This window comes from Paracoccus sp. TRP, from assembly GCF_000185925.1.
GTDB lineage: Bacteria > Pseudomonadota > Alphaproteobacteria > Rhodobacterales > Rhodobacteraceae > Paracoccus > Paracoccus kondratievae.
In genome coordinates this window covers 1-85381 of the sequence record NZ_AEPN01000019.1, presented here as the reverse complement: position 1 = coordinate 85381, position 85381 = coordinate 1, and the positions used below count along the sequence as shown (strand labels likewise).

Sequence of the window (85381 nt, the reverse complement as noted above, 5' to 3'; positions counted from 1 at the left end):
CAGCCTCCGGCAAACCCGGTGCGGTTCACCGTGAGAACGGTGTGAACCTGGTAAGGCACGGCTTCAAGCATATGCTGAAGGAATTCCCAGGCTGTCTTCATGTCGGCTCTATCGACGAGTTGGGTCACGGCGAACTTGCTCGTGCGGTCGATGCCGACGAACAAATATTGCTTACCTTCAGCTGTCTGCACCTCAGCTATGTCGATGTGGAAGAAGCCGATCGGGTAGCGTTTGAATTCCGGCCGCTTCGGCTTGTCACTCTCCATATCAGGCAAGCGCGAGATGCCATGTCGCTGCAGACAGCTGATGGCGTCAGGTGGGGGATCGAAGGCTGCAGAGCGTAGAGACAATCGTCTAAGGGCAGAAGTGTATGACGTCTGAACGCAACGATCATCGCCTCCCCGGCCTCGGACAAAGCTGTCGAACGGAGCTCTGCCGGCCCTGTCTTCATGTCTTCGGCCGTCGGGCGCTTGCGCCACTTCGCAACGGTCTTGGGGTTAATCCCCAGTTCGCGGCCCAACTGCGCGAACGAAGCTTGCGATCGCTGTATTGTTGTATTGTTGTTCGGACAGCGTGCGTGATCGTGGCGCTGCCATGGCGAATTTGTCCCATAGGGCATCCTTCCATTCCAAAGAAAAGATCGCACCATCAAACTGTGGGATCAAACACCTACGGTCAGGACTCATAACCAGCAAATGACGGTAGCTGCCAGGGCGAAGGCGGAGAGAGACAGGATGGGGCAGCGATCGTAGCGGGTTGCGATCCGACGCCAGCCCTTCAACCTGGCGAACATGTTCTCGACCTTGTGGCGTTGGCGGCAGAGGTCGGCGTTGTGTGGGATCGGAACATTCCGGGCTTTCCGGGGCGGGATGCAGGGTGAAATGCCTATTCCGATCAGTTCGTTACGGAACCATGCGGCGTCATATTCCCGGTCAGCCAGCAATGAGGCCGCCTGCGAGAGCAGCGCCCGCGCACCGATGTAGTCCGGGGTCTGGTCTGCCGACAGAAACAGCCTGATCGCGCGACCCTTGGCATTGGCCAGAACATGCAACTTCGAGTTCAGCCAGCCCTGGGAGCGCCCGATCAGCCGTCCGCGTCCCTCTTTTGGAGCGCCAGGCTCAACGCCGTCCGGTGCGTTTTCAGATGTGTCGCATCGATCATCATCATATCGGTTTCCTGCGCCTGCCCGCCAGTTCGGTCATGCTGGTAGCGAACACTCCCATTCGGCTCCAGCACTTCCAGCGGTTGTAGAGCGTCTTCGCGGGACCAGAGGCGGCAGGTGCGTGTTTCCGCATCAACCCGTTGCGCTGAATAAAGATCATACCGCTCAGCACGCGTCAGTCGTCAAAGCGAGACCTGCCTCGTGACTTTGGAAAAAACTGTCGCAGACGCTCCATCTGCTCATCGGTCAACCAGTATGATCCCTCCCTTAGGTGGAAACGTGAATCACAGCATAGCACGCTCATCAGCCGCGTTTACGGGGCCTGACCTTAGGGCCAAAGGCCGAGGCAGGCTGCACGGTTACAAAACCTGCAAGCCCGCGCCGGGCGGATACGGCAAGCCGGGTCGCGCTGCATCTCCAGGCCCGGCGCAGCCGCCAGGCAGTTCGTTCTATCCCTCGGCCGCCCTTTTGCAGCACCCATCGTGCGGGTGCCGCACCGGGCCTTTCAGCTCTGCCTGTTTAGCCCGGGTTTCTGTTGGGCAGATCAGTGCCGGATCACGCTCATCGGTGAAAAAAGGCTGACGACATGTTCCAGCGAAACAATGTCATCCTCGCTCCAGCCGACGCGAGACAGGCACTGGCGACTTGCCCCGGTGCCAGAAAGACCGTGGAGAATCTGCCAGACATGTTCCAGCGCTGCCGCGACACGGTCATTCAGCCTTTCGCGCAGACGATCCCCGACCCGGTAACGGTCAAGCGGCATAGTACTGGCAAGGCGATGCGCCTCGGCCAGAACCGCCTGGCTCAGATCACCGACGCGCTCGCCCGTGTCATTATGGCTGTCGGCCAACAGACCAACATATTTTGCCTGATGGACGTTTCCGGTCAGGATTGAGGCGAAGGCAGCAACGGCCCGGCGCTCCCAAAGGCTGAAAACCCCGGGGTCGGCGGGCGAAAGCAGGGCCGCGGCCGACGGCCGGCGGCGCGGTCGCACATCACCCCGGTCCCGGGTCAGCAGACGGCTGCCAAGCTTTCTCAGCTGCGCCAGAACGCCGTGATGGCCCGCAAGCTCATCCACAACGGGCGAATGGTGTTCGAAACCCATGCGGGGGCCGAGGTCGAATTCGAGGACATCGGAAATTCGACGCGATGGGGCACGCTCGGTGATCTTCATATACACGGCCGCAACCTCCTGCTGCTTTCGTCTGCATGCAGGCTAACCCGAAAAGGATTAAAAAACGATGAAATTGGTCGTTTTAAATTTCCTTCCGCACGACTTAATTATTCCCGCATCGCAAACTCTACGGGAAATTTCTTCTGCAACGCGAAAGGAAAGGCCGGCTCACAGGATTGACCGCGAATCCGGGGGCCGACTCTGTGCGTTACGGCTTGCGGGCCAGCATGGCGCGCAGTTGCGTGGGGAATAGCTGCAACAGCAAAGTCTCGGTCACCGCCTCATCCCCCTTGGCCACAAAGGCGCGCAGGTCGATGGGGCTGTCGTCGCGCCCGACCAGCTCTTCCGGGCCGCCAAAGCCCAGATCGAACATGGCCCGCCAGGCCGACTGGCCAACGATGGGATAGACCGCATCATTCGAAACCACCCCGCGCGAGCTGGTGATGTTGAAATAGGGCTTGTCGCCCGCCCCAAGGTCATGAGGAGTAAAATCGCAGACAATTTTAACCGTATCCTGCGGGCGCGGTTGTCCCGGCACGCCCCCCGCGCCCAGTCGGACGGCGGTGAACTGGCCGGTGCTGCCGGTCAGCGGGCTGTCCTTGAGCCAGGACAGGGTATAACTAAGCTCATGACTGTCGCCCGGTTTGACCGCCCCGGCGGGCTGCCAGAAGGCGACGATATTGTCGTGAATCTCATCATCGGTGCTGATCTCGACCAAGGTGACGGTGCCCTGACCCCAATCCTGCCCCGGCACGACCCAGGCGCCGGCGCGACGGTCGTAGAATACGCCATCATCCTGATATTGCTCAAAATCCCTTTCGCGCTGCATCAGGCCAAACCCTTTGACCGAGGGCGCGCTGAACGTGTTCACCATCGTATGGGGCGGGTTGTTCAACGGCCGCCAGATGCGCTCTCCGCTGCCCGTCAGAATTTCCAGCCCGTCTGAATCATGTACCTCTGGCCGCCAGTCGGGCGAGACATGGGGGGTATTCTTGGCAAACCAAAACATCGAGGTCAGCGGCGCAAGGCCCAGACGTTCAACCGTGTCGCGCATAAAGATGCGGGCGGTCACGTCCTGCACCACCCCGTCGCCCCGGCGCGAAACGATGCGATAGGCCCCGGTGGCACGCGGACTGTCAAGCAGCGCATAGGCGGTCAGGCCGTTTTCGTTCTCGGGCTCAAGCCAGAACTGGGTAAACATGGGAAATTCCTCGGGGCCGCCGGCAATAGCGGTGTCGATCGCCAGCCCCCGCGCCGAAAGGCCGAATTGCCCGCTATAGCCCGAGGTTCGCCAATAGGACGCGCCAAGGAACGCCATCCAGTCGATCCCGGTCTTGGCGTCCATGGCGCTGAACCCGGCAAACCCTTCGGTACGGACCAGTCGCCTGGCGGGGTTGTCCTCGGGGATGTCAAAGAAATCGACCGAGAAGGGGATTTCGCGGGCCATACCGTCCTCGACCGTATGAAGGCGGACGGGCTGTTTGAAATAGCGGCCGGGAAAGAAAAAACGCACCTGCGAAGGGCTGGGCTTGTCGCCCCACAACGCCCGCTCTTTGCGAAAGCGGATCTCGTTGTGGCGGTCGTAATCGACCTCTTCAAGGATATCCGCCTCTTCGACCACCGGAGGCTGATAGTCGTGTTCGGCAAGCTCGCGCGCCTGCCCGGTCAGCCACTCAAACGAAAAAGGGACGGGCTCACCGCCGTCGGCCCCATCGGCCGCACGGGCGAGCTGTGGCAATAGAAAGAAGGCGCCGCCTCCTAGAGCGGCCTGCAAAAGAGTGCGGCGGGCGATTTGGGACGAATGCATGATGCTCCGGGGGTGGGCGAGTCGGTCGGGCAGTATCCAGCAGCAATATAAACGTTTTTTCAACTGGTTGAACGTATATCGGCCGGGGGCTGCCATTCTTGTTAGCGTTATCGGCATTTTGCTGCCGGCAGGCGGCGCAACAAGGGGCATCCCGGCCATCCACATGGACGGGACGGTCTCGACTCTGCGGATTTTCATGGATAGGCTGGAATGATGTTGTTCTGCGCGCCGTCATCTCAGGCCCGGTATTACGCCGGTGTGCTGCTATTCCGCTCTCTGCCCCCGGCAGAGCGGCGTTTGCGCTGATCTCTCGCCCCGGGGGCTTTCCGATCCCACCCATCCTGATCTTCGGCCGGCCATGACCGGGCGATCCCTGTGCATGACAATCAATCGAGGACGAAACATGACCAGAACCTCTCACCCGCCGGTTATCATCGCCAGCGAAACGCTGGAGCGGCTCGAGCGGCTGGCCGAGGCCGCAATGGCGCGCAACCCGGACCTCGCCGACCGGCTGCTGACCGAGCTGTCGCGTGCCAAGGTCCTGCCGCTTGAGCGCCTGCCCGAGGATGTGGCGGCAATCGGCAGCAGTGTTACCTTTCGCGATGAAACCATGGGCCGCGATCAGACCGTTGTCCTGACCTGGCCCGAGGATGCCGATATCGCCCAGGGGCGTGCCTCAGTCCTGACCCCGATTGGCGTCGCGCTGATCGGGCTGAAGGCGGGCGCGCAGTTCTCGTGGGATACCCGCGCGGGCGAGACGCGCGAAATGACGATCCTGTCGGTCAGCCGCGCCGATCCGGTGACCCCGGCGGCGTGACGCCCCGTGGCTGACGGTTCTGCTGAAACGTGGCACTGTCACCTTTCGGTCATGCTGGCGGGCTAAAGGGGGCGCCGAAAGCGGCCCCGCCCTTTGGGCCGCCCAAGCAGCCAGGAGCGTCTGATGACCGAGCAAAAGCCTTCCCGTCACCTATTCCGCACCAGCCAGCTGGAGGAAGCCGACGGCCCCGGCCATAACCCCACCGCCAACCCGACCATGGGCGAGATCATCGCAGCCCGCTTTTCGCGTCGCGGCTTTCTGCGTGGCTCGCTTGCCGCCACGGCCATTTCGGCGACCGTAAGCCCCCTGGCCCTGCTGGCCGCCGATGAGGCGCGCGCCGAAGGCACGGTCGAAGGCTCGGCCTTTGACTTCCCCGAGGTCGAGGCCGGAGTCGATGCCAATCACCACGTTGCCCAGGGCTATGACGCCGATGTCCTGCTGCGCTGGGGCGACAAGGTTTTTGCCGATGCGCCCGAATTCGATCCCAAGAACCAGTCCGAGGCAGCGCAGGAACGCCAGTTCGGCTATAACAACGACTTCGTCGGCTTCATCCCGCTTGAGGGTGCCGATGACCGCGGCCTGTTGGTCGTCAACCACGAATACACCAATGAACATCTGATGTTCCCCGGTATCGTCACCCTCAAGGATGGCGAGATCTCGGTTGCCGATGCCACCGAGGATCGGGTGAATATCGAAATGGCAGCCCATGGCGGCACCATTATCGAGATCCGCCGCGTGGACGGCAAATGGCAGCCGGTGCTGGAAGGCGCGCTGAACCGCCGCATCACCGCCAAGACTCCGATGCAGATCAGTGGCCCCGCCGCCGGCCATCCACGCCTGCAGACCGTTGCTGATCCGACCGGCACCAAGGTGCTTGGCACGATCAACAACTGTGCCGGCGGTGTCACGCCCTGGGGCACCTACATCATGGCCGAAGAGAACATCCACGGCTATTTCATGGGCGCCCTGCCCGAAGGTCACGCCGAGGCCCGCAACTATGAACGTATGGGCATCCCCGAGGAAAGCTATGCCTGGGGCAAGTTCCATGACCGTTTCGACATCTCGAAAGAACCAAACGAGCCCAACCGCTTTGGCTGGATCGTCGAAGTCGATGTGATGGACCCGAATTCGGTGCCCAGGAAACGCACGGCGCTTGGCCGTTTCAAGCACGAGGGGGCGGAAAGCGCGCTGGCCCCTGATGGGCGCGTTGTCTTCTATCTCGGCGATGATGAGCGATTCGACTATGTCTACAAGTTCGTGACCAGCGGCCGCTATAACCCCGATGACCGCGCCGCCAATATGGACCTGCTGGATGAGGGCACGCTGTATGTCGCCCGTTTCCACGAGGATGGCTCGCTTGAGTGGCTGCCTCTGACCTATGGCGAGGGGCCGTTGACCGCCGGGAACGGCTTTGAAAGCCAGGCCGATGTGCTGATCGAGACCCGCCGTGCCGCCGACCTGCTGGGCGCAACCCCGATGGACCGCCCCGAGGATATCCAGCCCAATCCCGAAACCGGTCGCGCCTATGTCATGCTGACCAACAACACCAAGCGCAAAGAGGTAAACGCCGCCAACCCCCGCGCCGAGAATGCCTTTGGCCATATCATCGAGATCATCGAGGATGGCGGCGATCTGGCTGCGACCAAGGGTCGGTGGGAGATCGTGGTGAAATGCGGCGACCCTTCGATTGCCGAGGTCGGCGCCACCTTCTCGACCGCGACGACCGAAAACGGCTGGTTCGGCATGCCCGACAACTGCGCCGTCGATGCCGAGGGGCGGCTGTGGGTTTCCACCGATGGCAACTCGCCCTCGGACACCGGGCGCACCGACGGTCTGTGGGCGGTGGATGTTGACGGACCGGCGCGCGGCACCTCGCGGCTGTTCTATCGCGTGCCCGTCGGGGCCGAGCTTTGCGGCCCCTGCCCGACGCCCGATCTGACGACCTTCTTTGTCGCGGTCCAGCACCCCGGCGACGGCGGCGAGGATTGGGAGGGTCACGGCCGCCCGTCCTATTACGAGGACCTCTCGACCCGCTGGCCGGATTTCCGCGATGACATGCCGGTCCGCCCGGCAGTTGTCGCCATCAGCAAACAGGGCGGCGGCAAGATCGGCTGACCGGCGCAACCAGGGGCGGCCGCTTTACGGCGGTCGCCATCCCGCCTGTTACTGGTTGATCTCTGGCTCGACCAGCCGCTTGAGCTTGTGCAGCGAATCCTGCCAGCCCAGATAACAGGCCTCGGCAGGGATCAGGTCGGGAACACCGTCTTGTTCCACATGCATCTCGGTCCCGACGGTGACCGGCGTCAGCACCACCGTTACCCGCATTTCCCCCGGCATGGCCGGGTCGTCGAAACCGTCAGTATAGACCAGTCTCTCGCCCGGAACGAGTTCAAGATAGGTGCCGCCAAAGGAATGGCTTTGACCGGTGGTAAAGTTGCGAAACGACATCCGGTGCCGCCCGTCGACCCGTGCATCCAGTTCATGCACGGTGCAAAGAAAACCATAGGGCGGCAGCCAGCTTGCGATGGCATCCGGCTCGGTAAAGGCGCGATAGATCTTGTCGGGGCTGGCCGCGATCACACGGTGCAGGCGGATGGTGCTGGGCATCGGTTCTTCCTTTCGTTTAACGGCTAAGCAGGTCACTGTCCCATCGGGGATATTCCAGCTGCATGGCGACAATGTCGGCGGTCGCTTTGTCATAACGCGCCAGAACCGCCTCCAGTGCCAGGTCAAGAGCTTGCAGGGGCGGTCCCTTTGGCAAGGTGATGCGGCTCTGTTGCGGCCAGTCAGGGGCGGCAAGATCGGGAATGACCCGGATACCACCCCGGGTCGGCACCGGATCGGTGGTCTTTGCATAGCTTTGGACGCGCGACAGATATGTGCGCGACCAGATATCGGCGGCAAACGCCAAGGCCAGCTCATCCATACCCGGGGTCAGCCGCAGCCCAAGGCTTTCCCGCCGCCACAGGGACAGGCGGTTTTTCAGAACCGTTGTGGCAAAAGGCCGGGTCAGTTGAAACGCGCCGCTTGCATGGCGGGCATCCCACGGCAGCACACCAAGCTCGCGCGCTAAGGCATCGGCCCGCCCGGAACCGGCAATCGCCTGCACCATGGCCAGCGCCGTCGGCACCGAGGCAGTAATTCCGGTCGTCGTCACCACGCCCCGATCAGCAACCATCCTGCGATCCGGCACATATTGAATGGTCGGGCTGCGCGACAACAGCGTGTCCAGATAATACCAATGCGTAGTGGCCCTTCGACCATTCAGCAGACCCGCCGCCGCAACCACCTTAGCCCCCGCACAGACGCCGATGATTGTCGCCCCCTTTCTGGCCTGTTGGCGCAGCCAGTCCAGAATTGCGGGGTCGTCATCAACACGCATGGCAGGGACGATCACATAATCCGCACCGCCAGGATATGCGGCGTCAAACCCGGCAAAGGTCGCGTCCGGTTGAACCCGCAACGCCGGATATAGCTGTACCGGACCGGGGGCGGCGGCAAGCAGGCGAACCTCAGCCACATCGGCGCGGCGCAGGATGCTTGCAGGCAGCAGGTAATCGGTAGTCTCGGTCCCTGCATTCAGCCCCGGTACGGCGATGACGGGCCGGGCGCGACGGGGCTCTAGCGTCGTCAGCAGCGCGTCGACCTCGGCCTGTGGCACCGGCGTGGCGGTCAGCGCGGATGGGGTGCCGGGCAGGCTGGCCATCCAGACACCAAACCCCGCCAGCGCCAGAAGCGCGAGCGCAATCACGGCGTAAAGCATGCGGGCTCTGGTCATGGCGGGTCCTCCCTCCGCCCTGGGGACGCCTTTGATCCAGCCTAGCAGGCCGGGCGCATGGGACAAACAGGATCTGGGTCAGGGCAGCGCCGGCCCGCCGTTCTGGGGCAGCGGGGCCATCTGCCTTTCAACGCGTACCGACTGGACATGGCGCAGCTTTTCGGGCTCTTCGCCCTCGATGCGGCGCAAAAGGAAACCTGCCATCAGATAGCCTGTCTCGACCAGATCTTCGTAAAAGCTGCTGATTCGCGGGCGGATCATGTCAAAAACGCCCGAAGTCTGTTTCACCGCCAGATGCACATCCTGCCCCGGCCGCAGCCCCGCATCATGGATCGCGGCCATGGCGGCAAGACCCGAAATCTCGCCCGGCAGGACCAGCCCATCCGGCGGATCAGGGCCGCGCAGGATCTTGCCGATCACCGCCGCAAAGGCCCCGCCCTCGGTATCCAGCGTGACCCCCGGCAGCACCCGCCCCGCCGTGCCAGTCGCCACCCGAAACCCTTCGAGCAGATGGCCGCCAAAGGTAAAGCGCGGATCAGGCAACAAGATTGCGGGACGCCGCGCCCCTGCCTCAAGAAGCGACAGCGCCGCGCAGCGGGCGAATTCGTGATTGTCGAAATCGACAAAGGGATGGACAAAGGGCAGCTCGGTCCGGCCATGGCTGACAAAGGGAAAGCGGATCTCGGTCAGATAGCGCACCCGGATGTCCTGCGGCTCGGTACGCGAAAAAATCACCCCGTCGGCAAGACGGTTGCGCACGATCTTGCGAATCAGCCCGTCGCGCTGGCCCTCGAAATCGGGCAGCACCAACAGGTGATACGAGGTACCGTGCAGCGCGCGGGTGATGCCCCGGATGATCGAGGTGCTGAAACCCAGAACCTCATCATGCGGGTTCAGGACCAGAATGATCGTGCCCGTCCGCCCGGTGCGCAGGCTGCGCGCGGCCCGGTCGGGCGTATAGCCCAGCTGCTCGGCCGTGGCCCGCACCTTTTCCCGTGTTTCGCGCGCGATCAGGGGATCGTCTGACAGGGCGCGCGATACCGTTCCCAGCGACACGCCCAGATGGCTGGCGATGGTGCGCAGGGTCGGTCTGGGCCGCACGTCCTTTCCCGTCATTGTGTTCCTCCTTGCCCGGGCGGGCGTCCTCCATCTGCGCCCTTTACCCCTTGCCTGCAATGCCGCATCCGCCCTCTGGCGCGACAGAGGGTCATGATAGCAGGGCTTTGCCGATGACGTCACGCATGAGGAGTGCTTGACTCGCAATAATTTAAAACGTTAAAAATTTTGCACCGGAACTTCCGGTCAAGGGAGGTAATCATGCTCAAGCAAATGCTTCGGGGCGTCGCCCCGATCGCGGTCATGGCGGGCCTGGCCACGCCGGTCATGGCTGAGGATGTCGAGGTTTTGCACTGGTGGACTGCGGGTGGTGAGGCTGCGGCGCTGAACGTGCTCAAGGAAGATCTGGCTGCCAAGGGCATTGGGTGGGTGGATATGCCTGTTGCGGGCGGCGGGGGCGAGGCCGCGATGACCGCGCTGCGCGCCCGTGTAACCGCCGGTGATCCGCCGACCGCGGTGCAGATGCTGGGCTTTGACATTCAGGACTGGGCGGCCGAGGGCGCGCTTGGCAACCTCGACGAAGTTGCTGCCGCCGAAGGCTGGGACAAAGTGATCCCCGAGGCGCTGCAGCGTTTCTCGAAATACGACGGCCACTGGATTGCCGCCCCGGTGAACGTGCATTCGACGAACTGGGTCTGGATCAGCAAACCCGCACTGGAGGCGACCGGCCTGGGCGAGCCGACCTCGTGGGATGAACTGGTCGCCGTTCTGGACAAGATGAAGGAAAACGGGATCACCCCCGTCGCGCATGGCGGTCAGCCCTGGCAGGATGCCACTATCTTTGATGCGCTGCTGCTGGCCGAAGGACCCGAGTTCTACAAGGCGGCCTTTGTCGATCTGGACCCCGAGGCGCTTGGCGGCGCCAAAATGGCGTCGGCCTTTGACCGGCTGATCAAGCTGCGCGGCTATATGGATGACAACTTTTCGGGCCGCGACTGGAACCTGGCCTCTGCCATGGTCATCAATGGCGAGGCCGGGATGCAATTCATGGGCGACTGGGCCAAGGGGGAATTTCTGAAAGCCGGCAAGGTGCCGGGCACCGATTTCGTCTGCACCCGCTTCCCCGGTACACAGGGTTCGGTCACCTTCAATTCGGACCAGTTCGCCATGTTCAACGTCAAGAGCGAGGGCGAGCTTGAGGCGCAAAAGGCCATGGCTTCGGCCATAGAAAGCCCTGCATTCCAGGCGGCTTTCAACACCGTCAAGGGCTCGGTCCCTGCCCGTACCGACGTGCCTGACACCGATTTCGACGATTGCGGCAAAAAGGGCATGAAGGATCTGGCCGAAGCCAGCGCGAATGGCACGCTGTTTGGCTCGATGGCGCATGGCCATGGCGCGCCGACCGCGGTGAAAAACGCCACCTATGACGTCATCACCGCCGCGCTGAACGGCGAATATGCCGATGGCGCAACCGCTGCAAAGGCTTTGGCCGACGCGGTCGCCGCTGCCCAGTAAACACCATCCATGGACGGAAGGCGGTGCGCCGCCTTCCCTTCGCGCGCCCGGTTCAAGGCGCATTCCAACACCGACAGGAACACGACCGCGCCAGCCAAGCGCGGCAGGAGGAATGGCATGTCTCCGCCGACTTCTGCGGATTTCCGCACCCGCTTGCAGGACTGGCTTCCCCGGCTGGTGCTGGCCCCGTCCTTTGCCACGACCCTGATCTTTGTTTACGGGTTTATCCTTTTCACGGTGCTGCTGTCGTTTACCGGGTCAAAGATGCTGCCGAACTGGTCCTTTATCGGGCTGGATAACTATGTCCGGCTGTTCAAGCTTCAGCACTGGCATATCGCGCTGAAAAACATCGCCGTTTTTGCATCGCTTTACATCGTGATCTGCACGGCGATCGGCCTCGCTCTGGCGATCTTTCTGGATCAGAAGATCCGGGGCGAGGGGATGTTGCGCCCGATCTATCTTTATCCGATGGCGCTGTCTTTCATCGTCACCGGGACGGCCTGGAAATGGTTCCTCGACCCCGGGATCGGGCTTGAACATGTCATGCACCTGTGGGGCTGGGAAAGCTTCAGCTTTGGCTGGATCAAGAACAGCAACATGGCGATCTATTGCATCGTCATTGCGGCGGTCTGGCAGACCTCGGGCTTTGTCATGGCGATGTTTCTGGCCGGGCTGCGCGGGATCGACAATGAGATCCTGAAGGCCGCCCAGATCGACGGCGCCTCGAACTGGCAGCTTTACCGGCGCATCGTCATTCCGCTTTTGCGGCCCGCATTCCTGTCGGCCTTCGTGATCCTCAGCCACCTTGCGATCAAAAGCTACGACCTGGTCGTGGCACTGACGGGCGGAGGTCCCGGCCGAGCGACCGAGATGCCGGCGACATTCATGTACTCCTATACCTTCACCCGCAACCAGATGGGCGTGGGCGCAGCCTCGGCGGTGATCATGCTGATGACCATCGCAGCGATCATGGTGCCCTATCTTTATGCCGAACTAAGGGAGAAACGCTGATGTCCGCGATCCGCCACGAGACTGCCGTCTCGACCGGCCGCACGGCACGGGTGTTTCTGTATCTGGTGCTGGTGCTTTTTGCGCTGTTCTACCTGCTGCCGCTTTACGTCATGGGCGTCAACTCGGTCAAACCCCTGCCCGAGATCACCGGCGGGAACATGATGGCCCTGCCCAGGGCCTGGACGCTTGAGCCATGGCGCGCGGCCTGGTCCAGCGCCCAGATCGGGGTGCAGCCGACCGGCCTTAAGCCCTATTTTCTGAACTCGATCCTGATGGTGGTGCCTGCCGTGTCCATCTCGACCATCGTCGGGGCGCTGAACGGCTATATTCTGACCAAATGGCGCTTTCGCGGTGCGGACTGGGTCTTTGGGCTGATGCTGTTTTCCTGCTTTATCCCGTTCCAGATCGTGCTGATCCCGATGGCGCTGATCCTTGGCAAGCTGGGACTTGCAGGCAGCATCCCGGGGCTTGTCCTTGTCCATGTGGTCTACGGCATCGGCTTTACCACGCTGTATTTCCGTAACTATTACGCCGCCTTCCCGACCGAGCTTGTGCGCGCGGCGATGATCGACGGGGCAGGGTTTTTCCGCATCTTCTGGCGTATTCTGCTGCCCGTTTCCGGCCCGATCGCGGTGGTTTCGGTGATCTGGCAATTCACCAATATCTGGAACGACTTTCTGTTCGGCGCCTCATTCGGGGGCACCTCGCAGCCGATGACAGTGGCGCTCAACAACCTCGTGCAATCCTCGACCGGGGTTAAGGAATACAACGTCCATTTCGCCGCCGCGATCCTCGCGGCCCTGCCGACGCTGGCCGTCTATGTAGTGGCGGGGCGCTATTTCGTGCGTGGCCTGATGGCCGGTTCAGTCAAGGGATAAGAGCCATGGGCTTTCTGGAAATCCGCAATACCACCAAATCCTATGGCTCGGTCGAGATCCTGCACGATATCGACATCAGCGTCGAAGAGGGCGAATTCCTCGTGCTGGTCGGCCCCTCGGGCTGCGGCAAATCCACGCTGCTGAACATGATCGCCGGGCTTGAGGACATCACCTCAGGCGAAATCAGCATCAAGGGCCGGGTGATGAACGGCGTTCACCCGTCGAAACGCAACATCGCCATGGTGTTCCAAAGCTATGCGCTTTACCCCAACATGACGGTTGGCCAGAACATCACCTTCGGTCTTGAAATGCACGGCACCCCCAGGGCCGAGCGGGAAAAGGCGCTGGCCGAGGTCGCCAGGCTTTTGCAGATCGACCACCTGCTTGACCGCAAGCCGGGCCAGCTTTCGGGCGGCCAGCGTCAGCGCGTCGCCATGGGCCGGGCGCTGGTGCGCGACCCCGATGTGTTCCTGTTCGACGAGCCTTTGTCGAACCTGGACGCCAAGCTGCGCGTCGACATGCGCACCGAGATCAAGAAGCTGCACCAGAAGCTGAAGACGACCATCGTCTATGTGACCCATGACCAGATCGAGGCGATGACGCTCTCGACCCGGATCGCGGTGATGTATCAGGGTTATGTCCAGCAGCTCGGCACGCCGAAAGAGATCTATGACACGCCCGCCAATGTCTTTGTGGCGACCTTCATGGGGTCTCCGGCGATGAATATCATCCCGGCGCATGTGGTGATGCGCGAAGACGTTCCCCATGCGAAAATCACCGACGCTGATGGCAATGAGGTTCTTTTGCGCTTCAGCCAGCCGAACCTTGCTGAATGGGACGGTCGCGAGATCCTGCTGGGCATCCGCCCCGAGGCGATGACCGATCCCGAAGGCGCCGACCGGCAGTCCGCGAACATCCAGACCCTGACCAACCGCGTCAGCGTGACCGAGCCGGCGGGTTCGGACACATTTGTCACCATGGTCCTGGGCGGCAAAGAGGTCGTCGCACGGATGCGCGCCGATGCGCTGGTCCGACCGGGACAAAGCTTCGACTTCGCCGCCAACATGGAAAAAGCCATCGCCTTCGACCCAAAAACAGAAAAACGGATCGCGCCGTAACGGACGCTGCCTCATTCCCGAATGCCCCACAGAGATGACAAGGACCGACATGCCCGCCAACGCCCTGCCGCAGGACGACACCGACCAATCCCCGTGGCTAAAGGACCCGCGCCATCGCGACTGGCTGCTGGCCGATGCGCGGCGGCAGTTTCAGTTCTTTGACGCCAGCGTGAACCCCAAAGGCGGGTTCTTTACCCTTGATCTTGACGGCCGCCCCCTGCCCGACCGGCTGCAAGAGCTGCATACGACAACAAGGCTGATCCACTCTTACGCATTGGGGATGCGGCTGGGCCAACCCGGCGCAGACAAGATCGTCGATCAGGGCATGCGCTATCTGTGGTCCCATCACCGCGACCCCGTCCATGGCGGCTATGTCTGGGGGGTCAAGGACGATGCCGTCGCCGACGGGCGCAAGCTGGCCTATGGACATGTCTTTGTGCTGCTTGCTGCCTCAAGCGCGCTGGAGGTCGGTCATCCCGATGCGAGAAGGCTGTATGAGGACGTCAGCGAGGTACTTGAGCAGCACTTCTGGGAAGAGGACCCCGGCCTGTTCTGCGACGAATGGAATCGCGACTGGACGCCGTTTTCCAGCTATCGCGGCATGAACGCCAATATGCACGGGGTCGAGGCGCTGCTGGCCGCCCATGAGGCCACAAATGATGCACAGCCCCTTGCCCGCGCCGGCCGCATCCTTGAGATGTTCACCCAGCGGATGGCCGCGACGCATGGCTGGCGCATCCCCGAACACTACACCGCATCATGGCTGGTCGATCCCGATTATGCGGGCGACCCGATGTTTCGCCCTTCAGGCACGACCCCTGGCCATTCCTGCGAATTCGGGCGGCTGTTGCTGCAATGGTGGGATCTTTCGGGCCGGCCTCAGGGTGACGCGCCTGAACGCGCCCGCCGCCTGATCGCCCGCGCGCTGTCCGATGCCTGGGATAAGGCGCGGGGCGGTATGGTCTATACGCTGGACCTTGACGGGAAGGTGGCGATTGACGCGCGCTACTGGTGGCCGGTGACCGAGGCGATCGGGGCGCTTTCCATGCTGATCAAGCTGGACCCGCGCCCCGAAGATGAGCTTTGGTATCGCCGCCTGTGGCGCTTTGCCGATGAAAAGCTGATCGACCACCGCCGCGGCGGCTGGTTCCCCGAGCTTGATGGAAACGACCGTCCGGCAATGACCCAGTTCAAGGGTAAGCCCGACATCTATCACTCCGTGCAAGCAGCCCTGTTTCCGCTGACGCCGGGCCTGTCCCGTCACATGCACGAACTTGGGGCGCTATAACTGCAGGGGCTGGGGCTAAGTTCTGTTTGTCGCGCTAAGCCCCAGCGAAATAGCGATCCGGGCGGCATCGGCGCGGTTGTTGATCCCAAGCTTGCGGTACAGCTCTTTGATGTAATGGCTGACCGTGTGTTCGGAAATCTCAAGCCGCGCGGCGATGGCTCCGGTTCGCGCGCCCTGCCCCAAAAGCGACAGCACCTGCTCTTCGCGCCGTGACAGGTGAACGTCCAGAGGTTCACCCAGCGGCACCATGCCTTCGCGCAGGCGATGGGCAAAGGCCAGCGTATTCTCGATCTTGAGATGCAGCAGATCCAGATCGACCGGCTTGGTCAGGTAATCGACCGCCCCGGCACGCAGCCCCTCCAGATGAGGTTCGCGGTCCGACAGTGCGGTCAGAAAGATGAAAGCCGTCGTTTCGGCCAGTCTGTCACCGTCGCGCAGGTCGTTCAAAAGCTCAAACCCGCTGCGCCCGGGCAGCATCACATCGCATAGGACAATGTCGGGACGGTACTCGGCCAGAATCGCCTCGGCCTCGTCGCTGTTCGTCGCTGTCAGGACGTTATGCCCTTTGGACGACAGCTCTTCTTGCAATTCCTCAAGGAGGAACTCTTCATCCTCGACACAAAGAATGGTCGCTGGTATGCGACTCCGCCCCATCCGCCTGACCCCCCGCAGCAGGCACGGCAATGATGAACTCGGACCCCTCGCCCACCTGCGAAGTAAAGGTTACTTCGCCACCGTGTAGCGAGACTATATCACGCACAAGACTAAGGCCAACCCCGACTCCGGGCAGGCGATGCACATTTGGCGCACGGTAAAACTTGTCGAACACGACCGCCTGCGCCTCGTGCGGGATACCGACGCCGCTGTCTTTCACCCGGCACAGAACGCGGCCGTTCCTGCACGATGTCTCAAGCCGGACCGGAGCGGGGGCTTCAGAGTATTTGATCGCGTTTGACAGCAGGTTCAGCACCGCTTGTTCAAGCAGCACCGGGTCGGCGTCAATCAGCAGCGCCGTTTCGGCCAGCGATACCTCAATCCGGCGCGCAGGGTTCGCCTGCCGGATCTGATCGGCAGCAACTGCGGCGATTTCGTTGAAATCTATCAGGCGGCGGGACAGCGAGATGTCCTTGCCCTCGACACTGGCCGAGGCAAGAAAGCTGCTCAGCAACCGCTCAAGCCGCTCGGCTGCGTCAAGGATACGGCTGAACTTGCGCCGCAGCGCATCCGAAAGCGGCGCCGAATCGTCACGCAACTGGCGCTGCGCGATCATGTGAATGATCGACACCGGGGTGCGGAACTGGTGCGAGACGGTGACGATAAAGCTGCGATAGACGTCCTTGGCGCGGCGCTCGACCTCCAGCGCCTCTTGCAGCTCGAAGGTGCGGGCGATGACGGTTTTTTTCCAGCTCTGCGCGATGGGCCTGCAATTCCTGTTGCGCACGTATTGATCGCCGCATGTTGCGCCACAACAGGCCGGCCATGACCACGCCCGAAACAAAGGTGCCAAGCGCAGCGAAGCTTAGCAGTTGAAACATACGCTGCAGGGATTCCCGGCGGGCCTGACGCTCGATCCGCTCTTTCAGGACCAGGGCATTGGTGATGTCGCGCAGGATCGACGACAGCGCGGAGAAACGCGGAATCAGTGTCCCGATCTCCGCAAGGTCAAAGTCGCTGGCCGAGATGACCGCGTCGATGTCGTCCAGCATCGCCTTGACCTCGGTCACCTGCGGGCCCGCACCGATGGAACGGAAATATTCGAACTGCGGCCTGTCGGTCATCAGCGCGATGCGGCTGTAGAGAATGTCAAACCGCAGCATCACCTCGTCGTAGTCGGCTTTCAGCCCATAGCGATAGAGGGTGACCAACATGTTCTGGGCCTCGCGGTCCGCCTGAGTCGCGACCCACATGTTGCCTTCGGTGATCTCGCTGCGGAATGCGCGGTCGATATTGACGATCTGCGTCAGAGAATAGATGAACAGCACCACGAAGCTTGCAATGGTCACCAGCGCGAAATGGGAACCGCGCAGGCGCATCACAGCACGATGATCTCGGACAGTTGCCAGATCCAGCGTTCGTCAACGACGGCGTTTTGCAGCTCGAGGTACTGGTCGCGGGGATAGATCAGCCACAACGGGCCCTTGTCGCGCACCCGCATCAGCTTGCCATTCATCTCGCGCGCGATGATGAGGTTGTAATCCCAGGCGTCGCTGGCAGGAACCACAATGCCAAAATCGTTCAGCGCCTTCATCAGCAGGTTGCGGCTGATCAGGTCCGAACGGGTCATGCCGCCCTGGGTCAGCACGTCCTTTAACCGGGGACCCCGAAAGGTCTGGACGCCGTCTGTCCAGCGCGTTCGGGTCGCAATCTCATGCCAGGCCAGATCGGCAATATCCTGTTCGGAAAGCTCTCGCACCTTGCCGGCAGGTTCGGTGATGGTCAGCATCGGCCGGTTTTCGGATGCGCGCAGCGGCGATCCGGGCAAAAGAGCTGCCGCAGCACCGGAAAGAATAACGGATCTTCTGCTGGGACGCGGCGCGGGCGGGTGATGCATTCGAGCCATCTCCGAAGCCAGGAACATAACAGATGAAGATATGGCATGCGCGGGTCGGGGTACAACCCACGCATGCCATTTCATCACATTCGGCACCAAAGGCCGACACTCATTACGGCAATGACTATCTAAAATAGCGTCCCGCCGGTTTGCTCGTGTAAATGACACGACCTGAGCAGGCAGGATCATCTCTGCCAGTTGTTCGCGCATCTCGCTATTCCCCAAAATAGGGGGGTGCGCGTTCGCAATCGGCGTGATTCCGCCACTGAGGCAGCAAACAGGGGCAGGCTCGGCACCGCCTAGATCATTCGCGCGCCCGTCGGGTCGTATAGCGGCTTAAGGCTGGCCCTGGCGGTGACCGGGCGGCCCGCAACCTCGATCTGCCAAACCGAGCCAAGCAGCTCTGCCACGCTTTCATCCCCGCAGCAGGGCACATAGCCAAGGCCGACCGCCGCGCCAAGCGCATGACCATAAGCCCCCGAGGTCAGTTGCCCGACGATACGCCCGTTGCGCAGGATCGGCTCATTATGGAACAACAGCGGCTCGGGGTCGCACAGGCAGAACTGCAAAAGCCGGCGCGACAACCCCTCATCGCGTTTGCGCAAAACCGCCTCGCGCCCGATGAAATCGCCTTTGCCAGTCTTGACGGCAAAACCCAGTCCCGCCTCCAGCACATGATCTTCGTCAGTGATGTCGTGACCGAAATGGCGATAGGCTTTTTCGATCCGGCAGCTGTCCATCGCATGTAACCCGCAAAGACGCAGGCCCAGATCCTCGCCTGCGTCGGTCAGCTCTTCAAAGACATGGGCGGCCTGATCGGCGCTGACGTAAACTTCCCAACCCAGTTCACCGACATATGAGATGCGATGGGCGCGGGCGAGACCAAGGCCGATCTCAATTTCACGCGCAGTGCCAAAGGGATGGGCAGCGTCCGAAAAATCGTCGGGCGAGACGCGGGACATAAGGGCACGGGCGCGCGGCCCCATGACCAGCAGCACCGCCTCCGCCGCACTCATATCGGTGATCGTCACCCATGCCTCACCCAGATGCCGACGCAGCCAGGCAAGGTCACGTTGCAGGGTCGCCCCGGGCACGACCAGCAGAAAGGCCGTTTCGGACAGGCGCGTCACCGTCAGATCGCTTTCGATACAGCCCCGCGCGTTCAGCATCTGCGTATAGACAATGCGGCCCGGCGCGACGTCCAGATCATTGCCGCAAAGCCGCTGCAAAAACGCCAGCGCATCGCGACCCTCGACCCGGATCTTGCCAAAGCTGGACATGTCGATCAGCCCGACGCCCTCGCGCAGCGCCATATGCTCATCCCGCTGATTGGGAAACCAGTTCTGGCGACCCCAGGAATAACGATATTCGCGCAGCTCTCCGGGGCGCGCGAACCAGTTCGCCCGCTCCCACCCCGAGACCTCGCCAAAGACCGCGCCGCGCGCCTTCAGATGTTCATGCAGGGGTGAGCGGCGCAACCCGCGCGCCGTCTCGACCTGCCGATAGGGGTAATGATCGGCATAAAGCAGGCCCAAGGTCTCGCTGACCCGTTCACGCAGATAGCGGCGATTGCGCTGAAAGGGCTGGGCGCGACGGATGTCCACCTCCCACAGGTCAAAGGGGGGTTCGCCCTTATCCATCCAAGCCGCCAGCGCCATGCCCGCACCGCCCGACGAAACGATGCCGATCGAATTATAACCCGCCGCGACCCAATAGCCCGCGACCTCGGATGCCGCGCCCAGATAATAGCGGTCGTCGGGGGTAAAGCTTTCGGGACCGTTGAAAAAAGTATGGATCCCCGCTTCGGCCAAAAGCGGCATCCGAGCTACGGCCTTTTCAAGAATCGGTTCGAAATGGTCGAGATCTTCGGGCAGCTGGTCAAAGCAGAAATCCTCGGGGATGCCGGACATGCCCCAGGGCTTGGCCTTTGGTTCGAACGCGCCCAGCAGGATCTTGCCCGCATCCTCTTTGTAATAGGCGCATTCATCGGGAACGCGCAGCACCGGCAGGCGCTCAAGCCCGGGGATCGCCTCGGTGACGATATAGAAATGCTCGCAGGCATGCAGCGGCAAGGTAACGCCGTTCTGCGCGGCAAGATCACGGCCCCACATGCCACCGCAATTGACGACATGGGTGGCGGCGATATGGCCCTGCTCGTCCCCCGCCCGCCAATCGACACCGGTCACACGGCCGCAGTCGGTGGTAACGCGGGTTACCTTGACGCCCTCGATAATGCGGGCGCCACGCGCACGTGCGCCCTTGGCAAGCGCCAGCGCAATATTTGCGGGATCTGCCTGCCCATCGCCGGGCAGATGAACGCCGGATACCACGTCCGACACCTCAAGGTGCGGGTACAAAGCATTGATATCAACAGGTGAAAGCTCGTTCACCTCGACCCCAAAGGCGCGGGCCATCGAGGCCTGACGCAAAAGCTCTTCGCGCCGCGCCTCTGTCAAGGCCACGGTGATCGAGCCGCGTTGCGAAAAACCGGTGGCCAGCCCGGTCTCTGCCTCAAGCCTGCGGTAAAGATCGGCCGAATATTTCGCCAGACGGGTCATATTGCGGCTGGCGCGCAACTGCCCAATCAGCCCGGCAGCATGCCAGGTCGTGCCGCAGGTCAGCTGCCTGCGCTCAAGCAGCACGATATCGGTCCAGCCGCGTTCGGCCAGATGATAGGCGACCGAACAGCCTGAAATACCGCCCCCAATGATGACGACACGGGCAGAGCTGGGAATATCGGGCATGGCGCGGGTCCTCGCAGGGCGAATCCTTTGCGCCAGATTGTCAGCATGATATGAAATTTCAATGCTTGTTTTTCATTTATGTGATGAACGATAGATATTCGATCAAGTATCTGGTCAACAACCCACCAGTCTTTTAGCAATAAACCATGGACAGGATCGGACAGGACATCCGGGCTTTGCGTAAGGCGCGCGGCCTGACCATTGTCGATTGCGCCGCCGCGCTTGAGCGTTCGGTCGGCTGGCTCAGCCAGGTCGAGCGCGGCGTGACCACGCCCTCGGTTCAGGATCTGGGCCGGATCGCGCGGCTGTTTGACCTGAACATCAGCTTCTTTTTCCGCTCGGCCAGCCGCGGACCCGATGAACAGGGTCTGATCGTGCGCGCCGCCGACCGCAGCCGCATCGGCTCGGTCGATACCGGCCTGTCAGAAGAGCTGCTCTCGCCCGGTCTTATGGGGGGGTTCGAAATGATCCGTTCGGTCTTTGCCCCCCACTCAAAAAGTGAGGGCATCCGCCCCGCGCGCGAGAAAGAGGACGGTGGCGTCGTGATCTCGGGCCGGCTGATCCTGAAAATCGACGCGCGCCGGTTCGAGCTTGGGCCCGGCGACAGTTTCCAGTTCAAGGGTGCGGCCTATGCGTGGGAAAACCCCGGCGACGAACCCACCGAGGTGATCTGGATCGTCTCGCCTCCGATCTACTGACGGCTCCGCCCCATCGGCAGGGCTTTGCCGAAATCACTCCCCCATCGCCCGATGGCATGCTTGCGGGACCATTATCAGGCCAGTAACGCGGGAACGAATTCCCTGCCCCGCGCTTATAGGCAGAAGGCATCGTCTTGGAAGGAAAGCATCATGCGTCACCTGTCGCTTCTTTTGGCTGCTCTGGTCGCTGCAGGGCCGGCATGGGCCGAAAACCGTGGCGTGGTGATCGCCAATGCGAATTACCAGAATGCGCCGAAGCTGGCCGATGCCGACGCCAAAGCCGCATCCGAGGCAATGAAGGCAGCAGGATTTCGCACCGTCACCGGGGCCGATCTGGTGGTCAAGGATGTGCGGCAGGCGCTGTCGGATCTGCTGCGGCCCGACGATTCGCCCGGTGCAAGGGTCGTGCTGCTGAACGGGCATTTCCTGCACGGCGGCAGCGACAGCTGGTATATGGGCACCGATGCCAACAAGCCTGATCTGATCGGCGCGGCGGCGCAGGGCGTGCCGCTGTCGATGGTGCTGGATTTGCTAAAGCATGCCCGCCCCGGCGCGGTGCTGCTGCTTGGCGCGGATGAGACGGGGATGGAGCCCGCCACCGGTCTGGAGAGCGGCATCGGCCCCCTGACCCCGCCCGAGGGGGTGACGGTGATCTCGGGTCCTCCAGCGGCGACCAGCGCGGCGGCAGAGGCGCTTTTGCAGCCCGGAGCATCGGTGGACGCAGTGATCCGCGCCGATGACCGGCTGACGCTCGCCGAGGGGGGCAATGCCGATCTGGTGCTGGTCCCGGCCAGCACAGCTACCGACCCCTCGGGCGATCCGCTGGAGACCGACCGCGATCTGTGGGCCAAGGCCGCAGCCGAGGATTCGGCCGATGCCTATCGCAGCTATCTTAGCCAGTACCCCAGCGGGATTTACTCAGCCGCAGCCAAGGCGCGGCTTGATGCGCTGAAAGCGGCGCAGGGCGACCGCGATCTATGGGCGGATGCCGCCGCAGCCAATACGGTCGAGGCTTATGAGAACTATCTTTCCCGCTACCCCCGGGGCGAATTTGCCGAGGCTGCGCAACGCCGCCTGACCGAGCTGCGCCCGCCAGAGCCCGCCCCCGCCCCGGCGCCTGCTCCGCAACCGGTGAAACCGCGTGCGCCTGAAATCCAGCAACCGCGCGAGGTCGAGCCGGTGCGTCAGGCGTCACAGGCGGAACTGGCCGAGAACCGGCTGGGCCTGTCGCGCACGGCACGTATCACCATTCAGCGCCGGCTGAACGTCCTTGGCTATTCGACAGGCGGCGCGGATGGCGTCTTTGGCGCGCGCACCCGCTCGGCCATCCGGGGCTGGCAACAGCGTAACGGCTATCCGGTGACTGGCTATCTGACCTCGGACCAGATCGCGACCATGCGCGCGCAGGCCGGGACACAAACCTCGACACGCGAACAAGAGGACCGCGCTTATTGGCAAAAGACCGGCGCGATCGGCGGGGTCAGAAACCTTCGCGCCTATCTCAATCGCTATCCCGACGGGATCTATGCCGAGAATGCGCGGGCCCGCCTTGCCGCAGCACAGGAACGCGAGACCCTGTCGAGCGATGAGCGCGAGGACCGCGCCTGGAGCCGCGCCCGCCAGATCAACACGGCCGATGCCTATGCCCAGTATCTGCAGGCCTGGCCGCGAGGCGAGCACGCCGCAGAGGCCCGCCAGCGCCGTCAGCGGCTGTTGAACCAGAACCCCCTGGGCACCGGAAACCCCGGGCTGGATCTGATCATCCGCGAACTGGTCAAGTAAGAATCAGTTCAGCATCACCATGGCAAGGAACGGCCCGGTGTCGGTCAGCATGTCCGCAAAACGATCAAAGCTTTCCGGGCTGACGGGCGGGGCGTCGGTGAAATAATCCGCCAGCGCCCAGCCCTGGATCACCCCGTCGACCGGCAGCGGCGCGGGGTTTTCCAGCCATGCGCCAAGGTCGATCCCCAGCGGCGCGCGCCAGAAGATAACGCTGCGCTCACCCTTCAGCAGCGCCTCGCCGTCGGCCAGGACCGCCTGCCATGCCGCACCCGTACCGGGCGGAAAGGCGATGCCCGTGGCCGAGACCTGACGGTCGTTCGGAATCCACTCTCCGGCATTGTCGCTTTCCTGCCCGACCAGCGTCCAGAAACGCCTGTTCTCGGCAATGGTTTGCTGCCAATGGGCACGGGCGGCGCGGGTACGCTTGGCATCAGGCTGACGGCGCAGCATGTCGAAGGCCGCGGCAATAGGGTCGATGGCGCCATCCGCCATGGGCGGCAGCAACATTCCGTCCGGATCTACATTTAGCCGGGCTTTGTCGATCCGTTCGCGCATCGCAAAGACCCTTTGCAGGCTCGGCGTCGGATCAAAGGCCAAAAGCAGCTCTGCCCCGCCCGAAACCAGATGCGTATAGGCCGACAGCCAGGCCGCATCGGCGCGATCAAAGCGGATCACCGGAAGTTCGGAAGCGATCGGCGCGCCCGTTTCCTGATCGAATTCGGTAACGCCGGACCAAAGGACTCCGTCCAGCAACTCGGCCGCGCCCTCGCTCTCGGCGCGTTTGCCGTCGCCATTGATGTCGAACCACAGATCGCGCATCGAGATGGCCAGACCAAAGTCTTCATCAGGGCCGATCCCGGCAAGCGCGGCGCGGCTGCGTTCCATCGCGGCCAGCGTCTGTTCGGTCAGATCGGCCAAAGCCTCAGGCGGCATCGGCTGCGGCTCCATCCCTTCGGGCAGATCGGTGGAAAAACCAAAAATCATCGGGCCAAGGGGGCGGACGCCATAGGTCTCACGCCAGTGCCAGGCGGTTTCGACGGCACCCAGAAATTCCAGCCCGGCGATGGCAAAACGCTCGTCGGCGGTCGGCGACGGCAGGGCGTGCAACCGCTCAAGCACCGGCGCGATGCCCCTTTCGCCGATCTCGCGCGAAAGAGCCGAGGGCTCGACGGGCTGTGGCTCGGCCCATGCAGCACCTAGCGACAGCAGGGTCAGCCCCGCCGCCGTACAGATCGAAACCAGTTTCATGATCGCCCCTCCGCAATGATGTCACGGAACATGGGCGATCAGCCCCGTTCCGACCGAAGTTGTAGCCGCAACGCGAAAAGCGGCGCAAGCCGGGACCCGACACGCGCCGCCTGGGCCGGGCAAGGGCAAGGCCCCAGCCCCTGACCATGTGCCTTATTTCGCCGCCAGCAACTCGGGTACCGACAGCAGGATGAATTCATTATCCGCCGCCTGCCCGATCTGGCGCCCGCCCGAAAATGGCAGGTTGTTGTCGTTGGCCAGCATGATGTGGCTGTCATCGACCCGCGCCACGTCCTCGATGGTAAAGAAGGGGAAGGTGAAATTCCCCTCATCGGGCTTGTGCCCGGGCAAAGCCTTGCCATCGGGGTCAGCAATATCCAGCAGATCGACATGACCGATGCGGCGCAGATAACCTTCGGCGTCGGTGCTGGCGGTATCGACCAATACCACGCGCTTGACCCGCGCGGGCAAAGGATAGCAGGCCGACTGATCCGCCGCGCCCTCAGTGCAGGCGCGGGCGGCGTCGCCTTCGCCATTGTCACGTTCGATTACCAGCGCCCGGGTCTCGTCGATGAAGTTGAAATCCCCGATCGCCGTCGCGCCCTCGGCCAGTTTGAAACGGTAGCTGTCGCCGGTCCAGTCGCCTTTGGCGGTGTCAAAGGTCATCACGCGCAGAAAATCGCCCTCGGGCTGGCCGTCATCAGCCAGCAGCGGCTTTTCGAGCATCGCCCAAAGCAGACCCGAACCCGGCTGCAACGCCATCCCCTCATAACCGCCCGAACGCTGGACACGGAAATCCTTGCCCGGCTGTGCAGGCACGGTCACTCCGGGGGTATCGGGGCCGGCAAGAAGCTCTCCCTCAAGCATGGTACGATGGACCGACAGCACCCGCCCGTCCAGCGCGACCCGCAGGATATGGGGGCCGAATTCGTCGCCGATCCAGATTTCTCCATCAAGATACTGGATGCTTTCGGGGTCGAAATCGGCACCGGTCAGATAGCGGCTTTCGGTCGTCTCATTGGCGATGCGAAAGGGCACCTTGCGGTCGGGATCGCGCAGAAAGACCGTCTCGACCCGTTCAACCCTGCCGGTCTGGAAATCGGGGCGCATACGGTGAAAGAACAGCATCGCATCGGGGCTGTTGACCTTTGAACCAAAGCCGTTGTCGGTCAGGGTGAACCAGCTGCCATCCTCGGCCCGGTTCATGGCAAAGCCCGACATGCCCTGCACCGGCTGGCCGATGAACGGCAGGGAAATCCCGGTTGCATGGCTGCCATAGGTCGGGCCGGTGTCGCCCTCGACCGACATGGGCAGATCGTTGCGCGCGGCCCCGGTAAAGCGTCCCGCCAGCCACAGATCGCGCGGCGCATCGGCGGGCGGTGCGACCAGCGTAAAGGCGGGCAGAACAGCATGACCCGCCAGCCGGGCGGGAAAGCTTTCCTCGGCCTGGGCAGCAGAAGCAAGGGAACAGGCAAGAATGGCAAGGCCAAATCGCATGAGCGGCAATCCTTTTCGCTGTGATACCGCCCCTTTAGGCCCAAGAGATGACAGCAATGCTGCAAGCAGGTGTCAGATCGGTGATACCGGTCCGTGACGCCTGCCAGCGTCAGTCCCCCGCCGCCTCGGGCAGCGCCCAGCCCCGCTCTTTCAGGCAGCGCAGCGTAAAGATCGAACGCGCGTGGCGTATCCCCGGAACCCGGTAAAGCTTGCGGCGCAAGAATTCCTCACATCCGCGGGTGCCGCTGACCGTGACCTTGAGCAGATAGTCATATTCGCCGGTGGTCAGGTAAATCTCTTGCACCTCGGGCAGGTTGGTCATGGCCCGGCCGAACTCTTCAAGCACGCGGTCGTCATGGCGATCCAGCGTCACCTCGATCAGCACCGTCTCGGTTCCGCCCAGCCGTGACTGGTCCAGAATGGCAGTATAGCCGCGAATGATGCCCTCGGCCTCAAGACGGCGGGTGCGCTGCCAGCAGGGACTGGGCGAAAGCCCCACCTCTTCGGCAAGCTGGCTGTTGCTCAGCCGTCCGTCCCGACTCAGCGCGCGCAGGATCCTGAGATCAATCGCATCAAGCCGCCGTGATGCAGCAGTTTCATCCATGAAAATGTCGCCTTTCTGAAAGAATCTTTTTCATCATCGCTATCAGGCGAAAATAAAGAAAGGAAATTCTGTCGCGATCTGTGGCATGATCTTCCTTAGGGGAGGGACAGGATGCACAGCTTTCTTGTCATGAGGGTTTCCACCGGCCACGCCGCCACCTTTGGGCAGGCCCGTGCACGGTCGGTCAGGAAAGGCCAAGGCACCCGTTTCCGCCCCGATAGCCAGAGCCAAGGAGGTGCCGATGAATCGGCCAGACCCGAATGAGTTTCCGCCGCTAAGCCTTGCCGTGCCGGAGCCCGAGGTCCGGCCCGGCGACCAGCCGGATTTCTCGCATGTCGCCATCCCACGCGCGGGTACGGTGCGCCGTCCGCCGGTCGATGCCGACCCCGAGTCGATCCGCGATCTGGCCTTTACCATCATCCGCGTCCTGAACCGCGACGGGCAGGCCGTCGGCCCTTGGGCCGAGGCGCTTGATATCACACCCGAGGATCTGCTGACCGGGCTGCGCCACATGATGACGCTGCGCATCTATGACGCGCGGATGCTGAACGCACAACGTCAGCAAAAGACCAGCTTTTACATGCAGCACCTTGGCGAAGAGGCGATCTCTTGCGGCTTCCAGCGCGCCCTGCGTCCGGGAGACATGAATTTTCCGACCTATCGTCAGGCCGGGCTGCTGATCGCGGCGGGCTATCCGATCAGTTCGATGATGAATCAGGTATTCTCGAACGCCGAGGACCCGATGCGGGGGCGTCAGCTGCCGGTCTGCTATTCCTCGCGCGAGCATGGGTTCTTTACCATCTCGGGCAACCTCGCCACGCAATATATTCAGGCGGTTGGCTGGGCCATGGCCTCGGCCATCTCGGGCGACCGCAAGATCGCGGCGGGCTGGATCGGGGACGGCTCGACCGCGGAAAGCGATTTTCACGCCGCGCTGGTCTTTGCCTCGACCTATAAGGCGCCGGTGGTGCTGAACATCGTCAACAACCAATGGGCGATATCGACCTTTCAGGGCATCGCGCGCGGCGGGGCGGGGACCTTTGCGGCACGGGGGCTGGGGTTTGGCATTCCGTCGCTCAGGGTCGATGGCAATGACTATCTGGCGGTGCTTGCCGCCGCGCAATGGGCGGCCGAGCGGGCGCGGTGCAACCTTGGCCCGACGCTGATCGAATACGTCACCTATCGCGCCGGGGCGCATTCAACCTCGGACGACCCGACCGCCTATCGTCCGACCGAGGAAAGCAATGCCTGGCCCCTGGGAGATCCGATCCTGCGGCTGAAAAACCACCTGATCGCCCTTGGCCATTGGAGTGATGAGCGTCACGCCCAGGCCGAGGCCGAGATCCTTGCCGAGATCACCCAGATGCAGAAGCGCGCCGAGGCCATCGGCACCCTGCACCACGGCCAGCACCCCAGCCCGGCCGATATGTTCGAGGATGTCTACGCCGAGATGCCGCCGCATCTTTTGAAGCAACGTCACGAGGCGGGGTTCTGACATGGCACGTATGACGATGATCGAGGCGATCCGCGACGCGCTGGATGTGGCCATAGGGGCAGATCCCAGCGTCGTGGTCTTTGGCGAGGACGTGGGCTATTTCGGCGGCGTTTTCCGCTGTACCGCGGGATTGCAGGCGAAATATGGCAAGACGCGCTGCTTTGACACGCCGATCAACGAATCCGGCATCGTCGGAGCAGCGATCGGCATGGCGGCCTATGGGCTGCGCCCGGTGGTGGAAATCCAGTTCGCCGACTATGTATATCCCGCCTATGACCAGATCGTGTCCGAGGCGGCGCGGCTGCGCTATCGCTCGGCCGGACAGTTCACCTGTCCGCTGGTGGTGCGCATGCCTTCGGGCGGCGGCATCTTTGGCGGCCAGACCCACAGCCAGTCGCCCGAGGCGCTGTTTACCCATGTGACCGGGCTCAAGACCGTGGTGCCCTCGAACCCGCGTGACGCCAAGGGGCTGTTGCTGGCCGCAATCGAATGCCCAGATCCGGTGATCTTTTTTGAACCGAAGCGCCTTTATAACGGCCCCTTTGACGGCCATCACGACCGCCCGGTCACCGCGTGGAAGACCCATGAACTGGGCGAGGTCCCCGAGGGGCATTACACCATCCCGCTGGGCAGGGCCGAGGTGCGGCGTCAGGGCCGCGCGGCAACGGTGCTCGCCTATGGCACCATGGTCCATGTCGCGCTGGCCGCTGCCGAAGAAGCGGGCGTCGATGCCGAGGTGATCGACCTGCGCACCCTGCTGCCGCTTGATATGGAGACGATCACCGCATCGGTCTCCAAGACCGGGCGCTGCCTTGTGCTGCATGAGGCGACACTGACCTCGGGCTATGGGGCAGAGCTGGCGGCGCTGGTGCAGGCGGAATGCTTCTGGCATCTCGAAGCGCCGATCCGCCGGGTCGCAGGATGGGACACGCCCTATCCCCATACGCATGAATGGAGCTATTTCCCCGGCCCCGCTCGGGTGGCCGAAGCACTGCGTCAACTGGTCGAGGTGGCCTGATATGGGTATTTACGCAATCCGCATGCCAGATATCGGCGAAGGCATTGCCGAGGCCGAAATCGCTGAATGGCTGGTCAAGCCCGGCGATGTCCTGCGCGAGGACGACCCGATGGTCGCGGTGATGACCGACAAGGCAACGGTCGAGATCCCCTCGCCCGTTACCGGCACGGTGATCTGGCAGGCGGGTCAGCCCGGCGATGTGATCGCCGTCGGGGCTGAACTGGTCCGGCTTGAGGTCGACGGCCCCGGCAATGTCGCCGAAGAGGCCGAGACCCCGGCAACCAGCGCCGGGACCAAGTCTGCCACCCCGGAAAAACCCGCTGCCGCCCCCGTGCCCGAGCCTGAACCCGCCCCCCGGCAAGAGGCCGCGGCAGAGGTGCAAAAGGCCCCGGCAAGCGCGGCCCCTGCCCCGGCTGCCCCCGCCGCCCCGCTACGGCCCGAGGGCGAAAAGCCCATTGCCTCGCCCGCGGTCCGGGCACGGGCGCGCGAGGCCGGGGTGGACCTGCGGCTGGTACGCGGCTCGGGTCCGGGCGGGCGCATCAGCCACGATGATCTGGACGCCTTTATCGCATCGGGCGGCGTTCCCGCCCCAAGCGGCCCCCGCCCCGACACCAGCGTCGAGGAAATCCGCGTCATCGGCCTGCGCCGCAAGATCGCTGAACGGATGGAGGCTGCAAACAGCATCCCGCAGATCACCATTGTCGAAGAAGTCGATGCCACCGCGCTGGAGGATCTGCGCGGGCGGATGAACGCGCAGGGCAAGGGCACGCGCCTGACGATGCTGCCCTTTATCGCCCGGGCCATGGTGCGGGCGCTGCGCGAACAGCCGCTGCTCAACGTCCATTACGATGCCGGGGCCGGGGTGATCCGTCGCTTTGGCGGCATCCACATCGGTATCGCCGCGCAGACCCCCACCGGGCTGATGGTGCCGGTCCTGCGCCATGCCGAGGCGCTGGACCTGCGCAGCACAGCAGCCGAGATCGCGCGCCTTGCCACCGCCGCCAAAGAGGGCACGGCCAGGCGCGACGAGCTGACCGGATCGACCATCACCATCACCTCGCTCGGGCCGCTCGGGGCGATTGCCTCGACCCCGATCCTGAACGTGCCCGAGGTCGCCATCGTCGGCGTAAACCGCCTTGCAGTGCGGCCATTCTGGAACGGCACCGCCTTTGAGCCACGCAAGATGATGAACCTGTCCTGCAGCTTTGACCATCGCGTGATCGACGGCTGGGACGCGGCGGTCTTTGTCGCCAGGCTCAAGGAACTGCTGGAAACCCCGGCGCTGATTTTCGTGGAGGGCTGAGCAATGCGCGAGATCCAATGCAGACTGCTCATCATCGGCGCAGGCCCCGGCGGCTATGTCTGCGCCATCCGCGCCGGACAACTGGGCATCGACACGGTGATTGTCGATGCCGCACCCCCGGGCGGAACCTGCCTTAATGTGGGCTGCATCCCCTCAAAGGCGCTGATCCATGCGGCCGAAGAATATCATCGCCTTACGCAACTTTCCTCAAATTCATCGATGGGAATTTCGGCGGGCGCCGCACAGCTCGACCTTGCAGAAACTGTGGCGTGGAAAGACGGGATTGTCAGCCGCCTGACCGGCGGTGTGGCAACATTGCTGCGCAAGGCGGGCGTGCGGCTGGTCAGCGGGAATGCAACCCTGCGCGACGGCAAGACCGCCATTGTCGAGACGCCCGAAGGTCCGGTCCAGATCCGCGCCGAAGTCCTGGTCCTTGCCACCGGCTCGGAACCGGTCGAGATCCCCGCCCTGCCCTTTGGCGGCAAGGTCATCTCTTCGACCGACGCGCTGTCGCTGACCGAGGTGCCCGCACGGCTTGCCGTGGTTGGCGGCGGCTATATCGGGCTGGAGCTGGGCATTGCCTATGCCAAGCTTGGCGCCGAGGTCACCATCATCGAGGCCGCGCCGCGCATTCTGCCGCAATATGACGGCGAGCTGACGCGTCCGGTGGCGCAGCGCCTGACCCAGCTGGGCATCCGCCTGCTGACCGGCGCGCGGGCCGGGGGCCTGTCGGATAGCGGCGCGCTGCGTGTCGCCGGCGTGGACGGGGCCGAGGATTTTCATTGCGACAAGGTGCTGGTGACCGTCGGCCGCCGCCCCCGCGCCACCAGCGCCGGCATCGACAAGCTGCGGCTTGAGATGGCTGGCCCCTTCATCCGCATTGATGAACGCTGCCGCACCTCGATGTCGGGGGTGTTCGCCATCGGCGACGTGACCGGAGAGCCGATGCTGGCCCATCGCGCCATGGCGCAGGGCGAAATGGTGGCCGAGATCATCGCCGGACAGCCGCGCAGCTGGGACAAGCGCGCGATCCCGGCGGTCTGCTTTACCGACCCTGAAATCGTCAGCGTCGGCATCTCTCCGGACGAAGCGGCAACTCAGGGGCGTGAGGTCGTGACCGGAACCTTCCCCTTTGCCGCCAATGGCCGGGCAATGACGGCAGGAGACGAGGCAGGCTTTATCCGTGTCACCGCCCGCGCCGATACCCATGAAGTGCTGGGTATTCAGGGGGTCGGGGCAGGAATATCGGAAATGGCAGGAGGCTTTGCGCTGGCACTTGAGATGGGCGCGCGGCTTGAGGACATCACCGGCACCATCCATGCCCACCCGACACGAGGCGAGGCCCTGCACGAAGCCAGCCTGCGCGCGCTGGGTCACGCGCTGCATATCTGAAGCATAGATTCACAGACTGCGCGCGCCGCTGGCCCTGGCTGGCGGCGCGTTCTTTTTCCCTGCGGCGCAACGCATCGCCCGCAAACGTCAAGAAAGCTTCACCGAACCTTACCCTTTCCGTCACGCAGGCCAGATATCAGCCCCCCAACCGCTCATGGAGGGCAGCATTGCTTGCAGTTCAGAACGTCACCCGCGTCTTTTCCGGACGCCCGGCTGTAGACGATATCAGCTTTACCGTGGACGGCCCTGCCTTTGTCGGCATCATCGGCCGCTCGGGTGCGGGGAAATCCACCTTTCTGCGTATGATGAACCGGCTGACGGACGCGACAGCAGGCCGGATCTGCGTCGAGGGACGCGACATCCTTTCCCTGCGTGGACGCGAGCGCCGCGCCTGGCAGGGCCAATGCGCGATGATCTTTCAGCAGTTCAACCTTGTGCCGCGCATGGACGTGGTCTCGAACGTGCTGCACGGGCTGTTGAACCGCCGTCCGGTGCTTGCCACCCTGTGCAATCTGTGGTCCCGCGCCGATATCCTGCGCGCGCTTGAGATACTGAATCGACTTGGTATCGCCGAACAGGCCCAGAAACGCGCCGAGGCGCTGTCGGGCGGTCAGCAACAGCGCGTCGCCATCGCAAGGGCGCTGATGCAGGACCCGCGGATCATTCTGGCCGACGAACCGATTGCAAGCCTCGACCCGATGAACGCGCAGATCGTGATGGACACGCTCAGGCGTATCAATGTCGAGGACGGGCGGATGGTGATTGCCAACCTGCACACACTCGACACCGCGCGACGCTATTGCGACCGGGTGATCGGAATGCGCGACGGGCGCATCGTTTTCGACGGCTCCCCCGCCCAGCTTTCGACCGGCGCCGCACGCGACATCTATGGCGCAGATCACAGTTTCAACGAGGCCGCGACCTCGACCGCCCTGCCCGCCGACAGCGCCGCCGATGCGGCCTATGCCGCGCAGCTGATGGCTTGACAGCCCCCAGATTCCCCAACCCATGGAGAGACCATGAAACCGCTTGCTCTGGCGCTTGCCGCCGCCACCGCCCTGACCCCCGTTCTTGGCTCGGTCGCCTCGGCCCAGTCGATCACCGGCTTTAACCTTGGCATCATGGGCGGCGAGAACGCGCAGGACCGCATGACCTCGAACGAATGCTACCGCGCCGCCATCGAGGCCGAGCTGGGCGTGCCGGTCAAGGTCTTTACCCCCGCCGATTACGACGGTGTCATTCAGGGGCTGCTGGGCGGGACGCTGGATATGGCGTGGCTGGGTGCCTCGGGCTATGCGAAAATTTACCTGACCGACCCCGAGGCCGTCGAACCGGTGCTGACCAAGCAGAACATGGACGGCTCGACCGGTTATTACTCGATCGGCTTTGCCCGCAAGGACAGCGGCATCACCTCGATCGAGGACGCCAGGGGCAAGGTCTTTGCCTTTGCCGAGCCGAACTCGACCTCGGGCTATCTGGTGCCGGGGGCGGAACTGACCGAGACCTATGGTCCGCTGAAGGATTTCTTTGGCGAGGTGCGCTTTTCGGGCGGGCATGAACAGACGATCATCGGCGTCGCCAATGGCGATTTCGCCGCCGGTGTCAGCTGGGCCGACGGGCTGGGCGATTGGGAGGACGGCTATAACTCGGGCGCCTTCCGCAAGGCCGCCGATGCCGGTCTGGTCGAAATGAACGACCTGGTCGAGATCTGGAAATCAAAGCTGATCCCAGAAGGCCCGATGGTGCTGCGCAAGGCCCTGCCGCAAGAGGTCAAGGACAAGGTGACCAAACTGTCCGCCGATCTGCATGAAACGAACAAGGACTGCGCCTATGGCGTCGCCCATGGTGAGGCCAAGGATTTCGTTCCCGTCACCCATGACGCCTATCTGGGCGTGATCTCCGCCCGCAAACTGCAGGAAAGCGCGCAGTAAAGCGCCGCCCTTGCCGCGCCCGCCAATGTCCGGGCGCGGCTTTCGCATTCATCGGACAAGGCTGCAATGGCTGACCTCGCCCCGGCGCATCGTGACGCCTATCTGGAACTGACCCGCCGCCGCCGTCTGTATGGCGGTCTGCTGCTCATCATCTTTGTTGCCATGATGGCAGCGGGGTTCCGGCTGGCGGAAAGCCGCAATGCCGGGGGCTTCATCGACGGACTGCCCATGCTGCTGGCCTTCCCGTCCGAGGTGCTTGCCGAGGCGTGGCAAAAGCGCGCAAACCTGCCAGGCCTCATTGTAGCACATCTGCCCTCGCTGATCGAAACGCTGAACATCGCCGCCGTCTCGACGATTTTGGGCGGGCTGATCGCGATGAACCTCGCGCTGCTGTCCACGCGCGGACTGGCCCGCTGGCCAAGGCTGACGGGCGTGTTCCGGCGGCTGATGGACGCGCTGCGCGCCATGCCCGAAATCGTGATCGCGTTGGTGCTGATCTATATCCTTGGCGGCGGGCCGGTGCCTGCGGTCGCCGCCATCTCGCTGCACACGGCGGGTGCGCTTGGCAAACTGTTCTCGGAAGTGGCCGAAAACGCCGATCTGAAACCGGTCGAGGGGCTTGCCTCGGTCGGGGGACGGTGGAGCCAGCAGGTCTGGCTGGGCGTGCTGCCACAGGTCGCACCGAACTGGCTGTCCTATGCGCTGATGCGGTTCGAAATCAACCTGCGCGCCAGTGCCATCCTTGGCTTCGTCGGCTCGGGCGGCATCGGCTATGACCTGAAACTGGCGATGCAATGGGGCGGCGGGCGCTATGACGAAGTGGTCGCGATCTTTCTGCTGCTCTTTGCCGCCATCGTCACCATCGACCGCATTTCGGACCATGCCCGCAGCCGGCTGGTAAAGGGCTGAACCATGACCGACGCAACGCTTTCCCCCGCTTTGACCACCGCCGTTCTAAGCCGTTTCAACCGCCGCAAACTGGTGGCACTGGCAGTGCCGCTGGCGATCATGACCTATCTGGCCTATGCTGCCATCGCCTTTGATATCGCAGGTTTGGCGGGGCGCGCACGGATGGATAATGCCGCCGTGCTTCTGTCCGATTTCTGGCAGCACAAGACCCATGTGACCCGCGACAACCGCTCGGGCGTGCTGCGCGTCGCCATCGACGGCGAGGCCAAGGGGGTTTATCCGCCCGACCGCTTGCCAGGCTGGATCACGCATAGCGACCAGTCGACGCGTATCGACCTTGGCGACGGCCATATCGTCACCTACGACGATGCAGGCGCGCGCTATCAGGTGCCGGGCTATGGGCTGATCGACATTCGTCCCGAAAATGGCCGGCTGCACCTGACCGCGCCCCAGCCGCTGCCAGACTGGATCAGCGCGTCAGATAACCGCGTCAGCGTCACCACTCCCTCAGGACGCTTTGCCTATACCCGTACCAAGGTCGAGACATTGCGCTATCAGCCGGGCTGGGCGCTGTTCTTTTTCACCCTCGACAGCCCGTTTCATTACATGAGCTGGCCCGAGATCGCGGCAAGCGCCCTATGGGGCCCACGCCTTGACCCCGACATGCCGAACATTGCCGCCATGGCACGCGATTTCTGGACCAACTCGATGTGGCGGCACGGTGATGTGTTATGGGCCATGTTTGAAACCGTGCTGATGGCGTTTCTGGGGACCTTTGGCGCGGCACTGATCGCACTGCCGCTGGGCTTTCTTGCCGCGCGGAACATGATGCCGTTTGGCCCGCTGCGCTTTATGCTGCGCCGTATCTTTGACTTTATCCGCGGTGTGGACGGGCTGATCTGGACCATCGTTCTGGCCCGCGCCTTTGGCCCCGGCCCGATGACCGGATCGCTGGCCATCCTGCTGACTGACACCGGCAGCTTTGGCAAACTGTTCTCGGAAGCTCTTGAGAACATCGACGAAAAGCAGGTCGAGGGCATCCGCTCGACCGGGGCCGGAGCCCTTCAGCGCGCCCGTTTCGGGGTGATCCCGCAGGTAACGCCGGTGCTGCTGTCTCAGGTGCTATATTTCCTTGAATCGAACACCCGCGGTGCGACCGTCATCGGCGCGATCGTCGGAGGCGGTATCGGCCTGTTGCTGACCCAGGCCATCCAGACCCAGAAGGACTGGGAGGACGTCGCCTATTACGTCGTCCTGATCGTGCTGATGGTCATGGCGATGGACAGCCTGTCAGGCTGGCTGCGCCGCAGGCTGATCAAGGGCTAGCGCGTCCTCGGGGCGCAGGGTCAGGGTGACGCGATCACCGGCAAACCAGGTGGTGCCAAATTCGACCGGCACGCCGTCTCTATCCACGTTCACCCCGACCGAGCGCAGGACCGGCGCCCCCTCGGACACCTGCAAGGCCAGCGCCATCACCGCCGGTGCAAGTTCTGCCGTCAGGCGGGTCGAGGCGCGGGTGTAATCCCTGAGCCCGCATTGGGCGAGCGCGGCGGTAACCGAAGGGATTTCCACCACATGCCGCAAAAGATCGGGAAAACGTCCGGCATCAAAGACCGAGCGGAACACCGCGACCGGCTGGCCATCGACCAGCGACACCCCTTCGACCACATGGACCGCGCTGCCGGGGGCAAGGCGCAGCGCCCCGGCCTCTTCGCGATTGGCGGCACGCGTTTCGGTCAGCGTCAACCGACGCGAGGGGGTCCGTCCCGATGCGGTGATGTTCTGGTGAAACCGCACCCGCAGACCTAGCGCGTAATCCGTGGGCCGCGAAGCGACAAAGACCCCTGCTCCGCGTCGCGAACGCACGGTGCCCGCCTCGGCCAGCGCAGCCAGCGCATGGCGCACAGTGTGACGGTTGACGCCGAAACGCGCGGCCAGCACCGCCTCGGATGGCAGCTTGTCACCCGGGTGATACTGGCCCACGGCGATTTCGCCCGCCAGCGTATCGGCGATGGATTTCCATACCGGACTGCGCGCCATCTGCCCTCTCTGGTGGTGGCTGTCATCAAAAATTCACCAAGCCGCCCCTTGAGCGGAATCACCGGCCGGGTTATCACTTGTCTAGTTGTATAGTAATCTAGACAAACCCGCAAGCTTGTCGAGGCCCGGAAATGTCCACCCCTTCTCATCCCGAAACTGCTGCGCGCCGCGACTGGATATCGGCGCTGGCCAAGGCCCGGCCCGAGCGTCTGGCGGCGCTGATGCCGGATCTGCCCGCGCATGAAATGCTGCGCGCGCCCGAGATCGGCACCATCATGGTGCAGGGCCGCATCAGCGGCACCGGTGCCCCCTTTAACCTGGGTGAGATGACTGTCACCCGCTGTTCGGTCCAGCTGGCAGGGGGCGCCGTCGGTCATGCCTGCGTGCAGGGCCGCGACAAGGCACATGCGACCCGCGCCGCCATCGCTGACGCGTTGATGCAAACCGACATAGCACCGCGGATCGAGGCCGAGGTCCTGACCCCCCTGCGCGCCGAGGCTGCAAGCACCCGCGCCACCCGCTCGGCCAAAGCAGCGGCAACGCGGGTCGAATTCTTTACCATGCTGCGTGGAGAGGACGCATGAACGCCATCCTTGGCGGCGGATTCGCCGACCCCCCGACCCAATCCGCCCATGCCTTTCGTGCGCTGCTTGAGGCCATGGCCCGTCCGGGCCGCATCCATGAGGTGACCGGGGCAGCACCGCCCGCGCCGATCTCTGTCGCGGCAGGGGTGGCGCTGCTGACCCTGACAGACAGCACCACGCCCCTGCATCTGGCAGGTCCGGCGGATTCTGAGGCGCTGCGCGTCTGGATCGGTTTTCACACCGGCGCACCTTTGGTCCCGGCGGATGAGGCACAGTTCGCCCTTGGGCACTGGCATGATCTGCAGCCGCTAAGCCGTTTTCGCATCGGAGAGCCCGCCTATCCCGACCGTTCGGCAACCCTGATCGTCGAGCTTGATCAGCTGGAATCCCAAGGCGCGCGCCTGACCGGTCCCGGCATCCGGGACGAAGCGCGGCTCTCCTTGCCCGAGATCGGGGCCTTTCGCTCCAACCGGGCGCTGTTCCCGCTGGGCCTCGATTTCATCCTGACCTGCGGCTCACGGCTTGCCGCGCTGCCGCGCAGCACGATCGTGGAGGACATCTGATGTATGTCGCCGTCAAAGGGGGCGAACGCGCCATCGACGCCGCCCATGCCTGGCTGGCCGAGGAACGCCGGGGCGACCCCGCAGTCCCCGAACTGACCGTCGCCCAGATCCGCGAACAGATGACGCTGGCGGTCAACCGCGTGATGGCCGAGGGCTCGCTTTACGATCCCGACCTTGCCGCGCTGGCGATCAAACAGGCCCGCGGCGATCTGATCGAGGCAGTGTTCCTGATCCGCGCCTATCGCACCACCCTGCCGCGCTTTGGCCAGTCGCGCCCTGTCGATACGGCGGCGATGGCTGTGGACCGGCGCATCTCGGCCACTTTCAAGGATCTGCCGGGCGGGCAGGTGCTGGGACCGACTTTCGACTATACCCACCGCCTGCTGGATTTTGCCCTTGCTGCCGAGGGCGCGCCGCCACCCGCACCCAAGGCCCCGGTCCGGGATGAGCCAGTGCCCCATGTCACCGCACTGCTTGACCGGGACGGTCTGATCGAGGACCAGCCCAAAGACGACACCCCTGCCCCCGACCTGACGCGTCAACCATTGGAGCTGCCTGCCTCGCGCGCACTGCGGTTGCAGGCGCTGGCCCGCGCTGATGAGGGGTTTGCCCTGTCGCTGGCCTATTCCACCCAACGTGGTTACGGGCGCACCCATGCCTTTGTCGGTGAATTGCGTATCGGCCGTGTCGCGGTCGAGGTCGATCTGCCCGAGCTGGGTTTCGCCGTCGAGATCGGAGAGATCGAGCTGACCGAATGCGACACGGTGAACCAGTTCAAAGGGTCAAAGACCGAACCGCCGCAATTCACCCGCGGCTACGGTCTGGTCATGGGCCAGTCCGAACGCAAGGCGATCTCGATGAGCCTCGTTGACCGCGCATTGCGCTGGCACGAACTGGGCGAGGATTTCACCGGCGCCCCGGCGCAGGACGAGGAATTCGTGCTGAGCCATTGCGACAACATTCAGGCGACCGGGTTTCTCGAACATATCAAGCTGCCGCATTACGTCGATTTTCAGGCCGAGCTTGAACTGGTCCGGCGCATACGGCGCGAGGCGACGCAGATAAGGGAGGCGGCGGAATGACCGGCCAAGCCTATAACTTTGCCTATCTGGACGAACAGACCAAGCGCATGATCCGCCGCGCACTGCTCAAGGCGCTGGCGATCCCCGGCTATCAGGTGCCCTTTGCCAGCCGCGAAATGCCGATGCCATATGGCTGGGGCACCGGTGGGGTGCAGGTGACAGCGGCCTGTCTGACCCCCGATGACCGGCTGAAGGTCATTGATCAGGGGGCCGACGACACCACCAACGCCGTGTCGATCCGCCGTTTTTTCCAGCGCACCGCCGGGGTCGAAACCACCGAGGCGACCAGCGAGGCGACCGTGATCCAGACCCGCCACCGCATCCCCGAAACGCCGCTCACCGAGGGGCAGATCCTTGTCTATCAGGTCCCGATCCCCGAACCTTTACGCTTTCTGGAACCGCGCGAGACCGAAACGCGCAAGATGCATGAGCTTGAGGAATACGGGCTGATGCATGTCAAACTATATGAGGACATCGCCCGGCATGGCGAGATTGCAACCTCTTACGCCTATCCGGTGCGGGTCGGGGGGCGCTATGTGATGGACCCCTCACCCATCCCGAAATTCGACAACCCCAAGCTGGGCGGCAATCCGGCAATCCAGCTGTTTGGCGCCGGACGCGAGGCGCGGATCTATGCCCTGCCCCCCTATTCCGACGTCGTCAGCCTGGACTTTGAGGATCATCCATTCACCCCTTCAAAGACCGATCACGAATGCGACCTTTGCGGCGCGGGCGACAGCTACCTTGACGAGGTGATCACCGACGACCGGGGCGCACGCATGTTCGTCTGTTCAGACACCGATTTCTGTGCCTCGCGCCAGGCGCAGGGCCATCGCGGCCGCCTTGCGCCGCAGGGAGATACGCCATGACGCTGATGCCCAACGCCATCACCGTCGCGCCGCTTTTGTCGGTGCGCGGCCTGACCAGACGTTATGGCGCGCGGATCGGCTGCGCCGATGTCAGCTTTGACCTTTACCCCGGCGAGGTCCTGGGGATCGTCGGAGAAAGCGGCTCGGGCAAATCGACGCTGCTGTCCTGCCTTGCCGGGCTGCAACCGCCTGATCAGGGGCAGATCCTCTTTGACGGCACCGACGTGCTGACCCTGCCCGAGGCCGAGCGGCGGCGCCTGCTTCGCGGGGACTGGGCCTATGTCCACCAAAACCCGCGCGACGGATTGCGTATGGGCGTTTCGGCCGGGGGCAATGTCAGCGAAAGGCTGATGGCCGTCGGCGCGCGCAACTATGGGGCCATTCGCGCCACAGCGACCGACTGGCTTGGCCGGGTCGAGATCGCAGCAGATCGCATCGACGACCGCCCCTCGGCCTTTTCCGGGGGGATGCAGCAGCGCCTGCAAATTGCCCGCAATCTGGTGACTGGGCCTCGGCTTGTTTTCATGGATGAACCGACCGGAGGTCTTGATGTCAGCGTGCAGGCGCGGCTTTTGGACCTGTTGCGCGGGCTGGTGCGCGATCTGGGCCTGTCGGTGGTGATCGTGACCCATGATCTTGCGGTGGTGCGTCTGTTGGCCGACCGGCTGATGGTGATGAAATCGGGCCAGGTGGTCGAAACCGGCCTGACCGATCAGGTGCTGGACGATCCCCAGCACGCCTATACCCAGCTTCTTGTTTCCTCTGTCCTGCAGGTGTGAGCCATGATTGAGATCCGCAATCTTTCCAAAAGCTTTACCCTGCATAATCAGGGCAGCGCAGCCATCCCGGTCATGGCGGACGCGCATCTTGAGGTCGCCCCCGGCGAATGCGTCGGGCTGATCGGCCGTTCGGGTGCGGGGAAATCGACACTGATGCGCATGGTCTATGGCAATTACCTTGCCCAGGAGGGCTCGATCCGGGTCGGGGATCTGGATGTCGTCAGCGCCGAACCGCGCCAGATCATCGCCCTGCGCCGCGCGGTGCTGGGCCATGTCAGCCAGTTTCTGCGCGTCGTGCCGCGGGTTCCAACGCTGGAGGTCGTGGCCGAGCCGCTGTTGCGCCTTGGCGTGCCGGCGGATCAGGCCCGCGCCCGGGCAGCCCGGCTGCTTACCCGTTTAAACATCCCCGAACGGCTGTGGACGCTGTCGCCGACCACATTCTCGGGCGGCGAACAACAGCGGGTGAACATCGCCCGCGGCTTTGTCCACGACTACCCGGCGCTGCTGCTGGACGAGCCGACGGCAAGCCTTGACGCCCGCAACCGCGAAGAGGTCCTGCGCCTGATCGAAGAGGCCAAGGCCCGGGGTGCGGCCATCCTTGGCATTTTCCACGATGAGGCAGCGCGCGACCGCGTTTGTGACCGCCTGGTCGATGTGACCGCCTTTACCCCGGGACTGGCGGCATGAGCCGGCATCTGGTCGCGGTAGTCGGCCCCTCGGGCGCGGGCAAGGATCTGCTGATGGTGCTGGCCTGCAAGGCGCGGCCCGATCTGCGGGCCGCGCGCCGCGTGATTACCCGCCCCAGCGAGGCAGGAGGCGAAGATTTCGAAGGCGTCAGCGATGCCGAATTCACCGCCCGGGCACAGGCCGGAGCTTTTGCGCTGCATTGGCGCGCGCATGGGCTGGGCTACGGCATCCCGGTCGAGGCGCTGTCGGGCGATGGCACGCTGCTGTTTAACGCAAGCCGCGCGGTTCTGGCCGAGGCGCAGGCACGCTTTCCCGACCTTGCCGTGGTGCTGGTCACCGCCCCGCCCGAGGTGCTGGCGCGCAGGCTGGCCGGGCGCGGACGCGAAAGCGGTCCCGATCAGGCGGCACGGCTGGCGCGGGCGGATTTCCCGCTACCGCCCGGCATCACCCCGCGTATCGTGATAAACGACTCTACCCCCGCTGAGGGGCTGGCGCGGTTTCTTGCCGCGCTTCAGCCCGAAAGGGCATAGCGATGCAGCAGGCGGAAACGCCCATCCTCGCCCTCGCCAAAAAGGCACAGTTCGGCCAGCCGGAATGGTCTGGGCAGGACCGGGGCGAAATGCGCATCAAGGACCCGCGCCGCCTCGCTTGCCAGCGGTTCATCCAGCCGGTCCGAGAGGGTCAGGTGAAAGCGGAACTCGTCCATCACATAGGGATAGCCCCAAAGGTCCAGCAGCTCACGCTGGCGCGGCGTCAGAAGGTCGGGGCGGCGGCGGGCAATCTCGGCCTCGGTCAGGGGTGCGCGAAACCCGTCAAGCGCGGCAACCACCGTCGCAGCAAGGGTTTGCAGGGGGGTCGTGTCGCCCTGCGGGATCAGCGCCAGAAAACCGCCAAGGCTTGCCAGTTTCAGCCCGGACAGGGTTACGGGGGCAAGCTGCGCGGCAAGCCGGCTCAGCGCGTCATGCAAGCCTCCGGCATCGCGGCCCTCGGCCAGCCGGAAAGGCGGCTTCAACGTGCCGTGAAAACCGTATCTGCGCGGATCGCGCGTGATGTCTGCCGCAGGCAGGCCCAGATCGGGCTGTTCAACGGCTTGACCAGTGGCGGCATCCCAGCCCAGCCACGCGCTGGCATGACGGGCAAAGGCACCCTCGGGCGGGGCGTAATAGATGGCGTAACGCTTCATATCTTCCATGCGCAGGCTCTTAGCGGTCGTGTGTCACAGCACTGTGACATGCCGGTGGCATTCAGCCCGCCCATCTACCCGGACGCAAGACAGGACGAAAGACGATGACCGAAACCATCCTTGCCAATGCCACTCTGATCCTGCCCGATGAGGTGATCCGGGGCACGCTGCGCATGACCGAAGGCCGCATCTCTGCCATCGACCATGGCAGCGCCGTGCCCGCGGGCGCGATCGACTGCCAGGGCGATCTGGTCCTGCCCGGCCTGATCGAACTGCACACCGACAACCTGGAGCGCCACATCCAGCCGCGCCCCAAGGTGAACTGGCCACATCAGGCCGCGATCCTTGCCCATGACAGCGAACTGGCAAGCGTCGGCATCACCACGGTATTCGATGCGCTGCGCGTCGGTTCGGCCGTGTCAGGCGGCGGGTCGGAACACGGCGAATACGCCCGCGCCATGGCCGATGAGATCCTTGAACTGCGCGCGATGGGCGCGCTCAAGATCAGTCATTTCCTGCATCTGCGCGCCGAGGTCTGCTCGGAAACGCTGGTGACCGAGATGGCAAAATTCGGGCCGGGTGACCGCATCGGTATCGTCAGCCTGATGGACCACACCCCGGGAGAACGCCAGTTCCGCGATCTTGAAAAGCTCAGGGAATATGTCTGCGGCAAGCATGGCCTGTCGGACGAAGGCTTTGCCGATCACGTCGCCAGCCAGCGCGCCCTGCGCGAACGCGTGGGCCCGCTGCATGAGGCAACGGCGGTGGCCGAGGCGCGGCGCTATGGCGCGGTGCTGGCCAGCCATGACGACACCACTGCGGGACAGGTCGCGGTCTCGGCCGGGCATGGCGCGCATTTCGCCGAATTCCCCACCACATCCGAGGCCGCCCGCGCCTGCCGTGTCCATGGCATCCGGGTGATGATGGGGGCGCCGAACCTGATCCGGGGCGGCAGCCATTCCGGCAATGTCGCCGCAGCCGAACTGGCCGAGGCAGGTTTGCTTGACATTCTGTCCTCGGATTACGTGCCCTCGTCGCTGCTATCCGGGGCGCTGCTTCTGGGCGATCTGTGGGGCGACATGGCACGGGGTATCTCCACAGTTACCCGCGCGCCCGCCGAGGCGACCGGCCTTGACGACCGTGGCCGGCTTGAGCCGGGCGCGCGGGCCGATGTGATCCGCGTCGCCCGTATCGGTAAGGGCGCAGCACTGCGCGGTGCCTGGGTTCAGGCCAACCGCATCGCCTAAGCGCCCCTGGCGGATGGTCCCGCCCTGACGGCGGGACCGAACGGCCGCTTAGAACGGGCTGTCGGGATAATAGAACTGTCCGGCGTTCTCGGGCGTGATCAGCCGGCTGCTGATGATAAAGCGGCCGGTCATCGGCGAGTTTGAGACAAAATTCAGCGCCGTCATTTCAATCGCGGCGGAAATAAGCGCCGGAGGATAGGTCACATTGACCGGCAGCTGCTTGTCACCATCCATGATGCGCTTGACGATTTCCTTCATCCCGGCGCCGCCGATCACCCACATCTCATCCTGGCGGTTCGCGGCGGAAATCGCCTCGAGCACGCCCAGGGCCATGTCGTCATCAGCCGCCCAGACCGCATCGATCCTGGGGTATTTGGCCAGATAGTCCTGCATCACCGCAAAGGCGTCGTCACGGTTCCAGTTGCCATGCTGCATGTCGAGGATTTCTACCTCGGAACCCTCCAGCGCCTTTTGGAAGGCCTCGACCCGCTCATTATCAAGCGTGGTTGGAATGCCGCGCAGGACGACGACCTTGGAGCCCGGCTCAAGATGTTCACGGAAATATTCGCCCGCGACACGGCCAAAGGCGGTGTTGTCTCCCGCGACATACAGATCCTCGATCCCCTCCTGGCTAAGGCCCCGGTCAACCACGGTCACGAACTTGCCCGCGTCCTTGACGGCCTTGACCGGTGCGGTCAGCGGCTCGGATTCAAAGGGCAGGACCACCAGCGCGTCGATATTGCGGGTGGCCATCATGTCTTCGATGTCATTGACCTGTTTGGCCGCATCGCCAGCCGTCGACAGCACGAATTCAAGGTTCGGATAGGTCTCGCCCAGCCGTTTGATCGTGTCCTGAGCATGCCAGTTCAGCCCGCCCATGAACCCATGCGTCGCCGACGGGATCGACACGCCGATGATCTTTTTCTCGCCGTCCTGCGCAAAGGCGGCGCTACCCATTCCCATGGCCGCGACCAGCGCGGCGGCCTTCATCAGGCTTCTGCGTTTCATCTGTTCTTTCCTCCCCAGTCACCGCTCCTCGGCGGCGCGTTTTTCCCGCTGCAGCACCACAGCAAGAACGATGATGACCCCCTGGATCGCCCCATTCAGATAGGGGCTGACCAGATCGGCCAAATTCAGGATGTTGTCGATCAGCGACAGGATCAGCACGCCGACCACCGTACCCCAGACCCGGCCGCGACCACCCTTTAACGCCGTGCCGCCGATGATCACGGCGGCAATCGCCTCAAGCTCCCACAGCACCCCGGTCGAGCCCGAGGCCGAGCCGAGGCGCGGCACGTAAAGGACGACCGCGATCCCGACCAGTGCGCCCAGCAGCACATAGGTCAGCAGCCGCACCCGATTCACGTCGATGGCCGAATAACGCGCCACCCGGTCGTTTGAGCCGATCGCTTCGACATGGCGGCCAAAGCGCGAATGGCGCATGATCCATTCGCCCAGCACCGCGACCATGGCAAAGGCGATGATCGGCCAGGTGATCCAGCCGATGCCGCCGTAATAGACGGGCCGGTAAAGCGTGCGCAGCCCATAATCGAGCGACAGCGTGCCCCCGTCAGCAAGCCATGTCACCAGTGAGCGGAATATGCCCATGGTGCCAAGCGTGACGATGAAAGGCTCGATCCGCGCCTTGGTGATCAGCGCACCGTTAAGGTAACCGGCAACGATACCGCCAAGGACCGCCACCGCCATGCCAAGCAGAATAGTCCCCCAATTGCTGCCCAGACCCGGCAGGGCAACGTTCATGGCAATGATCGCAACCCCCGCCAGAAAGGCGGCCATCGAGCCCACCGACAGATCAAGTCCACCCGCCGTGATCACGAAGGTCATGCCCACCGCGATCAGCCCGATAAAGGCCGAGCGCGCCAGCACATTGGTGATATTTGCCGGCGCCAGAAACGAGCTGTTCAGCGCCGCCCCCAGGATCACAAGGGCGATCAGCGCAACAAGCGGGCCAAGGGTATGCAGGTCGATCTTCATGCGGCTTCTCCGGTCACGCCCATGGCAAGGCGGACGATACGGTCTTCGGTCATCTCGCTGCCGGACAATTCTCCGGCCAGCCGCCCCTCGCGCATGACCAGCACGCGGTCGGCCAGACCGATCACTTCGGTCATCTCGCTGCTGATAACGATAAGGCTGCGGCCCTCGGCGGCAAGTTTGCGGATAAAGGCGTAGATCTGGCTTTTCGTGCCCACATCAATGCCACGCGTCGGCTCGTCGATCAGGATGATCCGCGGGTCCGACAGCATCACCTTGGCCATCAGCAGCTTTTGCTGGTTGCCGCCCGACAGTTTGCCCGCCGCAATATCGCGGCGTGGGGCACGGATATCGAATTCGCGTGTCGCCTGTTCCAGCGCCGCATCCTCGGCCCGCGTGTCGATCCGCCAGCCACCAAAACGTTCAAGCGTCGCAAGCGTCAAATTCTCACGCAGCCCTTTGTCAAGCAGCAGCCCCGCCTCTTTGCGGTCCTCGGTCAGATAGGCAAGGCCCGCGGCAAAGGCGTCGCGCAGGCTGCGGATGGCGACGGGCCTACCCGCAACGCAGATTTCGCCGCCAGCGGGGCGCAGACCGACCAGCCCCTCGGCCAGTTCGGTGCGTCCTGAACCGATCAGCCCGGCAATGCCCAGCACCTCACCCCGACGCAGGGTGAATGAGACGTCGCGCACCCGGCCCGGCACGGTCAGACCCCGAACCTCAAGCGCGGGCTCATCACCGGGCTGGCCTTTCGGCGGGTAGAAGTCCTGCAACTCACGGCCGACCATAGCGGCGGCCATGCCATCCTCGCTCAGATCACCGCGCATGGCGCGGCGCACCACGCGACCATCGCGCAGTACGGTGATGCGGTCGGCCAGATGCGCCACCTCGTCCAGGCGGTGCGAACAGTAAAGGATCGCCACCCCTTCGGCCCTCAGGCGGTCGATCTGACGGTAAAGCGCGCCGACCTCGCGATGGGTCAGGACCGCGCTTGGCTCGTCCATGATCAGCACCCGCGCCTTGCGTGACAGGGCCTTGGCGATCTCGACCATCTGGCGGTCGGGAACCGACAGGTCGCGGATCAGCGCCCCGGGATCGACCCGGGTATCCAGTCGCGCCAGCAGCGCCGCCGTCGCCTCATGCATGGCAGCATGATCAAGCCGCCAGCCGCCAATTTCGCGCCCCAGAAACACATTCGCCGCCACCGTCAGATCGGGGGCAAGGTTGAATTCCTGATGGATGACGACAATGCCCCGGGCCTCGGCCTCGGGACCGCTGGTCAGCCGGACGGGCTGGCCGTCCAGCAGCACCTGCCCCAAAGTCGGATCCAGAAAACCGCCGAGGATCTTCATGATCGTCGATTTTCCGGCCCCGTTTTCACCGATCAGGGCATGAACTTCGCCCGGTTCCAGCGCCAGATCGACGCCGTGCAGCACCTCGACCGGGCCAAAACTTTTCGAGACGTTATCAAGCGCGAGTACGGTCATGACCCGACCTCGACCCATGCGCCGTCCCGCGCGGCCGAGGCCTGCGTCGCGGCGATAAACGCCATGCCGGAAAGCCCGGCCTCAAGCCCCGGAACACGGTCAGCAAGGCTGGAATCACCGCGAATGATCGCCGCGATATCGCTGTAAATATTGGCAAAACCTTCCAGATACCCCTCGGGATGGCCGGGCGGGGTACGGAAAGAGGTGCTGCGGTCCTGCGCACGGGTCAGGATGCGGGCCGGACCATCCTTGGGCGACAGGATCAGTCGCTCGGGGTCGGGCAGACGCCATTCCAGCGCGGCTTGCGTCCCAAAGATACGCAGAGACAGGCCGTTTTCCTGCCCGACCGCGACCTGACTGACCCAGATGCCGCCTTTCGCGCCCGAAGCATAGCGCATAGCAATGCGGGCATCGTCATCGACCGTGCGGCCCGGAACCATGCTCGACAGATCCGCCGAAAGCGCCACGGGGGTTTGCCCGGTGACGAATTGCGCCAGTTGCCAGGCATGGGTACCGATGTCGCCGATGGCACCCGCCCCGGCGCGGGCCGGATCGGTGCGCCATTCGGCCTGTTTGCTGTCTGCCTGATCAGCCAGCCAGCCTTGCAGATATTCGGCCTGTACCAGCCGGATATCCCCCAGCGCGCCTTCAGCCACAAGCGCCCGTGCCTCGCGCACCATGGGCATGGCACAATAGTTATGGGTCAGGAAAAAGCGCGCGCCGCTGGCCTGTGCAGCCTCGGCAATCTCGCGCGCTTGTTCGGGCGTCGCGGCCAAGGGTTTATCACAGATCACGTGAATCCCCGCGCGCAGAAAGGCTGCGGCAGGCGCGGCGTGCAGATGGTTGGGGGTGACGATGCTGACAGCCTCGATCCCGTCTTCCCGCGCGACCTCGGCCCGGGCCATGTCGGCGAAATCGCCATAGCTGCGGATGCCCAGCCCGGCGGCGCTGGCCGCCGCCCGTTCAGGGTCCGAAGACAGCGCCCCCGCGACCAACTGAAACCGCCCGTCCATGCGCGCAGCGATGCGGTGAATGGCGCCGATAAAAGCACCGCTGCCGCCGCCGACCATGCCCAGACGAACCGGCCTCATAGCCCCAGCGCCTTGTTTATGGCCGCGCGATCTACCTCGCTGGCGGCGAAATCGTCAAAAGCATGTGGCGTGACGCGAATGATGTGATCACGCACGAAACGCGCCCCCTCGCGCGCGCCGTCCTCGGGGTGTTTGAGCGCGCATTCCCACTCGACCACCGCCCAGCCGTCGAAATCATATTGCGTCAGCTTCGAAAAGATCGCGCCGAAATCCACCTGCCCATCCCCCGGGCTGCGAAAGCGGCCGGCCCGGTCGGCCCAGGGCTGATAGCCGCCATAGACACCCTGCCGCCCCGAGGGGCGGAACTCGGCATCCTTGACGTGGAACATGCGGATGCGGTCGTGATAGATGTCTATATGTTGCAGGTAATCAAGCTGTTGCAGGACATAATGCGACGGATCATACAGCATGTTTGCCCGCGCATGACCGCCGAGACGGTCCAGAAACATCTCGAACGTCACGCCGTCGTGCAGATCCTCGCCGGGGTGGATCTCGTAACACAGATCAACGCCCTGCTCATCAGCCAGATCCAGCAAAGGACGCCAGCGCGCAGCAAGCGTGTCAAAGGCCGTCTCAACCAGCCCCGGCGCACGCTGCGGCCAAGGATAGAGATAGGGCCAGGCAAGCGCCCCCGAAAATGTCGCCATCCGGTCAAGACCCAGCAGCCGACTGACCCGCAGCGCCCGACCAACCTGATCGACTGCCCATTCCTGCCGCGCACGGGGATTGCCGCGCAGCGCAGGCGGCGCAAATGCATCAAAAGCCGCGTCATAGGCTGGATGAACGGCGACAAGCTGGCCTTGCAGATGGGTCGAAAGCTCGGTCACCTCGACGCCGTTCTGACGGGCGATGCCCAGAAATTCGTCCCGGTAATCGCGCGACTGCCCGGCCAGCGACAGATCCAGCATGCGCGAATCGGTCGTCGGCACCTGCACCCCGCGATAGCCGCAATCGGCGGCCCAGCGGGTGATACCATCCCAGCTGTCAAAAGGCGCCTTGTCTGCGATGAATTGCGCCAGAAACAGCGCCGGTCCCTTGATGGTCCGCATGTTCCCCCTCTCTCCTCATGTGCAGGCTGCCTTGCCCTGCAATCGATTGCAAACATTTTCTTGCACCCTGCAAGAGCGCAGGCGTAATCTTGGGTGATGAGGAACCAAAGCCCGCCCGGAAGGGCCAGATTGTCGGATGTCGCGCGGCGCGCCGGTGTGTCTGCCGCCACCGTCAGCCGTGTGCTGTCCCGCCCCGGGCTTGTTGCCGAGGCCACGCGTGAGGCGGTGCTGAAGGCCGTCTCGGAAACCGGCTATCGGATCAATCACGCCGCCCGCAACCTGCGCAAGCAAAGGACAGGATGCGTGGTGGCGCTGCTGCCCAATCTGGCCAATTCCTTTTTCGCCAAGATCCTTGACGGCATGGGCCGTGAACTGGCCAGGGCGGGCTATAACCTGCTGGTCGCCGACACGCTTGAGGACAGCGGCCGCCACACCCGGCTTGACCGTTTCCTGGATCCTTCGCGCGCAGACGGGATCGTGCTGATGGACGGACTTGCGCCCTTTAACGATCTGGCCGGACGGCCCGACCTGCCCCCGGTCATCACCGCCTGCGAATGGATCGAGGGCGTGGAACTGCCGCGCGTCATGCTTGATAACCGCAAGGGCGCGGAACTGGCCGTTACCCATTTGCGCGATCTTGGCCATGACCATATCGGCCTGATCGGCGGACCGCCCGACAATGTGCTGCACAAGGACCGGCTTGCGGGTGCGCAGGCGGCGGCAGGATCGGCGCGCATCACGGGGTTTCCCGGGGATTTCACCATGCAGTCAGGCCAGCGCGCAGCCGAGGCCTGGCTCGCCCTGCCCGCACGCGACCGGCCCGGCGCGGTCTTTGCCTTTTCCGATGAGATGGCCTGCGCCTTTATGTCCGGGCTGCGGCGCGCAGGCATTAGCGTGCCTCAGGATCTGTCGATCATCGGCTTTGACGATATCGAACTGGTCTCGCACCTGACCCCGGCGCTGACCACGATCCGCCAGCCCAAGCGCGAGATCGGGCGCAAGGCGGCGCAGATCATCCTTGACCGGATCGCGGGGCAGGAAATCCCCACCGTAACCCTGCTTGAGCCCGAACTGATGCTGCGCGAAACAACAGCCGCGCCGCAACGCTGAACGAAAAAAGGGCACCCTGGTGGGACGCCCTTTCAGAACCGTTCAACAAGGAACCATTCCCCGGAACCGGAATCAGTCGGCGCTGGCCTCGTTCAGTTGCAGGCCAGCCGGGGCGCCATGCAGATCATGGATCGGCTGGACATCGCCGCGCAGATCTCCGGCAAGGGCGCGGTCGAACTGGTCGCGATCAAGCGCGCCTTCCCAACGGCTGACGACAACGGTCGCCACCGCATTGCCGATAAAGTTGGTGATCGAGCGGCATTCCGACATGAAACGGTCCACACCCAGGATCAGCGCCATACCCGCGACAGGCACCGTGGGCACGACCGAAAGCGTCGCGGCCAGGGTGATGAAGCCCGCCCCGGTCACACCCGCCGCGCCTTTCGACGACAGCATCGCCACCAAAAGCAGCAGAATCTGCTGTTGCAGCGTCAGATCGGTGTTGGTCGCCTGCGCAATGAACAGCGCCGCCAGCGTCATGTAGATATTGGTCCCGTCGAGGTTGAAGCTGTAGCCCGTCGGCACGACCAGCCCCACGACCGAGCGGCGGCAGCCCGCGCGCTCCATCTTCTCCATCAGCGAGGGCAGCGCCGATTCCGAGGACGAGGTGCCCAGCACCAGCAGGATCTCGGCCTTGAGATAGGCGATCAGCCGAAAGATGGAAAACCCGTTCACCATGCAGACCGTGCCGAGCACCACGATCACAAACAGCGCCGAGGTCAGGTAAAAGGTCCCGACCAGCGTCGCCAGATTGATCACCGAAGCGATGCCGTATTTGCCGATGGTAAAGGCAAAGGCTCCAAAAGCCCCGATGGGCGCGGCCTTCATCAGGATATCGACCATACGAAAGACGGCGTGGCTGATCGCCTCGAACAGGGTGACGACCGGCTTGCCCTTGTCGCCGATCAGGATCAGACCGATCCCGAACAGGATGGCGACAAACAGCACCTGCAGGATATTGCCATCGACAAAGGCCGAGGTGATCGTCGTCGGAATGATGTCCATGACGAACCCGGTCAGCGAGGTCTCATGCGCCTTGGCGGCGTAATCGGCGACCTTGCTGCCGTCGAGCGTCGCGGGATCGATGTTCATGCCAGCACCGGGGCGGATGACATTGGCCGTAATCAGCCCGACGATCAGGGCAAGCGTCGAAAAGGTCAGGAAATAGCCAAAGGCCTTGCCGACGACCGAACCCACGCCCCTGAGCGTACCCATACCGGCCAGCCCGGTGACGATGGTCAGGAAAATCACCGGGGCGATGATCATCTTGACCAGTTTGATGAACGCATCGCCAAAAGGCTTCAGCGCCTCGCCCGTCTCGGGGTAGAAATGTCCGATCAGCGCACCGGCGAAGATGGCGCAAAGAACCTGAAAATATAGATGCCTGTAAAATGGCCGCGGTGCGTGAGCGACCGTCGCGGCCGTGGTGTCGATGTGCATGGGGCCTCCTCCAACCTGCGTATGACGGCAATGTGACGGCCATGATAAATTCGCAGGCGGCGGCGCCCAAAAATCGCGCGCATGACAGCAATGCATTGTAATCATGGCTTTTTACGCAGATCACTCCGGCGCATATGTGTGGTTTTCCGCACAGATCTGATCTGTTAGTGTGGGAATCCGCACAAGCCTGATTCCCGGGAAAACCATGGTCGCCACCGTCGATTCGCATAGCGAAAGCCCCCGCCTGACATTGCGGCGGGTGATGGTTGTGGCGGCGCTTGTTCTGGTGCTTGTCCTGCTGCTTGCCCTGACCTTTCGCATTGCGCAGGCCAGTGCCACGCGCGAACTGACCGGGCGGCTGGCAATCAGCGCCCAAAGCCGGGTGCAGACGCTGGAAAGCGTTCTTGCCAAACAGCGTGTGGTGGCAACCGTGCTTGCAGATGACGCGGCTGTGCGGCAGGCTTTGATGGACCCTTCGCGCGCGAATGTCGCCCGGGTTTCGCAAAAGCTTGGGCGGCTGAAGGAACAGACCAGCAGCGCGGTGATCTACCTGCTGAACCGCGACGGGATCGCGATCGCCGCCTCGAACTGGCATGAACCGGACAGTTTCGTCGGCTCGGACTATAGTTTCCGCAGCTATTTCACCGATGCGCTGGACCACGGTGAAGCAACGCAATTCGCGCTTGGCACGGTCAGCAACCGCCCGGGCCTTTATCTGTCGCATGACATACCGCAGGCGGGACACGCCCTTGGCGTCATCGTGGTTAAGGTCGAGTTCGAGCCGATGGAGAAAGGCTGGGCTGAGGCCGAGGAAACCACGCTTGTCACTGACAGCTCCGGTCAGGTGATCCTGACAAGCCAGCCTGCGCTGCGCTTCATGCCGATGCCGCCCCAGCCCGCTGGTCAGGTTTCGGCCCGGCTGGCGGTGCCGGGTGCGGATTGGGTGCTTTGGTTACGGGCGTCTGCGGCCGAGGCATCGCGGGCGGCCCTGCTGGCGGCGGGGACCTTTGGCTTTCTCTTTACCCTCTTTGCCGGCGCGGGGTTCTGGGCGCTGCGCATCCGTAGCCGCACCGCCCGCCGGATCGAGGCCGAGCGCCGCTATCGCGCCGATCTGGAGCGCGCCGTGGCCGAGCGTACCCGTGACCTGACCACCGAAATGCGCGAACGCCGCACCTCCGAACAGCGGCTGTCGCAATTGCAGGGCGAGATGGTGCAGGCCAACAAGCTGGCAACCCTTGGCCAGATCGCAGCCGGCGTCGCGCATGAGGTGAACACGCCGCTGGCCACGATCCGTCTGCTGGCCGAAAACGGTCGTCAGATGCTGGACGAAAAGGACGCGCCCGAGGTCAGCCGCAACCTGTCGCAGGTGCTGCGCATGACCGACCGCATCGCCCAGATCACCACCGAATTGCGCGGCTTTTCCCGCAAGGCCACTGGCACGCTTGGCCCGGTTGCGATCAAAGAGGCGCTGGATGCGGCATTGTTGCTGACTGCCAGCGGGCGGCGCGCTCAGGATATCCGGCTGATCCTGCCCGAGATCCCCCCGGGCCTGCGTGCGATGGCCGAAACGGTAAGACTGGAGCAGATCCTTGTGAACCTGCTGCAAAACGCCCAAGAGGCGCTTATCGGCCGTCCCGGTCCCGAAATCCGGGTCACTCTGCGGGATGACGGGGCGATGCTGCGGATCAGTATTTCAGACAACGGGCCCGGCCTTGCGCCCCAGATCGCGGCCAGCCTGTTCACCCCCTTTGCCACCAACAAACCCGAGGGGCTGGGCCTTGGTCTGGTCATCTCGCAAGAAATCGCGCGCGATCTGGGCGGCAGCCTGACCGCCGAGCCACCGCGCGAAGGCGAAGGCGCAACCTTTCATCTGGACCTGCCGAAAGCTCAATGACCGACGCTCCACTTGTCCGCCTTGTCGATGACGATCCCGACCTGCTTGAGGCGCAGGCGCAGGCGCTGCATCTGGCCGGCTTTCGCGCCGAAACCTTTACCGATGCGGCAAGCGCGCTGGACGGGCTGGGTCGCGACTGGCCGGGGGTGGTGCTGTCAGATGTGCGCATGCCCGGCATGGACGGGTTTCAGTTGTTCCAGCGCATCCATGCGCTTGACCCCGATCTGCCGGTGATCCTACTGACCGGACATGGCGATGTGCCGATGGCAGTCGCAGCCCTGAAACAGGGGGTCTATGACTTTCTGACCAAACCGGTTGGCGGCGACACGCTGGCTGCGGCGCTGACGCGGGCGGCCTCGAACCGGGCGCTGGTGCTGGAAAACCGGGCGCTGCGCCGCCAGCAACAGGACAGTGCTGCGCGCGAAACCCGGCTGATCGGGCAAAGCCCCTTTATGCAGCATCTGCGCGAGACGATCTCGCGCCTTGCCGAGGCAGGCAGCGACGTGCTGATCCTTGGCCCCGGCGGCTCGGGCAAGGAAACCGTGGCCCGCGCCATCCACCGGCAAAGCCCGCGCCGCGCCCGCGCCTTTGTCCATATCGCCTGCGCCGCCCTGGACGAGGCACGTTTTGAGGCCGAGATGCTGGGGACCGAGCAGCAGGGCCGTGGCCCGCGCCAGCCCGGCCGGCTGGAGACCGCGCATCGCGGCACGCTTTATCTGGACGAAATCGAGGCGCTGGCCCCGCCCTTGCAGGCCCGCCTGCTGGCACTGATCGAGGCGCGCCAGATCCAGCCCCCCGGCACCGCGGCCCCCCGACCTCTGGACCTGCGGGTCATTGCCGCAAGCCACGCCGAGCTGCCGCGTCTGGTGCAGGCCGGGGCGTTTCGGGGCGATCTGTATTACCGGCTGTCAGGCGCGACCCTGACTCTGCCTCCGCTGGCCGAGCGGCGCGAGGACATTCCCGAGCTGTTTCGCCATTTCCTGCTGGCGGCCTCGGCCCGGCTGAACCTGCCGGTCGCGCCAGTGACCGGTGCAGTCAAGGCGCGGCTGGTCGGTTATGGCTGGCCGGGCAATCTGCGCGAATTGCAGCAGTTCGCCGAAAGCCATGCGCTGGGGCTAACCCCCTTTGACCCGCCGGCCGAGGGGGATGAGGCCCCCGGGCTTGCCGATCTGGTCGGGGAATATGAGGCCGAACTGATCCGCGAGGCGCTGCGACTGGCCCAGGGCAATGCCACGCAGGCAATGGCCAGGCTGCGGCTGCCGCGCAAGACATTCTATGACAAGCTGACCCGCCACGGCATCCGCCCCGCCGATTTCCGGCCGGGCTAAAGTGCCTCAAGCCGCGCGCGCAGATGCGGCATCCGTCCCAACGACGCGGCCAGCCGGTTTCGCCATGCGGGGCCTTGCTCTAGCGCGGTTTCATAGGCGTCGCGCAAATCATCGGGCCGTTCCTCGGCCAGAACGTCGATCAGGAATTCGGCCTGCGCCCGATCCTTGCGCGATTTCAGCGTATCAGGCCCGTCACGGCGGCGGTCGGCAACGATCAGCTTATGGATGGCAAACCGCTCGGGCCTTGGCACCTGAATAAGAAACCCTGAACGATATAGCAGCGGCACCCGGATCGGATCGGCAATCAGGTAGTTCAGGTAATGCAGGCTCTGCGCCGAAACGCCAAGTGCGGGCAGATCGCGCAGCCCCTCGGTGCCGTCGAAACAGGGGGTCAGGAACTCGACCAGCGTCTGTTGCTCACCCTGACGCCAGCGCCAGACCCGCTGTCCGTCAACGGCTGGCAAAGGGTCAAAGCGCAGGTCGCGAAACACCTCGGCCAATGGCTCGGTCACCTGATCGCCCAGAACCAGCGACAGGCGCTGAAAGCTCGCGATGTCGATATCGTCGGTCATTGCGGTCTGGTCAAAACCGATACGGACGCCAAGTTCGCCTTCGTAACAGCGAAAGGCCTGGGTCCCGACCAGCGTACCGCCCAGCCGGAATACCCCGGCCCGTGCCATGGCCGAAATCACCTGACCAGAACCACGGTCGGTCATCAAACAGCCCTCGGCCCGCAGAATGCGCATCAGGCGCGAACGTTCGCGCTGGCTGTTACGCTCGGCCGCGCGCAAGGCCTCAAGCTGTTCCAGACGCGCGCGCAATTCATCGCTGTCCTCGCCGATATAGCGGTCGATGATCCGGTCCCCGAGGCGGAAATGATCGTACCAGTATTTTTTCTGCCCGATCGTCTTGAGCCGGGGCGTACCGTGCAATTCACTGACCGCAGCGTCCTTGAGATGCCGCAAAAGATCGGTCCATGCTGCCACAGCCACGGGGGAAAGATGCTGCACCATGATTACCCCACAAAGATAAATTCGTGGGGTAAGATAGCAGAACCTCTAATACCCCACAATAAATTATTCGTGGGGTAGAGGTTGCCAGCTATTCCGCAGCCCCGGTTTGCAGCCACGGCCGGCGGGTCGAGATCTGGAACACATCGACCGGGCAGGCGTCGATACAGCCGCCGCAGTTCTGACAATCGCCGGACAGGATCAGCGGACTACCCTGCCCTTTCAGCGCCGGGACGATGACATGCGGCTCGGGGCAGATGTTAAAGCAGGCGCCGCAATCAGTACATGCGCTGCGCCTTGTGGCCGAGACGCGGACCAGCGCGCCCCGCCCGATCAGCCCATAAAATGCTCCGACCGGGCAAAGATGACTGCACCACGCCCGCCGCGAGACAAATAGGTCAAGCAGGAACACCGCCAGAATGATGCTCCAGCCAAAGCCGATACCCGAAATCAGCGCCCGTTGCAGCAGGCTGACCGGATTGACGAACTCCCACGCCACAGCGCCTGTCAGGGCCGAGGCAAACAGCGTCCCCGCCAGAATGACCAGCCGGCTGCGGCGGTCAAGCTTGCGGTCACGCGTCAGCCCGGTCTTTTCGCGCAGCCAAAAGGCCGTGTCGGTGACGATATTGACCGGGCAGACCCAGCCGCAATAGGTCCGCCCGCCAAGGACCAGATAGGCCAGTGTGATCACAGCCGCGCCGCTTAGCACCGGCCAGGCATGTATGGCGCCGCCGAAAATGCCCTGCACGACGATATAAGGGTCGGCCAGCACCACCAGCCCGGCGATGTCGCTTGCGGCGAAATTGCCGCGCACGATCCAGATCCCCCCCCATGGCCCCAGCATGAAAAGCCCCAGCAGGGTTATCTGGCTGAACCGGCGCAGCAGCCACCATTTATGGCTGCGCAGCCAGCCCCGCTTACCAAGGCTGAGCCGTCGGCTCTCACTGATCAGCGGGCCAATCATGCCGGCCTGCCCGCGCGGTTGCGCCCCGGACCGCCCAGACCCAGATCGCGCGGCAGTACCCGGATCGATGCATGGCCGGTGACGCAATGCTTTTCGCAAGTCCCGCAACCGGTACAATGGCGCGAATGCACGGTCGGGATCATGATCTTGCGGCCGTCCACCTCGCCCGGTTCAAGGGTGATCGCATCGCCCCGGATCGGGCAGACCCGGACACAGATGCTGCAATTCATCCCCTTGTAATTCAGGCAATCCTCGTGCCCGACCAGCACTGCGACGCCCATATCGGCATCGCGGATCGAAGGTATCTCGCGGTCAAGCGCCCCGGTCGGACAGGCACGCGCGCAAGGGACGTCCCTGCACATGTAACAGGGTTCCTGTCGCGGGGTGAAAAAGGGCGTGCCAACCGCGGCCTCTGCCCCCCATTCAGCAAGCGACAGCGTGTCATAGGGACAGGCCTGCACACACAGCCCGCAGCGCACGCAAGCAGCCAGGAAATCGGGCTCGGGCAGGGCTCCGGGCGGGCGCAGGGCGCGGGCATCAGCATGCGAGGCCGATCTGACCAGCGCCGCCAGAGAGAACCCGCCCAGACAGGCCGCCCCGGCGCCACGCGCGATCTCTTGCATGGCCGTGCGGCGGGTCATCTTGCGCTTGCTGGATGCCATCCTGCGTTCCTTTCGGGCTCTAGTCGGTCGGGGCCGTCTCCTTGCGGATGCGCTTTTGTTCGGCCAGCAGCGGCTCATAGCGGCGGTCCGTCAGCGTTTCGAGAAAAGCCACCAGCGCATCGACCCGCGCATCGTTCAGCATCAGCCCCGATTGCAGTTCGGGCAGAGACAGGTTCTCGGCCACCTCGGGCTGCCCCCAATCCCGACCGGTTTCGGGATTGATGCGCGATTCAGGCCGGCGACTGGTGTATTTGTTGTAAAACAGAACGGCAGTGCGCAGGTCCTCGAACACGCCGTTATGCATATAGGGCCCGGTCACAGCGACATTGCGCAGGGTCGGCACCTTGATGCGCCCGGCCTGCGCGGGATCGTCGATACCGGGACGGGCAAGCAGCCCCAGATCGACATGATCCGGCCCCAGACCGCTGGCTGCACGGGCCCCGGGATTCACTGGCACGCCGATGTTGTGATATTCAAAGCTCGTGAAGGTCTCGCGCTCGACCACGCCCTGCTTTTGCAACTGGTGGCACAACCGACAGTTCCAGGTGATAAAGACGGTATAGCCGAACTCTTCCTGCGGGGTCAGGCCTTCTTCGCCGCGCTGCCAGCGGTCAAAGCGGGAATCAAAGGGCATGAATTCCTGGCTGCGCTGATAGGCCGCAAGCGCGGCCGAGGCCCCCTTGAAGGCCCTGTCCACATCATCAAGCGCGCCGGGACCAAAAAGCGCGGCAAAGCTTTCCTGATAGCCCTGCTCGTCACGCAGCCGCGCCACCACCGCCGCCTTGTCAGTCATCGCCATCTCGACCGGGTTCAGCATCGGCTGGCCGGCCTGATCCTCAAGGTCATCGGCCCGCCCGTCCCAGAACTGCCCACCCTTGTAGCGGCCCTTGGCGTCACGGTGAAACGATGGGCTAAGTGCGGCATAGCTGAGCGTCGGCGTATTGCGGTCACCATAGGAAACGCCGTCATCGCCAAGCGAAACCGCCCGGCCCGCCACCCCTTCGCGCGGGTCGGTAAAGGCGTACTCGGGATCATGGCAGGTGGCACAGGACTGGGTGCCGTTCCGCGACAGCGCGGGATCATGAAACAGCCGTTGGCCAAGCTCGGTCAGATCGTGCTGCACCTGCCCGGAGGTTGGGCGGGGGGTGCGCCCGGTCGCCGCGCCGACCGTTACCACGGCCCCGATCAGCGCAAGGACCAGCAAAAAAGGCGAAAGGGAGCGCGGAAAAGACATGGCGTTCAGACCCCGACCCCCTCGGGCCCGACCAGCGATGGCGCGGCATGGTTGCGGGCGCGAGTTTCGGCCACGATCAGACGATGGGCGACCAGATCGGCCAGATTGGCCAGTTGCGAAAGGAGTTTCTGTGCAGCCAGATCGTCGGCCAGCGGTGCAAGCACCCCTTCTGCCGTGAACAGCCGGTCATGATGGGGACGCAACAATCCGACCAGATCCGCCAGCCCTATGCCCTGCAAATCCTCGGGCGCGTTGATGGCGCCAGAGTGGATCAGCATCTCTTCGCTGACCCTCAGGCTGGCCGCACCCGAGCGCGCCAGCGCGGCGTGGCCGGTCGCGGCGGCGTGCAGGACCGCAAAGCCTGCCATCAGCCTGCTTGCCGCATCGGTGGCGTTACGGGCACGCTGAAACAAGGTGACAATGGGGACCAGATCGGGCGCAACCGGGGCCAGCGAGGCCAGATCCAGCTGCAGGGCGCTGGGGCGGAAAGGCGTGCAGCGCCAGCGCGCATCATGGGTCAGATCGGCGATACGCCAGCCTGCGATGGCCATGCCGCGCCCGGTTTCCACCAGATAGCGCAGGATACGCGGTTTGATCGCGGCATGGGCGCGGGCCAGCGCCTCCTCGGCCGAAGGGGCCGAAAGGCGGCACAGGATCTCGGCCAGCTTGCCGCCCTGATTGCCGTGCAGGCTGATCCGAACTGGCCCGGCGCCGCCTTCGGCCTGATCCCCGATCTGAGGCAGGTGCAGATCCTCGGGGACAAACAGATCCAGCTCCCAGATTTGGGCGACCGGGTTGCGCAGAAAGAAGCCGACCAGAAATTCCCGCATACGGGCGTCGGCCCGTGACAGGCTGATGCTGTCCCGGCTGCTTTCAGCCTTAAGTGCGGCGCGGATGTCATAGGGGATCCACATGGGCGGCTCCTTTCCGTTCCGGTCACTCGACCGTCACCTTGGCGCGCATAAAGGGGTGGGGTGTGCAGTGATATTCATAGCTGCCCACCGCATTGAAGGTGATCGCATAGGCCTGATCCTTCTTGAGCATCTCACCCTTGAAGGCATCATCGCCAACCACGCCCTTTTTGAAGGCGACGTTATGGGGCATGACCTCGCGGTTGACCCAATAGACCGTGTCCCCTGCCTGAACGGTCAGTTCGGGCTGGTCGTATTTCATCTTGTCGATATTGACGATGATGGCGTCGGCCGGGACATCGGCGGCGGTCAAGACGGACCCACCGGGCGCAATGGCCCCGTCAGCCAGGGCAGAAAGGGCGCCGGTCGCCACCAGCATCACAGCGGCAAGCACAGACCGCGACGTTTTGGCAAAATTCATGGAAAAGTCCTCTTTAGGTACGGGGTGCCGGACGCGGCCAGGGCGCATGAGCCTCAGGCGGAGGAGCGCGTCCGGCGGGATCGTCAGCTTGCCTTGCCGACGATAGGAGAGATGGTGCAGTGATAGGTCATGGCGTCATCCGCGGCACCGAAACACCAGATGATGTCATTGGCGAATTCCGGGCGATAAACCGGCAGTTCGCCCTCGGTGTTGAGGCACGGACAACGGCCCGACACATTCGCACCGCAGCAATCGCGATAGGCGATCAGATAGCTTTGCCCGTCAGTCGGGTTATAGCAACTGGCCACCCAGGACGCGGTCGCAAGCTTGGTGCCCGGCGGGCAATTGGTCAGCGAACCGCCCGAGCAATCGCAGATATTGCCGTCGATCGAGCAGTGCCGCCAATAGTCGCAGGATTGCACGTCATGATCCTGCGGCTGCCATTTGGCGCGCGGATCCGCCCCCTCGGGGGCCGAGGCAGCATTGGCGCGGCTGACGCGGCCGCGGCGATCCACCGGCAACAACGGCACGATGGCAGCCCCCGCCAGCACCGCGCCAAGGCGGCCGATGGCACCCCGGCGGCTGGTGCGGCCGGCCACCCGGCGGGACAGTCTTTCGACCATATCGTCAAATCTGAAGTTCCCCAGCATCGTTAATCCTCCCTCTGCCTGGGTCGAGACGGAAACGGCCGGGTCAGGCCGCGTTCTTTTTGCGGCTGGCCATGAATTGCTGCAGCGAGGCAAAGCCGGTCTTGTCAGCCTCAAGCAGGCTTTCCAGATGCTCGCGCGTGTTGGTCAGCCCCTTGGCCTTGATCTCTCCATTCGCATCCAGCAGCACGCCATAGGGGATCTTGCCGACCTGGAAAGCCATGCCGATTTCAGCCGAAACGACATAGCGGATCTGGCCAAGATCATGGTTCCTGAGGAAACGCGCATGTTCTTCGGCCGCACCGTCGCTGATCATCACCACGCCGATCTTTTCGGCCCGGGCAATGGATTTGATGATCGGGAACAGCTTGTCGCAGACCGGGCAGGTCGGCGCAGTGAACATAAGCAGCGTCGGACGCCCCTCGGCCGAAGCACCGCCGATATGGACCGGACGACCGAAGTAATCGGGCAGGTCGAATTCGGGGGCCTGATCTCCGATATCGGGACCGTGGTCGGTGATCATCGCGCCCATGGGCGATGAGCGCTCATGCAAAAGCCCGATCTGGCGCATAAGGCCCAGCATGACCATGGTGACACCCAGAAAGGCGATCCAAAGCAGAATGTTCGAGGCAATCAGATAGGTCATGTCAGCGGCCTTTCGCTGTAGAGGTTGCGTTCTGCGTGGCGGAGAGCCCGCCCAGCAGCGATGCGCTGAAGTAAAGAAGCATGAGGACCGCCCCGGCGATCAGCCCGGTTGCAAGCTCGGCCAGCCCGGCCGGACGTGCGGAGGGATGCAGTGCGGCCACCGCAGCAGCCAGCCCGGTCAGCAGGACGTTGCGACCAACGACCAGCCAGCTGATGCGTTGTTTCATGCCGCCGCGAAAACAGCCGCAGTCGATCTGGGTACGCCCGCGCAGCACGTTGATGGCGATGGCCAGACCAAAGATCGCAAGCAGCAGCGCCGCGACAAGGGCAGCGGGCCGCGCCAGCGCCGGAACAAGCAGCGCCACCGCGACGGCCAGCTCTGCCACCGGCAGGACCATCGCGACGGCCCGCGCCAGCCAGTCGGGCAGCAGGCGAAAATTCCGCACCACGCCATAGAACTCTTCGATCCCCGCGAGCTTGGAGATTGCGGCCGTCGCGAACAGCGCCGCAAGAAAGCTGCGTAGCGTCCAGAGGATCAGCGGTTCGTGCAAAAACGCCGCCATCTCATGACTCCATGTCATGGGTGATGAGGACCTGCGGCCCACGGCCCAGCTGGTTGACGCTGCGCAGCTCTTTGCCCGAGGCGGCGTCATAGATGTGCAGGGTCTGTGTCCCGGCCGACAAACCGTAAAGCAGCGGCTCGGCATCCTGGCTGACGTTGATCGAGTCGATCTCGTGGCCCATCTCGATCTTGGCAATCCGCTCGCCCGTCGCGGCGTTCAGCACCAGAACAAAGCGGCTTGCGGTTTTGTGCTTATGCCCGGCGCGTTGGTCCACCAACAGATAGATCCGGTCAGAGCTACGATGATAGGCGACCTGCTGCCAGCCACCCGGGGCCCAGCCTTCGGCGCGCTCGGCCTCGGTCAAGGCCTCGATCGGATTGCGGAACCCAGCCTCTTCGGCGGTCAGATCCATCTGGTAAATCTTGCCGGTATAGGTCGGCCAGACCAGCCTGCCGCTACGGCTGGGATATGCGGGATGGTTGATCAGCAGCTCTTCTTCGGGGTGAAAGACCTTGCTGTTCGAGATCTGGGGCTCATCCCCCGCGATATCGACCCGCGCCAGGCTGCCGTCACGGCAGTTCATGTAAAAGACCGTCGGGCTGGCCGGAAAGATGTGATAGCAATCCGGCACATCAATCATGCGGTCGAACTTCTTGGCCTCAAGATCGACGATGCCAACCGCCGGGGCGGGCGAGAACTGATAGAACAGGAATTTCTTGTCGTCCGGCGTCAGCGCATTCATCCACTGATAGGTGCCGACCAGAAAACGCGAGTCCTTGGGCAGCTCGATATCCGCGGTAGGTTCCAGCGTTTCGGGATCAAAGACCTCGATGTAATCCGTGCGGATACCGCGTGCGATGCGCGAATAGACCGTGCTCGCCTGCGCAAAGAACGAGCCGTCATTGGCTGCGACCGGCTGAGGCAGAAAGCCGCCATCGGTCATGCCAAGGACCTCTCCGGTCGAGCCGTCGATGACGAACTGCTGGGTCACCGCGGCGAAATGGGCCGGGTCCTGCACATAGACGCGCCGGGCATCGGGTTTTGGCGCGTTCAGGATCACCGGCTCGTCAGCCTCACCCGCCGCAAGCTGGCGCGCAGCCTCGGCAGCGGCGCGCTGGCCCTCGGTCATTGTCTCGTCCGGGCTGCTGTCCTGCGCAAAAGCCGCACCCGTTGCCAGCAGAAATGTGGTCGCGCACAGGCCCCAAAGCCGTGTGTCCTTGATCGTCGCTCTGCGTGAAAGAGCCATGGTTTTCCTCCCAGGGATGTGTTCGCCCGGCCCATCCGGGAACCCGGACAGAGGGAGAACAGGAAAAATGAGAGATTTCAGTTAATTGTCAGATCATCGCCAGCAGGGCGAAAGCCGCGCCCAATGCGGTCAGGATGGCACCGTCAGCGATGGCTGCGCGTTCCTGATTGCGTCCGAGCCATGCCTGAATGGCGTAATCCGTCACCGGGAACAGGTTCACAGCCACCGGCAGAAAGCGTCCCAGATTGAACAGCGCGATAATGGCGATGGCCTCGACAGGGTTGCCGGTCAGGATTGCAGCTGCGGTCATCATGTAAAGCAGCGGCGTCTGCACATAGGTCAGGTAATCAAGCCCCAGCGACAAACCGTACAGTCCGCCGACCACCCATTTCGGAAACCGCTGGCGGGCGTCATGCGGCACCTGCGCCCGGCGCTGCGGATAGGGCACGCGCAGGAAATCCAGCTGATGCGCGCCATAAACCAGCCCGATCAGCGCCAGCACTGCCAGACCAAAGCCGCTGGTAAAGCCTGAAAAGCCCAGCGACATCCCCAAGGCACCCAGCAACGTGCCCAGGATCAGCGCCCCTGCGACATAGCCAAGCCCATGCATGGCAAAGGTCGGCAGCCAGTCGACCAGCGCCCGCGCACCCTTGCCCGTCGGCCGCAAAAGCGAGATCGATGAATAGCCACAGGGCGACCATGTGGACAAAAGGCCGCCCAGAAAAGCCGCAACACCAATGCAACCCCACAGCGCCATACCCGAGCCGCTATTGTGCAAAATCAGGCCACCGCCAAGACCAGCCGCGATGGCCAGCGCCATGATGGCCAGCCGGCTTGTCCGGGAAAAGCTGCCGGGAAAGACGGTGCAGTCCGCTACACCATCCGTCTGAATACCCCCTAATCGGAAATCGTCAATCGAAGTCACCGTCCGCCTCCTCTCGTTCGGTCCCCCGGGGCCCTGCGACCTTTCGCCACGGTTAGCGCCAAAGATCGCCGGAACCCGACGCAACCACAGACTGGAGGCTGTTGCCCGCAGGCGAAATTCATATTTCTGCAGCCGGGGGCCGCAAAAACGCCGGGTGCAGAGGAAACGAATCAGTTCGGAAAATAACTTAGTCAGTTCAATTGGTTGATTTCAGGGACACTGCGGGTTGACCTGCGCGGCAACTCATCCTTTGGTTGCGGATGTCTTTGCGTCCCGGCGCGCAGGGAACAGCGTCGCGCACCATTCCGACAGTCTGCGCGCCAGCGGATCGTTGCGCAGATGGGGCTGCGTCAGCAGCCAGATCTCGCGTGAAGCCGACATGGGCGTCACGATCACATTGTCGAGCCGCGCCAGATCCCGGGCCATCAGATCGGGCAACATCCCCGCCGCCCGGCCGCTTGCCAGCATCGCCCGGATCAGGTTTAGGTTCGAGGTTTCAACCCGGATCGGTCGGTCTTTGACCACGGTGAACAGACCCGCCATCTCGGGCGTGTCGGCAAGGATCTGGGGATAGGCGGCAAGCATCTCGGTATCCGGCGCCATGGTGCAGGGCCGGACCAGGGAAAAGCTGATCTCTCCGACCCGGCGCATCAGGAAAGCGCCGCTTTTGGGCCTTCCAAGGCGCAGGGCCAGATCGGCCTCCCATCGCGACATTTCGACATTGTTGTCCGAGGTATCGATGCTCAGCGTCAGTTCTGGCAGTTCGGCCAAAAGGTCGGGCAGTTTCGGGGCCAGCCAATGTTCGGCGATGGCGGCGATAGTAGTGATGCGCAGCACCCGTTCAGCAAAATGCTGTTGGTCAAGCAGGCGGCGAATGCTTTCAGCCGCTGATTCCATATCATGCAGCGGGCGCATGATCGCCATACAGGCCGCTGTCGGCCGACGCAGCCCATCGGCAGGCTCAAACAACGAGACGTCAAGGGCGGTTTCAATCCGCGCTACGCGGCGGGCGACAGTCGTTTCGTCGATCTGCAGCGCCCTGCCCGCCCTGACATACGAACCAGTCCGATAGACGGCAGAGATAACCCGAAAGTCGTCCCAGTTCATTGCAGCAGCGCCAGATTTGCCCATATGCTGGGCAGTTAATCTGGTTTTCTGCCCGGATTAAAGGGGCTGTGCCCGACAAATCGGCATCAGAACAATCCATGCGCACCACCCACCGCCCCAATAACCGCGATGGCCGAGCCGGCAAGCAGCAGGCGATGCATCCGGTCCAGCCGGTCGAAATCCGCCGCAGGGTCGGGTGAGGTCGCCATGCGCCGGTGCAAAAACAGCGGCTCGATCACGAAAAGCATGACAGCAAAGACAAGCCAGACCGCGAGCATGGCGTGCATCCACCAGAACGAGGGATCAGCAAAGAGGCCCCACATCGCGCCGCGCCAGATCATCCACAGCCCGCTAGCCCCGGCAAGCAGCACCCAAAGCCGCGCCTGCGGGGCAAACCGACCCTCGATCGCGTGAAAGGCGGCCAGCCGCCTGTCCGGGGGGTAAAGCCGGCGCAGCGCCGGTATCACCACCAGCGTCACGAAACCGACGCCACCAATCCACATCAGGACCGCCACGACATGCAGGATACGGGCCAGCGCCAGGTCGTCCATTAGCTCTGCTCCGCCGACCTAGCCTGCCATATGTGCGGCTTCGAGCCGGGCCGCGGGAAAGGCTGACAGCAGCCCGTCCAGCGCCAGCCTGTCCGGGGTCAGACAGCCCGCGGTCGAAAGCGCATCCGCAAGCGCCGCGCCGGGGGCCGAGACGCTGACCGCGCGCCACACCGGCCGCGCCGGCATACCGCTGTGCGGATCGATGATATGCCCGTCCTGCCCACCGGCATCGAAACAGGTTCCCAGCGGAGCCGAGGTCGCCAGCGCCCGGCCGCGCAGCGCGGTACTGCCACCATCGGCCAGCTGCACTGGCCAGTCTGCGCCATCGGGCCGCGCCCCCAGCGCACGCAATTCGCCGGTGTCGATCAGGATATTGCTCAGCCCCTCGGCCTCAAGCAGCGCGGCTATGCGGTCGGCGACATAGCCCTGACCAATACCGTTCAGCGTCAGCGCCATGCCGGGGGCAAGCGTGATGCGGCCAGAATCAAGGTTCACGCCCTGCCAGCCGATCCGGGCCAGCACCGCGCGACGCTCAGCCTTGGCCGGACGACGACCTTGGGTCGCAGCCTCGGCCCAAAGCGACCAGAGTGGCTGCACACTGGGATCAAACAACCCGCCGCTTGCGCGGTGAACGCTGCCAGCAAGCGACAGGCATTCGATCAGTTCAAATGGCGGAGCGTCCAGCGCCCCATCCCGGTTCAGGCGCGACAGTGCGCTTTCCGGGCGATAAAGGCTAAGGATGTTTTCCAGCCGCTCGATCTCGGCCAGGCAGCGGGCGGTGATGGCCCCGGCGTCAGGGTGGTCGATGTGGATCGCGGCGCGGGCGCCAAGCGCCTGCCCGACCCAATGGCGCGCGGGCCGGGCCTGCAATGTGGCGGGCAGCAAGGCAGCGGCAGCCGAAATGGTCAGAAAGCGACGACGGGAAAGGCTCATGTCGCAGGCTCCTCGGGTTGGTTCAGTGCGCGCAGGCGGTCCTGGAATTCAGCCTCGGAGCCGCTGTCGGCGGCGGCATCCCCGGGCGTCAGGACCATTGCGTCGGGGATGTCATTCAGACGCATGACCTGACCGCCATGCGCAGCGGCAAACTGCTCGGCCGCGGCGCGGCTGGAAAAAGGCACCGCCTCGGGCGCGCCCATACCGCCCATGCGGGACGAGCCAAGGACATAGAACGCATCCCCCGCAGCAATCCAGTTGCCCTGCCCCGGCTCGTCCCAGCCGGCACCGGGGCGGGCCATGTCATTGACGTGGATGGCAAGGATCGGGTGGCTTTGTTCGGGCATCCGGGCATAGGCGATGGCATCGCGGACCTGGCTGAAAAACAGTGGCGTCCCCGGCAGGCCCTTAAGATGCACCTGCGCCTTGGGGCCGGGATGTTCAAGCAGGTTCATCTGGCAGAAATGGCCCAGTGTTTCGGCATTCAGCTCGACCGGGTCGGTGTTCTGCGCGACCTCTTCGCGGCAGGCGGCAAGGCCGCAAAGCAGGATGAACACAAACGCCTTTCTCATGGCGTGACCTTTCGGAAAGCGGCAATGGCAAGCCCCAGTGCAGCCAGCGGCCAAAGAACCACCGACAGCGCCGATTGCCATAGCGGGATCGTCGCAGCAGCGCCGCCCATGCCAGCGGCGGCATTGGCAGCCTCGGCCGCGGCAAGGTTGAAAAGGCGAAAGGCGTCGGCGGGATTGGCAAGCAGCGCCACCGGCAGCACCCGGCCGGTCAGCGGTCCACCACCATCGGCAACGATCATCGCAAGCAGGCCCAGATCGTAAAGCACGACCAGACCCAGCCACAGCCCGACCGCAAGCCCCGCCGCACCGGACGGCCGCCGGGCAAGGCAGGACAGCGCATAGCCGACGCCAAGGAACGTGGCACCAAGCAACGTGGAGCTCCACATCAGTCGCCATAGCGCCGGCAGCCCCGCTGTCGAGGCGGGATCGACCCAGACCGCCGCCAGCGCCGCCGCGCCATAGCCCGCCCCCACCGCCAGTGCGAGGATCGCCATATGCGCGACAAGCTTGCCGGCCAGCACCTCGGCCCGGGCGACCGGATAGGTCAAAAGCAGCGGCAGGGTGCCACGCTCGACCTCTCCGGCAATGGCATCAAAGCTCATCAGCAGCGCAAGCAGCGGCACCAGATAGACAGCCAGCGAGGTCAGCGAAACCACGGTGACCGACAGCCGGTCGGCACCGATATCGCCGGTGGGCGCAGCACCTGCCGCCGCCAGGACCAGTGCAAAAACCACCATCAGACCAATGGCAATCGCCACCCAGCGGTTGCGCAACGCGATGCGGAACTCAAGCGCGGCGGTGGAAAGGATGCGGCGGATCATTGCCCGTCTCTCCGGCTGAAATGGCTGTAGATGTCCTCAAGGCTGGGCGGGATCACCTCAAGATCCGCGACCTGCGGCCCAAGCGTGGCGATATGCGCAAGCAGCGCCAGCTTTTCCGTTTGGGCGCAGGTCAGATGCAGCGTTCCGTCATCCGCCTGCCGCGCCTGCGGCAGCGCGGCGGCCAGCGCAGCAGCCGCATCGGGCGCGGGGGTGACGATCAGCGCAACCGGCAGCGCAGCGCGGCGGCGCAGATCGGAAAGCGTGCCTTCGGCCACCAGCCGACCCTGCGACAGGATCAAGATACGATCAGTACGGGCCTCGACCTCGGTCAGCGCATGTGAGGACAAAAGGATCGCCGCCCCTTCGGCCGCGAGCCCGTCGAGAAGCGCATAGAAATCGCGCCGCGACACCGGGTCCAGCCCCGAGGTCGGCTCATCCAGCACCAGCAGCCCTGGCCGTCCGATCAGCGCCTGAGCCAAACCGACGCGCTGGCGCATGCCCTTGGAATAGGTGCCGATGCGCCGCCCTGCCGCCCGGGCCAGCCCGACCCGCTCAGGCAGTTCCGACGCCCGGCGCGGGCTTTCGCCACGCAGCGAAAGATAATGGCGGATCTGTTCCTCTCCGGTCAGGGCGGGGTGAAAGGCCGCATTCTCGGGCAGATAGGCTACCTGCGCGCGGGCACGGGCCGAACCGGGCGCGGCACCGCAGACCTGCACCTGCCCCCCGTCGAAAGGGATCAGGCCAAGGATGATCTTCATCATCGTCGATTTGCCCGCACCGTTATGGCCCAAAAGCGCGACGCGCATCCCCGGCCCAAGGCTCAGCGACACCTCGCTGAGCGCGCTCACGCCCTGAAAGCGTTTAGTGAGTCGCGAGATCGTCAGGGTCGAATTCATCATAAGTTCCTTTTGCCCATCGCCCGGCAACCTCTTGCTCATAGGCCTCGATCTCGGGCGGGACGGGGATGGAGAGCGGCCGCATCAGCGGCGCGCTGTCCTGAACGCCGCCCGGCAGGGTGGCGGGAAAGCTTTGCTGGCTCCAACGGATCAGCTGTACGGCGGGCGCACCGGTCAGCAGCGCGGCGGCAGGCTGAGACCATAGGATGTGATCCATCAGGTCATTCGGGCGATAGACCCCGTCGGCAATCCCGTCGCCGTTCAGGTCAAAGCCCGGATGATCGGACCAGAAATTGCCCCGCCCGTCATGGCTCCATTCCACATGGCGGGTGCCGACATATTTCACCTGCTCGCGGTTGCCGATAAAGGCGTTCCCGGTCAGCACGTTACGTTCCGACCCCGCGGTAAAGTGAATGCCGATGCCGCAATCCTGAAAGCGGTTCTTCCAGATCAGGTTGCGATGGGCGTTGTAGATGAAAAGGCATTTCCGCTTGCCGCCCCGGATCAGGTTGCCGGTCACGTCGGCATTGTTGGCATAGTTCAGCATCAGCCCGTGTTCGCGGTCGCCAAGGCTGAAATTATCCCGGATCACCGCCCGGTCCGAAAACATGATGGCATAGCCAAGATGGTTGCCGATGCTGATATTGCCCGACACCTCGGTATTGCGGGTATACATGAAATGCACCGCAAAGCGCAGGTCGCGAAACAGGTTGCCGCGATAGATGCTGTCGGCGCTGGCGTTGGAAAAGATGCCGTCGCGGCCATGGCGGATGCTGTTGCCCTCGATCAGCGTGCCCGGACTGTTCCAGACATAGATGCCGTTGCCCCGCTCATTCATATGGGGGTGGCGGGTGCCGATAATCTCATTGCCGATGACCTGGGCGTCGCGGCCGCCATGCACGTCGATGCCATGCATATTGCCGCTAAGCCTCAGCCCGCGGATCTGGGCCCTGTCGGCGCCCTTGAGGATCTTGACCCCGGCGTCGAGGTCCTTGTTCACCCCGCCCGAACCGGTGACGGAAAAGCCGCGCAAAGTGACATCGGGTGCGGCAATGGTGATGACCGTGCCCTGCCCCTGCCCGTCCACGACCACACCGGGCGTGCCTGTGACGGTCAGCGGCCGATCAATGGTGACGGGACCGGCATGGGTCCCGTCCTGCAGTTGCAGCACATCGCCGGGCACAGCCCCGGCGATGGCGCGCGCCAGACTGTCCCCGCCCGGCATGACGACATGCTCGGCGGCCAGCGCCGGACAGGCCAGCAGCAGGGCAAGGATCGGGGACAGCCAGCGCATCGGATCAGCCCGCCTTCGGCTTGACCATCATGCGCCCGCGCATCTCCATATGCAGCGCGTGGCAGAACCACTGGCAGTAATACCAGTAGACGCCCGGATTGGCGGCCACGAAGGTCACCGAAGAAGTCTGCTGGGGCGAGATCTCCATCGCAACGCCATGGTTGCCCATGGTAAAGCCGTGGGTCAGGTCGTCGATCTCATCAAGGTTGGTGACGATGATCGTGACCTCGTCGCCTTCATTTACCGTAAAGCTTTCGACCGAAAAACTGGGCGCGACGCTGGTCATATAGACCCGCACCTTGTTGCCATCGCGGATGATCGTGTCGGTCCATTCATCAAGGTTGACACCATCGGCCTCGGCCTGCTTGCGGGTTTCGGCCCACATCGGGTCGTTACGGTCCCAGACCGAGCGGACATTGGACAGGACCGAGGGATGAACGGCGATCGCATCATGCGGCTCGGCAAAGGTCGGGCCGTCGTGAACCAGCACCATCTTGTCGCCCGAAATGTCGATCAGCTGGTCGTTTTCAGGCTTCAGCGGACCGACGTTCAGGAACCGGTCCTTGGAGAACTTGCACAGGCAGACCAGCCAGTCGTTGCTTGCGTCCAGCGTCTCGCCCATCACCGTCTTGAGGTGGCCCGGCTGGTAGTGAACGTCGATCTTGTCCTTGATCGGATCGACCTTTTCGCCCGCGTATGCGCGAATGGCGTCCTCGATGTTCCACTTGACCACCTGGCTGTCGAGGAACAGCGAGGTATAGGCGTTACCCCGCCCGTCAAAGGCGGTGTGCAGCGGGCCAAGACCCAGCTCCGGCTCGGCCACCACGGCGCTGCGGGGATCGGCGTTTTCGTAAAAGAGCGCGTCAAACCGGGTCACATCCAGCACCGTCACCGTGGGCGACAACTTGCCCGCGACACAAAGGTGCTTTTTATCCGGCGCCATGTTGCAGCCATGGGGGTTGTTGGCGATGGGGATGTAGCGGGTAAAAAGGCTGCCTGCCTCTTTGCGGCCGTCCAGCACCTTGACGCCGTTCAGTTCCTGATAGTTACCGGCGGCGATGGCCTTTTCGATCTCGGCAATGTTGAAGACCACGACATGGTCCATCTCGGCCTCGGTCATCTCGGCCAGCGTCATACCCATTTCCGAGTTATAGCTGGTCGAAAAGGCCCATTTGCCTTCGTAATCCGCGTCGCAGTTGTCCAGGTTGCCCGAGACGAGCACCTGCCAGGCGACATCCCATTTATCGGCGTCGACGGCGGTAAAGACGTTCACATAGGTAGACAGGTCCTCCATCGTGGTGCCGTCGTTGATCAGCGGCGCCTCGTCCTCGCCATTGCAGAAGACATAGTTCGTGCGTGGCCATTTCTGCGGGCGCAGACCATGGATGGCCTTGGCGTTCGGCACCTCAAGGATGGCATCGCATTTCATCACGTCGCAGCGTACCCGCGCCACGCGGGTATTGGCCTTGTCGTTCATGAACAGATAACGGCCGTCATATTTGCCCTCGGTAAAGGACATATGGACGTGGTGCAGGTCGCCGTTGTCATGGATGCGTTTCCCATTGGCGGCGAGCTGTTTTTTCGTCCGCTCGGTCATGCTGCGTTCATGGACGCGGATCGACTCATTGGTGACGCCCCAGCCGGTGGCCGAGCAGCGGTTAAAGACCGGCACCCGCATCAGCTCACGCATCGAGGGGATGCCAAGGATGCGCACCTCGCCCGTCTGGCCCGAGGACCAAAACCCGTAATAGCTGTCAAGCTGGCCCGGCGCGACCGCACCGTCGCCCGCGGCTGCCATAGCCGCACCGGCCCCGCCGACACTGGCGACACCCGCCGTGCCAAGCCCGACCGCCGCCGGCGCCAGCGCCAGCCGGCCGCCGAACGCGCCGGCGATGGCCGCGCTGCCCGCGGTCGCGCCCAGAAGCGCGCGCCGGCTAAGTCCCTTTTCGTGCTTCGATTCCATGATCGAACTCCTTCTTTCAAACTTCAATCTTGCGGGTGGCGTTAGGGTGGCCCGCAGGGGGCTGGCCCAGCCTGGGAGTGCTGCCTCCGGCCACGGCCTCACGCCGCTTGAGCTTTTTGATGACCACCGGACAGACGGATTTGGACTGGTAGAGCACCTGACAATGCAGACAGTTGATGCATTCGTTGGGATTGATCTCACCCGTCGGATGGATAGCCTGCACAGGGCATTGGCGGGCGCAGGTCTGACAGGGGTTACCGCATTCGTGGTAGCGCTTGAGCCAGTCGAACATGCGCATCCGCGCCGGTATCGCGAGCGCCGCACCAAGCGGGCACAGATAGCGGCAATAGAACCGCTCGACGAACAGTCCCGCGATCAGCAGCGCCGCCGCATAGGCGACAAAGGGCCATGCGCGCACGAATTTCAGGATGATCGCCGTCTTGAAGGGCTCGACCTCGGCCAGATGCTCGGCCTGTTCGACGCTCATCAGCGAGACACCGAACAGCCCAAGAAAGATCATGTACTTGACCGGCCACAGCCGTTCATTCAGACCCCAGGGCAGGGTCCATTGCGGGATGCGCAGCTTGCGCGCGATCTGGTTCGTCAGCTCTTGCAGCGCGCCAAAGGGGCACAGCCAGCCGCAATAGGCCCCCCGTCCCCAGAAAAGCAGCGCCGCCGCCACCGCAAACCACAGCACGAAAGTCAGCGGGTCCAGCAGGAACGCCTGCCAGCTAAAGCCGCTGACAAGGCTGCCAAACAGCGCCATCAGGTTCACAACCGAAAGTTGCGCATTGGCGTACCAGCCCAGCCAGACCAGCGTGACGGTCAGAAAACCCATGCGAAAGATGTAAAAGGCGCGCTCGCTGCGGGTGGCAAAGCTTTGGAAAAAGAACACCCCGGTCAGCACCAGCAGCATTGCCCCCAGCCCGACAATCCTGGCCTTGGAATCCAGCCAGATGCGTTTCCACAACTGGGCCTGCGCCGCGCCCTCATCAGGTTCGGACTGCGTGGCTGCGGCCTCGGGCGTGGGCACGGCAAGGCGGCGCAGGTAACGCTGGGGCAGTTGGTAGCCAAGGTCAAAAGTGTGAAAGACCTTGTCGATCGGCCCGACCTCGCGCTGCACTAGCAGCTGAATGCGGAACGGTTTCGCCGGATCAAACCCCGAGGCGGCGGGGATACGGAACAGGTCCATCTCGGTGAACTCTGGGGCGCCCTCGGCGGCGATCCCGTTCAGCCGCCGGTGATCACGGTCACGAAAGCGGACCGAAACGTCATCCTGAATAAGCACGATCCGGTCAAAGATACCGCCGCGCACATAGCCCGAACCTTTGAAGCTGTAGAGCCCGCGTCCCATCACCGCGATGGCGTGATCCCCCTCACCAAGCCAGCTTTGCAGGTTCGCTTGCTGCGCCTCTCCGATCACGGCCTTGCCTATGGCCGGGACCGAGACCAGCCCGGCGTGCATCTCGATAAAAGTAGTCTCGGGCGGCGCGCCAAGCGCCCGCTCGGCGGCGCGAGGGTCGGGGTTGGCGGCAAAAGCCGCGTTCACCTGCCCAACGTCCAGAGACAGCCGCCGCAGGGTTCCATCGCCCTCGATCTCGTGCCAGTCGGCCGGGGCGGCGGCGTCGGGGTCAATCTCGAATTCGGGGCCGGTTGCGGCGGCTTCGGGGGCAAGCCCGCCCAGACCCAGTGCCCGCGCGACCTTAAGGCCCGAACGCGTGATCGAATCGTCGATCACCATCACCGTTACCGTGGCGCCCGAGATGATCTCGACCTCATGCGCGGTGCCGCCCGATTGGGCCTCTGCCACCAGATCCAGACCCTGATAACCCTCGACCAGTGCCTTGACCCGGGCCTCGGGGATGCCGATCAGGACGATTGGTTCAGAGTGTCTGACCAGCTGGACGCCAGCGACCTTTGCATCCTTGTCCAGCGCCACCAGCGTATGAATGGGCTTGCCCGAATAGCCTGTGGTGCCGACGAAATCCGAGGTGACAAAGGCATGGGCCACCGTCTCGCCCCCCTTCAGCACTGGCGCGACGGCGAGATCGGACCTGATCGGGCCGAAGGCATCGGCACCGGGCACCAGATCGGCGGCATGCTGTTGCGGTAAAAGCTGCGCCAGCACGCTTTCCGCTGCGGCGGGCAACGCCGGAAAAAGCAGTGCAAAGGTCAGGATGAGACGGAATAGGGTCATACGGAGACATCCAGGAAATTTGCCCGGACCCCGCGCATCGGCCAGCCTGGCCGGGGTGCGCGCTGCATCTGGCCATTGCCCTCAGGCAAGGCAGCAACAGTCCGGGCATCAGGAAAGACGGGCGGGCCGCGCGTCAGGACAAGCGGGGGCCGGATTGCGCCATGTACCTGCGGGGCGGCCGGCAAAATGCCCGCCCGCGCATATGTCCGGACAACGATACCGGGCAGCGGCCGGGGCTGCGGATCGGCGCTGGCAAGCGGCAGGTTGCACAACCGGCAATCGTTACAGTCCTGAGGGGCGGGACGTTCATTGCCCTCGGCATCAAGCCAGACGGTGCGCGCATGACCACCGGCGCAGATGACCACCTGTTCCAGCGGGCCGGCGAGTGCCGCGGCCAGATGGCCGGGCATCGCCGCCCCGGTCGCCACCTGGCCGGCCAGAACGGTCAGGGCCATCACGACGAGAGAGAAAAAGCGTCGGACCTGGTTATGGACGGCTTGGTTGCGCATACCCCCTGTCTAGGCAAGCGGCCATTTGCTTCGTTGACTTTGATCAAAAACCGTTCGGTTTAATCGGGTAACGCCTGCGGCAGCCTGACGCAGGGGTCACAACCTTGGAAAATGAACAAGGCCGGCGCGAAACGCACCGGCCTTACAGCAGCTTTGGCGATGTTTTATGTGACGTCAGGCAGCGAGCGCCAGTTCCTCGGACCGGACCTGAGCAGCGGCAATCGCCTTTTCAGCAGCCTCAGGACCAAATGCGAGGCCTTCGACATAGACAACTTCGATATCGGTCATGCCCATGAAGCCCAGCACAGTGCGCAGATAGGGAACGGCATGGTTCATGCCCATAGCCGCGCCTTCCGAGTAAACGCCGCCCGCAGCGAGGACGACATAGACCTTTTTGCCGGTCACAAGCCCTTCGGGACCGTTTTCGGTATAACGGAAAGTCTGACCAGCACGGGCCACATTGTCGATCCAGCTTTTCAGCGTGGAGTAGATGTTAAAGTTGATCAGACCGGTGCCGATGATCACCGCATCAGCCGCCAAAAGCTCGGCAACCAGTTTGTCAGAATAGGCAGCGGCAGCGGCCTCTTGCTCATTGCGTGCCTCGGCGGGTTTGCGGATCGCCGAAGTCGTCACCGTATCAAGATGGGGGATCGGCTCGGCACCCAGATCGCGGTGATGGATCTGTGCATCGGGGTTTTTCGCGCGCAGGGCATTGGCCAGATCGGTGGCAACCTTGCTCGACAGCGATTCATCGCCACGCGGGCTCGAAGTGATCAGCAGAATTGAGGACATGATCCCAGTCTTTCCTTGTCTTTCAGTTTTCCCTGACGGCCCGGGGCCGTTGCATGGGCGATAACCTAGGGCTGGAATATGATCCGTAAAACCGATAAAATATCGAAGTTAGTTATCGAAAAAATGGATGGCAAAGATGGAAGCCAACCCCACCCTTGACCAGTTGCAGGTCTTTCTGGCCGTCGCCGAAAGCGGGGGGTTTTCGGCTGCCTCGCGCCAGCTGAACCGGGCGCAATCGGTGGTCAGCTACACCATTGCCAATCTTGAGGCGCAGCTGGATGTGGTTCTGTTTGAGCGTGCCGGCCCACGCCGGCCCCGTCTGACCGAGGCTGGCAAGGCCCTGCTGACCGATGCACGGCGGATCGTTTCGGACCTGCAGGTTCTGCGGGCGCGGGCGCGCAGCCTTAAACAGGGGCTTGAGGCTGAGCTGTCCCTGGCGATCAGCGTCATGGTGCCCTCGGAAATCGTGGTCGCGGTCCTGCGCGGGTTTCGTGACACCTTCCCCTCGGTGGCGCTGAACCTGACGGTGGGTGAACTGGGCGCGGTGATGAACCTTGTAATCAACGGCAAGGCAGATATCGGCATCGGCGGCGCGCCTCTGCTGAACAATGACCTGATCTCGGCCGATAAGCTGGGGCATTCTTTCATGGTGCCGGTGGCCGCTGCCAGCCACCCTTTGGCCCGGCTGGGCCGCCCCCTGACCCTTGCCGATGTGCGCGAAGAGGTTCAACTGGTGGTCACTGACGCCTCGGGCCTGACCAGCGGGCGAAACTTCAACGTCCTTTCCTACAAGATCTGGCGCGTCGGCGATGTGGCGACCAAGCACCAACTGATCCGCGGCGGGCTTGGCTGGGGCGGACTGCCGGCTGCTCTGGTCAGAAAGGACCTGAAATGCGGGCGGCTGGTACAGCTGGATCTGGATGCCTACGAACTGGGCGAATACTCGCTTTATGCGCTTTGCCGGGCTGACCATTCGCCGGGCCCCGCGACCAGCTGGCTGATCGAGGCGTTTCGCCAACGGCTGTCGGCCTGTCCCAAGCAGGTCGACCTGTCCAATCTTGCCAAGGCCGGGGACGAATGCGTCACGGTGAAACCGGCCTGACCGGGCACGGCATGCAACCGGCACTTGCCTATGGGTCCATGATGAAATTTCATGGTCTCTGACCCGCCGCCAGAAGCAGGCCTCCGATGACCCGCCTTCGCGTCCCCCCGCTCAGCGCCCTTGTTGCATTTCAGACCGTCGCCCGCTGCGGCTCGATCTCGGCCGCCGCACAAATCCTGGGGCTGACGCAAAGCGGGGTCAGCCGCCAGATCGCCCGGCTTGAGGATCATGTCGGCGCAGTGCTTTTCGAACGCACGACCTCTGGCGTCATGCTGAATGCGCTGGGGCAGGAATATGCCTTGCAGGTCGGCCAGGCCATGGATGCACTTTCGGTGCTGAGCGAGGGAATGCCCGGCACACATGACAGTCACCGTGTCGTGCTGGCCTGCTCACAGGGCGTGGCCGATCTGTGGGTGATGCCGCGTCTTGCCGCCCTGCACCACGAGTTGCCCTGGCTTGAGCTGAAGTTGCGGGTGGACGAGAATATCTCGCAGCTGCGGCCAGATGAATATGATCTGGCGCTTTACCACCGCCCGGGCCGGGTGGCCGATTTCGTCATGCATCCGCTTGGCGCCGAAGAGATGGTGCCCGTCACAGCCCCCGGGCAGCCGCTGCTGGCCGAAATGGAAACCCCACTGCTGTTGACCATGGAAGAAACCTTCAAAGAGTGGACAGATTGGGGCAACTGGCTTTTCAGCGCCGGCGTCACCCTGCCCGAGGCAACGATGCGCTGGAAAATGGGCAGCTACCGGCTGGCGATCGAGGCAGCAGTGCAGGGAACCGGCGTTGCCATGGGCTGGACATGGCTGGTCCAGGACCTGATCGACGCCGGCCATCTTGTCCAGGCCCACCCATACCGGCTGATGGGTCAGGGGCGCTATTACCTGATACGCCCGACCCAGCGGCACCTGCGCGCACCGGCGAAAAAGCTGTTCGATTGGCTGGTAGCAAGCAACCGTCACGGGATCACGAAATGATCCGGCCTCGCCGCCCTGCCCCTGCGTCAAAGGGGTATGACTGAAAATCATTTGCCTTGCCCTGCCCGCGCCATAGGGTTGAGCCCTGCCAACAGGTCACGGGATCGTTCAACACGGGGAGGCGCCGTATCTGCGGCGTAAAAACACATGAACCACGGACAACCCTCGCAGATCGGGCGGCGCGGCTTGCTTGCCGGCGCGGCGGGACTATCGGCACTGGCGCTGTTCCCCGGCCGGCTGTCTGCCCAGGACACCCCCCGACGGGGCGGCCTTTTGCGCATGGGGCTGGGCGGCGGCTCGACCACCGACGATTTCGATCTGCGCAAGCTCAACGACTGGGTGCCGGTGAACCAGGCCTATATGGTGATGAACGGCCTGGTCGAGATCGACGCCGAAAACATCGCCCGGCCCGAGCTGTTTGAAAGCTGGGAGACTGGCGAAGGCGCCGAGGAATGGCTGTTCCGCGTCCGTCAGGGCATCACCTTCCACAACGGCAAGACCCTGACCGCCGATGACATCGTCTATTCGCTGAACCTGCACCGGGGCGACAGCTCTTCGGCGGCGCGTTCGATTGCAGCGGCGTTCAGCGACGTCCGGAAAGTATCGCAACATGAGGTCAGGATAACCCTGACCTCGGGCAACGCCGACCTGCCCTATGTCTTGTCGGATTATCATTTCCTCGTCGTGCCCGAGGGCTTTACCGACTGGGCAAACCCCATCGGCACCGGCCCCTTTGTCCCCGAAAGCATCGAGCCGGGCGTGCGTGCACGTTTCCGTCGCAGCCCTGATTACTGGAAGCCGGGCTGCGCCAATGTCGATACGGTCGAGGTCATCGTCATTAACGATATCGCCGCCCGCACCAACGCGCTGATGTCGGGACAGGTGCAGGTGATCAATAACCTTGATCTCAAGACCGTGGATCTGCTGGCACGCAACCGCAATCTGGAGATCGTGCGCTCAAAGGGCGGGCAACACTATACCTTCCTCATGGATTGCACCAAGGCGCCGTTTTCGGATGCGAATGTGCGGCTGGCGGTGAAACATGCGGTGGACCGTGAACTGCTGCTCAAGACCGCGCTTCTGGGCAATGGAGCACTTGGCAACGACCACCCGATCCCGTCCTCGGACCGTTTTTTCAACAGTGAACTGCCGCAGCGCCCATATGATCCGGACAAAGCCAGATTCCATCTGCGGCAGGCGGGGCTTGAGGGGCTGACGCTTACGCTGCACAGCTCGGATGCGGCATTCCCGGGGGCGGTGGACGCAGCAGCGATATATCGCACCACGGCCGCCCCGGCAGGGATCGAGGTCGCCATCCAGCGCGAGCCTGCCGACGGCTATTGGGACAATGTCTGGATGAAGGCGCCCTTCTGCATGTCCTATTGGGGCGGAAGGCCGACGGCAGATCAGATGCTGACCATCGCCTATGCCTCTGGCTCGGCCCAGAACGACACCCATTGGGCCAATGCCGATTTCGACCGGTTGCTGACCGAGGCGCGCGCCCTGCTCGACGACAGCCGCCGCCGCGAGATCTATTGGGAGTTGCAGCGCATGATCCATGACGATGGCGGCGCGATGATCCCGATGTTCGGCGACTATCTCGACGCCGTTTCGGTCAAGGTCAAAGGGGTCACGCCGCATCCGATGTTCAACCTGATGGGCGCGCGTATGGCCGAAAAGGTCTGGCTGGACTGATGGCGTGGCTGATCCTGCAGCGGCTGGGACTGGGGGTCATCACCCTGGTCTTGGTCTCGATGTTGGTCTTTACGGGCACCGAGATCCTGCCCGGCGACGTGGCCGCCGCAATCCTTGGCCAGAATGCGACACCTGAGTCACTGGCCGCGCTGCGGCAAGAACTTGGCCTCGATTCCGGGCCGGTCGCGCGTTACCTCGCCTGGGCCTCGGGTATTCTGCATGGCGATCTGGGGCAGTCGCTGGCCAATCGCCAGCCGGTTGGCGAGCTGCTTTGGCCACGGTTTGGCAATACCATGGCGCTGGCCGGCTATGCGGCCGTCATCGCTGTGCCGCTGGCAGTCGGGCTGGGGATATCCTCGGCAGCCCTTCGCGGCTCGTTCTTTGATCGGGCGGCGAATGTCGTGGCGCTGGCGACCGTCTCATTGCCGGAATATTTCCTGGGACTGCTGCTGATCCTGTTCGTCTCGGTCCAGTGGGGGCTGTTGCCAAGCCTTGCCGATACTTGGTCCGGCATGGGTCTGGCAGCATGGCTGCAGGCCACGACCCTGCCGATGCTGGTGCTGGTTCTGGTGACCGTTGCGCAGATCATGCGCATGACCCGTACGACTGTCCTTGCAGTAATGGACCAGCCCTTCATCGAAACGGCCTGCCTCAAGGGGTTGCCCATGGGCCGCGTCGTGCTGATCCATGCCGTGCCGAATGCGCTTGGCCCGACCATCAATGTCGTCGCTTTTAACCTGACCTATCTGATCGCCGGTGTGGTGCTGGTCGAGACAATCTTCAATTACAACGGGCTGGGCCGGTTCATGGTCGATGCGGTCTCGAAACGAGACGTGCCGATGGTGCAGGCGGCCGCAATGGTCTTTGCCGCTGTCCATGTGGTGATGAACATGCTGGCCGATATCGCCGCCATCGCGCTGAATCCTCGCCTGCGCCACCCACGCGTGAAGGAGTCCTGAGATGACCCTGCCGGTTTTCGGACGGATCCCCCTCTCGGCCGTCTTTGGCACGCTGATCCTTGCGGGGACGTTGGTGCTGTTTCTCTTTGGACCGATGCTTGCCCCCTATGGACAGGAAGATGTGCTGGGCATGCCCTTTGCCGAGCCGTCTGCCGCCCATCCCCTTGGGCTGGACCAGAACGGGCGGGACATGATGTCGCGCCTTTTGCACGGGGCGCGCATGTCGGTGGGCGTGTCGCTGGCGGCGGTGGTGATCTCATTCTGCATCGGGGTGCCGCTGGGCTTTCTGGCTGCGCTGAGGGGTGGCTGGCCCGATCTGATCGGGGCACGACTGGTCGATATCGTCATGTCTATTCCGGTGCTGATCTCGGCGCTTGTCGTCTTGCAGGCACTTGGTTCAAGCTTGCCGGTCCTGATCGGAACCATCGCGCTTTTGGACAGCACGCGGGTGTTTCGCCTTGCCCGCATCCTGGCACAAGGGATCGTGGTGATGGAATATGCCGAGGTCGCCCGTCTGCGCGGCGAGGGCCTGTGGTGGATGCTGCGCCGCGAGATCCTGCCCAATGCCCTGCCGCCGTTGATGGCCGAATTCGGGATGCGCTTCTGCTTTGCCTTCCTGTTCGTCGCTGGGCTGTCTTACCTTGGGCTGGGGGTGCAGCCGCCCTTTGCCGACTGGGGCGGCATGGTGCGCGACTGCCAGCAGGGCATCCTTTACGGCCTTTACGCGCCCCTGTTTCCGGCCGGAACGATCGCGCTTGTCACCATCGGCGTCAACCTTGTCGTTGACTGGGCGCTGGCCGGACGCACCACCATACAGGGAGAAAACCGATGAGCCATGTACTGCAGATCCGTGACCTCAGGGTCGAAGCGCCGGATGGCACGGCACTGCTGCACGGCGTCTCGCTGGACCTGAACCCGGGTGAGGTACTGGGTCTGATCGGGGAATCCGGTGCGGGAAAATCGACGGTTGCGCTGGCCTCGATGGGCTATGGCCGGGGCGGCTGCCGCATCACAGGGGGCGAAATCCGCCTTGCCGGGACCGAGATGCGCACCGCACCGCGCCAGACACGGGAGGCTTTGCGCGGCACCCGCATCGCTTATGTGGCGCAAAGCGCTGCGGCAGCCTTTAACCCGGCGATGCGGCTGGAACGCCAGATCCTCGAAGTGCCGCGCGTCCACGGGCTGATGAACGAGGCCGAGGCCCGCGTCTGGATGACCGACCTGTTCAGCGCCCTGCAATTGCCGGACCCCGAACATTTCGGCCGGCGGTTTCCGCATCAGGTCTCGGGCGGGCAGTTGCAGCGGGCGATGATCGCCATGGCCATGGCAGGAAAGCCCGATATCCTGGTGCTGGACGAGCCGACGACCGCGCTGGACGTCACCACCCAGATCGAGGTGCTGCGGCTGTTGCGCGACGTGATCCGCCGCTATGGGACCGCCGCGCTTTACATCACTCATGACCTGGCGGTGATCGCCCAGATCGCCGACCGGCTGATGGTGCTACGCAATGGGCGCGAAGTCGAGACCGGCCCGACCGCCGCGCTGCTTGACACGCCGCAACAGGATTACACCCGCCTGCTGGTGGCCGAGCGGCACGGCAGCCTGACTGCCTCGCAGCGCATGCACAATCCTGGCAAGGATGAATTGCTGGCAATCGAAGGTGTCGATGCCTTCTATGGCCGGACACAGGTTCTGCATGACGTCTCGCTGCGCCTGAACCGGGGTGAAACGCTGGCCGTGGTGGGCGAATCCGGCTCGGGCAAGTCGACGCTGGCACGGCTGATCGCCGGACTTTTGCCACCGGCGCGGGGCGAAGTAAGGCTGGACGGCGCATGCCTGCCACCGGAGTTGAGCCAGCGCGACAACGCCCAGCTACGGCGTGTCCAGCTTGTCTATCAGTTGCCCGATGTGGCATTGAACCCGCACCAGACCGTGGGTGAGGCGATCGGCCGACCGCTGGCGCTGTTCGGAGGACTGCGCGGCCGGGCGCTGAAAGACGAGGTTGCGCGGCTGTTGGATCAGATCGGCCTGCCCGCCTGTTTCGCCGCCCGGCTGCCCGGCGCATTGTCTGGCGGGCAGAAACAGCGCGTCTGCATCGCCCGTGCGCTGGCGGCAAAGCCGGATCTGCTGATCTGCGACGAGGTGACCTCGGCACTTGATCCGCTGGTGGCCGAGGACATCCTGCGCCTCTTGCTCCAGCTTCAGGACGAATTGGGCATCGCCTATCTTTTCATCACCCACGACCTGTCGGTGGTCCGCCGCCTCGCCGACCGGGTGATGGTGATGCAGACGGGCCGGATCATCGAGACAGCCGGGACCGCGACGCTATTTGCGACGCCGGAGCAGGCCTATACGCGCCGCCTGCTTGCCGCAGTCCCCGAGCTGCGCACCGATTGGCTGGACGAGGTCACCGCCGCGCACTGATCCCCGCCCCTCCATCCGCCGACGCAGGCCCCTTACGCGGCGCCGGTCCCTTTCCTGATGCCAGCGGAGAGTAAAATGAGCATAGAAGTTATTGAAAACACTTGGATAACACTGAGTGACGGCACCCGTCTTGCGGCGCGGATCTGGCTACCCAGTGGCGCACGGTCGCATCCGGTCCCCGCGGTTCTGGAATATATTCCCTATCGTAAACGCGACGGAACCCGGGGCCGGGACGAGCCAATGCACGGCTATTTCGCACAGCGCGGCTATGCCTCAATTCGGGTGGACATGCGCGGCAGCGGCGATTCCGACGGTCATCTGGCCGATGAGTACCTGGCGCAGGAACAGGATGACGCTCTTGAGATCATCGACTGGATCGCCGCGCAGGAATGGTGCTCGGGCAATGTCGGGATGATGGGAAAAAGCTGGTCGGGCTTTAACTGCCTGCAAGTCGCCATGCGCCGCCCGCCCGCGCTAAAGGCCGTCCTGAGCTGTTATTCGACTGACGACCGTTTCCGCGACGACATCCATTTCATGGGCGGCTGTCTGCTGAACGACAACCTGTGGTGGGGTTCGATCATGCTGGCCTATCAGGCCCGTCCGCTTGACCCCGAGATCGCCGGAGCAGGCTGGCGCGATCGCTGGCTTGAGCGGATCAGGAACCTGCCCTTCTTTCCGGCGCTATGGGCCGCCCATCAAAGCTATGACGACTATTGGAAACATGGTTCGGTCCAAGAGGACTGGTCCGCGATTCAATGCCCGGTGCTGGTGGTCGGTGGCTGGGTAGACAGCTATACCAACTCGGTCCCGCGCCTGCTGGAAAAGCTGCCGGTGCCAAGCCGCGGCATCATCGGCCCCTGGGGTCATGTCTATCCCCATGACGGTGTCCCCGGGCCCGCGATCGGCTTTCTGCAAGAGGCGGTGCGCTGGTGGGATCACTGGCTCAGGGGCATTGATACCGGAGTGATGGATGAGCCGCAGCTGCGCGCCTTTATCAACGACCCCACACCTCCGACCGGCACCCGAAAAGAACAGCCCGGCCGCTGGGTGGGTGAGATGCGCTGGCCCAGCCCCACCATCCTGCCACATGTGCTGCATCTGCATGCGAATGGCACGCTTGCGCCCATGCCCCGGACTGACGACGCGGAACTGTCGATCCGCTCGCCTCAGGATCACGGCCGCGCCGGGGGTGAATGGATGGGCACCGGCTGCGAGGGCGAGATGCCGACCGATCAGCGCCTTGATGACGGGGGGGCGCTGAATTTTACCTCTGCCGCGCTGACCGATGCGGTCGAGATCCTTGGCGCGCCAGAGCTTGAGCTTGAGCTTGGCGCCGATGTCCCGGTGGCCCAGCTTGGCGTACGACTGTGCGACGTGCTGCCCTCGGGCGAGGTGCTGCGTGTCTCGTATCAGGTGCTGAACCTCACCCACCGGGACAGTCACGAAACGCCGACGCCGCTGGAGCCCGGCCAGCGCTATCGCATCAAGATCATGCTGTCGGCCTGTGGGCATCGCTTCCTGCCCGGGCACCGGATCCGGGTGTCAATCGGAACAGCATATTGGCCAATGATCTGGCCCGCGCCGCAACCCGCCACGGTGACGATCCGGCCCGGAGATTGCCGCCTGACGCTGCCCATGCGTGACCCCTCGGCCCCGCAAGCCGAGGTGTCCTTTCCCCCGCCCTCTTCTGGAGTTTTGGCCGTTTTGACGCGAACTGATCCTGGCTTGGTGCTGCGCGCGTCGTCGTTTGACCATGTCACCGGGGTTGCGCACTATATCACCGAGGGGCGGGGCGGGCTTTTCGGTGAGGGGATCGTGCGCATTGATGAGACCGGCACCGAACTGGCCCATAACCTGCGCCGTGAGCTGACCATCCGGCCCGACGATCCCCTGTCGGCACGCTATGTCCTGACCCAAAGCTATGAGATGGGCCGCAAAGGCTGGCGCACACGTATCGAAACCGTCACGGAGATGAGCGCGGATGCCGGGCGTTTCTTCCTGAAAGGCCGGCTGATCGCCTATGAAGGCGCGAACGAGGTCGCACGACGCGATTGGGACGAGACAATCCCCCGCCATCTGCTCTGACGCAAAAGGGGGCGCTGCCGCCCCCTGCACTCTGTCTTGACCGTCGCCTCCTTTTGGGGACCTTCTGTGTCGAAGGGA

General features: G+C 63.7%; 78 protein-coding genes and 2 pseudogenes. 35 read left to right on the top strand and 45 right to left on the bottom strand.

Annotated features, from left to right (window positions below):
- The 4 genes and pseudogenes from PARACOCCUSGL_RS21485 to PARACOCCUSGL_RS0111745 all read right to left on the bottom strand — a co-directional run.
- A pseudogene (locus tag PARACOCCUSGL_RS21485) lies at positions 1-612 on the bottom strand (IS481 family transposase); the annotation flags it as partial.
- A gap of 70 nt (positions 613-682) precedes the next feature.
- A pseudogene (locus tag PARACOCCUSGL_RS21480) lies at positions 683-1466 on the bottom strand (IS5 family transposase).
- A gap of 240 nt (positions 1467-1706) precedes the next feature.
- Positions 1707-2342, bottom strand: coding sequence for a hypothetical protein (locus PARACOCCUSGL_RS21235; protein ID WP_138918339.1), 636 nt, complete (start codon positions 2340-2342; stop codon positions 1707-1709).
- Between the two features lie 202 nt (positions 2343-2544).
- Positions 2545-4143, bottom strand: coding sequence for a glucan biosynthesis protein (locus PARACOCCUSGL_RS0111745; protein ID WP_029372118.1), 1599 nt, complete (start codon positions 4141-4143; stop codon positions 2545-2547).
- A gap of 403 nt (positions 4144-4546) precedes the next feature.
- On the opposite strand from PARACOCCUSGL_RS0111745, the gene rnk reads away from it, so the two are divergent.
- A complete protein-coding gene (gene rnk / locus PARACOCCUSGL_RS0111735) occupies positions 4547-4960 on the top strand; it encodes a nucleoside diphosphate kinase regulator (protein WP_010396684.1) in 414 nt (137 codons plus the stop codon).
- A 123-nt stretch (positions 4961-5083) separates the two neighbouring features.
- Positions 5084-7075: a PhoX family phosphatase gene (locus PARACOCCUSGL_RS0111730; protein ID WP_010396683.1), complete on the top strand. Its 1992-nt coding sequence runs from the start codon at positions 5084-5086 to the stop codon at positions 7073-7075.
- Between the two features lie 48 nt (positions 7076-7123).
- Here PARACOCCUSGL_RS0111730 and PARACOCCUSGL_RS0111725 read toward each other — a convergent pair whose 3' ends face one another.
- The 3 genes from PARACOCCUSGL_RS0111725 to PARACOCCUSGL_RS0111715 all read right to left on the bottom strand — a co-directional run bounded on the left by PARACOCCUSGL_RS0111725 (position 7124) and on the right by PARACOCCUSGL_RS0111715 (position 9854).
- Positions 7124-7567, bottom strand: a complete 444-nt coding sequence (locus tag PARACOCCUSGL_RS0111725) for an SRPBCC family protein (RefSeq protein WP_010396680.1) — start codon at positions 7565-7567, stop codon at positions 7124-7126.
- A gap of 16 nt (positions 7568-7583) precedes the next feature.
- Positions 7584-8738, bottom strand: coding sequence for a DJ-1/PfpI family protein (locus PARACOCCUSGL_RS0111720; protein ID WP_010396678.1), 1155 nt, complete (start codon positions 8736-8738; stop codon positions 7584-7586).
- Positions 8739-8816: 78 nt separating this feature from the next.
- A complete protein-coding gene (locus PARACOCCUSGL_RS0111715) occupies positions 8817-9854 on the bottom strand; it encodes a LacI family transcriptional regulator (RefSeq protein WP_010396675.1) in 1038 nt (345 codons plus the stop codon).
- A 201-nt stretch (positions 9855-10055) separates the two neighbouring features.
- Here PARACOCCUSGL_RS0111715 and PARACOCCUSGL_RS0111710 point away from each other — a divergent pair, with 201 nt between their 5' ends.
- The 5 genes from PARACOCCUSGL_RS0111710 (at position 10056) to PARACOCCUSGL_RS0111690 (ending at position 15604) form a co-directional block, all read left to right on the top strand.
- The gene (locus PARACOCCUSGL_RS0111710) at positions 10056-11309 is read left to right on the top strand and encodes an ABC transporter substrate-binding protein (RefSeq protein ID WP_010396673.1); all 1254 of its coding nucleotides are present in this window, start codon (positions 10056-10058) and stop codon (positions 11307-11309) included.
- 117 nt (positions 11310-11426) lie between these two features.
- The gene (locus PARACOCCUSGL_RS0111705; protein WP_010396671.1) at positions 11427-12320 is read left to right on the top strand and encodes a carbohydrate ABC transporter permease; all 894 of its coding nucleotides are present in this window, start codon (positions 11427-11429) and stop codon (positions 12318-12320) included.
- The gene (locus tag PARACOCCUSGL_RS0111700; RefSeq protein WP_010396669.1) at positions 12320-13198 is read left to right on the top strand and encodes a carbohydrate ABC transporter permease; all 879 of its coding nucleotides are present in this window, start codon (positions 12320-12322) and stop codon (positions 13196-13198) included. Before PARACOCCUSGL_RS0111705 ends, PARACOCCUSGL_RS0111700 begins: the two co-directional genes overlap by 1 nt.
- A 5-nt stretch (positions 13199-13203) precedes the next feature.
- Positions 13204-14316, top strand: a complete 1113-nt coding sequence (locus PARACOCCUSGL_RS0111695) for an ABC transporter ATP-binding protein (protein WP_010396667.1) — start codon at positions 13204-13206, stop codon at positions 14314-14316.
- A gap of 49 nt (positions 14317-14365) precedes the next feature.
- Entirely contained in the window at positions 14366-15604 is a 1239-nt protein-coding gene (locus tag PARACOCCUSGL_RS0111690; protein ID WP_010396664.1) for an AGE family epimerase/isomerase, read from the top strand.
- Positions 15605-15619: 15 nt separating this feature from the next.
- On the opposite strand, the gene PARACOCCUSGL_RS0111685 is transcribed toward PARACOCCUSGL_RS0111690, so the two are convergent.
- The 5 genes from PARACOCCUSGL_RS0111685 to PARACOCCUSGL_RS0111665 all read right to left on the bottom strand — a co-directional run bounded on the left by PARACOCCUSGL_RS0111685 (position 15620) and on the right by PARACOCCUSGL_RS0111665 (position 20899).
- A complete protein-coding gene (locus PARACOCCUSGL_RS0111685) occupies positions 15620-16258 on the bottom strand; it encodes a response regulator transcription factor (protein WP_029372115.1) in 639 nt (212 codons plus the stop codon).
- Positions 16212-16874, bottom strand: a complete 663-nt coding sequence (locus PARACOCCUSGL_RS0111680; protein ID WP_029372113.1) for a sensor histidine kinase KdpD — start codon at positions 16872-16874, stop codon at positions 16212-16214. Before PARACOCCUSGL_RS0111680 ends, PARACOCCUSGL_RS0111685 begins: the two co-directional genes overlap by 47 nt.
- The gene (locus PARACOCCUSGL_RS22430; RefSeq protein WP_029372111.1) at positions 16849-17637 is read right to left on the bottom strand and encodes a hypothetical protein; all 789 of its coding nucleotides are present in this window, start codon (positions 17635-17637) and stop codon (positions 16849-16851) included. Before PARACOCCUSGL_RS22430 ends, PARACOCCUSGL_RS0111680 begins: the two co-directional genes overlap by 26 nt.
- Complete coding sequence (locus tag PARACOCCUSGL_RS0111670; RefSeq protein WP_237701512.1) at positions 17637-18365, bottom strand: molybdopterin-dependent oxidoreductase; 729 nt, start codon at positions 18363-18365, stop codon at positions 17637-17639. Before PARACOCCUSGL_RS0111670 ends, PARACOCCUSGL_RS22430 begins: the two co-directional genes overlap by 1 nt.
- An 89-nt stretch (positions 18366-18454) precedes the next feature.
- On the bottom strand, positions 18455-20899 hold the full coding sequence (locus PARACOCCUSGL_RS0111665) for an FAD-dependent oxidoreductase (protein WP_010396657.1): 2445 nt from the start codon (positions 20897-20899) through the stop codon (positions 18455-18457).
- A 146-nt stretch (positions 20900-21045) separates the two neighbouring features.
- On the opposite strand from PARACOCCUSGL_RS0111665, the gene PARACOCCUSGL_RS0111655 reads away from it, so the two are divergent.
- Positions 21046-21597, top strand: a complete 552-nt coding sequence (locus tag PARACOCCUSGL_RS0111655) for a helix-turn-helix domain-containing protein (protein WP_010396654.1) — start codon at positions 21046-21048, stop codon at positions 21595-21597.
- Positions 21598-21747: 150 nt separating this feature from the next.
- Positions 21748-23379, top strand: coding sequence for a peptidoglycan-binding protein (locus PARACOCCUSGL_RS0111650; RefSeq protein WP_010396652.1), 1632 nt, complete (start codon positions 21748-21750; stop codon positions 23377-23379).
- 3 nt (positions 23380-23382) lie between these two features.
- Here PARACOCCUSGL_RS0111650 and PARACOCCUSGL_RS0111645 read toward each other — a convergent pair whose 3' ends face one another.
- From PARACOCCUSGL_RS0111645 to PARACOCCUSGL_RS0111635, 3 genes are all read right to left on the bottom strand, one after another.
- A complete protein-coding gene (locus PARACOCCUSGL_RS0111645; protein ID WP_010396650.1) occupies positions 23383-24627 on the bottom strand; it encodes a hypothetical protein in 1245 nt (414 codons plus the stop codon).
- A gap of 153 nt (positions 24628-24780) precedes the next feature.
- Positions 24781-26124, bottom strand: coding sequence for an esterase-like activity of phytase family protein (locus PARACOCCUSGL_RS0111640; RefSeq protein WP_010396648.1), 1344 nt, complete (start codon positions 26122-26124; stop codon positions 24781-24783).
- Positions 26125-26233: 109 nt separating this feature from the next.
- On the bottom strand, positions 26234-26728 hold the full coding sequence (locus PARACOCCUSGL_RS0111635; protein WP_010396646.1) for an Lrp/AsnC family transcriptional regulator: 495 nt from the start codon (positions 26726-26728) through the stop codon (positions 26234-26236).
- A 241-nt stretch (positions 26729-26969) separates the two neighbouring features.
- Here PARACOCCUSGL_RS0111635 and PARACOCCUSGL_RS0111630 point away from each other — a divergent pair, with 241 nt between their 5' ends.
- From PARACOCCUSGL_RS0111630 to phnE (PARACOCCUSGL_RS0111595), 8 genes are all read left to right on the top strand, one after another.
- Positions 26970-28223, top strand: a complete 1254-nt coding sequence (locus PARACOCCUSGL_RS0111630) for a 3-methyl-2-oxobutanoate dehydrogenase (2-methylpropanoyl-transferring) subunit alpha (protein WP_010396643.1) — start codon at positions 26970-26972, stop codon at positions 28221-28223.
- A gap of 1 nt (position 28224) precedes the next feature.
- Positions 28225-29241, top strand: a complete 1017-nt coding sequence (locus tag PARACOCCUSGL_RS0111625; protein ID WP_010396641.1) for an alpha-ketoacid dehydrogenase subunit beta — start codon at positions 28225-28227, stop codon at positions 29239-29241.
- 1 nt (position 29242) lies between these two features.
- A complete protein-coding gene (locus tag PARACOCCUSGL_RS0111620) occupies positions 29243-30544 on the top strand; it encodes a dihydrolipoamide acetyltransferase family protein (protein WP_010396638.1) in 1302 nt (433 codons plus the stop codon).
- 3 nt (positions 30545-30547) lie between these two features.
- The gene (lpdA, locus tag PARACOCCUSGL_RS0111615) at positions 30548-31936 is read left to right on the top strand and encodes a dihydrolipoyl dehydrogenase (protein ID WP_010396635.1); all 1389 of its coding nucleotides are present in this window, start codon (positions 30548-30550) and stop codon (positions 31934-31936) included.
- A gap of 167 nt (positions 31937-32103) precedes the next feature.
- Positions 32104-32922 (top strand): phosphonate ABC transporter ATP-binding protein, encoded by an 819-nt coding sequence (phnC, locus tag PARACOCCUSGL_RS0111610; protein ID WP_010396633.1) that lies wholly within the window; start codon positions 32104-32106, stop codon positions 32920-32922.
- A gap of 33 nt (positions 32923-32955) precedes the next feature.
- Positions 32956-33867 (top strand): phosphonate ABC transporter substrate-binding protein, encoded by a 912-nt coding sequence (gene phnD, locus PARACOCCUSGL_RS0111605; RefSeq protein WP_010396630.1) that lies wholly within the window; start codon positions 32956-32958, stop codon positions 33865-33867.
- Positions 33868-33933: 66 nt separating this feature from the next.
- Complete coding sequence (gene phnE / locus PARACOCCUSGL_RS0111600) at positions 33934-34776, top strand: phosphonate ABC transporter, permease protein PhnE (RefSeq protein WP_010396629.1); 843 nt, start codon at positions 33934-33936, stop codon at positions 34774-34776.
- Between the two features lie 3 nt (positions 34777-34779).
- Entirely contained in the window at positions 34780-36102 is a 1323-nt protein-coding gene (gene phnE, locus PARACOCCUSGL_RS0111595; protein WP_010396626.1) for a phosphonate ABC transporter, permease protein PhnE, read from the top strand.
- Here phnE (PARACOCCUSGL_RS0111595) and phnF read toward each other — a convergent pair.
- Positions 36067-36816: a phosphonate metabolism transcriptional regulator PhnF gene (gene phnF / locus PARACOCCUSGL_RS0111590; protein WP_010396624.1), complete on the bottom strand. Its 750-nt coding sequence runs from the start codon at positions 36814-36816 to the stop codon at positions 36067-36069. The two genes, phnE (PARACOCCUSGL_RS0111595) and phnF, sit on opposite strands and share 36 nt — an antisense overlap.
- Before the next feature lie 131 nt (positions 36817-36947).
- On the opposite strand from phnF, the gene phnG reads away from it, so the two are divergent.
- From phnG to phnN, 7 genes are read left to right on the top strand one after another with little or no spacing between them, the layout of a single operon-like run.
- Positions 36948-37400 carry a phosphonate C-P lyase system protein PhnG gene (phnG, locus tag PARACOCCUSGL_RS0111585; protein ID WP_010396621.1) on the top strand — a complete coding sequence of 151 codons (453 nt, stop codon included), beginning with the start codon at positions 36948-36950 and terminating at the stop codon, positions 37398-37400.
- Positions 37397-37963 (top strand): phosphonate C-P lyase system protein PhnH, encoded by a 567-nt coding sequence (gene phnH, locus PARACOCCUSGL_RS0111580; protein WP_010396619.1) that lies wholly within the window; start codon positions 37397-37399, stop codon positions 37961-37963. Before phnG ends, phnH begins: the two co-directional genes overlap by 4 nt.
- The gene (locus PARACOCCUSGL_RS0111575) at positions 37963-39045 is read left to right on the top strand and encodes a carbon-phosphorus lyase complex subunit PhnI (protein WP_010396618.1); all 1083 of its coding nucleotides are present in this window, start codon (positions 37963-37965) and stop codon (positions 39043-39045) included. The genes phnH and PARACOCCUSGL_RS0111575 overlap by 1 nt, the downstream gene beginning before the upstream one ends.
- Positions 39042-39914 carry an alpha-D-ribose 1-methylphosphonate 5-phosphate C-P-lyase PhnJ gene (locus PARACOCCUSGL_RS0111570; RefSeq protein ID WP_010396616.1) on the top strand — a complete coding sequence of 291 codons (873 nt, stop codon included), beginning with the start codon at positions 39042-39044 and terminating at the stop codon, positions 39912-39914. Before PARACOCCUSGL_RS0111575 ends, PARACOCCUSGL_RS0111570 begins: the two co-directional genes overlap by 4 nt.
- Positions 39911-40693 carry a phosphonate C-P lyase system protein PhnK gene (gene phnK, locus PARACOCCUSGL_RS0111565; protein ID WP_010396614.1) on the top strand — a complete coding sequence of 261 codons (783 nt, stop codon included), beginning with the start codon at positions 39911-39913 and terminating at the stop codon, positions 40691-40693. The genes PARACOCCUSGL_RS0111570 and phnK overlap by 4 nt, the downstream gene beginning before the upstream one ends.
- A gap of 3 nt (positions 40694-40696) precedes the next feature.
- On the top strand, positions 40697-41380 hold the full coding sequence (phnL, locus tag PARACOCCUSGL_RS0111560; RefSeq protein ID WP_010396612.1) for a phosphonate C-P lyase system protein PhnL: 684 nt from the start codon (positions 40697-40699) through the stop codon (positions 41378-41380).
- Entirely contained in the window at positions 41377-41910 is a 534-nt protein-coding gene (gene phnN / locus PARACOCCUSGL_RS0111555; protein ID WP_010396610.1) for a phosphonate metabolism protein/1,5-bisphosphokinase (PRPP-forming) PhnN, read from the top strand. Before phnL ends, phnN begins: the two co-directional genes overlap by 4 nt.
- Here phnN and PARACOCCUSGL_RS0111550 read toward each other — a convergent pair.
- Positions 41892-42572: a DUF1045 domain-containing protein gene (locus tag PARACOCCUSGL_RS0111550; protein WP_010396608.1), complete on the bottom strand. Its 681-nt coding sequence runs from the start codon at positions 42570-42572 to the stop codon at positions 41892-41894. The two genes, phnN and PARACOCCUSGL_RS0111550, sit on opposite strands and share 19 nt — an antisense overlap.
- Before the next feature lie 95 nt (positions 42573-42667).
- Here PARACOCCUSGL_RS0111550 and PARACOCCUSGL_RS0111545 point away from each other — a divergent pair, with 95 nt between their 5' ends.
- Positions 42668-43810, top strand: coding sequence for an alpha-D-ribose 1-methylphosphonate 5-triphosphate diphosphatase (locus PARACOCCUSGL_RS0111545; RefSeq protein WP_010396606.1), 1143 nt, complete (start codon positions 42668-42670; stop codon positions 43808-43810).
- 48 nt (positions 43811-43858) lie between these two features.
- On the opposite strand, the gene PARACOCCUSGL_RS0111540 is transcribed toward PARACOCCUSGL_RS0111545, so the two are convergent.
- Genes PARACOCCUSGL_RS0111540 through PARACOCCUSGL_RS0111520 form a run of 5 tightly spaced genes read right to left on the bottom strand, consistent with a single transcriptional unit; the run spans position 43859 to position 49426 of the window.
- Positions 43859-44818 carry an ABC transporter substrate-binding protein gene (locus tag PARACOCCUSGL_RS0111540; RefSeq protein ID WP_010396603.1) on the bottom strand — a complete coding sequence of 320 codons (960 nt, stop codon included), beginning with the start codon at positions 44816-44818 and terminating at the stop codon, positions 43859-43861.
- Positions 44819-44836: 18 nt separating this feature from the next.
- Positions 44837-45805, bottom strand: coding sequence for an ABC transporter permease (locus PARACOCCUSGL_RS0111535; RefSeq protein WP_010396600.1), 969 nt, complete (start codon positions 45803-45805; stop codon positions 44837-44839).
- On the bottom strand, positions 45802-47286 hold the full coding sequence (locus PARACOCCUSGL_RS0111530) for a sugar ABC transporter ATP-binding protein (protein ID WP_010396598.1): 1485 nt from the start codon (positions 47284-47286) through the stop codon (positions 45802-45804). Before PARACOCCUSGL_RS0111530 ends, PARACOCCUSGL_RS0111535 begins: the two co-directional genes overlap by 4 nt.
- The gene (locus PARACOCCUSGL_RS0111525) at positions 47283-48377 is read right to left on the bottom strand and encodes a Gfo/Idh/MocA family protein (RefSeq protein WP_029372106.1); all 1095 of its coding nucleotides are present in this window, start codon (positions 48375-48377) and stop codon (positions 47283-47285) included. Before PARACOCCUSGL_RS0111525 ends, PARACOCCUSGL_RS0111530 begins: the two co-directional genes overlap by 4 nt.
- Positions 48374-49426 carry a sugar phosphate isomerase/epimerase gene (locus PARACOCCUSGL_RS0111520; protein ID WP_010396596.1) on the bottom strand — a complete coding sequence of 351 codons (1053 nt, stop codon included), beginning with the start codon at positions 49424-49426 and terminating at the stop codon, positions 48374-48376. Before PARACOCCUSGL_RS0111520 ends, PARACOCCUSGL_RS0111525 begins: the two co-directional genes overlap by 4 nt.
- Before the next feature lie 96 nt (positions 49427-49522).
- Between PARACOCCUSGL_RS0111520 and PARACOCCUSGL_RS0111515 the strand changes: the two genes are divergently transcribed.
- Positions 49523-50536, top strand: coding sequence for a LacI family DNA-binding transcriptional regulator (locus PARACOCCUSGL_RS0111515; RefSeq protein WP_029372105.1), 1014 nt, complete (start codon positions 49523-49525; stop codon positions 50534-50536).
- Positions 50537-50608: 72 nt separating this feature from the next.
- Here the strand turns inward: PARACOCCUSGL_RS0111515 and PARACOCCUSGL_RS0111510 are convergent, their stop codons facing one another.
- Entirely contained in the window at positions 50609-51976 is a 1368-nt protein-coding gene (locus tag PARACOCCUSGL_RS0111510; protein ID WP_010396593.1) for a dicarboxylate/amino acid:cation symporter, read from the bottom strand.
- 205 nt (positions 51977-52181) lie between these two features.
- On the opposite strand from PARACOCCUSGL_RS0111510, the gene PARACOCCUSGL_RS0111505 reads away from it, so the two are divergent.
- On the top strand, positions 52182-53870 hold the full coding sequence (locus PARACOCCUSGL_RS0111505; RefSeq protein WP_010396592.1) for an ATP-binding protein: 1689 nt from the start codon (positions 52182-52184) through the stop codon (positions 53868-53870).
- Positions 53867-55198 carry a sigma-54 dependent transcriptional regulator gene (locus PARACOCCUSGL_RS0111500; RefSeq protein ID WP_010396590.1) on the top strand — a complete coding sequence of 444 codons (1332 nt, stop codon included), beginning with the start codon at positions 53867-53869 and terminating at the stop codon, positions 55196-55198. The genes PARACOCCUSGL_RS0111505 and PARACOCCUSGL_RS0111500 overlap by 4 nt, the downstream gene beginning before the upstream one ends.
- Here PARACOCCUSGL_RS0111500 and PARACOCCUSGL_RS0111495 read toward each other — a convergent pair.
- The 22 genes from PARACOCCUSGL_RS0111495 to PARACOCCUSGL_RS0111390 form a co-directional block, all read right to left on the bottom strand.
- Positions 55195-56211, bottom strand: coding sequence for a GSU2403 family nucleotidyltransferase fold protein (locus PARACOCCUSGL_RS0111495; protein WP_010396589.1), 1017 nt, complete (start codon positions 56209-56211; stop codon positions 55195-55197). The genes PARACOCCUSGL_RS0111500 and PARACOCCUSGL_RS0111495 overlap by 4 nt on opposite strands.
- An 88-nt stretch (positions 56212-56299) precedes the next feature.
- The gene (gene napH, locus PARACOCCUSGL_RS0111490) at positions 56300-57172 is read right to left on the bottom strand and encodes a quinol dehydrogenase ferredoxin subunit NapH (protein WP_010396588.1); all 873 of its coding nucleotides are present in this window, start codon (positions 57170-57172) and stop codon (positions 56300-56302) included.
- Positions 57169-57834, bottom strand: coding sequence for a ferredoxin-type protein NapG (gene napG / locus PARACOCCUSGL_RS0111485; RefSeq protein WP_010396587.1), 666 nt, complete (start codon positions 57832-57834; stop codon positions 57169-57171). The genes napH and napG overlap by 4 nt, the downstream gene beginning before the upstream one ends.
- 19 nt (positions 57835-57853) lie before the next feature.
- Positions 57854-59068: a cytochrome-c peroxidase gene (locus PARACOCCUSGL_RS0111480; RefSeq protein ID WP_010396586.1), complete on the bottom strand. Its 1215-nt coding sequence runs from the start codon at positions 59066-59068 to the stop codon at positions 57854-57856.
- Between the two features lie 5 nt (positions 59069-59073).
- Positions 59074-59982, bottom strand: a complete 909-nt coding sequence (mauJ, locus tag PARACOCCUSGL_RS0111475; protein WP_010396585.1) for a methylamine utilization protein MauJ — start codon at positions 59980-59982, stop codon at positions 59074-59076.
- A gap of 22 nt (positions 59983-60004) precedes the next feature.
- Positions 60005-60400 carry an amicyanin gene (locus tag PARACOCCUSGL_RS0111470; protein WP_010396583.1) on the bottom strand — a complete coding sequence of 132 codons (396 nt, stop codon included), beginning with the start codon at positions 60398-60400 and terminating at the stop codon, positions 60005-60007.
- 83 nt (positions 60401-60483) lie between these two features.
- Positions 60484-61050, bottom strand: coding sequence for a methylamine dehydrogenase (amicyanin) small subunit (gene mauA, locus PARACOCCUSGL_RS0111465; RefSeq protein ID WP_010396581.1), 567 nt, complete (start codon positions 61048-61050; stop codon positions 60484-60486).
- A gap of 43 nt (positions 61051-61093) precedes the next feature.
- Positions 61094-61693 carry a methylamine dehydrogenase accessory protein MauD gene (mauD, locus tag PARACOCCUSGL_RS0111460; protein WP_010396578.1) on the bottom strand — a complete coding sequence of 200 codons (600 nt, stop codon included), beginning with the start codon at positions 61691-61693 and terminating at the stop codon, positions 61094-61096.
- A gap of 1 nt (position 61694) precedes the next feature.
- Positions 61695-62255: a MauE/DoxX family redox-associated membrane protein gene (locus PARACOCCUSGL_RS0111455; RefSeq protein WP_010396575.1), complete on the bottom strand. Its 561-nt coding sequence runs from the start codon at positions 62253-62255 to the stop codon at positions 61695-61697.
- 1 nt (position 62256) lies between these two features.
- Positions 62257-63501 (bottom strand): methylamine dehydrogenase (amicyanin) large subunit, encoded by a 1245-nt coding sequence (gene mauB / locus PARACOCCUSGL_RS0111450; protein WP_010396574.1) that lies wholly within the window; start codon positions 63499-63501, stop codon positions 62257-62259.
- 88 nt (positions 63502-63589) lie between these two features.
- Positions 63590-64426, bottom strand: a complete 837-nt coding sequence (locus PARACOCCUSGL_RS0111445) for a hypothetical protein (protein ID WP_010396572.1) — start codon at positions 64424-64426, stop codon at positions 63590-63592.
- A gap of 243 nt (positions 64427-64669) precedes the next feature.
- Positions 64670-65533 (bottom strand): LysR family transcriptional regulator, encoded by an 864-nt coding sequence (locus PARACOCCUSGL_RS0111440; protein WP_138918338.1) that lies wholly within the window; start codon positions 65531-65533, stop codon positions 64670-64672.
- A gap of 86 nt (positions 65534-65619) precedes the next feature.
- Positions 65620-66084 carry a membrane protein gene (locus PARACOCCUSGL_RS0111435; protein WP_010396567.1) on the bottom strand — a complete coding sequence of 155 codons (465 nt, stop codon included), beginning with the start codon at positions 66082-66084 and terminating at the stop codon, positions 65620-65622.
- 18 nt (positions 66085-66102) lie between these two features.
- On the bottom strand, positions 66103-67017 hold the full coding sequence (locus PARACOCCUSGL_RS0111430) for an FAD:protein FMN transferase (RefSeq protein WP_010396565.1): 915 nt from the start codon (positions 67015-67017) through the stop codon (positions 66103-66105).
- The gene (locus tag PARACOCCUSGL_RS0111425; RefSeq protein ID WP_010396562.1) at positions 67014-67589 is read right to left on the bottom strand and encodes a nitrous oxide reductase accessory protein NosL; all 576 of its coding nucleotides are present in this window, start codon (positions 67587-67589) and stop codon (positions 67014-67016) included. Before PARACOCCUSGL_RS0111425 ends, PARACOCCUSGL_RS0111430 begins: the two co-directional genes overlap by 4 nt.
- Positions 67586-68410, bottom strand: a complete 825-nt coding sequence (locus PARACOCCUSGL_RS0111420; protein ID WP_010396558.1) for an ABC transporter permease — start codon at positions 68408-68410, stop codon at positions 67586-67588. The genes PARACOCCUSGL_RS0111425 and PARACOCCUSGL_RS0111420 overlap by 4 nt, the downstream gene beginning before the upstream one ends.
- Positions 68407-69306, bottom strand: coding sequence for an ABC transporter ATP-binding protein (locus PARACOCCUSGL_RS0111415; protein ID WP_010396556.1), 900 nt, complete (start codon positions 69304-69306; stop codon positions 68407-68409). Before PARACOCCUSGL_RS0111415 ends, PARACOCCUSGL_RS0111420 begins: the two co-directional genes overlap by 4 nt.
- Entirely contained in the window at positions 69272-70600 is a 1329-nt protein-coding gene (locus tag PARACOCCUSGL_RS0111410; protein ID WP_010396554.1) for a nitrous oxide reductase family maturation protein NosD, read from the bottom strand. Before PARACOCCUSGL_RS0111410 ends, PARACOCCUSGL_RS0111415 begins: the two co-directional genes overlap by 35 nt.
- Before the next feature lie 4 nt (positions 70601-70604).
- Positions 70605-72563 carry a TAT-dependent nitrous-oxide reductase gene (gene nosZ / locus PARACOCCUSGL_RS0111405; RefSeq protein WP_010396551.1) on the bottom strand — a complete coding sequence of 653 codons (1959 nt, stop codon included), beginning with the start codon at positions 72561-72563 and terminating at the stop codon, positions 70605-70607.
- 16 nt (positions 72564-72579) lie between these two features.
- A complete protein-coding gene (locus PARACOCCUSGL_RS0111400; RefSeq protein ID WP_010396550.1) occupies positions 72580-74760 on the bottom strand; it encodes a NosR/NirI family protein in 2181 nt (726 codons plus the stop codon).
- On the bottom strand, positions 74757-75269 hold the full coding sequence (locus PARACOCCUSGL_RS0111395) for a hypothetical protein (RefSeq protein ID WP_010396548.1): 513 nt from the start codon (positions 75267-75269) through the stop codon (positions 74757-74759). Before PARACOCCUSGL_RS0111395 ends, PARACOCCUSGL_RS0111400 begins: the two co-directional genes overlap by 4 nt.
- Positions 75270-75443: 174 nt before the next feature.
- Positions 75444-76061: an FMN-dependent NADH-azoreductase gene (locus PARACOCCUSGL_RS0111390; protein ID WP_010396545.1), complete on the bottom strand. Its 618-nt coding sequence runs from the start codon at positions 76059-76061 to the stop codon at positions 75444-75446.
- A 136-nt stretch (positions 76062-76197) separates the two neighbouring features.
- Between PARACOCCUSGL_RS0111390 and PARACOCCUSGL_RS0111385 the strand changes: the two genes are divergently transcribed.
- The 7 genes from PARACOCCUSGL_RS0111385 (at position 76198) to PARACOCCUSGL_RS0111355 (ending at position 85303) form a co-directional block, all read left to right on the top strand.
- Positions 76198-77163, top strand: a complete 966-nt coding sequence (locus tag PARACOCCUSGL_RS0111385) for a LysR family transcriptional regulator (protein WP_029372099.1) — start codon at positions 76198-76200, stop codon at positions 77161-77163.
- A gap of 86 nt (positions 77164-77249) precedes the next feature.
- Positions 77250-78140: a LysR family transcriptional regulator gene (locus PARACOCCUSGL_RS0111380; RefSeq protein WP_010396541.1), complete on the top strand. Its 891-nt coding sequence runs from the start codon at positions 77250-77252 to the stop codon at positions 78138-78140.
- 147 nt (positions 78141-78287) lie between these two features.
- Positions 78288-79835: an ABC transporter substrate-binding protein gene (locus PARACOCCUSGL_RS0111375; protein WP_010396539.1), complete on the top strand. Its 1548-nt coding sequence runs from the start codon at positions 78288-78290 to the stop codon at positions 79833-79835.
- Entirely contained in the window at positions 79835-80794 is a 960-nt protein-coding gene (locus tag PARACOCCUSGL_RS0111370; protein WP_010396537.1) for an ABC transporter permease, read from the top strand. Before PARACOCCUSGL_RS0111375 ends, PARACOCCUSGL_RS0111370 begins: the two co-directional genes overlap by 1 nt.
- Before the next feature lies 1 nt (position 80795).
- Positions 80796-81626, top strand: a complete 831-nt coding sequence (locus PARACOCCUSGL_RS0111365) for an ABC transporter permease (RefSeq protein WP_010396535.1) — start codon at positions 80796-80798, stop codon at positions 81624-81626.
- On the top strand, positions 81623-83218 hold the full coding sequence (locus PARACOCCUSGL_RS0111360) for an ABC transporter ATP-binding protein (RefSeq protein WP_010396533.1): 1596 nt from the start codon (positions 81623-81625) through the stop codon (positions 83216-83218). Before PARACOCCUSGL_RS0111365 ends, PARACOCCUSGL_RS0111360 begins: the two co-directional genes overlap by 4 nt.
- 75 nt (positions 83219-83293) lie before the next feature.
- A complete protein-coding gene (locus PARACOCCUSGL_RS0111355; protein ID WP_029372097.1) occupies positions 83294-85303 on the top strand; it encodes a CocE/NonD family hydrolase in 2010 nt (669 codons plus the stop codon).
- Positions 85304-85381: the final 78 nt, after the last annotated feature.

Bases quoted from the DNA above. Each gene is read 5' to 3' on its own strand.
- PARACOCCUSGL_RS0111745 (WP_029372118.1), bottom strand. From the start codon at position 4,143: ATGCATTCGTCCCAAATCGCCCGCCGCACTCTTTTGCAGGCCGCTCTA.
- rnk (WP_010396684.1), top strand. From the start codon at position 4,547: ATGACCAGAACCTCTCACCCGCCGGTTATCATCGCCAGCGAAACGCTG.
- PARACOCCUSGL_RS0111730 (WP_010396683.1), top strand. From the start codon at position 5,084: ATGACCGAGCAAAAGCCTTCCCGTCACCTATTCCGCACCAGCCAGCTG.
- PARACOCCUSGL_RS0111725 (WP_010396680.1), bottom strand. From the start codon at position 7,567: ATGCCCAGCACCATCCGCCTGCACCGTGTGATCGCGGCCAGCCCCGAC.
- PARACOCCUSGL_RS0111720 (WP_010396678.1), bottom strand. From the start codon at position 8,738: ATGACCAGAGCCCGCATGCTTTACGCCGTGATTGCGCTCGCGCTTCTG.
- PARACOCCUSGL_RS0111715 (WP_010396675.1), bottom strand. From the start codon at position 9,854: ATGACGGGAAAGGACGTGCGGCCCAGACCGACCCTGCGCACCATCGCC.
- PARACOCCUSGL_RS0111710 (WP_010396673.1), top strand. From the start codon at position 10,056: ATGCTCAAGCAAATGCTTCGGGGCGTCGCCCCGATCGCGGTCATGGCG.
- PARACOCCUSGL_RS0111705 (WP_010396671.1), top strand. From the start codon at position 11,427: ATGTCTCCGCCGACTTCTGCGGATTTCCGCACCCGCTTGCAGGACTGG.
- PARACOCCUSGL_RS0111700 (WP_010396669.1), top strand. From the start codon at position 12,320: ATGTCCGCGATCCGCCACGAGACTGCCGTCTCGACCGGCCGCACGGCA.
- PARACOCCUSGL_RS0111695 (WP_010396667.1), top strand. From the start codon at position 13,204: ATGGGCTTTCTGGAAATCCGCAATACCACCAAATCCTATGGCTCGGTC.
- PARACOCCUSGL_RS0111690 (WP_010396664.1), top strand. From the start codon at position 14,366: ATGCCCGCCAACGCCCTGCCGCAGGACGACACCGACCAATCCCCGTGG.
- PARACOCCUSGL_RS0111685 (WP_029372115.1), bottom strand. From the start codon at position 16,258: ATGGGGCGGAGTCGCATACCAGCGACCATTCTTTGTGTCGAGGATGAA.
- PARACOCCUSGL_RS0111680 (WP_029372113.1), bottom strand. From the start codon at position 16,874: ATGATCGCGCAGCGCCAGTTGCGTGACGATTCGGCGCCGCTTTCGGAT.
- PARACOCCUSGL_RS22430 (WP_029372111.1), bottom strand. From the start codon at position 17,637: ATGCGCCTGCGCGGTTCCCATTTCGCGCTGGTGACCATTGCAAGCTTC.
- PARACOCCUSGL_RS0111670 (WP_237701512.1), bottom strand. From the start codon at position 18,365: ATGCGCGAACAACTGGCAGAGATGATCCTGCCTGCTCAGGTCGTGTCA.
- PARACOCCUSGL_RS0111665 (WP_010396657.1), bottom strand. From the start codon at position 20,899: ATGCCCGATATTCCCAGCTCTGCCCGTGTCGTCATCATTGGGGGCGGT.
- PARACOCCUSGL_RS0111655 (WP_010396654.1), top strand. From the start codon at position 21,046: ATGGACAGGATCGGACAGGACATCCGGGCTTTGCGTAAGGCGCGCGGC.
- PARACOCCUSGL_RS0111650 (WP_010396652.1), top strand. From the start codon at position 21,748: ATGCGTCACCTGTCGCTTCTTTTGGCTGCTCTGGTCGCTGCAGGGCCG.
- PARACOCCUSGL_RS0111645 (WP_010396650.1), bottom strand. From the start codon at position 24,627: ATGAAACTGGTTTCGATCTGTACGGCGGCGGGGCTGACCCTGCTGTCG.
- PARACOCCUSGL_RS0111640 (WP_010396648.1), bottom strand. From the start codon at position 26,124: ATGCGATTTGGCCTTGCCATTCTTGCCTGTTCCCTTGCTTCTGCTGCC.
- PARACOCCUSGL_RS0111635 (WP_010396646.1), bottom strand. From the start codon at position 26,728: ATGGATGAAACTGCTGCATCACGGCGGCTTGATGCGATTGATCTCAGG.
- PARACOCCUSGL_RS0111630 (WP_010396643.1), top strand. From the start codon at position 26,970: ATGAATCGGCCAGACCCGAATGAGTTTCCGCCGCTAAGCCTTGCCGTG.
- PARACOCCUSGL_RS0111625 (WP_010396641.1), top strand. From the start codon at position 28,225: ATGGCACGTATGACGATGATCGAGGCGATCCGCGACGCGCTGGATGTG.
- PARACOCCUSGL_RS0111620 (WP_010396638.1), top strand. From the start codon at position 29,243: ATGGGTATTTACGCAATCCGCATGCCAGATATCGGCGAAGGCATTGCC.
- lpdA (WP_010396635.1), top strand. From the start codon at position 30,548: ATGCGCGAGATCCAATGCAGACTGCTCATCATCGGCGCAGGCCCCGGC.
- phnD (WP_010396630.1), top strand. From the start codon at position 32,956: ATGAAACCGCTTGCTCTGGCGCTTGCCGCCGCCACCGCCCTGACCCCC.
- phnE (WP_010396629.1), top strand. From the start codon at position 33,934: ATGGCTGACCTCGCCCCGGCGCATCGTGACGCCTATCTGGAACTGACC.
- phnE (WP_010396626.1), top strand. From the start codon at position 34,780: ATGACCGACGCAACGCTTTCCCCCGCTTTGACCACCGCCGTTCTAAGC.
- phnF (WP_010396624.1), bottom strand. From the start codon at position 36,816: ATGGCGCGCAGTCCGGTATGGAAATCCATCGCCGATACGCTGGCGGGC.
- phnG (WP_010396621.1), top strand. From the start codon at position 36,948: ATGTCCACCCCTTCTCATCCCGAAACTGCTGCGCGCCGCGACTGGATA.
- phnH (WP_010396619.1), top strand. From the start codon at position 37,397: ATGAACGCCATCCTTGGCGGCGGATTCGCCGACCCCCCGACCCAATCC.
- PARACOCCUSGL_RS0111575 (WP_010396618.1), top strand. From the start codon at position 37,963: ATGTATGTCGCCGTCAAAGGGGGCGAACGCGCCATCGACGCCGCCCAT.
- PARACOCCUSGL_RS0111570 (WP_010396616.1), top strand. From the start codon at position 39,042: ATGACCGGCCAAGCCTATAACTTTGCCTATCTGGACGAACAGACCAAG.
- phnK (WP_010396614.1), top strand. From the start codon at position 39,911: ATGACGCTGATGCCCAACGCCATCACCGTCGCGCCGCTTTTGTCGGTG.
- phnL (WP_010396612.1), top strand. From the start codon at position 40,697: ATGATTGAGATCCGCAATCTTTCCAAAAGCTTTACCCTGCATAATCAG.
- phnN (WP_010396610.1), top strand. From the start codon at position 41,377: ATGAGCCGGCATCTGGTCGCGGTAGTCGGCCCCTCGGGCGCGGGCAAG.
- PARACOCCUSGL_RS0111550 (WP_010396608.1), bottom strand. From the start codon at position 42,572: ATGGAAGATATGAAGCGTTACGCCATCTATTACGCCCCGCCCGAGGGT.
- PARACOCCUSGL_RS0111545 (WP_010396606.1), top strand. From the start codon at position 42,668: ATGACCGAAACCATCCTTGCCAATGCCACTCTGATCCTGCCCGATGAG.
- PARACOCCUSGL_RS0111540 (WP_010396603.1), bottom strand. From the start codon at position 44,818: ATGAAACGCAGAAGCCTGATGAAGGCCGCCGCGCTGGTCGCGGCCATG.
- PARACOCCUSGL_RS0111535 (WP_010396600.1), bottom strand. From the start codon at position 45,805: ATGAAGATCGACCTGCATACCCTTGGCCCGCTTGTTGCGCTGATCGCC.
- PARACOCCUSGL_RS0111530 (WP_010396598.1), bottom strand. From the start codon at position 47,286: ATGACCGTACTCGCGCTTGATAACGTCTCGAAAAGTTTTGGCCCGGTC.
- PARACOCCUSGL_RS0111525 (WP_029372106.1), bottom strand. From the start codon at position 48,377: ATGAGGCCGGTTCGTCTGGGCATGGTCGGCGGCGGCAGCGGTGCTTTT.
- PARACOCCUSGL_RS0111520 (WP_010396596.1), bottom strand. From the start codon at position 49,426: ATGCGGACCATCAAGGGACCGGCGCTGTTTCTGGCGCAATTCATCGCA.
- PARACOCCUSGL_RS0111515 (WP_029372105.1), top strand. From the start codon at position 49,523: ATGAGGAACCAAAGCCCGCCCGGAAGGGCCAGATTGTCGGATGTCGCG.
- PARACOCCUSGL_RS0111510 (WP_010396593.1), bottom strand. From the start codon at position 51,976: ATGCACATCGACACCACGGCCGCGACGGTCGCTCACGCACCGCGGCCA.
- PARACOCCUSGL_RS0111505 (WP_010396592.1), top strand. From the start codon at position 52,182: ATGGTCGCCACCGTCGATTCGCATAGCGAAAGCCCCCGCCTGACATTG.
- PARACOCCUSGL_RS0111500 (WP_010396590.1), top strand. From the start codon at position 53,867: ATGACCGACGCTCCACTTGTCCGCCTTGTCGATGACGATCCCGACCTG.
- PARACOCCUSGL_RS0111495 (WP_010396589.1), bottom strand. From the start codon at position 56,211: ATGGTGCAGCATCTTTCCCCCGTGGCTGTGGCAGCATGGACCGATCTT.
- napH (WP_010396588.1), bottom strand. From the start codon at position 57,172: ATGATTGGCCCGCTGATCAGTGAGAGCCGACGGCTCAGCCTTGGTAAG.
- napG (WP_010396587.1), bottom strand. From the start codon at position 57,834: ATGGCATCCAGCAAGCGCAAGATGACCCGCCGCACGGCCATGCAAGAG.
- PARACOCCUSGL_RS0111480 (WP_010396586.1), bottom strand. From the start codon at position 59,068: ATGTCTTTTCCGCGCTCCCTTTCGCCTTTTTTGCTGGTCCTTGCGCTG.
- mauJ (WP_010396585.1), bottom strand. From the start codon at position 59,982: ATGTGGATCCCCTATGACATCCGCGCCGCACTTAAGGCTGAAAGCAGC.
- PARACOCCUSGL_RS0111470 (WP_010396583.1), bottom strand. From the start codon at position 60,400: ATGAATTTTGCCAAAACGTCGCGGTCTGTGCTTGCCGCTGTGATGCTG.
- mauA (WP_010396581.1), bottom strand. From the start codon at position 61,050: ATGCTGGGGAACTTCAGATTTGACGATATGGTCGAAAGACTGTCCCGC.
- mauD (WP_010396578.1), bottom strand. From the start codon at position 61,693: ATGACCTATCTGATTGCCTCGAACATTCTGCTTTGGATCGCCTTTCTG.
- PARACOCCUSGL_RS0111455 (WP_010396575.1), bottom strand. From the start codon at position 62,255: ATGGCGGCGTTTTTGCACGAACCGCTGATCCTCTGGACGCTACGCAGC.
- mauB (WP_010396574.1), bottom strand. From the start codon at position 63,501: ATGGCTCTTTCACGCAGAGCGACGATCAAGGACACACGGCTTTGGGGC.
- PARACOCCUSGL_RS0111440 (WP_138918338.1), bottom strand. From the start codon at position 65,533: ATGAACTGGGACGACTTTCGGGTTATCTCTGCCGTCTATCGGACTGGT.
- PARACOCCUSGL_RS0111435 (WP_010396567.1), bottom strand. From the start codon at position 66,084: ATGGACGACCTGGCGCTGGCCCGTATCCTGCATGTCGTGGCGGTCCTG.
- PARACOCCUSGL_RS0111430 (WP_010396565.1), bottom strand. From the start codon at position 67,017: ATGAGCCTTTCCCGTCGTCGCTTTCTGACCATTTCGGCTGCCGCTGCC.
- PARACOCCUSGL_RS0111425 (WP_010396562.1), bottom strand. From the start codon at position 67,589: ATGAGAAAGGCGTTTGTGTTCATCCTGCTTTGCGGCCTTGCCGCCTGC.
- PARACOCCUSGL_RS0111420 (WP_010396558.1), bottom strand. From the start codon at position 68,410: ATGATCCGCCGCATCCTTTCCACCGCCGCGCTTGAGTTCCGCATCGCG.
- PARACOCCUSGL_RS0111415 (WP_010396556.1), bottom strand. From the start codon at position 69,306: ATGAATTCGACCCTGACGATCTCGCGACTCACTAAACGCTTTCAGGGC.
- PARACOCCUSGL_RS0111410 (WP_010396554.1), bottom strand. From the start codon at position 70,600: ATGCGCTGGCTGTCCCCGATCCTTGCCCTGCTGCTGGCCTGTCCGGCG.
- nosZ (WP_010396551.1), bottom strand. From the start codon at position 72,563: ATGGAATCGAAGCACGAAAAGGGACTTAGCCGGCGCGCGCTTCTGGGC.
- PARACOCCUSGL_RS0111400 (WP_010396550.1), bottom strand. From the start codon at position 74,760: ATGACCCTATTCCGTCTCATCCTGACCTTTGCACTGCTTTTTCCGGCG.
- PARACOCCUSGL_RS0111395 (WP_010396548.1), bottom strand. From the start codon at position 75,269: ATGCGCAACCAAGCCGTCCATAACCAGGTCCGACGCTTTTTCTCTCTC.
- PARACOCCUSGL_RS0111390 (WP_010396545.1), bottom strand. From the start codon at position 76,061: ATGTCCTCAATTCTGCTGATCACTTCGAGCCCGCGTGGCGATGAATCG.
- PARACOCCUSGL_RS0111385 (WP_029372099.1), top strand. From the start codon at position 76,198: ATGGAAGCCAACCCCACCCTTGACCAGTTGCAGGTCTTTCTGGCCGTC.
- PARACOCCUSGL_RS0111380 (WP_010396541.1), top strand. From the start codon at position 77,250: ATGACCCGCCTTCGCGTCCCCCCGCTCAGCGCCCTTGTTGCATTTCAG.
- PARACOCCUSGL_RS0111375 (WP_010396539.1), top strand. From the start codon at position 78,288: ATGAACCACGGACAACCCTCGCAGATCGGGCGGCGCGGCTTGCTTGCC.
- PARACOCCUSGL_RS0111370 (WP_010396537.1), top strand. From the start codon at position 79,835: ATGGCGTGGCTGATCCTGCAGCGGCTGGGACTGGGGGTCATCACCCTG.
- PARACOCCUSGL_RS0111365 (WP_010396535.1), top strand. From the start codon at position 80,796: ATGACCCTGCCGGTTTTCGGACGGATCCCCCTCTCGGCCGTCTTTGGC.
- PARACOCCUSGL_RS0111360 (WP_010396533.1), top strand. From the start codon at position 81,623: ATGAGCCATGTACTGCAGATCCGTGACCTCAGGGTCGAAGCGCCGGAT.
- PARACOCCUSGL_RS0111355 (WP_029372097.1), top strand. From the start codon at position 83,294: ATGAGCATAGAAGTTATTGAAAACACTTGGATAACACTGAGTGACGGC.